85 protein-coding genes and 4 tRNA genes (1 of these 89 only partly in view) are annotated in these 105533 nt (G+C 61.6%); 64 read left to right on the top strand and 25 right to left on the bottom strand.

Annotation, left to right across the window (positions count from 1 at the left end; all coding sequences use genetic code 11):
• Positions 1-466: 466 nt before the first annotated feature.
• From HMPREF1155_RS06965 to HMPREF1155_RS06895, 15 genes are all read left to right on the top strand, one after another.
• Positions 467-997, top strand: a complete 531-nt coding sequence (locus HMPREF1155_RS06965) for a peptidylprolyl isomerase (protein ID WP_009078645.1) — start codon at positions 467-469, stop codon at positions 995-997.
• 51 nt (positions 998-1048) lie between these two features.
• Positions 1049-2653, top strand: a complete 1605-nt coding sequence (locus HMPREF1155_RS06960; protein WP_039993521.1) for a tetratricopeptide repeat protein — start codon at positions 1049-1051, stop codon at positions 2651-2653.
• 65 nt (positions 2654-2718) lie between these two features.
• Complete coding sequence (gene ndk, locus HMPREF1155_RS06955) at positions 2719-3126, top strand: nucleoside-diphosphate kinase (RefSeq protein ID WP_009078361.1); 408 nt, start codon at positions 2719-2721, stop codon at positions 3124-3126.
• A 206-nt stretch (positions 3127-3332) separates the two neighbouring features.
• Complete coding sequence (rimP, locus tag HMPREF1155_RS06950; protein WP_009078469.1) at positions 3333-3806, top strand: ribosome maturation factor RimP; 474 nt, start codon at positions 3333-3335, stop codon at positions 3804-3806.
• Between the two features lie 40 nt (positions 3807-3846).
• Entirely contained in the window at positions 3847-5049 is a 1203-nt protein-coding gene (nusA, locus tag HMPREF1155_RS06945; protein WP_039993467.1) for a transcription termination factor NusA, read from the top strand.
• A 19-nt stretch (positions 5050-5068) separates the two neighbouring features.
• Positions 5069-7870, top strand: coding sequence for a translation initiation factor IF-2 (gene infB, locus HMPREF1155_RS06940; RefSeq protein ID WP_039993465.1), 2802 nt, complete (start codon positions 5069-5071; stop codon positions 7868-7870).
• A gap of 87 nt (positions 7871-7957) precedes the next feature.
• Positions 7958-8434: a 30S ribosome-binding factor RbfA gene (gene rbfA, locus HMPREF1155_RS06935; protein WP_009078579.1), complete on the top strand. Its 477-nt coding sequence runs from the start codon at positions 7958-7960 to the stop codon at positions 8432-8434.
• Complete coding sequence (locus HMPREF1155_RS06930) at positions 8431-9435, top strand: bifunctional oligoribonuclease/PAP phosphatase NrnA (protein WP_009078436.1); 1005 nt, start codon at positions 8431-8433, stop codon at positions 9433-9435. The genes rbfA and HMPREF1155_RS06930 overlap by 4 nt, the downstream gene beginning before the upstream one ends.
• A 3-nt stretch (positions 9436-9438) precedes the next feature.
• Complete coding sequence (truB, locus tag HMPREF1155_RS06925) at positions 9439-10386, top strand: tRNA pseudouridine(55) synthase TruB (protein ID WP_009078262.1); 948 nt, start codon at positions 9439-9441, stop codon at positions 10384-10386.
• Positions 10370-11329, top strand: coding sequence for a riboflavin biosynthesis protein RibF (ribF, locus tag HMPREF1155_RS06920; RefSeq protein ID WP_009078412.1), 960 nt, complete (start codon positions 10370-10372; stop codon positions 11327-11329). Before truB ends, ribF begins: the two co-directional genes overlap by 17 nt.
• Positions 11330-11448: 119 nt before the next feature.
• Positions 11449-13545 (top strand): sodium-translocating pyrophosphatase, encoded by a 2097-nt coding sequence (locus HMPREF1155_RS06915; protein WP_202898218.1) that lies wholly within the window; start codon positions 11449-11451, stop codon positions 13543-13545.
• Between the two features lie 147 nt (positions 13546-13692).
• Positions 13693-13875, top strand: a complete 183-nt coding sequence (locus HMPREF1155_RS06910) for a hypothetical protein (RefSeq protein ID WP_006361264.1) — start codon at positions 13693-13695, stop codon at positions 13873-13875.
• Positions 13875-15755, top strand: coding sequence for a DNA primase (dnaG, locus tag HMPREF1155_RS06905; protein ID WP_009078639.1), 1881 nt, complete (start codon positions 13875-13877; stop codon positions 15753-15755). The genes HMPREF1155_RS06910 and dnaG overlap by 1 nt, the downstream gene beginning before the upstream one ends.
• 121 nt (positions 15756-15876) lie before the next feature.
• Positions 15877-17028 carry an RNA polymerase sigma factor RpoD gene (gene rpoD / locus HMPREF1155_RS06900; protein WP_155999220.1) on the top strand — a complete coding sequence of 384 codons (1152 nt, stop codon included), beginning with the start codon at positions 15877-15879 and terminating at the stop codon, positions 17026-17028.
• Between the two features lie 58 nt (positions 17029-17086).
• Positions 17087-17161 (top strand) — tRNA-Ile (locus HMPREF1155_RS06895).
• Positions 17162-18136: 975 nt separating this feature from the next.
• Here the strand turns inward: HMPREF1155_RS06895 and HMPREF1155_RS06890 are convergent.
• A tRNA-Asn gene (locus HMPREF1155_RS06890) sits at positions 18137-18211 on the bottom strand.
• A 3-nt stretch (positions 18212-18214) separates the two neighbouring features.
• Positions 18215-18289, bottom strand: a tRNA-Val gene (locus HMPREF1155_RS06885).
• 460 nt (positions 18290-18749) lie between these two features.
• Here HMPREF1155_RS06885 and HMPREF1155_RS06880 point away from each other — a divergent pair.
• From HMPREF1155_RS06880 to ispH, 10 genes are all read left to right on the top strand, one after another.
• On the top strand, positions 18750-20336 hold the full coding sequence (locus tag HMPREF1155_RS06880; RefSeq protein WP_009078613.1) for a L,D-transpeptidase family protein: 1587 nt from the start codon (positions 18750-18752) through the stop codon (positions 20334-20336).
• Positions 20337-22433, top strand: coding sequence for an ABC-F family ATP-binding cassette domain-containing protein (locus HMPREF1155_RS06875; RefSeq protein WP_009078171.1), 2097 nt, complete (start codon positions 20337-20339; stop codon positions 22431-22433).
• A gap of 122 nt (positions 22434-22555) precedes the next feature.
• Positions 22556-23233, top strand: coding sequence for a site-2 protease family protein (locus HMPREF1155_RS06870; RefSeq protein WP_009078308.1), 678 nt, complete (start codon positions 22556-22558; stop codon positions 23231-23233).
• Positions 23234-23243: 10 nt separating this feature from the next.
• Positions 23244-24038, top strand: coding sequence for a ScpA family protein (locus HMPREF1155_RS06865; protein WP_006361276.1), 795 nt, complete (start codon positions 23244-23246; stop codon positions 24036-24038).
• A complete protein-coding gene (scpB, locus tag HMPREF1155_RS06860; protein WP_009078328.1) occupies positions 24035-24730 on the top strand; it encodes an SMC-Scp complex subunit ScpB in 696 nt (231 codons plus the stop codon). The genes HMPREF1155_RS06865 and scpB overlap by 4 nt, the downstream gene beginning before the upstream one ends.
• The gene (locus HMPREF1155_RS06855; RefSeq protein ID WP_009078527.1) at positions 24720-25490 is read left to right on the top strand and encodes a pseudouridine synthase; all 771 of its coding nucleotides are present in this window, start codon (positions 24720-24722) and stop codon (positions 25488-25490) included. Before scpB ends, HMPREF1155_RS06855 begins: the two co-directional genes overlap by 11 nt.
• Positions 25491-25578: 88 nt before the next feature.
• Positions 25579-26898 carry a 3-phosphoshikimate 1-carboxyvinyltransferase gene (gene aroA, locus HMPREF1155_RS06850; protein ID WP_039993517.1) on the top strand — a complete coding sequence of 440 codons (1320 nt, stop codon included), beginning with the start codon at positions 25579-25581 and terminating at the stop codon, positions 26896-26898.
• A gap of 41 nt (positions 26899-26939) precedes the next feature.
• On the top strand, positions 26940-27620 hold the full coding sequence (cmk, locus tag HMPREF1155_RS06845) for a (d)CMP kinase (RefSeq protein WP_009078453.1): 681 nt from the start codon (positions 26940-26942) through the stop codon (positions 27618-27620).
• A gap of 9 nt (positions 27621-27629) precedes the next feature.
• Positions 27630-28466, top strand: a complete 837-nt coding sequence (locus HMPREF1155_RS06840; protein WP_006361281.1) for a lysophospholipid acyltransferase family protein — start codon at positions 27630-27632, stop codon at positions 28464-28466.
• A 99-nt stretch (positions 28467-28565) separates the two neighbouring features.
• Positions 28566-29393, top strand: a complete 828-nt coding sequence (ispH, locus tag HMPREF1155_RS06835) for a 4-hydroxy-3-methylbut-2-enyl diphosphate reductase (protein ID WP_009078455.1) — start codon at positions 28566-28568, stop codon at positions 29391-29393.
• A 74-nt stretch (positions 29394-29467) separates the two neighbouring features.
• Here ispH and HMPREF1155_RS06830 read toward each other — a convergent pair whose 3' ends face one another.
• Positions 29468-30331 carry a response regulator transcription factor gene (locus HMPREF1155_RS06830; RefSeq protein WP_238319135.1) on the bottom strand — a complete coding sequence of 288 codons (864 nt, stop codon included), beginning with the start codon at positions 30329-30331 and terminating at the stop codon, positions 29468-29470.
• A gap of 445 nt (positions 30332-30776) precedes the next feature.
• Between HMPREF1155_RS06830 and HMPREF1155_RS06825 the strand changes: the two genes are divergently transcribed.
• The 15 genes from HMPREF1155_RS06825 (at position 30777) to HMPREF1155_RS06755 (ending at position 52862) form a co-directional block, all read left to right on the top strand.
• Entirely contained in the window at positions 30777-32030 is a 1254-nt protein-coding gene (locus HMPREF1155_RS06825) for an agmatine/peptidylarginine deiminase (RefSeq protein ID WP_202898215.1), read from the top strand.
• 49 nt (positions 32031-32079) lie between these two features.
• Positions 32080-33132, top strand: a complete 1053-nt coding sequence (locus tag HMPREF1155_RS06820) for an ornithine carbamoyltransferase (RefSeq protein ID WP_039993462.1) — start codon at positions 32080-32082, stop codon at positions 33130-33132.
• 69 nt (positions 33133-33201) lie between these two features.
• Positions 33202-34452, top strand: coding sequence for an MFS transporter (locus HMPREF1155_RS06815; protein WP_009078139.1), 1251 nt, complete (start codon positions 33202-33204; stop codon positions 34450-34452).
• A 342-nt stretch (positions 34453-34794) separates the two neighbouring features.
• Complete coding sequence (locus HMPREF1155_RS06810) at positions 34795-36021, top strand: murein hydrolase activator EnvC (RefSeq protein ID WP_009078457.1); 1227 nt, start codon at positions 34795-34797, stop codon at positions 36019-36021.
• 77 nt (positions 36022-36098) lie between these two features.
• Positions 36099-37472, top strand: a complete 1374-nt coding sequence (locus HMPREF1155_RS06805; RefSeq protein WP_009078653.1) for a DUF512 domain-containing protein — start codon at positions 36099-36101, stop codon at positions 37470-37472.
• A gap of 2 nt (positions 37473-37474) precedes the next feature.
• Positions 37475-38791 (top strand): ribosome biogenesis GTPase Der, encoded by a 1317-nt coding sequence (gene der / locus HMPREF1155_RS06800; protein WP_009078190.1) that lies wholly within the window; start codon positions 37475-37477, stop codon positions 38789-38791.
• Between the two features lie 90 nt (positions 38792-38881).
• Positions 38882-39529, top strand: a complete 648-nt coding sequence (gene plsY / locus HMPREF1155_RS06795) for a glycerol-3-phosphate 1-O-acyltransferase PlsY (protein WP_009078210.1) — start codon at positions 38882-38884, stop codon at positions 39527-39529.
• Positions 39526-40527, top strand: coding sequence for an NAD(P)H-dependent glycerol-3-phosphate dehydrogenase (locus tag HMPREF1155_RS06790; RefSeq protein ID WP_009078444.1), 1002 nt, complete (start codon positions 39526-39528; stop codon positions 40525-40527). Before plsY ends, HMPREF1155_RS06790 begins: the two co-directional genes overlap by 4 nt.
• 275 nt (positions 40528-40802) lie before the next feature.
• Positions 40803-44771 (top strand): hypothetical protein, encoded by a 3969-nt coding sequence (locus tag HMPREF1155_RS06785; RefSeq protein ID WP_009078240.1) that lies wholly within the window; start codon positions 40803-40805, stop codon positions 44769-44771.
• A 3-nt stretch (positions 44772-44774) separates the two neighbouring features.
• Positions 44775-45872 carry a hypothetical protein gene (locus HMPREF1155_RS06780; RefSeq protein WP_006361295.1) on the top strand — a complete coding sequence of 366 codons (1098 nt, stop codon included), beginning with the start codon at positions 44775-44777 and terminating at the stop codon, positions 45870-45872.
• An 8-nt stretch (positions 45873-45880) separates the two neighbouring features.
• Positions 45881-47041, top strand: coding sequence for an ABC transporter permease (locus HMPREF1155_RS08795; RefSeq protein WP_009078567.1), 1161 nt, complete (start codon positions 45881-45883; stop codon positions 47039-47041).
• Positions 47038-47679, top strand: a complete 642-nt coding sequence (locus tag HMPREF1155_RS06770) for an ATP-binding cassette domain-containing protein (RefSeq protein ID WP_006361297.1) — start codon at positions 47038-47040, stop codon at positions 47677-47679. The genes HMPREF1155_RS08795 and HMPREF1155_RS06770 overlap by 4 nt, the downstream gene beginning before the upstream one ends.
• Positions 47670-48326, top strand: a complete 657-nt coding sequence (locus tag HMPREF1155_RS06765; RefSeq protein WP_006361298.1) for a Crp/Fnr family transcriptional regulator — start codon at positions 47670-47672, stop codon at positions 48324-48326. The genes HMPREF1155_RS06770 and HMPREF1155_RS06765 overlap by 10 nt, the downstream gene beginning before the upstream one ends.
• 96 nt (positions 48327-48422) lie before the next feature.
• Positions 48423-48629, top strand: coding sequence for a hypothetical protein (locus tag HMPREF1155_RS06760; protein ID WP_006361299.1), 207 nt, complete (start codon positions 48423-48425; stop codon positions 48627-48629).
• 36 nt (positions 48630-48665) lie between these two features.
• Positions 48666-52862 (top strand): acyl-CoA dehydratase activase, encoded by a 4197-nt coding sequence (locus HMPREF1155_RS06755; RefSeq protein WP_009078605.1) that lies wholly within the window; start codon positions 48666-48668, stop codon positions 52860-52862.
• Between the two features lie 119 nt (positions 52863-52981).
• On the opposite strand, the gene HMPREF1155_RS06750 is transcribed toward HMPREF1155_RS06755, so the two are convergent.
• Both HMPREF1155_RS06750 and pyrE read right to left on the bottom strand, forming a co-directional pair.
• Entirely contained in the window at positions 52982-53335 is a 354-nt protein-coding gene (locus HMPREF1155_RS06750; RefSeq protein ID WP_009078276.1) for an arsenate reductase family protein, read from the bottom strand.
• Between the two features lie 5 nt (positions 53336-53340).
• Positions 53341-54027: an orotate phosphoribosyltransferase gene (gene pyrE, locus HMPREF1155_RS06745; protein WP_009078459.1), complete on the bottom strand. Its 687-nt coding sequence runs from the start codon at positions 54025-54027 to the stop codon at positions 53341-53343.
• Between the two features lie 236 nt (positions 54028-54263).
• Between pyrE and HMPREF1155_RS06740 the strand changes: the two genes are divergently transcribed.
• On the top strand, positions 54264-55241 hold the full coding sequence (locus tag HMPREF1155_RS06740; RefSeq protein WP_009078561.1) for a cation diffusion facilitator family transporter: 978 nt from the start codon (positions 54264-54266) through the stop codon (positions 55239-55241).
• 175 nt (positions 55242-55416) lie between these two features.
• The gene (locus HMPREF1155_RS06735; RefSeq protein ID WP_009078586.1) at positions 55417-56040 is read left to right on the top strand and encodes a hypothetical protein; all 624 of its coding nucleotides are present in this window, start codon (positions 55417-55419) and stop codon (positions 56038-56040) included.
• A gap of 144 nt (positions 56041-56184) precedes the next feature.
• Here HMPREF1155_RS06735 and HMPREF1155_RS06730 read toward each other — a convergent pair whose 3' ends face one another.
• The 3 genes from HMPREF1155_RS06730 to queF all read right to left on the bottom strand — a co-directional run bounded on the left by HMPREF1155_RS06730 (position 56185) and on the right by queF (position 58335).
• Positions 56185-56907, bottom strand: a complete 723-nt coding sequence (locus HMPREF1155_RS06730; RefSeq protein WP_009078242.1) for a queuosine precursor transporter — start codon at positions 56905-56907, stop codon at positions 56185-56187.
• A gap of 103 nt (positions 56908-57010) precedes the next feature.
• The gene (gene queC, locus HMPREF1155_RS06725) at positions 57011-57817 is read right to left on the bottom strand and encodes a 7-cyano-7-deazaguanine synthase QueC (RefSeq protein ID WP_009078374.1); all 807 of its coding nucleotides are present in this window, start codon (positions 57815-57817) and stop codon (positions 57011-57013) included.
• Complete coding sequence (gene queF, locus HMPREF1155_RS06720) at positions 57814-58335, bottom strand: preQ(1) synthase (RefSeq protein ID WP_009078501.1); 522 nt, start codon at positions 58333-58335, stop codon at positions 57814-57816. The genes queC and queF overlap by 4 nt, the downstream gene beginning before the upstream one ends.
• 214 nt (positions 58336-58549) lie before the next feature.
• Between queF and HMPREF1155_RS06715 the strand changes: the two genes are divergently transcribed.
• Positions 58550-59878, top strand: a complete 1329-nt coding sequence (locus HMPREF1155_RS06715) for a putative ABC transporter permease (protein WP_009078144.1) — start codon at positions 58550-58552, stop codon at positions 59876-59878.
• 146 nt (positions 59879-60024) lie between these two features.
• Here the strand turns inward: HMPREF1155_RS06715 and HMPREF1155_RS06710 are convergent.
• The 6 genes from HMPREF1155_RS06710 to HMPREF1155_RS06685 form a co-directional block, all read right to left on the bottom strand.
• Positions 60025-60101, bottom strand: a tRNA-Pro gene (locus tag HMPREF1155_RS06710).
• Positions 60102-60326: 225 nt separating this feature from the next.
• Entirely contained in the window at positions 60327-62048 is a 1722-nt protein-coding gene (locus tag HMPREF1155_RS06705) for a [FeFe] hydrogenase, group A (RefSeq protein ID WP_009078316.1), read from the bottom strand.
• Positions 62042-63868 carry an NAD(P)-binding protein gene (locus tag HMPREF1155_RS06700; RefSeq protein ID WP_009078489.1) on the bottom strand — a complete coding sequence of 609 codons (1827 nt, stop codon included), beginning with the start codon at positions 63866-63868 and terminating at the stop codon, positions 62042-62044. The genes HMPREF1155_RS06705 and HMPREF1155_RS06700 overlap by 7 nt, the downstream gene beginning before the upstream one ends.
• Before the next feature lie 235 nt (positions 63869-64103).
• A complete protein-coding gene (locus tag HMPREF1155_RS06695; protein WP_009078438.1) occupies positions 64104-65150 on the bottom strand; it encodes a DUF5692 family protein in 1047 nt (348 codons plus the stop codon).
• A 133-nt stretch (positions 65151-65283) separates the two neighbouring features.
• Positions 65284-65931, bottom strand: a complete 648-nt coding sequence (locus tag HMPREF1155_RS06690) for a TetR/AcrR family transcriptional regulator (RefSeq protein WP_006361313.1) — start codon at positions 65929-65931, stop codon at positions 65284-65286.
• Between the two features lie 217 nt (positions 65932-66148).
• Entirely contained in the window at positions 66149-67867 is a 1719-nt protein-coding gene (locus tag HMPREF1155_RS06685) for an FAD-binding protein (protein WP_009078677.1), read from the bottom strand.
• A gap of 154 nt (positions 67868-68021) precedes the next feature.
• Here HMPREF1155_RS06685 and HMPREF1155_RS06680 point away from each other — a divergent pair, with 154 nt between their 5' ends.
• Positions 68022-68936, top strand: coding sequence for a LysR family transcriptional regulator (locus HMPREF1155_RS06680; protein WP_009078503.1), 915 nt, complete (start codon positions 68022-68024; stop codon positions 68934-68936).
• A 28-nt stretch (positions 68937-68964) separates the two neighbouring features.
• Here the strand turns inward: HMPREF1155_RS06680 and mutT are convergent, their stop codons facing one another.
• A complete protein-coding gene (gene mutT, locus HMPREF1155_RS06675) occupies positions 68965-69360 on the bottom strand; it encodes an 8-oxo-dGTP diphosphatase MutT (protein ID WP_009078536.1) in 396 nt (131 codons plus the stop codon).
• A 250-nt stretch (positions 69361-69610) separates the two neighbouring features.
• Here mutT and HMPREF1155_RS06670 point away from each other — a divergent pair, with 250 nt between their 5' ends.
• The 8 genes from HMPREF1155_RS06670 (at position 69611) to HMPREF1155_RS06635 (ending at position 79050) form a co-directional block, all read left to right on the top strand.
• Positions 69611-70276 carry a 4Fe-4S dicluster domain-containing protein gene (locus tag HMPREF1155_RS06670; protein ID WP_009078730.1) on the top strand — a complete coding sequence of 222 codons (666 nt, stop codon included), beginning with the start codon at positions 69611-69613 and terminating at the stop codon, positions 70274-70276.
• A gap of 143 nt (positions 70277-70419) precedes the next feature.
• On the top strand, positions 70420-71532 hold the full coding sequence (gene nrfD, locus HMPREF1155_RS06665) for an NrfD/PsrC family molybdoenzyme membrane anchor subunit (protein WP_009078547.1): 1113 nt from the start codon (positions 70420-70422) through the stop codon (positions 71530-71532).
• Positions 71529-74765 carry a molybdopterin-dependent oxidoreductase gene (locus HMPREF1155_RS06660; protein ID WP_039993457.1) on the top strand — a complete coding sequence of 1079 codons (3237 nt, stop codon included), beginning with the start codon at positions 71529-71531 and terminating at the stop codon, positions 74763-74765. The genes nrfD and HMPREF1155_RS06660 overlap by 4 nt, the downstream gene beginning before the upstream one ends.
• Positions 74766-74925: 160 nt before the next feature.
• Complete coding sequence (locus HMPREF1155_RS06655) at positions 74926-76650, top strand: ATP-binding protein (RefSeq protein ID WP_039993456.1); 1725 nt, start codon at positions 74926-74928, stop codon at positions 76648-76650.
• Entirely contained in the window at positions 76625-77329 is a 705-nt protein-coding gene (locus tag HMPREF1155_RS06650; protein WP_039993455.1) for a response regulator transcription factor, read from the top strand. Before HMPREF1155_RS06655 ends, HMPREF1155_RS06650 begins: the two co-directional genes overlap by 26 nt.
• A 236-nt stretch (positions 77330-77565) precedes the next feature.
• Entirely contained in the window at positions 77566-77823 is a 258-nt protein-coding gene (locus tag HMPREF1155_RS06645) for a SemiSWEET family transporter (RefSeq protein WP_009078354.1), read from the top strand.
• 116 nt (positions 77824-77939) lie between these two features.
• Positions 77940-78389, top strand: a complete 450-nt coding sequence (locus HMPREF1155_RS06640; protein WP_009078137.1) for a DUF3290 domain-containing protein — start codon at positions 77940-77942, stop codon at positions 78387-78389.
• 1 nt (position 78390) lies between these two features.
• Complete coding sequence (locus tag HMPREF1155_RS06635; protein WP_009078414.1) at positions 78391-79050, top strand: DUF421 domain-containing protein; 660 nt, start codon at positions 78391-78393, stop codon at positions 79048-79050.
• Between the two features lie 203 nt (positions 79051-79253).
• Here the strand turns inward: HMPREF1155_RS06635 and HMPREF1155_RS06630 are convergent, their stop codons facing one another.
• From HMPREF1155_RS06630 to hcp, 3 genes are all read right to left on the bottom strand, one after another.
• Entirely contained in the window at positions 79254-80144 is an 891-nt protein-coding gene (locus tag HMPREF1155_RS06630; RefSeq protein WP_009078626.1) for a putative ABC transporter permease, read from the bottom strand.
• Positions 80134-80625, bottom strand: a complete 492-nt coding sequence (locus HMPREF1155_RS06625; protein WP_009078511.1) for an HD domain-containing protein — start codon at positions 80623-80625, stop codon at positions 80134-80136. Before HMPREF1155_RS06625 ends, HMPREF1155_RS06630 begins: the two co-directional genes overlap by 11 nt.
• Before the next feature lie 272 nt (positions 80626-80897).
• Positions 80898-82484 (bottom strand): hydroxylamine reductase, encoded by a 1587-nt coding sequence (hcp, locus tag HMPREF1155_RS06620; protein ID WP_009078427.1) that lies wholly within the window; start codon positions 82482-82484, stop codon positions 80898-80900.
• 320 nt (positions 82485-82804) lie between these two features.
• Between hcp and HMPREF1155_RS06615 the strand changes: the two genes are divergently transcribed.
• The 5 genes from HMPREF1155_RS06615 (at position 82805) to HMPREF1155_RS06595 (ending at position 88490) form a co-directional block, all read left to right on the top strand.
• On the top strand, positions 82805-83854 hold the full coding sequence (locus HMPREF1155_RS06615) for an inorganic phosphate transporter (protein ID WP_006361335.1): 1050 nt from the start codon (positions 82805-82807) through the stop codon (positions 83852-83854).
• Between the two features lie 215 nt (positions 83855-84069).
• Complete coding sequence (locus HMPREF1155_RS06610) at positions 84070-85005, top strand: SPFH domain-containing protein (RefSeq protein ID WP_009078167.1); 936 nt, start codon at positions 84070-84072, stop codon at positions 85003-85005.
• A 310-nt stretch (positions 85006-85315) separates the two neighbouring features.
• Entirely contained in the window at positions 85316-86824 is a 1509-nt protein-coding gene (locus HMPREF1155_RS06605; RefSeq protein WP_039993454.1) for an NAD(P)/FAD-dependent oxidoreductase, read from the top strand.
• Entirely contained in the window at positions 86821-88125 is a 1305-nt protein-coding gene (locus HMPREF1155_RS06600; protein ID WP_009078531.1) for an NAD(P)/FAD-dependent oxidoreductase, read from the top strand. Before HMPREF1155_RS06605 ends, HMPREF1155_RS06600 begins: the two co-directional genes overlap by 4 nt.
• A gap of 2 nt (positions 88126-88127) precedes the next feature.
• The gene (locus HMPREF1155_RS06595) at positions 88128-88490 is read left to right on the top strand and encodes a DUF1667 domain-containing protein (RefSeq protein ID WP_006361341.1); all 363 of its coding nucleotides are present in this window, start codon (positions 88128-88130) and stop codon (positions 88488-88490) included.
• A 169-nt stretch (positions 88491-88659) separates the two neighbouring features.
• Here the strand turns inward: HMPREF1155_RS06595 and HMPREF1155_RS06590 are convergent, their stop codons facing one another.
• Positions 88660-89310: a TetR/AcrR family transcriptional regulator gene (locus HMPREF1155_RS06590; protein WP_009078305.1), complete on the bottom strand. Its 651-nt coding sequence runs from the start codon at positions 89308-89310 to the stop codon at positions 88660-88662.
• A gap of 657 nt (positions 89311-89967) precedes the next feature.
• Between HMPREF1155_RS06590 and HMPREF1155_RS06585 the strand changes: the two genes are divergently transcribed.
• A complete protein-coding gene (locus HMPREF1155_RS06585) occupies positions 89968-91356 on the top strand; it encodes an APC family permease (RefSeq protein WP_006361344.1) in 1389 nt (462 codons plus the stop codon).
• Between the two features lie 66 nt (positions 91357-91422).
• Here the strand turns inward: HMPREF1155_RS06585 and HMPREF1155_RS06580 are convergent, their stop codons facing one another.
• The gene (locus HMPREF1155_RS06580; protein WP_009078529.1) at positions 91423-92124 is read right to left on the bottom strand and encodes a Crp/Fnr family transcriptional regulator; all 702 of its coding nucleotides are present in this window, start codon (positions 92122-92124) and stop codon (positions 91423-91425) included.
• 251 nt (positions 92125-92375) lie between these two features.
• Between HMPREF1155_RS06580 and HMPREF1155_RS06575 the strand changes: the two genes are divergently transcribed.
• Positions 92376-93179: a 4Fe-4S dicluster domain-containing protein gene (locus tag HMPREF1155_RS06575; protein ID WP_009078675.1), complete on the top strand. Its 804-nt coding sequence runs from the start codon at positions 92376-92378 to the stop codon at positions 93177-93179.
• The gene (locus HMPREF1155_RS06570) at positions 93176-95449 is read left to right on the top strand and encodes a molybdopterin-dependent oxidoreductase (protein WP_009078752.1); all 2274 of its coding nucleotides are present in this window, start codon (positions 93176-93178) and stop codon (positions 95447-95449) included. Before HMPREF1155_RS06575 ends, HMPREF1155_RS06570 begins: the two co-directional genes overlap by 4 nt.
• Positions 95450-95589: 140 nt before the next feature.
• Here HMPREF1155_RS06570 and mscL read toward each other — a convergent pair whose 3' ends face one another.
• The 5 genes from mscL to HMPREF1155_RS06545 all read right to left on the bottom strand — a co-directional run bounded on the left by mscL (position 95590) and on the right by HMPREF1155_RS06545 (position 100879).
• Positions 95590-96018 carry a large conductance mechanosensitive channel protein MscL gene (gene mscL, locus HMPREF1155_RS06565; RefSeq protein ID WP_006361349.1) on the bottom strand — a complete coding sequence of 143 codons (429 nt, stop codon included), beginning with the start codon at positions 96016-96018 and terminating at the stop codon, positions 95590-95592.
• A 96-nt stretch (positions 96019-96114) separates the two neighbouring features.
• Positions 96115-97164, bottom strand: coding sequence for a 4Fe-4S dicluster domain-containing protein (locus HMPREF1155_RS06560; RefSeq protein ID WP_009078522.1), 1050 nt, complete (start codon positions 97162-97164; stop codon positions 96115-96117).
• On the bottom strand, positions 97161-98648 hold the full coding sequence (gene gltX / locus HMPREF1155_RS06555) for a glutamate--tRNA ligase (protein ID WP_009078647.1): 1488 nt from the start codon (positions 98646-98648) through the stop codon (positions 97161-97163). The genes HMPREF1155_RS06560 and gltX overlap by 4 nt, the downstream gene beginning before the upstream one ends.
• Before the next feature lie 18 nt (positions 98649-98666).
• Positions 98667-99500, bottom strand: a complete 834-nt coding sequence (locus tag HMPREF1155_RS06550; RefSeq protein ID WP_009078398.1) for a DUF1461 domain-containing protein — start codon at positions 99498-99500, stop codon at positions 98667-98669.
• A gap of 20 nt (positions 99501-99520) precedes the next feature.
• Positions 99521-100879: a hypothetical protein gene (locus HMPREF1155_RS06545; RefSeq protein ID WP_006361353.1), complete on the bottom strand. Its 1359-nt coding sequence runs from the start codon at positions 100877-100879 to the stop codon at positions 99521-99523.
• A gap of 316 nt (positions 100880-101195) precedes the next feature.
• Between HMPREF1155_RS06545 and metK the strand changes: the two genes are divergently transcribed.
• From metK to fmt, 4 genes are all read left to right on the top strand, one after another.
• Positions 101196-102458, top strand: coding sequence for a methionine adenosyltransferase (metK, locus tag HMPREF1155_RS06540; RefSeq protein WP_009078181.1), 1263 nt, complete (start codon positions 101196-101198; stop codon positions 102456-102458).
• A 107-nt stretch (positions 102459-102565) separates the two neighbouring features.
• A complete protein-coding gene (priA, locus tag HMPREF1155_RS06535) occupies positions 102566-104644 on the top strand; it encodes a primosomal protein N' (protein ID WP_006361356.1) in 2079 nt (692 codons plus the stop codon).
• 217 nt (positions 104645-104861) lie between these two features.
• Positions 104862-105410 (top strand): peptide deformylase, encoded by a 549-nt coding sequence (gene def / locus HMPREF1155_RS06530; protein ID WP_009078683.1) that lies wholly within the window; start codon positions 104862-104864, stop codon positions 105408-105410.
• 79 nt (positions 105411-105489) lie between these two features.
• A protein-coding gene (gene fmt, locus HMPREF1155_RS06525; protein WP_009078581.1) for a methionyl-tRNA formyltransferase crosses the window boundary here: on the top strand, positions 105490-105533 show its beginning. It continues 892 nt past the right edge of the window; the window shows 44 of its 936 coding nt (coding positions 1-44); the start codon lies at positions 105490-105492; the stop codon falls past the right edge of the window.

Below are 105533 nucleotides of genomic sequence, written 5' to 3'. Positions count from 1 at the left end.
TTTTCCCGGCCGGCGCGTTCCGGCATATCGAAGGCCCCGCCCCGTGCGGGGCCTTTTGCATTCCCTCTCCGGATCGGCGCTCCTCTCTTCCTTATCGTTGCCGATTTCCCCGGCCCGCGCGTTCCGGCCCTCTTTCCCGGCCCGCGTTTCCGGAATGCGGATACGCTCCATGCCGCTTCGCGTCATTGCCGACGTGACCGTGCAGAGGGCGGGATCGCGTCGCCGCGCCATTCCTTCGGGCGTCTTTTGACGCATCTTCCGATCCGATGTCTCGCCGAAGCGGGCGAGCCCGAATCCTTCATCCTTCGTTTTCGGCGCATGGACGTGCGCATCTTCTCCAGACATACGGCTGTATTCCTTGTAGTTTTCCGTACGCTTCCTTCAAGAGCTGGTAAACTGTCACACTGCATGTAAACGCGTGCACGCGGCCATGCTGCGCGAACGTACTACCGACAGGAGATCCGCTTTGGCTTTGCATACTCCTTCATATGAATCCAATGGCAAGGAAGTCGCCGTCATCACCACCTCCAAGGGTGTCATCCGTGTCCAGCTGGCCGGTAACGATGCTCCTATTCATGTGGGTAATTTCGTCGAGCTTGCTCGGAAGGGCTTCTACGACGGCTTGAAGTTCCATCGCTATGTGGCGAATTTCGTGATCCAAGGCGGCGACCCCAATACGCGCGGGCTCTCCTCGGAAGAGGTCGTCCGCAAGGCGTCCAGCCCCTTCGGCGGACTGGGCACGGGCGGTCCGGGATATTCCATCAAAGAGGAATACACCACCAATCCGAACAATTCCCACGAGGACGGCGCGCTCGCGATGGCGCGTTCGGCCCAGCCTGATTCCGCCGGTTCGCAGTTCTATCTCTGCCTCGGCGCCCAGCATTTCCTCGACCCCAACTACACCGTGTTCGGCCAGACGATCGAAGGCAAAGACGTCATCGGCCAACTGCGCGTGGGCGACGTCATCGAATCCGTCGTCATCGAGAATGCCGATTGATCCTCGGTTCGGGTTTCGAGGATTCCTATCCGAGTGAAGAAAGACGAGCACATGGAAAACCGTTACATCGACAACGCCAAGGCCGCCTATGCGGCCCGCGACTATCAGGCGGCGATCGACTCGTATGTCGAGTGCCTCAATGACGACGCGGTCGAAAAGGCTCCGGGAGACCTCGGTTTCCTCTATCACCAGATCGGCAATGCATTTCTGAGCTTGCATGACTTCAATTCGGCTGTCGATGCGTATCAGCAGTCGGTGGCCGACGGCGCGTACGATGCATGCGGTGCCGTCAACTGCAACCTCGGCAAGGCCTATGCCGCCCTGCGCAAGTACGACGACGCCGTCGCCGCATTCGAGATCGCGACGTCCGACGCCAAGTACTCCTCTCGCTACAAGGCGCATCTCGGCATGGGCAACGCCCTGCTCAAGATGGGCAAGAACGCAGAGGCGGGCGCTTCGTTCCGCGAAGCGGCCCTGGACCCGTCCAATCCCGATCCCACCAAGGCGCTTCTGAACCTCGGCGTCTGCTTCATGGCTCTCGATCGTCCTGCCGATGCGGTGCAGTCATATGAAAGCGCCCTGCAGTTCGATATGGATCCCGACACGCGCAACAAGATGTATGCGAATCTCGGCCAGGCCTATGTCGCATGCAATCAGATGCAGAAGGCCATGAACGCCTTCGAGGCCGCGCTTGCCGACCATACATACTTCCTGAGCGATTCGGCCAGCGTCGATTACAGCCGCGCCGCCACTGCGGTCGCTACGGGCACGGCCGCCATGGCTCCCATCGTCGCCAACGACGATGAAGCCTTCGAACCTGACATGTCGGGCCTCGATGTCACCGCTGCGTCGGTGCCGCAGGCTCCCGCGCATGATGCGTACGAGCCCGATCCGGTGCATTATCCCGCCGATGCCTATGGCTACGACGTCAACGACGACTATGCTTCCGGCGACGACCGCTTCTTCAATGCGAGCGACGAGGAGTTGGAGAAATACTCCAAGAGCATCGCTCGCCAGGATCGCAAGCGCCGCAACGTCGGCCTGAAGATAGCGGTCTTCCTGTTCGCGCTTCTCGTCGTCGTCGCGGGCCTGGGGGTCTTCGCCTACGCCAAGGGCTATGGTTTCCCGACCGCGGAATCCGTCGTGTCCGGCCTGTTCGCCGATACGTCCAACCCCGATAAGTATTTCGCGAAGGGCGTGAGCTCCGATTCCGTCGAAAAGGATATGGCGAGCGTCGTGCAGGATGACTCCATTACCGTCAACGGCGTCGAACGCTCCATGTCTTCGTCCACGGTCTACGTGACCGCATCCGCCGAAGGCGGAGAAGACGTGCAGTACAAGGTCACCCTCGTACGCGACTTCGTGAGCTGGAAGATTTCCGACGTGGAGCTCTATTTCCCGTCCATGGCCGATTCGTCGTCCACGACGGCCGACTCCGCCACGGCATCGTCGAATTCCGCTCCGACCGGCACGGGCGCTGTGGAGCAGGGTGCCAACGGCGCCGGCGCGGCGCAGCCTGCCGGCACTGACGGCGCGCAGGCGGGCGGCGTGTCCGTCGCGGGTGCCGATGCGACCCAGGAGCAGGGTGCTCCCGCGGGCGGCAATGCGGACGCTGCCGAACAGCAGCCGACGAACAACGCCGCAACTGCCAATTAACCGTCGACCTTCATGAACTTCAGGCATAACGTCTGACGAACGGAATCAAGAAAGGGAACAGAAGAATGGCAATCGAAAAGACCTACTCCATGCTCAAGCCCGATGCCGTGCGCAATCGCCACGTGGGCGATATCATCGCCCGCATCGAGCGTGCCGGCCTCGCCATCGAGCGCATGGAGCTTGCGAACGTCACGCCCGCGCAGGCTGCGGCCAATTACGCCGAGCACGAGGGCAAGCCGTTCTACGACGGTCTCATCAGCTATATCACGAGCGGTCCGGTCGTGAAGATGATCATTTCCGGCGAAGGCGCCGTGAAGAAGATGCGCACCCTCATGGGCGCGACCAATCCCGCCGATGCCGCTCCCGGCACCATTCGTGGCGATTTCGGTCTGATCATGGACGAAAACGTCATCCATGGCTCCGACTCCGTCGAGTCCGCCGAACGCGAGATGAAGATCTTCTTCTCCGAATAGCGCCTCGCGTGTCGTTCGAGTCGTTTGGGTCGTTTATGAATCGCAGACGCATCCTTGCGACCTCGCGCTTCGGTGTGGTATAAACGAATCCGCTGAAACGCGAATACAACTTTTTCGATGAGAGAAAGTGGGCTTTGTCCCGCTTTCTTTTTGTATGAGGGCCTGATCGCCCATTTGTACGAACGAGACCGGATAGGAGGAACCGAATGCTGACGACCAAGGAAGCGAGCCTTCTTGCAGCGCTCGAGCCGCGCGCGATCGAAGAGGGCATCGAAATCGTCACCATCGAAGTGGTGGGTTCGCGCAAGGCGCCGACCATCCGCGTCTATATCGATACCGAACAGGGCATCGTGTTCGACGACATCGCGGCGGCGCAGGCTTGGATCAATGAAATCCTCGACGAGATCGATCCGTTCCCCGGCGCCTACACGCTCGAGGTCAGTTCGCCCGGCATCGACAGGCCCCTGCGCACGCGCGGGCATTTCGAAGCCGCGGTCGGCGAGCAGGTGTACGCGACCTGTTCCGAACCCGTCGATGGACGCAGCCGCTTCACCGGCACGCTGCTCGGAGTTGCCGAAGACGGCGGGGCTATCAGGTTGTCCGTCGATGGCGATGAAGTCGTGCTTCCGTTCTCGATCATCAAGCGCGCCCACATCAAGGGCGTCGTCGAATTCAAATAGCGCCCGCAGGGCACGCTTTACGAAAAGGGAGGAATCATCCATGGCATCAGAACTTATGGACGCGCTCCAGGCGCTTGCCCATGAACGTAAGATCGACGAGTTCTATCTCATCGAGCGTCTTGAGGCATCGTTGGCTAAGAGCTATCAGAACATCCTCGACCTCGAATGGGAGGCGCGCGTCACGATCGATCGATCCACGGGTCGGATCTACGTCTACGAGCTCGTTCCCGTCGGCGAGCCCGATCCGGAAACCGGCGAATACGCCGATTTCGAGGAAAAGGACGTGACTCCCGCCAACGTGAGCCGCACTGCCGCCCAGAATGCGAAGAGCGTTATCGCCGCCATCGTTCGCGAGGCCGGCCGCCAGAGCATCTACGAAGAGTTCCGCGATCGCGTCGACGACATCGTCGGCGGCACCGTTCTGCAGACCACGCCTGATTTCACCATCATCAAGATCCGCGAGGGCGTCGAGGCCGAGTTGCCGCATTACGATCTCAAGCGGTTCCCTGACGAGCAGAATGAAGTTCCTGCAGGCGAGCGCTATCGTCATAACCAGCGCATCAAGACCGTCATCATCGAGGTGCGCGATCCTCGCTCCATGGAGCCCCGTGCGCGCGGCGAGCAGACGCGTCCTTCCATCGTCGTGTCCCGCACCCATCCGAGCCTGATCCGCCGCCTTTTCGAAATCGAGGTGCCTGAAATCTACGACGGCGTCGTGGAGATCAAATCCATCGCCCGCGAGGCCGGCGCCCGTTCCAAAGTCGCCGTGGCTTCCCGCGAATCCAATCTCGATCCGGTCGGCGCTTGCGTCGGCCCCAAGGGCAGCCGCGTGCGCATGGTCGTCGAAGAGCTTCGCAACGAACGCGTCGACGTCATCCAGTGGAGCGACGATCCGGCCAAGTACGTCGCCAATGCGCTCAGCCCCGCCCGCGTGACCCGCGTCACGATCGACGAGGACAAGCAGTATGCGACCGTCGTCGTCCCCGACGACCAGCTTTCCCTCGCCATCGGCAAGGAAGGCCAGAACGCCCGTCTCGCCGCCCGCTTGACCGGTTGGCATATCGACATCAAATCCTCGAGCTATGCCGGGCAGATGGTTCCCGAGACCAATATCCTCATCGACGAGGAGCCTGAGGACGAGGAGACCGAGTTCTGCTCCTACGTCTCCGAGGCCGGCGTTCCGTGCAGGAACCACGCCCGTCCGGGCAGCAGGTATTGCGGCATTCACGCCGAGTTCGAATAGCGCAGGAGAGGGGTACTGAATGCCAAATAAGAGAGTCCATGAGCTGGCCAAGGAATTCGGAATGGACAGCAAAGAGCTCCTTGCGCGCATCCAAGAGATGAAGATTCCCGCAAAGAGCCATGCAAGCATGCTTGCGGAGCCGTACGTCGACAAGATCCGCAAGGCCCTGGCGCCTGAAATCGGCGCGAAGGCCGCCGGTCTCGACAAGGAGGCCGCCGAAGCGATCGAGGCCGAGCAGGAGGCCGAGAATCGTCGCAAGGAAGCCGAAGAGGCCGAGCGCCGCAAGGCGGTCGAGCACGAGCGCGCCCTGCGCGATGCCGAACGTGCCCGTCGCGGCTCGAACGCGTCCGCGCCTTCGACGGTGACGTCGCATGCCGCCCAGGCCAAGAAGGTCGTCGCCTCCGAGACGTCGGGCCTTTCGAGCCTTGCGCGCCAGATCGAGGAGAACCGCGCCGCCAAGGAGCGCGAGCGGGAAGAGACCGAGAAGCGCCGCGCCCAGCGCGCCGCCGACGCCCGTGCGGCCAAAATCGCCGCCGAGGTCGCCAAGAAACGCGCCGTCGAAGAGCGCCTGCGCAGCGGTTCTCGCAAATCGGTCGCATCCTCCGCGCCGGCCGCCAAGGCCGCGGCGCCCGCAAAGAAGGCGCCGGTCATGCGCAAGGGTTCGTCGTTCGATTCCCTGCTTTCCCAGATCGAATCCGAGAAGGCGCGCATCGACGCCGAGGCTCAGACCAAGAAGGCATCCCCTGCGCGCGAACGCGGACAGGCTGCTGCCGATGCGTCCCGCGGACGTCGCGGCAAACAGGGCGGACGTCGCTCAGAACATCATTTCGAGCCGGAGGTTCCCGAGCTTGTGTCCGGGGCGTCCAAGGACGACCGCTACGCGCAGATGGCCGTGCAGGTCGAGCAGCTCCAACGTGACAAGGTGCTTGCCGAAGCCCGCGCCGCCGTCGCCGCCGCGACGAGCAACGAAGGAGAGGGCCGCCGCCGTCGCCGCAAGGAGAAGCGCGAGGCCGAGCAGCGCGAACGTATCGCCCAGGAAGCCATCGAGAAGGGCATCGATCCCGATCTCATGCTCGACGACAGCGTCGTCGAGATCGCCCAGGGCGCCACGGTCGGCGACTTCTCCGATGCTCTCGGCGTTCCCTCGAGCGACGTCATCAAACGCCTGTTCCTGCTCGGCCAGGTGCTGACGGTCACCCAGAGCATGTCCGACGAGCTTATCGAGCTCATCGCCGACGACATGGGCCGCAAGGTTCGCGTCGTCTCCCCTGAAGAGGAATACTCGGTGGCCTTCAACGACAAGGAAGAAGACCTCAAGCCCCGTCCGCCTGTGGTCACGGTCATGGGCCATGTCGACCACGGCAAGACATCGCTGCTCGACGCCATCCGTTCTTCGGGCGTCGCGCTTTCCGAGGCCGGCGGCATCACCCAGCATATCGGCGCATCCGTCGTCGAGGTCAACGGCCGTCAGGTCACTTTCATCGACACCCCGGGCCACGAGGCGTTCACCGCCATGCGTGCGCGCGGCGCTCAGGTCACCGACGTCGTCGTTCTGGTCGTTGCGGCCGACGACGGCGTGATGCCGCAAACCATCGAGGCGATCCATCATGCCGAGGCGGCGGGCGTGCCTATCGTCGTCGCCGTGAACAAGATCGACAAGCCCGGCGCGAATCCCGACCGCGTTCGCCAGGAACTGGTCGAATACAACGTCATTCCTGAAGAATGGGGCGGCAAGAACATGTTCGTGAACGTGTCCGCCAAGAAGAAGGAGGGCATCGACGATCTGCTCGAGACCATCCTGCTTCAGTCCGACGTGCTCGAGCTCAAAGCCAATCCCGATGCGACCGCGTCCGGCTTCGTCATCGAATCCAAGCTCGACAAGGGCCGCGGTCCCGTGGCGACCGTGCTCGTGCAGCGCGGCACGCTCAACCCGGGCGATGTCGTCGTGGCCGGCCAGAGCTACGGCCGCGTCCGCGCCCTCGTCGATCCTCGCGGCAATCGCGCCAAGAAGGCCCTGCCGGCCGATCCGGTCGAGGTCCTCGGCCTGTCGAGCGTCCCTGCCGCAGGCGATGAGTTCCGCGTGTTCGAGGACGAGCGCGATGCCCGCAAGCTCGCCGAGGAACGCGCCCTGCGTGCGCGGCTCAAGGAGCAGGAGGCGCGCAGCCACGTCAGCCTCGACGATCTCTTCAATCGTATCGAAGAAGGCCAAAGCGAGCTCAACCTCGTCGTCAAGGCCGACGTTCAGGGTTCAATCGAAGCCCTGCGCGATGCGTTCGCCAAGATGGATCAGTCCGAGGTCAAGATCAGCATCATCCATTCCGCCGTGGGCGGCGTGACCGAGACCGATGTGACGCTCGCCGCCGCATCCGACGCGATCATCATCGGCTTCAACGTGCGCCCGACCGCGGGTGCGCGCGCAGCAGCCGAGCGCGAGAAGGTCGACGTTCGTCTGTATCGCGTCATCTATCAGGCTATCGAGGACATCAACGCCGCGCGCGTCGGCATGCTGTCGCCCGACATCGTCGAGAAAGACACCGGCTCGGCCGAGGTGCGCGACGTGTTCCGCGTCCCGAAGGTCGGCAACATCGCCGGCTGCTACATCACCGAAGGCGAGCTCTCCCGTGACGACCGCGTCCGCATCGTGCGCGACTCCACGGTCATCTTCGAAGGCAACATCTCGTCGCTTCGTCGTTTCAAAGACGATGTCAAGACCGTCAAGCAGGGCTACGAATGCGGCATCGGCGTCGATGGCTACCAGGACATCAAAGTCGGAGACGTCATCGAGGGCTATCGCGTCGAAGAGGTCGAGCGCACCGCGTAAGGTCGCCTGAAGCCATGCGCGTCGATATCTCGTCCGCCGTTCCTTGCGTCTGCAGGGGACGGCGGGCCCGTTGATAAGGATGCATGAATGAAGCAGTCGAACGCCAACAGGAAAACGAACGAGCAGGCGCGCGAGATTCTTGCGAATATCCTGCTCTTCGAAGTATCCGACCCACGCCTTCGCCTCGTGACGATCACGGGGTGCGAAGTCAGCTACGATCGCAGCTACTGCAATGTCTTCTACACGTCGGATCCCGGCACCTACGAAGAGGCGGCCGCGGGGTTCTCCGCCGCCCGTGGACGCATCCGTTCGCTTATGGGGGCGCGTCTTACCTGGCGCGTGACTCCGGAGCTGCGCTTCCTGCTCGACCCAAGCGTTGACGAGGCCGAGCGCATCGCCCGAGCGCTCGCGCACGAAGCAAGCCGCATACCCGTCTCTTCCGAAGCCGAATGCGAAACCGCCGACGCGGACGATGCCGCGCATGCGGATCGGGCCGCCTGCGCGGATGCAGCCGGGAAGCCCTCCGGCTCGAAGGGCGTTTCCTGCAAGGAGGGGTCTCGATGAGCGTCACACCCCAGACGAACACCACGATCGAGGAAATCGCCGAGCGTCTCCGTACGCTCGATTCCTTTGCCCTCTGCGGCCATGTAAGCCCGGATGGCGATTGCATCGGCAGCGCCTTAGGGCTTTCCCATGCGTTGCGCATGTTGGGCAAAAAGACGACCTGCCTGCTCGCGGCCGATGCTCCCATCGAGCCCGGCCTGCGGTTCCTTCCGGGCGCCGACGAGCTTATCTATGCGGGCGATTACGACGAGACACCGGATGCCTTCATCGCGCTTGACGTTCCGACGATCGAGCGCATCAAAGATGCGGCTGTCGTGCACGATCGTGCAGGAGTGCGCGTCACGATCGACCATCATGCGGTCGACACGACGATGGCCGAGCTTTCGTACACCGATCCCGACGCGCCGGCCTGCGGCATGCTCGTATGGGATCTCATACGGGCGTTCGGCATCGAGCCGCCTCGGGAATCCGCGATCTGCTGCTATACGGCCCTCATGACGGACACGGGCCGTTTCCAATACCAGAACACGTCGGCCGAGGCGTTTCGCTACGCCATGGAGATGGTTCGGTGCGGCGCGAACCCGGCCGATGCCTCCCAGAACGTCTATCAGTCGCGCAGCGAGGCCTCGTTCGCGCTCGAGGCCGTCATGCTGTCGCGCCTTTTCAAGGATCCCTCGGGCCGTTGGGCGATATCCTTCGTCACGCGTGACGACATGGAACGCACGGGCGCCGTCAAGTCGGATACCGAAACCCTTATCGACACGGTTCGTTCGATGGCGGGCATCCAGGTCGCCTGCATTCTGCGGGAGCAGGATGGTGAGGTGCGCGGAAGCCTGCGCGCCAAGGGCGACGACGTGGACGTGTCCGTCCTCGCGCGCCGCATCGGCGGCGGCGGTCACAAGGCCGCGGCAGGCTTCACCTACAAGGGGACGCTCGACGAAGCCCTGAAGGATGTGCCGCGCCTGATCGATCGTCTGTTCGATAAAGGCGGGCTGGACTGACGCATGAAAAGGGGGCAAAGCGGGCTTTCGCTCGTCATCGGCATCGATAAGCCGCAGGGCATGTCGTCGCACGATGCGGTCAATCGTATCCGTCGCATGTTCGGCGAGCGCCGCGTAGGCCATATGGGCACGCTCGACCCCCTTGCGACAGGCGTGCTCGCCGTGTGCGTCGGCCCTGCGTCGCGCCTTGACGCGTACCTCACGAATCACGACAAAACGTACGAGGCGCGCATCGCGTTCGGCGCTCAGACCGATACGGACGATGCGGCGGGCGAGGTCATCCGCCAGGCCGCCGTCGCGCTCGAGCTCTCGGATGCGACGTTCGCGCAGGAATACCTCGCGTCCATCGTCGGTCCGCGCATGCAGATGCCGCCTGCCTATTCCGCCATCAAGAAAGACGGGGTGAAGGCATACGAGGCCGCGCGCCGAGGAAAAGCCGTCGAGCTCGAGGCTCGTCCTGTCGAGGTGCGTGCAGCCGAACTGCTGGCCATCGATACGGACGATGCGGGACGCGTCTTCTGGGATGTGCGCCTCGAAGTGTCGAAGGGCACGTATATCCGTTCGATCGCGCGGGATGCCGGACTCGAGCTCGGCAGCGCCGCCCACCTGTCCGCCTTGCGCCGTGTACGTGCGGGACGCCTGGGCATCGAAGCCTGCGTATCGCTCGAAGAAGCCGGGCGTTCAGGGATCGCGGCGGCATGCGATCCGGTCGATCTTCTGGGCTTTCCTGCGCTGGAGGTGGACGTGCGGATGGCCGAATCCATCAGATGCGGGCGTCCTCTTCCGCTCTCCGCGCTCGATCCCGATGCCGTGCATGCGCATGAGCTCGGCATGCGCTGCATCGTCTTTCGCGACGAGCTCGTCGCGCTCTATGAAACCGATCCGTTTCGTGGCCAGGCCCATCCTCGCTGCGTCTTTTCGCAAGGAGTATTTCGTGGCACCCATCGTTAATGCATCCGAAGCAGTCGAGCGCGGCCTGCTCTCCGGCGCATCCTGCGCCTTCGGCGTCTTCGACGGCGTGCATCTGGGACATAGGTTCCTTATCGACCAGGCTATCGAGACGGCGAGAAAATCGGGCGGCGCGGCCGTCGCGCTTACGTTCGACGTCGATCCCGACGAGCTCTTTCATGCCGATCGCTTGAAGAAGCTCATGGGAAACGAACGCCGTCTGCGCGCGCTTGCCGAAACGGGCGCCGACTACGTGGTCGTGCTCACGTTCACCGAGGACTTCGCCGCGCAGGCTCCCGCCGAATTCCTGGAAGCGACGTTCGGCGGCTGCGTGCCGTATGCGCTGCATATCGGCGCCGACTTCCGCTTCGGGGCGCGCGCGGCAGGCACGGTGGCCGATCTCGAGGCATGGGCTTCGGCCGGAGGCACGCGAATATGCGCGCATGAGCTCAAGGGGGCTGACGGCCGTCCGATCAGGGCGACGCGCATCCGCCTTCTGCTCGCCGATGGCCGCTGCGAAGATGCGGTCGCGCTCCTGGGCCATCCCTACGTTTTCGACGGCGAAGTGCGCAAGGGGCGCGGAGAAGGGGCCGACATGGGGTTCCGCACGGCGAACCTCGAGCTTCCCGCCATGCTTCAGACGCTCGGCGAAGGCGTGTACGCCGCCTGGGCCATGGTCGACGGCGCACGCTATCGCGCCGCGATGAGCGTCGGCGCTGCGCCGACCTTCGAGGCGGCAACGGCGACCTGCGAGGTCAACATCCTCGATTTCTCAGGCGATATCTACGGCGATTCGATCGAGGTCGAACCGGTTCGCTTCCTGCGTCCGATGATCAGGTTCTCGTCGGTCGACGAGCTTATCGCCACGGTCAAGGGGAACATCGCATGGGTGCGCGAGAATCTCGTGCGCGATTCGTTCGATGACGCAGATGAGCGCAAATCCTGAATATCGCAGGTAACGGTTAATCCACGCCTTCAGATGGTATACTCACAACTTGTGCATACAAGCTATGCAGGTACATCCGTCTGACAAGGAGGAATCCCGTGACTACAGCAGTCGCATGGATGGCCCCGATCTGCGCGCTCATCGGCATGGGCGTAGCGGGCTATCTGGCTCGTTGGGTCCTGAGCCAAGACCCGGGCCCTGATTCGATGAACAGCATCTCTCTGAAGATCCAGCAAGGGGCGAAGGCGTTTCTTCTGAGCGAGTACAAGCTGCTCATCATCTTCATGGCCGTCGTGGCCGTCGTCATGTGCCTTGCTCTGTCTCCGTGGACGGCTGCGGCATTCGTGACCGGCGGCGCGCTTTCCGCTGCGGCCGGCTATGTCGGCATGCATGTCGCTACGCGCGCCAACACGCGCACCGCGCATGCTGCCGAGGAATCCGTTGCCAAGGCCCTCAACATCAGCTTCAAGTCCGGCCTGACGATGGGCCTGTGCGTCGCGTCCTTCGCGCTGTTCGGCCTGTCCCTCTGGCTCATCCTTCTCGTCTTCGGCAACATCGACATGATCGATGTCATGCATGAGCATGTGGGCATGGTCGAAGGCTTCGCCACCGGCGCTTCCGCCGTGGCTCTCTTCGCCCGTGTCGGCGGCGGCATCTACACCAAGGCCGCCGATGTAGGCGCCGACCTGGTCGGCAAGGTCGAAGCAGGCATCCCCGAGGACGATCCCCGCAATCCCGCCACCATCGCCGACAACGTGGGCGACAACGTGGGCGACGTCGCCGGCATGGGCGCCGACCTGTTCGAGTCCTACACGGGCTCGATCATCGCGCCGACGATCCTCGCGGTCACCTTCGCATCGCTCGGATATTTCTCCGGCATCGACATGATCTGGGCCGTCGTGGTACCCGTCATGATCGCGTCCTGCGGTATCCTGACATCTGTCCTGGGCCTGTTCGCGGTGCGCACCAAGGAAGGCTCCGCTCTCGGCGCCGCCCTGAACCGCGGCACCTATCTCGCAGCCGTGCTCGAGGTCATCGCCATCCTCGCGATCTTCGTGCTGTGGAACGGCCAGTCCGTCGAAGGTCGGCCCATCTGGCTTTTCGGCTCCGTGATCTGCGGTCTGGTCGCCGGCCTTGCCATCGGCAAGACCACCGAGTACTTCACGTCCGACGAATACGCCCCGGTCAAGAAGATCGCCGAATCCTGCGAGACGGGCGCGGCCACCAATATCATCCAGGGCATCTCCACGGGCATGCTTTCCACGATCATCCCGATCGCCCTTGTCGCCTTCGCCATCATCGGCGCGTATATCTGCGGCAATATGGCCTTCCCGGGCGTTGACGTCTCGACGGGCGGCATCGCGGTCGGCCTGTTCGGCGTCGCCCTCGCGGCCACCGGCATGCTTTCCAACACCGCTATCACCATCGGCGTCGACGCGTACGGCCCCGTCGCCGACAACGCGGGCGGCATCGCCGAGATGGCCGGCCTGCCCGAGGAAGTGCGCGACCGCACCGACTCCCTCGATGCCGTCGGCAACACCACCGCCGCCATCGCCAAGGGCTTCGCCATCGCGTCCGCGGGCCTGTCTGCCATCTCGCTGTTCGTTTCCTACCAGGCGACCATGCATCATGCCTTCGTGGACTTCAGCCTGACGCTCACAGATCCGATGATCATTGCCGGCATCTTCGTCGGCGCCATGGTCCCGTTCATGTTCGCGGCTCTCACGATGGGCGCCGTGTCCGACGCGGCCCATGCCATGGTCGAAGAGGTTCGCCGCCAGTTCCGCGAGATCAAGGGCATCATGGAATACGAGGCCGAGCCCGAGTACGACAAGTGCGTGGCCATTTCCACCCAGTCCGCCCTGCATAAGATGATGCTTCCGGGCGTCCTTGCGGTCATCATCCCGATCGTCATCGGATGCATCGACCCGGCCATGCTCGGCGGTTTCCTCGCCGGCGCGGTTTCCACCGGCATGCTGCTCGCCATCTTCATGAGCAATGCCGGCGGCGCATGGGACAATGCGAAGAAGTACATCGAGAAGGGCGCCCATGGCGGCAAGGGTTCCGCTGCTCACAAGGCGGCCGTCGTCGGCGACACCGTCGGCGATCCTTTCAAGGACACGTCCGGCCCGTCGATGAACATCCTCATCAACCTGATGACCATCATCTCGCTGACGTTCTCGCCTCTGTTCATCGCCATCCAGACCATCATCTAGCCCGCCATCTTTCGGGGCGCCCATCCGCGCATCGTGGGGAGGCGCCCCGAGGATACGCGGCGCGTTTTCGCCGTATGGTAAAGTAGGCCTCGAATTTCGAGGTCTGCTTTTGTTTTTCGCATATCCGGCGCATCACGAGGAGGGTTCATGCGCTTCAACTATCTCAACTGGGTCATCGCCACCGCATTGATCCTAACGGTCTTTTCCGTCGCGATCATCGCGATCGGCTATCAGCCGCTTTCCCCGTTGCGGGCGCTTACGGTCGTGGCGCTTCTGGCGGTTGCCGGCGCCGCCTGGGTCGTAAAGCGCAGGAAGTCGGGCGAGCGCTAGTGCCGAGCATTCCCGAGGGAGACATCCGTCGCGTGCGCGAAGCGAGCGATCTGGTCGCCATCGTGGGCGATCGGGTCCAGCTGCGCCAGCGCGGACGTGATTTCTGGGGTTGCTGTCCGTTCCATAACGAGAAAACGCCCTCGTTCAAGGTCGACCCCACGACGCAGCTCTGGCATTGTTTCGGCTGCGGCGAGGGCGGCGACGTCATCTCGTTCGTCATGAAGATCGATGATCTGGGGTTCGCCGATGCGGTGCGCTTTCTGGCGCAGCGTGCGGGCATCCAGATCGCGGAAGATCCCAAGGCTGCGGCGTTTCGCGGAAAGAAAGCGCGCCTCAAGGAAGCGTGCGAGGCTGCGGCTGAGTTCTATCATCTTCAGCTCATGCGTTCGCGCGAGGACGGCGCCGCATCCGCGCGCGCCTATCTTGCATCGCGCGACATGGGGGGTTCCGTGCCGAATCGTTGGAACCTCGGATACGCTCCGGGATGCCAGTCTCTCGTGCGGCACCTGTCCGCCAAGGGCTTCGCATCCAAAGAGCTTATCGACGCTAACCTCGCGCTTGTGTCCAAGAAGGACGGACGTCTGCGCGACCGCTTCTACGAGCGCGTGATGTTTCCTATCCGCGATGCCGACGGAGACACCATCGCCTTCGGGGGGCGTGTCATAGGCAAGGGCGAGCCCAAGTATCTCAACACGCAGGAAACCCCGCTGTTCCATAAGTCCCGGGTGCTCTTCGGCCTGGACGTCGCCAAGGCGGCCATGGCATCGACCGGCATCGCCGTGATCGTCGAAGGCTACACCGATGTCATCATGCTGCATGAGTCCGGTGTGAAAAACGCGGTCGCCACGCTCGGCACGGCGCTCACGGTTCAGCACGTGCGGCAGCTTTCCCGCCATGCCAAGCAGCGCATCGTCTATCTTTTCGACGGCGACGAGGCGGGTCAGCGCGCCGCCGACCGCGCCGCACGGTTCATCGACGAGAGCATGCTTCCCGAAGCCGGGCGCAAGCAGGTCGGACTGTTCGCCTGCACTCTTCCCGACAACCTCGATCCGGCCGATTTCGTCTCGCAGCGCGGTGCAGACGAACTGCGGTCGCTCATAGATCGCGCGACGCCTCTGCTGCGCTATGCGATCGACCGCAAGCTCGCGCGCCGCGATCTGTCCGACTTCACGGAGAAAAGCAGTGCGCTGCCCGAGGTCATCGAATTGCTGGCTCCCATCAAGCATTCGCTGCTCGCACAGGAATACGCTACCTATCTGGCAGATCGTCTACAGGTCGATCCATCGGTCGTGACGGCGAAGCTCGCGGCGGCGAAGGTTTCCGCACCGGCAGGGGAGGAACCGGCGCCAATGCCCGTTCCTTCGGGAACAGGGGAGGGGGATGCGGCTGTTCCCGTCGCCGATCGAACGCTCGCCCCCCGCGATCGCGAGCGGTTGCGCATCGAGCGAGAATTCCTGTCGCTGTGCGCACGGCGTCCTCAGATCGGCATCGCCTATGCGGCATCGCTCGCATCGACGTCCTGGGCGAGTCGGCGGCATGCGGCCGTATCGGAAGCGCTCTTGAGCGTCCTTGCCGAGCATCCAGGCGCCCTGCCTGCTGAAATCATCGATGCGGTCGATGCGGCCTGCCCAGGTTCGCGATCGCTTCTGACGGCGGCGTCGCTCTACGATGACATGGAGCCCGCCGACCTGGCATGCTTTCTCACCGAGGAGCTTTCCCTGCGCGACCTCGAACGCACCATTCTGACGCTCACGAGCCAGCTTAAAAACGATGCGGATTTGTCCGAGGATGACTACGGGCTGCTCTATGCGAGCGTTGCGTCCATGCAGAAGGAGCTTGCCGAGCTGAGACGCCGGCACGTTCCCTTGAGAGGTGAATAGGCTTTTTCGCCGCGCGATTCTATGCTATATTAGCAAGCTGTATCTTTAGGTTCAAAGAACCTGTCTATGCGGCGAAAGGATTGCGTCTGTGGCTGCAGCAAAAGCTAAGAAAACCGAAGAGATGGATATCGAAGAAGGGGCTCTGAACGAAGAATCCCTCGGAGACGACCTTGCTGCGGAAGACGGCAAGGATGTCGACGCCAACCTCTCCGACGAGGAGCTTCTCGAGGGTATTCCCGAAAACGAGCTGAAAGCCGCATCCACGTCCGAAATCAACCTTCCCAAGCTTTCCTCTTCCCGTGCGTCCAAAGTGCGCCGCCGTTCGTCCGACAGCAGTTCCGCCGTCATGCTCACGGGCGATCCCGTCCGCATGTATCTGAAGGAAATCGGCAAGGTTCCGCTGCTGACGGCGGCCGAGGAAATCGACCTTGCCATGAAGATCGAAGCGGGCGTGGCCGCCACGGCCGAGCTTGAGCGTGCCGAAGACGAAGGTATCGAGCTCAACCGCCGCGACAAGCGTCGCCTGACGCGCGTCGAGGCCGTCGGCCTTGATGCCAAGCAGCAGCTCATCGAGGCCAACCTGCGTCTCGTCGTATCCATCGCCAAGCGCTATGTCGGCCGTGGCATGCTGTTCCTGGACCTTATCCAGGAGGGCAACCTCGGTTTGATCCGCGCGGTCGAGAAGTTCGATTACACGAAGGGCTTCAAGTTCTCCACGTACGCCACCTGGTGGATTCGCCAGGCCATCACGCGTGCCATCGCCGACCAGGCCCGCACGATCCGCATTCCGGTGCATATGGTCGAGACCATCAACAAGCTCGTGCGCATTCAGCGCCAGCTCCTGCAGGATCTCAACCGCGATCCTACTCCCGAGGAAATCGGCGAGAAGATGGGGCTTTCGGCCGAGCGCGTGCGCGAGATTCAGAAGATCAGCCAGGAGCCGGTGTCTCTGGAAACGCCTATCGGCGAAGAAGAGGACAGCCAACTGGGCGATTTCATAGAAGACGATTCCGCGGTCGTGCCTCCCGATGCAGCCAGCTTCTCCATGCTTCAGGAGCAGCTCTCCAAGGTGCTCGACGGCCTTGCTGAACGCGAGCGCAAGGTCATCAGCCTGCGTTTCGGGCTTGAGGACGGCCATCCGCACACGCTTGAAGAGGTCGGACGTGAATTCGGCGTCACACGCGAGCGCATCCGTCAGATCGAGAGCAAAACGCTTGCGAAGCTGCGGCATCCGAGCCGTTCCTCCAAGCTGAAGGATTATCTGGAGGACTGAGCATCGAAGTCCGTGCCTTGCGGTACAATGCTGAATCGCCGCAAAGGCGGCTGCATTCGGGCCTATAGCTCAATGGTGGAGCAGAGGACTCATAATCCTTTGGTTGCAGGTTCGAGCCCTGCTGGGCCCACCACGAATCGAACAGGGGAGATGTCATGTTGCAGGCATCTTCCCTTTGTCGTTCCGACGCTTGTTCGGATGCGCTTCGGGGTGCGCGTCCGCCTTGGAGTTCACGTTCGCCTTGGAGCGGGTGTCCGCTTCGGGGCTCGCATTCGCTTTCAGTCACTCTGGAGTTAGCATCCGCTTCTAAGTTCACGGCTACCTGCAGTCACTCTGGAGTTCATATCCGTTTCGGAGTTCACGGCCACCTCAGGGCGCACATTCGCCTCGGTGCTCGCGTTCATCCCGGAATGCACGTTCGTTTGGGTTTTATACGGGATCCGGGTTCGGTCGAGCGGTTGGACATGCGATAGTCCCCGGATGCTAGGTCTAGTTGAGCTGTCGAACATGCGCTAGTCCGGATACAGTTCGGGTTCTAGATTCGCCGGACGATCGGGTGCCCGCATCGAGTATCTGTATCGGGCGCCCGTATCGAGTGCCTGTCAAAAATTCGACGCTTAGGGGGATTTTGCAAGTCGAAACCTCCCGCACTGCCAGAATTTCTGAGGTTAGGGGGTATCGCTCCGAGACGCATGAAATACGGCATTCCATGAAACACGCTCGACCTGGGGAAACGCAACGATCAGAAAAGCAACCGGCGTCGATCGAGCTGAAATCCGCACAAACGTGCTTGCAAAATCCCCCTAAGCGTCGATATTTTGTCAATGACGCGGCATTTACGATAGAGGCATCAGCACCATCAAAGCGATGACCCGCATTTCTGCGATACCCATAACGTTTCCTTCGAGCTCTTCGCTTTGCGCATATGCGTCTGTCAGGTTGTCAGGGGAGGTTTTGCGGCGCGCACGAATCGATCGCGATCGAAGGGCGGATGATATCCAGGAGGTGCAGCTCGATCGTGACCATATGCACGATGGCCGCCCTTCGGCGAAGACCAGGGAAAGGGCGGAGATAAAGAAAAACCCGCCGAAGCGGGTTTGGATTCGAATGGCTCCTCGGGTAGGATTCGAACCTACAACCTATCGGTTAACAGCCGAGTGCTCTGCCGTTGAGCTACCGAGGAATATGGTGGGCGTTACAAGATTTGAACTTGTGACCTCTTCCGTGTGAAGGAAGCGCTCTCCCCCTGAGCCAAACGCCCACGTTCACGCCCAATGGGGTTTCGCAAGGCGCGATAAGAGATTGTAGCAATCCGGCCTATGCGGTACAAGTACTTTTTTCGTTCGGCATCATTCTCTCCAATCCAGCGAATGCGCCGTCGTGCGAGCGCTTGCAAGCTATTGCGCATGCCGCTACGAATGGCCCGATCTACGTCCTATGACGGGCACCGGGTCTCTTGCCTGCACGACGGCACATTCATTTCCGCGGGCGGAAAGCAGATGGCGATCGGATGTCGAAGGGGATGCGTTCGAGCGGTAGATCCCGCTCGATGCAGGGCTTCGCAGCCTTCGAGCAGCGAAGCGCATGCGTCGTGTCCGCAACAATCGTCTGCGAATTCCTTGACCTTGCCGATGCGCTGTTGAAAGCGTATGCGGATGTGGCATTATGGCAGGCACGAATAAAACGTCGAACGCATTTCAAACGCATAAGGACGCTCGATCATGCCGCATCATCATCGCGGGGCGCACGCGGCCCCTTCATACGACGGTCCTGCCGCCGCCATGGAATCCGTCGCCCCGCGTCCTTCGCGCGGCGCCCATGCCGCGCCCGATGCCGACTTCTTAACCGATCGGGCATCGAGCTTCGTTCCTCAGTCCACGGCGCAGGAGCGCCGCGGACCGAAGCCTGCGGTCGTCGCGGCCATCGTCGCCATCGCGATCATCCTGATCGCCTATGTCATAGGCGCCTTCTATTTCTCGACGCATTTCTTCCCGCGCACCACCATGGGCTCGCTCGACGTGTCCGGCATGTCGCAAGTCGAAGCGCAACAGGTCGTCGAAGATGCCGAGAAGACCTATACGCTCTCCGTGAGCGGCATGGGGCTTTCCTTCAGCATGACGCCGTCCGACGGCGGCATGGGGGTCGATCCCGCCGATGTCGTGTCCAATGCGCTCGCGCAGGAACGCGCCCTTCTGTGGCCGATCGCGATTCTCCGCAGCCATGATGTGACCGATGCGCTCGTGGCTACCGTCGACGGCGGCAAACTGGGCGATTTCATCGAATCCAAGGTGGATGCCTACAACGCCTCGCAGACGCCTTCCGCCGACGCGTATGTGGCCTACGATTCCAGCAAGAAGTCATTTGCCGTCATGCCTGAAACCTACGGCACGCAGATGTCATCCGACGCCGTCATCGCCAAGGCGGCCTCTGCCATCGGGTCGTTCGAAGGCGAGGTCAAGCTGGACGACGACGACCTGATCAAGCCCGAGGTACGTTCCGACGACAAAGGCTTGGCCGCGTCCGCCAAGAGCGCGAACGATCTTCTAGGTGCCGAGGGAGACATCGTGTTCGGCACCACCGGCGTGAAGGTCGCCACCATCGATGCCGACATCGTGTCCCAGTTCGTGGTCTTCGGAAGCGACGGCACCGCGTCCATCGACAACGATGCGGTCTCCGCATGGGTCTCCGATTTCGCGAGCTCGCTTTCCACCGTGGGCACGACGCGCACGTTCACGCGCGGCGACGGCGAGAGCGTCACGGCGTCGGGAGGCGATTACGGATGGGCGGTCAGCTCCGATGCCGCGGCCGAAGCCATCGAGGAATTCATCCTGGATAAGTCGCGCGGGCAGCTTACGCTTGACGCGACGCAGTCGGGGAACGGCTATGTCTCGGCGAATCAGGATTGGGGCGCCTATGTGGACGTCGACCTGACCGAGCAGCATGCGCGCTACTACGACGCGAAGGGCGATCTGCAGTGGGAATCCGACTTCATATCGGGAAGCCCTAAGCATTCCACGCCGACCGGCATCTACTATCTCAAGGCGCTGCAGCGCCACCAGACGCTCATCGGCAAGCCCGATCCCGAGACGAAGAAGCCCGAATACGAGACCCCGGTCGACTACTGGATGCCGTTCATCGGCAACGCCGTCGGCTTCCACGACGCCCCCTGGCAGTCCTCCGCGGCCTTCGCCGATCCGGCGGGGTACACCTACACCGGAAGCCACGGCTGCATCAATCTACCGCCTGACAAGGCGAAAGACCTTTTCGGTATCCTCAAGGTGGGCGATGCCGTGGTGGTGCACTCCTAAATGATCCTGCAGATCGAACGCATCACCAAGAGCTTCGGGGGACGCACGCTGTTTTCCGATGCGTCGTTCGGCGTGGAGGCGCATGATCGCCTTGCCCTGGTCGGGCCCAACGGCGCAGGCAAGACCACGATGCTCAACATCGTCATCGGCACCGAAGAGCCGGATGAAGGCCAGGTCGTGCTTGCGCACGGTGCACGCATCGGCTATCTGCGTCAGGAAGCCATCGAGATGGGGGAGGCGCCTATCTTCGATGAGGTCGTATCCAGCCAGAAAGAGCTTCTGGATGCCGAGCGCCGCGTGCATGAGCTGGAGTCGGCGCTCGGAGACGCGCCTACGCAGGCGCAGCTGGATGCCGCCGGCCGCGCGCGGGAACGCTACGAGGCGCTCGGCGGCTATTCGTTCCGCTCCACCGTGCGCAGCGTCATGTTCGGCCTGGGTTTCAAAGAAGACGACCTGCAGCGCCTCACGACGGAGTTCTCCGGCGGCTGGCAGATGCGCGTCGCGCTGGCGAAGCTGCTCGTGCGTAAGCCTGAAGTGCTGCTGTTGGACGAGCCGACCAATCACCTCGACCTCGAGAGCGTCAAATGGCTCGAGAAATTCCTGCGCGCCTACGACGGCGCCGTCATCGTGGTGTCGCACGACCGGGCCTTCATGGACAACATGGTCGACCGCGTGGCGGAAATCGATGCGGGCCAGCTGCGCCTGTATCGCGGCAATTACAGTTCCTATCTGCGTCAGCGTGAAGAATGGCTCGTGCGGCTCGAGCAGGAGGCCGCCGCCCAGGCCGAAGAACGCGCCAAGATGGAGGCCTTCATCGAACGCTTCCGCTACAAGCCCACCAAGGCGCGCCAGGTGCAAGAGCGCATACGCAAGCTCGAGAAGATGCCGCGGATCGCAGTGCCGCAGAAGAAGAAAGCGGTGCATTTCAACTTCGTCCAGCCGCCTCGCACGGGTGACATGGTCGTACGCCTTGAAGATGTGACCAAGCATTTCGGCGAGAAACGTGTTTACGACGGACTCGATCTGACGTTCTATCGCGGCGAAAAGGTCGCATTCGTCGGTCCGAACGGCGCCGGCAAGTCCACGTTGCTCAAGATGATCGCCGGCGTGCTGTCGCCCGATGCGGGCCGCGTGTCGTACGGCACGAACGTCTCCATGACCTATTACGCGCAGCATCAGCTCGAAGAGCTGCATCCGGGCAACACCGTGTTCCAGGAACTCGACAAGGTCGCGCCCGGTTGGACGATGAGCCAGGTCCGCACGTTGCTCGGCTCGTTCCTCTTCATCGGCGACGACGTGGACAAGCGCGTGAGCGTGCTGTCGGGCGGCGAGAAAAGCCGTCTTGCCCTGGCGAAGATGCTCGTGGCGCCGCGCCCTCTGCTGTGCTTGGACGAACCCACCAATCACCTGGATATCGCGAGCACCGACATTCTCGAGCAGGCGCTCACGTCGTTCGAGGGCACGATCGCGCTTATCACGCACGACCGTCATCTCATCCGAAGCGTCGCGAACCGTATCGTCGAAGTCACGCCGGGCAAGGTCACCGTGTTCGACGGCGACTACGACTACTATCTCTATAAAACCGGCCAGACCGAAGACGACGTGGATGCGAAGGCGCCCGCAGCGTCGGGCGTCGGCGGGAAGATGCCGGCCTCGGGGGCGTTTCCCCCGTCGTCGGGCGCGGACGCTTCCAGGAAGGCATCGGCCGAGAAAGAAGCTTCGTCGAAGGGGCCGGCCGCCGCAGGTTCCAAGGCGCAGGGGAATTCCGTGCAGCTCACGGCTCCGCGCGCGAGCGCTCCCAAGACCAAGGAGCAGAAGCGTCGCGAAGCCGAGGCCCGCAATCGCGCCTATGCCGCGCTCAAGCATCATCGGCGCCGCATCGCCGAGCTCGATGAGCAAATGGCCGCCGACGATGCGCGCCTGAGCCAGCTGCTCGCGCTCATGGCCGATCCCGATTTCTACATCAACGAGGACGAGTCGAGCGACGCTATCGCCGAGCATGCAACCATCAAGAAACGCATGGCCGCCAACGAGGAGGAATGGCTGACGCTCACGGCGGAGCTTGAGGAGGAGATGGCCCGTCAGGCCGGCGCATGATGCGCCGAGCGCGGATAGGAGGGGCGCCGTCCCTTGTCCATCCCGCGTCTTTTCCGCCCATCCGTACGAACTCATGAGAGAATAGCGGCGTTGCGACCTTCGCCGCCGATAGGAGCAAGAGCTTGAACCAGATCGCCTATATCGTCATCAGCATACTCTGCTTCGTGCCGGCCATCATCCTGCACGAATGCGCCCATGGCTTCGTGGCCTCGCTTCTCGGCGACCCGACCGCGAAGAATTCGGGTCGCCTGACCCTCAATCCCATCAAGCATATCGATCCGTTCGGCACCGTCGTGCTGCCGCTTATCCTGGCGCTCTCGGGGATGCCGGTTTTCGGCTATGCGAAGCCCGTTCCGTACAATCCGCGCCACTTCAAGAATATCCGCGCCGGCGAGGCCTTGGTCGGATTGGCAGGTCCGACGGCCAACCTCCTGCTCGCGCTCGCTGCCGCCCTCATCGCATGGGTCCTTTGGCCTTTCGCGAACGGCCTCGTGATGTCGAACGTCGTCTTCGCGTATTTCTACCTGAGCTTCCTGCCGCTGTTCGCGCTTGTGAATCTCTACCTGATGTTCTTCAACCTCATCCCCGTGCCGCCTCTCGACGGCGCGAGCGTGATCGCGCTTTTCCTCCCCGCCAAAGCGCTGCCGGCCTATTATCGCGTGCAGCAGTATGCGCTGCCGGGGCTCATGATCCTGCTCATCGGCCTTCCGTATTTCCTGCACGTCAACCCGATCGGCATCTACCTGAATTTCACGGCCGTGGGCCTTGCCAACCTGCTGTTTCCGTTCGCGGTCGCATAAGGGGCCTTCCATGTCGTACCGCGTTCGCCTGGATAGCTTCGAAGGTCCTTTCGACCTGCTGCTGTATCTCGTATCGTCGCAACGCGTCGACATCGCATCCATCTCGGTGTCGGAGATCGTCGACCAGTACCTCGCCTACGTCGAGCGCCTCGAGGAGCTCGACCTCGAGGTCGCAAGCGATTTTCTGCTGGTCGCATCCACGCTTCTGAACATCAAGGCGGCTTCCTTGCTGCCCTCGGACGAAGGCCGCGACGGCATGGACGACGATTTGGAGGATCTGTCCCCGAGCGAGGCGCGCGATCTTCTGATCGAACGTCTCATTTCGTACAAGACGTACAAGAACGCATCCGTCGCGCTGTCCCGCCGGTTCGAGGCGCAGGGACGCATCCATCCGCGCACGGCGGGTCCCGATCCCGAATTCCTCGGGCTCATGCCCGACTTCCTGCGCGATGTGGGGCTCGACGAGCTCGCGGTGCTCTGCGCGACGAGCATGGCGCGTCGGGAGATCGTGCTGCTCGAAAGCGAGCACATCGCCGCCCGCCCGGTGCCTCTGGAGCCGCGCATCCGCGCCTTCCATCGCCGCATGAGCCTTGAGAAGCACCTCCGATTCTCGGATCTCATCGCCGATGCGCCGTCGCTGCCGGTGCGCGTGGTAAGCTTCCTGGCCATCCTCGAGCTCTATAAGCAGAACATGGTCAGGCTGATGCAGGACGAGCCGCTCGGCGACATCGCTGTCGACTTCGTCGAGGATTCCGGCGCGCTCGTGCTGGACGGCCTGGATGAAGAAGAAGGGGAGAGGGCATGACGGAATACGAGATGAGCGCGGAAGACGTGATCGGCGCCTGCGAGGCCATGCTCTTCGTGACCGACGAGGCGCTAAGCGCGCTGTCCATTTCGGAGATGCTCGGCATCGCGCCTGCGCGCGTCCAGGCCGCGCTCGACGAGCTGCGCCGACGCCTGGAGGCGCGCGACGCCGGCATCCAGCTTCGCGAGGCCGCGGGAGGTTGGCGCCTGTTCACGCATCCCCGCTATCACGATCTGATCGAACGCTACGTCATCTCCTGGGATACGCGTCGCCTGTCACAGGCCGCCTTGGAGACGCTTTCGGTCGTCGCCTACAATCAGCCCGTCACGCGCGCGGCGGTCGCCGGCGTTCGCGGCGTGAACTCGGACAGCGCTATCAGCTCCCTTCTCGAAAAGGGGCTTGTGCGCGAGGCGGGGCGTGAAGACAGCCCCGGCCAGCCTATCCTCTACGCCACCACGAAACGATTCCTCGAGCATTTCGGCCTGCGCACCTTGGCCGATCTTCCCGATCTTGAATCGTTCGCCCCCGACGAGGAAAGCCGCGCGCTCATCCGCGAGCGCCTGGGCCTCACGCGCTCCGAGGCCGTCGTTGCCGTCGAAGCCTTCGACGACGGCGATCTCGAGCTCGATCTTGCCGACGACATCCTCGATCTGCGCCGCGGCATCGAAGGAGACGAACGCGATGGGCGATGATCAGCGCGACGATGCGTCGAACGCGCCGCGCATCGTTCCCATGCGCGTGCAGAAGTTCCTGGCGCGCGCCGGCGTTGCGAGCCGACGCGGCAGCGAGAACCTGATGACGACCGGACGCGTGAGCGTCAACGGGCGCGTCGTGACGGAGCTTGGCAGCAAGGTCGATCCGAGATGCGATGTCGTGCGCGTGGACGGGCATGTCGTGCATCTGTCCGACGGTTCGACGACGCTCATGCTCAATAAGCCCGCCGGTTATATCACGACGATGTCCGATCCCTTCGGGCGGGCCTGCGTCGCCGGACTTGTGCCCATCGACGCGTATCCCGGGCTCTTCCCGATCGGCCGCCTCGACGCCGACACCACGGGTATCCTGCTTTTTTCGACCGACGGCGAGCTGGGAAACGGGCTTTTGCATCCGCGTAAGCATGTGGATAAGACCTATCAGGCTCTCGTGGAGGGCAGCGTCTCCGAAGAAGAGCTTGAGCGTTTGCGTTCGGGCGTGGAACTCGAAGACGGCATGACCGCGCCGGCCGAAGCGCGCCTGATCTGCGTATCCGAGGACGAAAGCCGCTTGGACATCACGATCCATGAAGGCAGGAAGCGTCAGGTCAGGCGCATGTGCGCTACGGTCGGACATCCGGTCGTGACGCTGCATAGGTCGCGGTTCGGCCCGTTGGTCCTAGGCGATCTTCCCGAAGGCTCCTGGCGCATGCTCAGCGGTTCCGAAGTCGCGGCTCTGCACGCCGCCGCGAGGACGTGACGGCGGGCGTGCCTGAGTCCGGCTCGGCCGGCCGTATGGGGTAGAATCGTTGACGATGCACGGCGCGTCCGAAGGAGATGCATGCGATATGAGCGAATCCGTTGTCATACGACCTCTTGAAAAGCCTCTCAGGGGAAGCATCCGCGTGCCGGGCGACAAGAGCATCTCGCATCGGGCCGTGCTCCTTTCGGCCATGGCCGAAGGAACCTCCCAGATTCGCGGCGTGCTCGATTCCGACGACGTGCGATCGTCCATCCGCGTGGTCCAACAGCTCGGAGCGCAGGTGAATCTGCAGATTATGCCCGACGGAAGCCTGGAGGGCGCCATCACCGGATGGGGGTCGAAGGGGCCGAGTCAGCCCGACGCTCCGCTTGACTGCGGGAATTCCGGCACGACGGCGCGTCTTCTCATGGGCATCCTGGCCCCATGGGGCATCGAGGCCGAACTGACCGGCGACGAATCGCTCGCGCGACGTCCTATGCAGCGCGTCATGACGCCGCTTTCACGCATGGGCGCGCGCTTTTCCCCTCAGGATGCGCAGACGCTGCCCATCACCGAGCGGGGAACCGGGCGCCTCGATCCCATCACGTACGAAACGCCGGTTGCTTCCGCCCAGCTGAAGACCGCCGTTCTTCTTGCGGGGCTTTCCGCCGACGGTGAGACGCGCGTCATCGAGCCCGCGCCTTCGCGCAACCATACCGAGCTCATGCTCCCTGCATTCGGCACCGAAACCACGGCCGCCACGCGCGTGGCGAGCGTCAAGGGCCCGGTCACGCTGCGTGCGACCGACGTTGTCGTTCCGGGAGATCCGTCCTCCGCGGCCTTCCTCCTCTGCGCGGCCGCTCTTTGCCCAGGCAGCGCCATTCAGGTCGAGGGCGTTTCGCTCAATCCCGCGCGCATCGGATTCCTGCGCACGCTCGAGCATATGGGCGTCAACGCGTCGCGTCGGTCCGACGGCGCAAAAGGCAAGGAGCTTTCCGGCATCCTGTCGGTCGAATACTGCGATCGCCTCCACGGATGCGAGGTTCCGGCCGAGAAGATCGCGACGGTCATCGACGAGGTCCCGATCCTCGCTCTGGTCGCGGCGCATGCGAAGGGCGTCACGGTCTTTCGGGGAGCCGATGAGCTGCGTGTGAAGGAGACCGATCGCGCTGCTGCCGTCATCGAGGGCCTTGCGCTCATGGGCATCGATGCATGGATGGACGGAAGCGATCTGTTCATCGAAGGAGATCCGATGCTCTCGACCCCCGCCGGCCTGCGCTTCGACGCGAAGGGCGATCATCGTCTTGCCATGACGTGGGCGGTCGCCGGTCTTTGCGGAGCGGACCCTATCGAGATCCAGGGATTCGACGCGGTTTCCGTCAGTTATCCGGGATTCCTCGACGATATTCGAATGCTTGCGCGCTAGACGCGCACGGATGCGGCCTGCGCCGCCAAGGAAGGATAGGCATGATCATCGCCATCGACGGCCCGTCAGGGGCGGGGAAGTCCACGGTCGCGAAGGCCGTGGCCAAGCGCCTTGGCTTCAACTGCCTGGATACGGGTGCAATGTTTCGCGCGGTCGCGTGGCAGGCGCTCGAGGACGGCGCTTCGCTCGACGACGCTGAAGCGCTCGGGGCCATCGCCCGGACGCATCCCGTATCGTTCACGCACGAGCCGGGCGATCCGTCTCCGGCTCAGGTCCTGATGGATGGCATGGACGTTACGAGCGCCATTCGCACGGCGCGTATCGATCGGTCCGTTTCGGCTGTATCAGCGCATCCGAGCGTGCGCGCGGCGCTTCTCGATCAGCAGCGTCGCATCGCTTCCGAAGGGGACTACGTCATCGAGGGTCGCGACATCGGCACCGTCGTTTTTCCGAATGCCGAGGTCAAGGTTTTCCTTACCGCGAGCGATGAAGCGCGCGCCCGGCGCCGTGCAGCCCAAAACGAAGCCCGCGGCATCGGTTCGACCGACCTTGCCGAGGTGCTCGTCGATATCCGCATGCGCGACGAGGCCGACGAGAGCCGCGCTGCGGCGCCTCTCGTCCAAGCCGACGACGCCGTTGCCGTCGATTCGAGCGATATCTCCGTCGACGAGGTCATCGATCGCATCTGCGCGCTTGCCGCCGAACGCGGCTCCAAGGCGTAAGGCGGGGCCATGCTGTCAAGCCAGGACATGTGGGATATGCCCTTCTCCCTTCCGTTGGCCGATGTCGCTGCGAGAGAGGGCGATGCATCCGAAGGCCGGCCGCGCACGGTCACGCATTGGGCGGCCCATATCTGCTATGCGATCATCGCGTTCGTCTTCAAGATCGCGTTTCGCTATTCGACGGTCGGCCTTGGGAATCTGCGCCGTCTGCACGGTGTGAGCGGGGCCGTCGTCGCGTGCGCGCATTTCTCGTACCTGGATCCGGCGTTCCTCTGGATCACGGCGCGGCCGAAGCAATGGATTCGATTCATGGCGCGCGACACGATATTCGGCAATGCCCATGGCTTGGCCGGCCAGGTCGTCTCGCGTGCAGCAGGCTTTCCCGTCAAACGCGACGCGGCCGATCGCGTGGCCATCAAGCGTGCGGCCGCCATGCTCAAACGCGGCGAGATCGTCGGCATCTTTCCCGAGGGGACGCGGCGCGGCGGCAAGGGGTCGGCTCGGATCTCCCTGCACAACGGAGCCGCGTTCATCGCACGCATGGGCAAGGCGCCCCTCGTGCCGGCTGCCGTTCGCAATGTCGATCTCATCTCGCCCAAGGGCTCGAAGCTCCCGCATTTTCCCAAGGTGACGGTCGTGTATGGCGCACCTGTCCATCTTGAGGACTTCGACTTCATTCCCAAAGACGAGCGTCTCGATGCCGTATCGTGGTACGTGATGCGGGAATGCCATGCGCTCAAAGCCGACGTCGATCGTGAATCGGTGGATATGCATGCGCTGTTCCCGGCATCCAAGGATTATTCCGCAGAGTTCGCCGGTCGCGACATGGCCCGCCGCGTCGCATAGGTCGTGAAGGACGAGATTTCACGGATGCGGGGCATCTCAGCCGCGCATCGCGCGCCTCGATATGGTTGCAGGCGCCCACGAATCGAAAGGGAATCGGGTATGAAGGTGGTCAGAGCCGAACATGCCGGCGTCTGCTATGGCGTCGAACGCGCGCTTGATATGGTGCGTGATGCCATGGACGGCGACGAGGACGTCTTCACGATCGGTCCGCTCATCCATAATCCCCGTGTCGTGGCGCAGCTGAAGGATCACGGCGTGGAATCCATCGAAGGTCCCGCCGACGTGGATCACGGCATCGTGGTCTTGCGTACGCACGGCGTCGAGCCGAGCGTCGTGGAGGAGCTGGACGAGCGCGGCCTGTCGAGCATCGATGCCACCTGCCCTCATGTGTCGCGCGCCCAGAAGGCCGCCGCCGATTTCGCCGCGCAGGGAATGACCGTGCTCGTCATCGGGCGTGCGTCGCATCCCGAGGTCAGGGGCATATGCGCGCATGCCGCGGGTTCGGCCGTCGTCGTGGCCGACGCCTCCGAGATTCCTGCGGACATCGCGGGTCCGGTCGGCATCGTCGTGCAGACGACCGAGAACAAGTCGAAGCTCGACGAGGTGGTCGCCGACCTGCGCGGGCGGGGTATCGAACCTGTGGTGAAGAACACGATCTGCTCCGCTACGCGCAAGCGCCAGGATGCCGCCGCCGATTTGGCGGACAAGGTCGATGCGCTCGTGGTCATCGGAGGAAAGAACTCGTCGAATACGACGCATCTCTTCGAGATCTGCCGCGCGCACTGTTCGCGTTCCTACCACATCGAAACGGAGGACGAGATCGATCCGGCCTGGTTCGACGGTGTGGAGGCCGTCGGTGTGACGGCGGGGGCCTCCACTCCCGACGAGCAGATCGAGGCCGTGGTCGCTCGCATCGAATCCCTGTAAGGTTTCAGACGAAGGCTTGAGCGATCATGTCCTTTTGGAATGTCCGAAGATGCGTCGCCTTTCCTTATCGTGTTTCATGAGTTCATCCAGAACTTATTGATGAGTTCTCCTCTGCTCGTGCAGTCGGTCTTCTTGAATATGTTATGGATATGCGTCTTGACCGTTCCCAATGCGAGCTGGAGTTCATTTGCGATGTTCTGGTTATCGCGACTTTCCACCACCAGCCGCATGATCTCCTCTTCTCTCTGCGTAAGGCCGTATTTTTCAGAAAAGAAACTGAGCGTCTCGTCTTCGTCGATAGCTTCGGTATTTTTCTGGGATCGACCCATTGAAAACGCTCTTAAGGTCTTGATCGAGGCGTACATGAGGAAGCCGGCTCCTGTCGTGGCAAGCAAGGATTCGGAGATGTTTCGACGATAAAGGACCTCGGCGAAAGGAAGATTCGTCGCATCGACGCTCAACGTCAGCATGACAAGAGTATCTTCAACCAACGTGAGCAGGATGAAGAGCGTGACTATGGTGAATTGCAGGCGTCTTCTCTCGTATCGTTTCTTCGTAGGGCCGTCCGGGGCTTTCATGTAGTTTGCGAGGCAGAATAAGACAATTGCCATGAGAAAGATCTGACGCATCGAATAGATGAACCATTTTTTAAGTCGATCGTCTATGTCGGGAACGAGGCATACGGTGACGCAGGCGACAAGGAATATGGCGATGGGAATCCATCTGAGAACCCTGTTTTCAGAATCGTAGTATTCGATGACGGCGATCATAAGGGATTCGCACATAACCGCACCAATTGCTATTCGCAGAAGCGGATCTTCCATGCTCGAGAACATTTCAGCTCGAAAAGGTATGTTTTGATTCAAGAATTCCCGGTACAGAATCACGATTTGCTCTATGGCATACCCGAATGTCAGGATAGAGAGGAACGCCGCCATCCTCTTTCCCGAGACGATATACGAGGAAATGCTGAAAGCGCTTGCTATGCTCGCTACGACGATAAGGGATGCGGTGATCGAGAATTCAAGCGTCGCCATGGAATCCTCCTGTCCGTGCATCGACGGTGCAGTGCATGAAAACAGTGCGCTTGCAGAAAATCGGGGGATTCATCATTCAAGGACAGAAGAACCCTTCGCTCATGCAGAACGCGAACCTATATAGACACTTGGATCGTAAGCCAAGCGCAGCGATTCGCTATTAACGGATTCGGTCGAGCGGTGCCTCTAATCAGGTTTATCCGAGTTTATCTGCCGCGTCGCCGCATTATTAGGCAAGTTTACCTGGGAAATCAACCACATTCCATCTTTGTGCGCCTACAAGCTGCGCCTATCTTCCGAGGCGTTGAGCCACGCTTGCTGTAGAAGCTGGCATTTTCGAAAGGAGATGGACATGTCAAGCGCGTTCAGGTATCCAGGAGAATTCGAACCGCAGACCGATGTTTTCGTCGAGTGGCTTCCGTACGCCGAGCCGATCAAAGGCTACGATGCGCTCGAGCCTGCCGTCGAAGTCGTGCGTAACCTGCTCGACGAGGTGAAAATCCACATTAATTGCTGTCCATATGTGGAAGGTCTCAAGGAATCGTGCGTCAAGGCGCTTGAAACCGCCGGGATCGACGTGGATCGAATCGATTTCACGGCATTCAACGAGGATCCGAACTCGTTCTACTTCCGAGACAACGGCCCCAATGTCATGGTCAACGACGAAGGCGAGACGTTGGCGGTGAATCCGAGCTGGAGCTTCTACGGACGCTACGAGAAGAACGAGGGCTTGCGCGATTGCTCTCGTAAAATTGGCGTGCAAGCCGCTATTGAGCTGGGTTGCTACGATATCGTGAGCTCTGACCTGGTTTCTGAAGGAGGCGATCGCGAATTCAACGGCGCCGGTGTTTTGATCGCCATTGAAGACACTGAAGTTCGCAAGCGCAATCCTGAATACAGCAAAGAGCAAATCGAAGAAGCATATAAGAAGCTCTGGAACGTCGGGAAGATCATCTGGTTGCCTCAACCTATGGTTGATGACGATGATTTCCGCATTGCCCCACTTGACTACAAGGCGGACGGAACTCCCGTCGTTGGATCGAGCTTCGCCGCCCATAGCGACGAAATGTGTCGCTTTATCGGCAGAAATAAAATCTTGCTCGCCGAAGTCACCGAGGAAGAGGCTGCGTCCAGCCCGGTTTCGAAGGAGAACAAGCGTCGTCTTGATGCATGCTATGAGATTCTGCGCAATGAAACCGATCTCGAGGGAAACCCGTTCGAAATCATCCGCATTCCAACCTCGGCTCATATTGAGTATATCCAGAGTCCCGGAGATGATCTGTACGACTACTATCACGAGCTTGTCGGCGACGCCTTCATGGATGGCACTCCCTGGCCGGAAGGACGCGACCTGCATCTGTTCGCCGCAACGAGTTACTGCAATTTCCTAGTCTGCAACGGTGTGGTTTTGGGCCAGCGCTATTGGCGCGAAGGGATGGACCGGGCTGTCAAGGAAAAAGACGAGCAAGCCGAAGCGGTGCTCAACCGATGCTTCCCCGATCGCAAGGTCGTCATGATCAACAGCCTTGCCTTGAACATGGCAGGTGGCGGCGTGCATTGCTGGACCAAGAACGTCTTCGTTCCCGCGAATGCGCAGTAGCGAACCTCCCAACGTATCGAGCCGTCACATTTCTATGAAAGGAACGATCATGCGCAATACTCTTCGTGGCCAGGATTTCATCAACTTGCGTGACCTTACGCCCGACCAGTTCCGCTATCTGCTTGATCTGGCGCATACCCTGAAGGCCGAGAAGCGCGCCGGCGTCGATCAGCGTCGTTTCGTGGGGAAGAACGTCATGGCTCAGTTCGAATGGAGCTCAACGCGTACCCGCTGCGCGTTCGAGACCTCGTGCAACGATCTGGGAATCGGTTTTACGTACTTGTCTAACTCCCATGTTGGAGTGCAAGAGACGGTAAAGGATACCATCCGTGTGTTTTCCGAGATGTATGACGCTATCGTTTGGCGTTCGCAGGGTCCCGAGAGGTTCATGTACGAAATCGCCGAATATGCCGACATCCCCGTTATCAATGCCTTGACTACCGAGGACCATCCCACGCAGATGCTTGCCGACGCCATGACGCTCGAGGAGTTGTGGGGCGGTGCCGGTTCCTGCAAGGGTAAGAAGATGGCCTATCTCGGAGCTGCGGCTATCGAGCCTCTATGGTATGGCCGCATGTGCGCATATATGGGTATGGACCTGTATGTCATCGGTCCTGATCTGTACGATCACAAGATGCTTCCCGAATATGTTCAGGAGCTTGAGGAGACCTTCGCCAAGCACGCTCCCCATAACAAGTTGATCATCTCCGATGACCTCAGCCTGTTGAAGGGCATGGATGTTCTTACTACCGAAGAATGGGAGTATACCAATTCCTCAACCGGCGACGACCACGGTTACGACTCCTGGATGCACTATGCCAAAGAATTGATTCCTTATCGCTTGACCAGCGAACTCATGGAAATTGTAGACAACCCTGATTGCATCGTTCTTCATATGCTGCCTTCCCTGCATAACGCTGACCACTCCTTGGGCCGGCAGCTCGTCGAGCAAGCTCCAACTCAGGAGGCCAGGAATCTTATAGTTTCCGGTCTTGAAATTTCCGATGAGCTGTTCGAGAAGCACGCTCATGAGATTTTTCGCGAAGCAGGCAATCGTCAGCACACCATCAAGGCCGTGCTCACGGCATGCATCGGTTGCTAGCTGACTAATCGAATCTGACGCAGGTCGCGTGAGTCTAGGTTCAGGCGACCTGCATGCGAGGTGATTTCCATGGAAAAGACCAAGGGGCTTCATCGTGCCTGGCTCGTCATGCTGGGATGCGGCATGCTCATCGCTGGGTCCGTGACGTTCTATACCGTTGTCATAGGTAACTTTTTCGTTCCTGCGGCGGCCGATCTCGAGGTCGACTATTCAAGCATCTCTCTGTACACGACCGTCGTGTATCTGGGAATCGCATGTGGGTTACCTTTCGTAGGCAATCTGCTTCATAAGATACCTCCGGCAGGTATCGCAGGTTTTGCGGCTCTGCAATCTGCCATCGTTGCACTTCTTGCTTTCAGCGACAGCATAGTCTTCTGGTGGATAGGCGGCTTCTTCATCGGTGTCGGCATGTCTTTCACGAGCATTGTGTTCATTTCCACCGTCTTGACGAATTGGTTCACCAAGAAAACCGGTTTTGCCATCGGTGCAGCGTGGGGTCTTGCAAGCATCGTTTCGGCCATTATGAGTCCGCTTTCCGTCACGCTTATGGACGCCATTGGCTGGCGGTCGGCCATGATCGTTTTCGCTGCCATTGGGGCCGCATTGGCTATTCCCGCCGCCTTGTTCATGGTTTCGTACAGTCCTGATCGTAAAGGCATGAAATCTTACGGTTACGAGCAGGTCGCGGGTGCTGAGGGTGAAACCGAGCCGCTCGTCGGCGTGCCAGCGAAGCATGCGTTGAAGTCCATGTCTTTCGTCCTGGTTGCATTGGCGCTTGCTCTTACTCAAATCGTTTCAGTCATCAACGCATATTTTCCGGTGTATGCCGAAAGCGTTGGCTTCGCTCCGACGGTAGGTGCGCTGATGATTTCGGTGGCCCTCATCTTCGACATCGTGCTCAACGCTACTGTAGGAGCCACTATCGACAAGGTAGGAGCGATACGCGGTTTCGTTTCATGGATGGCGGTTTCGGTCGTTGCCATGGTCATTCTGATGTTCAGCGCCGGTCAACCGCTTCTTGCGTATCTTGGCGCTGGCTTGGGCGATGCGCTCTACGTCCTTTTGGGCGTCGGTATTGCATCGGTCGTTTCCCATGTGTTCGGGACGAAGGATTACGGCAAGATTTTTGCATACATATCGATGATAGGTTTCGCTGCCGGGTCGGTCGGAGGATTCGTGATCACTAGGCTATACGAGGTCACTGGTTCGTTTCAGATGGTGTTCGTGTTCTGCATCGTTGTGTGTGTCGCTATCTGCGGTTGCGTCCTTCTTGCCAACGCATTGGGCAAGAAGCTTCCGCGCGTGTCTGACGATGAATAGCTGTTTTGCATTCTGACGAGAGAACGCCGCTTTGCGTGGATGCAAGGCGGCGTTCTTGATGACGTAGCAATTCCGTCGACCGTAGCGTATGTATCGTCGTCTACCGAGAACAACGCTTAATTCAACTCCCGACGAGCAGATCGAGACCGTGGTCGCCCGCATCGAATCACTGTAAGGTTTCAGGAAGAGCATCCTCCGTTCATGTCGAAATTGCGCATTGCGCGACATTGCTGCTATCATAGGTTGGTCTTTTAGGGGACGGAGGAGTTCGTGCATGCGTGTCGCCGATGCCTCCCGAGTCGAATAACTGACGTGACGAAACGATACAGGAGCATTACCACCATGACCGAACCAAGCTCTGTACGCTCGATCCGGGATTTCTCCCGCCGAAATTTCGTCAAGCTCGCCGGCCTCGCCGCGCTGGGCATGACGTTCCCGCGCCTCGCGTACGGCGCGGAGTCCGACGATCTCGATGCCAAGGCGAAGGCTCTCGAAGGCAATCTTGCCGATCAGCAGGCTCAGTACGACGAGCTTTCCGCCAAGCTCGATGTTCTGAAGCAGCAAGTCAACGATGCGCTCGTCGCCTACGACAAGGCCGCTGCCGCCCATGAGGCCGCCGTTCAGGCGGTCGAAGACGCCCAAGTGCGCGTCGATAACGCGGAAGCCGCCCTGGCCGACATCCAGACTCAGCTGTCCGACCGCGTGACCAACATCTATCGCCAAGGCGAGCCGGGCATCTTCGACGTGCTCTTCGACTCTTCGTCGTTCGAGGAGTTCGTGACCAGCTGGGATGCCATGTCCCGCATCAGCGCGCAGGACGCCGATCTCGTCCAGCAGTCCAAGGATGCCAAGGCCGAGGCCGAAGCCGCCCATAAGGAATACACCGAGCAGGAAGCCAAGGCCGCCGAAGAGCTTCAGAAGGCGACCAAGGCCAAGGACGATCTCGAAGCCGCCCAGGAAACCCTGCAGAAGCAGGTCGACAAGATGGATCAGGACATCATCGACCTTCAGCAGGAGATCGAAGCCACGCGCATGGACGCCGACGCCGCGCGCGAGAAGGAAGAAGCCGCCGCGAAGGCCGCTGCCGAGGCTCTTGCCAAACAGAAGTCCACGGCCCGCTCGTCCGCCAGCTATTCGTCCGCATCCAGGTCCACGTCTCCGTCCATCTCCGTCGACGGCTGGGTGAACCCGGCTCCGGGCAAGCACGTCACGAGTCCCTTCGGCTGGCGTGCCTCCACGGGCACCTTCCACCAGGGCGTCGATCTGAGCTGCTCGTACGAACCTTGCTACGCCATCGGCGACGGCACGGTGTCGTTCACGGGCTGGCTCGCGTCGACGAGCGGCCTGTCGGTCGCCATCAATCACGGCGGCGGCACCGTTTCCTGGTATCTGCACGGTTCCGAGGCGCTTGTGAGCTCCGGATCGTCGGTTTCCGCCGGCCAGCAGGTGATGATCACCGGCAACACCGGCCATTCCACCGGCCCGCACCTGCATTTCCAGATCAACGTCAACTCGCCTGACGGCATCTACGGAACCGCCGTCGACCCCCAGCAATACTTCAGCTGGTAAGCCCATCCGTCATCATGCTCTGACGAAGCGGTCCGCGCAATCGGGCCGCTTCTTCTTCTCTCGGAGAGGTGCCGCCCGTGCCCGACTTCTCGCTCCATCACGACTATCCCGGCGATCCCAAGCGTCCTGAAGCCCGCATCCTCGCCGTCGAGGAGCTTTCTCCCGCCGACGACGCCGGCTTCACGCCGGGGTGCGTCATCACGGCCGTCAACGGGCATCCTCTGCGCGACATGATCGATTGGCAATGGTATTCCGACGGCTTCGAGGTCACGCTGTCCTACGTGGATACCGAGGGCGATTCGGGCGAGGTCACGCTCGAACGCGAAGACGGCGAAAGCTGGGGCATCACCTTCGACGGTGCCATCTTCGACGATATCAAGACCTGCCGCAACGCCTGCGTGTTCTGCTTCATGCGCCAGCTTCCCGCAGACGCGCGCGATTCGCTCATGCTGCGCGACGACGACTGGCGCCTGAGCTTTCTCCAAGGCAACTTCACCTCGCTCACAGCGCTGACCGACGAAGAGGCCGACGAGATCATCGAACGGCACGTATCGCCTCTGCGCGTGTCGCTGCATTGCATCACGCCCGAAGTGAGGCGCACGATGATCGGCCGCCATGCGCCGCACGGCGTCGAGATGATGGAGAAGCTGCTCGCCGGCGGCATCGAGATGTACATGCAGATCGTGCTCGTGCCCGGCATCAACGACGGGCGCGAGCTCATGAAGACGCTCACGTGGGCCTATGCGCACGAAGGCGTCGCGAACGTCGGCATCGTTCCGATCGGCTTCACCAAGCACCAGACGCGTTTCGAGCGCAGCTTCACGGAACCCGATCAAGCGCGCGAAGTCATCGATATCGTCTCGCGCTTCCAAGCCCATGCCCAGGCGGAGCGCGGCTGCGCGTTCGCGTATCTCGCCGATGAATTCTATTGCAACGCCTATCCTGACGATCTGCTGGATCATCTTCCTCCGAGCAGCCATTACGGCGACTTCGACATGTTCGAGGATGGAATCGGCATCATCCGCGCCACGGTGAACGAATGGGAAGAGGCGGGGGAGGGCATCGATGCGCTTGCACGGGCCCTCGAAGAGGAGGACGCCCATGTATATTACGTGCTCGGCTGCGCTCAGAAACCCGCGTTCACGCCGATCGTTGAGTCGAGCCCGCTTGCCGGGCGCCTCATGCCGCTCTATGTGGAAAACGAGTATTTCGGCGGCAACGTCAACGTTACCGGGCTTCTGACCGGGACAGACGTCGCCCGTGCCTTGCGCGGCGTATCGGCGCGCGATTACGTGGTGCTGCCGCGCGTGATGTTCAACGCCGACATGATGACGCTCGACGACATGACCGTCGACGATATCCGGGATGCGGCGGGCATGCCGGTCACCGTGGTATCCTGTGACCCCAAAGAATACGTGCATCAGATCGAAGAGCTAGTAAGAGGATTGTGATCATGGCATTGCCAATCGTCGCCGTCGTAGGGCGCCCCAATGTCGGCAAATCGACGTTCGTGAACCGCATCACGCACGGCAACGACGCCATCGTGCATGAGATGCGCGGCGTCACGCGCGACCGCTCGTATCACGAGGCCGAATGGAGCGGCGTTCATTTCACCCTCATCGATACCGGCGGTATCGAGATGGGCGACGACGACGTCTTCCAGGGCTCCATTCGCGAACAGGCGTTCATGGGCGCCGAAGAGGCCGATGCGATCGTTTTCATCGTCGACGGCAAGACGGGCATCGCGGCCGATGACGACGCGGTCGCCCGTATCCTGCGCAAGACGTCCAAACCGGTGTTCTTGACCGTCAACAAGATGGACAATCCTGCCGACGAATCGGCGATGTGGGAATTCTACCAGCTCGGCCTAGGCGATCCGTGGCCCATCTCATCCGAGCACGGGCACGGTACGGGCGATCTGCTGGATGCCGTGATCGACGTCATCCGCGACATTCCCGAGCGCGAGCCCGAGGAGCGCGAGAACATCGTCAACGTGGCCATCATCGGGCGTCCTAATGCGGGGAAGAGCTCGCTTACGAATCGTCTGATCGGCAAAGAACGCTCCATCGTGAGCGACGTCGCCGGCACGACGCGCGACGCGATCGATACGACGATCGAGCATGAAGGCACCTTCTACACGATCGTCGACACGGCCGGCCTGCGCCGCAAGGCCCAGATCGACCAAGATGTCGAGTATTACGGGTTCGTGCGCGCCATGCGTGCGATCGATCGCGCCGACGTGGCGCTGCTCGTCGTGGATGCGACCCTCGGCCTGACCGATCAGGACCAGCGCGTCGCCGGCTATGCGCATGAGCGCGGCTGCGCGCTTGCGATCCTCTTGAACAAGCGCGACGCGGTCGAATCGGGCGATACCTTGAACGCGTTGCGCGAAGATATCGAGGAGCGCATGAACTTCGTGAAGTACGCGCCGGTCTTGAGCATCTCGGCGCTGACGGGCAAGAGCGTCGATCGCATCTGGAACATGATCGACGACGTCTTCGCCAGCTATTCGGCGCATATCACCACCGGCAAGCTCAATGCGTGGCTCCAGACCATCCGCGAATTCGGCTTCACGGTCAGCAAGGGGAAGCGGCGGCTCAAGCTCAAGTACGTCACCCAGACGCGCACGTGCCCGCCGCAGTTCACGGTCTTCTGCAACATGCCCGATCTGGTCAACGACAATTTCGAGCGCTATCTGGAGAACCGCTTCCGTCAGACGTTCGAGCTTCCGGGCACGCCGATCGTGTTCAAGTTCAAGAAGCGTGATTGACCGAGGTATCGCCGGCGCCGGAGGATGTCCGGCGCCTGTTCGTTTCATCAGGGACTTGCAGGTACGTTACGGAATCGAGGTCGGCATTCCATGTCGTTGGGCATCGCGTTCGGAATCTTCGCGGTCACATTCCTTCTCGGGTCCATCCCGTGGGGCGTCATCGTGTCTAAGACGATCTACCATACCGATATCCGCGAACATGGCTCGGGCAATATCGGGACGACGAACGCGATGCGCACGATGGGCAAGGCCGGAGGAGCGGCGGTGTTTCTGCTCGATTTCTCCAAGGGGCTCGCTTCGGGCGCCATCGCCTGGGGCTGCGCGCACATGGCGCCGCCCGATGCCGCGATCCTGACGCCTGCGCTCATGGGCGCGGTCGCCGCCTGGGGTTGCGTATACGGCCATATCTTCAGTCCTTGGCTCTCTTTCAAGGGCGGCAAGGGTATCGCCGTCGCGATCGGGGCTCTCTTCGTCACGTTCGGCTGGATCGGCGCCTGCATCGAGCTTTTCGCCGTTTTCGCGCTGCTCGTCATTCTCACGCGCTACGTTTCGGTTGGATCGATCGCCGCCGCCGTCGCGTGCCCGTTTGTCGCGGCGGTGCTGTTCTGGGGCGACTGGCCTGCCATTGCCGTCTATGCGCTCGTGGGCGCGACGGTCGTGTGGGCGCACCGCTCGAATATCGCGCGGCTTGCATCCGGAACCGAATCGAAAATCGGATCGAAGAAGGGGACTGCATGATGGACGCGCAGGTCGCGATCGTAGGCGCGGGGTCGTGGGGAACGGCTTTGGCGCAGCTTGCCGCCACGGCGGGAAACGATGTGCGCCTATGGGCGCGTAAGGAAGAAGTCGCACGCGGTATCAACGCCGATCACGTCAACCCTCGCTATCTGGCCGATGCGCGCCTGAGCGAGCGCATCGAGGCCTCGACCGATATCGTGCGCGTGGTCGGCGGCGCCGATGCCGTCGTCATCGTGACGCCTTCGTCGGTCATGCGCGAGACGGCCCGCGCGATCGCTGTGCACGTCGGCGCGAAAACGCCTGTCGCCCTTGCGGCCAAGGGCGTCGAGGCCGAGACGGGCATGCTGCCGGTCGAGGTATTCGACGAGGTGCTGGGCGGCCTCGGACGGCTTGCGGCGCTGACCGGACCCAACCATGCCGAAGAGGTCGTGCGGGGCGTGCCGTCGGGCACGGTCGTCTCGTCGTACGTGCCGCGTACGGCGCGATTCTTCCAGAGCCTGCTGTCCACGGAATCCTTCCGCATCTATGTGGGCAACGATGTCGTGGGCGCCGAGGTGTGCGCCGCGTACAAGAACGTCATCGCCATCGCCGTGGGTGCGTCCTACGGTCTCGGCATGGGCGATAACACGGCGGCGCTTCTGATGACGCGCGGCCTGGCCGAAATGAGCCGTCTGGTCGCGGCTTGCGGGGGCAATGCGATGACCTGCATGGGCCTTGCCGGCATGGGCGACCTCGAGGTCACGTGCATGAGCCCGCACTCGCGCAACCGCACGTTCGGATACGAGCTTGCCCAGGGCGTCACGCTCGATGCGTACCGCGCGCGGACGCACATGGTGGTCGAAGGAGCGCTTGCGTGCCGCACATTGCACGATCTGGCGCTCGCGCACGACGTGGACCTTCCTCTGGCGCGTACCGTCCGTGCGATCGTCTGGGAAGGCTACGATGCGGTCGCGGCCGCCCAGGATCTTCTGGATCGTCCGCAGAAGCCGGAGTTCTGATACCGATCTATCCAAAACGTCTCGTCGCCTTACTGAGCAACTCGAATTTTCTGTAAAAAGTTACCTAAAGGTTACTATGGCAACCTCGCGCGGGTCGCGCACCGCTCATAATCGAGCGTGGACACAGTGTGCGCTGCAGGGAATCGCGCGATTGAAGGCCGAAAGGCCGCGATTCGGTCGTGCATCCGCGCTTCGGCACGGATGCACTATGGGCCGAACGGCGATTTCGAACGATGCATCAGGAGCCGCAGCGCCCGACGATGGGAGTTCGAGAAATGGTGAAAGCGTATCGCATTCATGCAAGGCGGGCGAAGAGCTCGAAACGCGGGGTAACGGCCGTTCTCCTTGCGTTCGTGCTTGCGTTCTCGATGGTGCCGACCGCTGCGGCGGCCGGACCCGAAGAGCCTGCCGAATCGCAGGAAGGCCAGACCGTTTCGGCGCCGGAGAATGCCGATTCCGCAGCCGAAGCACCTGACGTCCAGGTCGCTTTTGCGCCACCCGTTTCGCCGGAGGATGACGAGGAGAGCGCGACGCACGAAGCAGCATCCGAAAATGCTGTTCCGACCGAAGCGGACGATGCAGGCGAGCCCTCCGCGCCTGCGTCCTTCGACAAGGATTTCAAAGACGGAAAGACCGGCATCCGGGCGCACGTCTCCATCAAGAACCCTTCTGAAAACGACGATCCCGAAGGATACGCCTTCTCTGTCAAAGAGCTTTCCGGGTCGCAACGCGTCGATGCCCTGTCGCGTGCCGGCATCGACGATGCCTCGGGCGTCGCCGCCTTCGCGCTGAGCTTCGCCAAGGATGGGAAGGAATACTCCTTTGCCGATGCCGATGCGGTCGATGCATGGCTTCCCGGCACGGAGGGATCGTCGGTCGTTCGCCTCAGCGACGGCAAGGCGAAGAGGCTTTCAGCATCTCGCGACGCCGATGCGCTCAAGGTGAGGACGAACGGCATGGGTTGCTTCGTCGTGGCGCCTCCTGCCGCCGAAGAAGATCACGGGGCGGCCGATGCAGATGCGGCCTCCGACGATGCGGTCGTCGAGGAAGCCTCCGACGACGGACATGCCTTCCAGCAGACGCCGCCTGCATCCGACGGCCCGGATGCAGGCGAAGGCTCCGATGCGGGTGCGTCCGTCGCGAACGGGAGCGCCATCCTGCACAGCGCATTTGCATTCGAGGGCGGCGGACTGCCATACAGCAGCGCCGAGCTCGCACCCGGAACCTATACCGTTTCAGCCAATATATCCATGATGACGCCGCTCGGAATCCCCGGGTATACGACCAATCCCATCAACCCTGAGGGCATCGGCGGCAAAGCGGGCATTCCCGATATGCCCGTGAGCCAGAACGCCACGCTCGTCGTCGGCGCCGACGGCTCGCGCACCCTGACCGTCGACCTGGTGAATCCGGTCTTCACGGTCCAGAGGGCGCAGAACGGCGCGAACCTGTCCGTCCTCGATGCCGCCTACGTTCCTATCGAGCAGAAGGCCGACGACGAGGACTACAACCAGCAGGTCGCGCAGGCCGGCGTCACCCAGCGCATCTCGCGTCTCACGCTCGGCCTGAACGATTGGAGCGGGCTGTACCGTTTCGGCGGCTGGTCGGTGTATGCGACGACGCTTAACACCTTCTTCCCGAACGCCGCGTATCCCGCCATCTCGTCTCTTGATGTGAGCGTCGATCTGAAGACGGCCGTCAAGAAGGTCGAAGGCGACCGCACGTGGTCGTTCGAAGACGACGCAACGGGCGTGAGCCTCGATGTGCGTGCGGATGCGGGATCGTCTTCGATCGGATCCCTTGACAAGGCGTCCTTGCGCGTGCGGAAGATCGACGACGTTTCGACGCGCGCCGCCGTGTCCGCCCTTCTTTCCCAACGCTACGTGAGCGTTCCCGATTTCGCCCTTTACGATGTGCAGCTCATCGCCGATGGCGATCCTGTCGCCCTCGACGGGAAGACGACAACGCATCTGAGCATGCCGGCATCCTCCGGATCGAGCCTGGACTCGTATGCGAACGGCATGCTGACAGATCTTGCCGGCACGATCGAAAACGGCCGCATCTCGGCCGCGCCGGGCGCGCTCGGCACCTTCGTGCTCGCATCCTCCGGGGATTGCGAGAAAAGGAAGTGGTCCCGGACCCTGAAAGATCCGGCCACCGGCGTCTCCATGTCCTATGCGACCGACGGCACGCCCGAGACGCCCCTTATCGCCAGCACTCCTGAAGAGTCGTGCCAGATGCTCGAGTGGTATTCCGAGTATCTTTCCCTTCCTGCCGTCAACAAGGCCGACGAGGCGACCAGGAAATCCGCGCTCGCCCTCATCACGCAAGAAGGGTCGCTTGCGAACCCCGAGCTTTCCGGAATCTACGCGGCCGGAATGTCCATGGAAGCCCTCATGGGGGTTCCCGCCAATCTGCTTGGCGGAGGAATCGCTCTGTCGGATGCGTGCAATCCGACGAGCATGGCCATTCCCATGGCCTCGCCCGATTCCTCGGTCTACCTTGTCACGGGCACGGTCGGATCAGGCCTGACGAAGGTCAAGAAGCTTTCGGCGACCGTCGACGGCGGCTACGGCATCGTCTCGCTCACGAAGGAATCGACGGGCATGAGCGCGGCTGCCGTACCGCTCTTCAATGCGGCGGCGAACTTCGACGGGACCGCGCAAGGCCCGCTTTCCTCCTCTTCCGAGATAGGGTATCTCGTCGTGGCGTCTGCAGGGTCCGTCTCTCCTGAAGAGCCGCCGAGCGATACGCTTTCCCCCGGCACCTACGAAGTGACGGCCAATCTCGCCATGCCCGGACAGTACAACCCGGCCATCAAGGGACTCACGGTGTATGCGAACAGCCCCGACAACCCGTTCGGTCCGACGATCGACGAGAACTCGGACGTTGCGGTCAGGGGTACCGTGCCGAGCGTGCCCATGAAGGCGAACGCGCGCATCGTCGTGTCGAAAGACGGAAAGAAGACCCTGGTCCTGCCTGTGCGTAATCCCATCTTCACCACGCAGTCCCTCGGCACCTGCGCGACGCTTGGCGACGTTCGCACCGAACGCGTGAAGCCGACTGCGGGCGGAGGGAGCTTCAGCGGCACCTACGGGCGCATGAAGGACCGCATCCATATGATGTCGGCCACGCTTCCTGCAGATGCGTCTTCAGGCATCGGCACCTACGATTTCAAGGGCAGCGTCCTGTACGCCGTCCCGCTCGATCTGACGCTTGCGCCTTCGGGGGATGTATCGCTGCAGCTGACGGTCGATTACGGCAGCATGAAGAAGGTTTCGGACAGCACGGATGTTCCCGCCTTCGCGCGGCCGGGAGAGAGTCCTTCCGATCCCGGCATAGATCCAGGGCCAACCCCCGATACGCCGAATCCCGAATTCGATCCCTCGAATCCGGGCGGCGGCTCGAATCCGGGCGACGACCCGTCTTCGAAGGATCCCGCGACGTCGGACAAGCCTTCCGGCGAGTCCGGCACGCTTGCCGCCGGCACGTACACGGTGTCCGCGAACATCTGGGTCGATAAGTCGACCGCGGGCCTTCCGCTTCAGCCCCACTTCACGAATCCGTCGTTCCCGCCGAAGGATCCGGTTTCCGACAACGCGACTTTGAAGGTCGAATCCGACGGCCATGCCTACGTGACGGTCCCCATCGTCATCCAGGACCGCATCATGCATGTGAAGAGCATCGGAGGCTTGAACATCGTCGATTCGTCGAGCTCGGGCGGCGGGCTTACGAGCATCACGGTCGATCTGGGCGTCCTTGATGCGAGCGACAAGGTGATCAGGAAGAACTGTTCGGCATCCATCGAGCTCGGCTCGCTTGCGCGCACCATCATCGGCGGAGAGGTGAACCGCAACTGGTCATGCTTCTTCCAGGTGAATTTCAGCGGCGTGCCTAATTCCGGCGGCGGCACCATTCCCGCCGCCGCGCTCGCCGCGATGAACGGCGAGACGTCGGCCCAGTCGAGCGGGGCGGTCAAGGCCGCGAAGGACGATGTGTCCGATGCAGCCGCGAAGGCTGCCGAAGAGGCGCGCGCCGCACGCGATGCCGCAGGGACGTCTGCTGCATCGGCATCCGGCGGCGCCGTCGCCTCCGCCGTGTCCGACATCGCCGACGCCGCCGCGCGCAATCCCGTGGCCGCCGCCGTCGCAGGCCTGTGCGCGCTTGCCGCGATCGGCGGAGCCTCATACGTTTTGATCAGGCGCCGCATGCAGGGCATGCGCGCAGTGGAAGGAGGGGAGTAGACGATGCTCTCCCGCAGAAGGTTCATTCTCGGCTCGAGTTTGGCGGTCGCGTCGTTAGCCGTCACAGGTCTTGCCGGCTGCGCATCTTCGGATAAGACGGTCGCTTCCGATGCCGGCGCCGCCCCCTCATCCATGGCGCAGCCCGAGAGCCGCGCGCTCATGGGAAGCCCCGATCCCTGCACGGCGCGCATCGGGCTCATCATGGGGCCTCCTTCCATGGGGCTCTCCCAGCTCATCACTGCGGCGAACGAGGGCGTGACGGAGAACTCCTTCGAGTTCACCGTGAACGGCGTCGACTATATCGGCCTTTCGGCCGCATTCAACGAAGGCGACTACGATATCTGCACGCTTCCTTCCAACATAGGCCCCATCCTCTACAACAACCACGATCTCCAGAACGAATACGAGATCATAAGCATCAACAACCTGGGCGTCCTCTACGTCATGACGACCGATCCGAGCATTTCGGGCATGTCCGACCTCGTCGGGCGCACGGTCTACAGCTACGGCGAGGGCGGCACGCCCGAATACACCATCGAGGCGCTGCTGAAGAAGATGGGCATGGCCGATTCGTTCAACCTCGAATTCAAGAGCACGCCTTTCGAGATCCTGAATCTGCTGCAGCAGGAGGAGAACTGCGTGGCCATCCTGCCGCAGCCCTTCGTATCGCTTTCGAAGATCATGGTGGATCCCCTCTACGTGCCGGTGGACATCACCGACGAATGGGATAAGGCGTTCGCCGACACGGGAAGCCAGGCGGTCACCACCACGACGATCGTCAACCGTCGCTTTCTCGAGGAGCACGAGCAGGCGGTCATCGAATACCTTCAGCTCATGAAGTCATCGGTCGCCTGGACGCTCGAGAATCCCGCCAGCGCCGCAGCGCTGCAGGAAAGCCTCGGCACCTTCCTCAACAACGACGTCGCGCTCGATGCCATGACCCAGATCTCGCTCGTCGCCCTGACCGGCACCGAGATGCGCACGGCCATGTCGGGCTACGTCAAGGAGCTCTACGATGCCAACCCCGACTCCGTCGGCGGGGCCATTCCCGGCGACGATTTCTATTACCTGCCGCCCCGCGGCTATCTGGGCGAGGAGTGATCGCGCGGATGGGTCGTATCGGGGATGCGCTTTCTCGGATGCGCGTGCACGACGCGTCCGACGGGAGCGCGGGCACGCTTCCGCGCCTCGACGTCGTGGCCGAGGCGCTCGGCCTGCCTGAAGAGCGCGTCGCGATGATGGTCGCCCAGGTGCGCAAGAACGGGCTTGACGAAGCGCAGATCGCCCCTATGATGCAGATGGCATCGTCCAAGGGCTTGGACCCTGAGCTCATCATGCAGATGCTGACAGGCATGGGCGCATCCAGGGCCCGCGTGGCCGAGCTCATGCGTGCCCAAGGCATCTTGTCCGACGAAGAGGCGAGCCGCTATATCGACGAGGACGAGCGCTTGCAGACCGAGCGCCTCGCCGAAGAACGACGGCGGAAGCGGCGCGAGCGTCTGCGCAAGGCTCTTGTGATCGCGTTCTGGATTCTTGTGTGGCAGGGGCTTGACCTCGCGATGAACAACAGGCTCGTGCTCGCCGGCCCCATCCGCGTCATGCAGGCGCTTGCCGAAGGCGTCGTCGAGCCGGGGTTCTGGCTGAGCTGCTCGGCATCGTTCGCGCGCATCGCGGCGGGATTCCTGCTTTCGTTCTTCGTGGGCATATCCCTTGCGCTCCTTTCGCATCATGCGCGCATCGTGCGCGACTTCGTGGAGCCCGTCATCTCCCTTCTGCGCACCATTCCCGTCGTGAGCATCATCATCATGCTGCTCATCTGGGTCGGCAACCAGATGCTCACCGTGTATCTGTCGTTTCTCATCGTGCTTCCCATCATCTACACCAACATGCTCGCAGGGCTCGAAAACGTCGATCCGCGCATGCTGGAGATGGCGCGATGCTATCGCTTGGGATGGTGGCGCACGTTCATGTACGTGTACCGTCCGGCGTTCATGCCCTTCCTCAAGAGCAGCTGCAGGCTTTCGCTCGGCATGAGCTGGAAGGCCGGTATCATGGCCGAAGTCCTGGCCACGCCCAAGCCGTCGATCGGCAAGGAGATGGCCCAGGCGCGCACATTCCTCGCCACGCCCGACCTCTTCGCATGGACGGTCGTGGTCATGATATTGAGCTGGGGTTTCGAAAAGGCGTTCATGGCTCTGCTCGACGCATTGGGGCGTCCGCTCGGTTCGCTGCTCGGGGTTCGCGATGAGAAGGAGGCGAAGGTGCGATGAGCATAGAGGTCTCAGGCGCCTGCAAGTCCTTCGGCGCGACGCGCGTGCTGTCGGATCTGAACCTGACCATGCAGGACGGCGGCATCTATTGCCTGATGGGTCCATCAGGCGCAGGGAAGACCACGTTTTTGCGCATCCTTCTTGGGCTCGAAACGCTTGACTCGGGAACCGTGACGGGCCTTGCCCGCGGCGAGGCGTCGGCCATGTTCCAGGAAGACCGGCTGTGCGAATCGCTGACCTCGATCGACAACGTGGCGCTCGTGCTCGGCCGTCGGACGAGCCGTCGAAGCGTCAAAGAGCTTCTTGAAGAGCTCCTTCCGCCTGAATGCCTCGACCGTCCCGTGACGAGCCTTTCGGGCGGCCAGCGCCGCCGTGTGTCGCTCGTGCGGGCGGTTGCGTATCCGGGCGCCGCCATCATCATGGACGAGCCGTTCACGGGACTCGATGCGAAGACCCGTCGCCAGACGATCGAGTTCGTGCTCGCGCATAGAGGACGGCGCACGCTGCTCGTCTCCACGCATGGAGAAGAGGACGCCGCCCTGCTCGGTGCGCAGAAGCTCATGCTTTCCGATCTGCAGGGGCGCGATCGGCGGCCATCCGATCGCGTAAACGTCGAGAGGAGCCTGCGATGTCGATAGACGATAAGACCATGGCGCGCATCAAGGCCTCAAGCCCCTTCGCCGGCGTTGCGGAGGAGGACATGGAAGCCTTGGTCGATCAGCTGCATGCGTATACGCGTGCTTACGCGAAGGATACGGTGATCAGGCACGCCGGCGATGAGCTCGATTTCTATCCGGTCATCCTCGAAGGAGAGGTTCAATCGGCCATGCCGCGCGGCGAAAGCGAGCAGATCATCGCCCGGTTCCTTCCCGGGGAATCCTTCGCCGAAGCGGTGCCGGGCGGCCCGGGCGTCTGTCCGGTCAATATACGCGCCCTGTGCGACACCGTGCTCCTGCAGATTCCGGCCCAGGGCTTGAAGCACTGCGCCCATCCGTCCGCCTCGATCGTGCAGGCGAACCTCATGCAGATGATGGCGCGGCGCATCACCTGGCTTTCCAAGAAGATAGCCCTGCTCAACGAGCCGCGCTTGCGTAAACGCATCCTGCTGTTCCTGGAAGACCAGGACAAGGAGGAGGACGGGAGCATACGGGTCTATTTCTCGCGCAAGGACATGGCCGAATACCTGGGCGTCAACGACAAGGCGCTGCTGCGCGAGATCAAGCGAATGCAGGAGGAGGGCGTCCTCTGGGTCGAAGACCGACGGTTCCGCATCCTTCGCCGCTGAGGGTTTCATATCGAGCATCCGGAAACCAGACCGCCTTGCGGCCCGGGCGCGTCCTGCGTTTTTCGGGACGGCCTGTATAGAGAGAAAGGCACCGACATGATCGGAGACACCGCGAAAACCATGCGTGAGATCTGCGAGGACGAGCCTCTGTTCGAGGGCTTCCTGCAGTCCAAAGGATTTCCCTTCTCGATCGACAATCCCATAACCGAGATCGTGAGCTTCGACGACGTCGCGCAGATGAGGGAGCTCGACAAAGACGGGTTCCTCGCGGAATTCGAAGCGTACAAAGCCCAGCGCGCCTAGGACCGCTGCGGGATCGGGAAGAACCAAGGGGGAACCATGCTCTTTCTGGGCATAGACATCGGCGCTTCGACGATCCGGCTCGCTGTCGTGGACGGCTCGGGCGCGATCGTCCGCATGCTGCGCGAAAGCCATAAGGGCGCAGCCGTCGCGTGCCTGAAACGCATGCTCGCGCATCTTTCGGACGAGATCGAAGGCGAGGTCTGCACCGCGTATGCGGCAAGCGGCTCAGGCTGTTCGCTGCTGCGCGATTTCGATCGCTCCGTCCGTGCGCTCGAGGATGTTCCGGCCATAACCCGAGGCCTTTCCGCCATTGCCCCCCATGCGCGCAGCGTTGTCCAGATCGGCGGGCAGAGCGCATGCTTCATAGCCCTGTCTGAAGACGGGTCCGCGCCTCGGTTCGCCATGAACGAAGGCTGCGCCGCAGGCACCGGTTCGTTCTTCGAGGATCAGATGGAGCGTCTCGGCCTGCGCATCGAAGACTATTCGCGCCTGGTGGCGAATGCGCGAAGCGTTCCACGCCTCTCGGGGCGATGCTCGGTTTTCGCGAAAACCGACATAATCCATCGTCAGCAGGAAGGCGTTCCCGTCGAAGACATCCTGCTCGGTTTATGCTTCGCGACGGTCAAAAGCTACAAGGCGACGATCGTTCGGCGCATGCCCGTCAAGGCTCCCGTCGCGCTGACGGGCGGCACTTGGCGAAACGCTGGAGTCGTGCGCGCCGTGCGCGAATCGTTCGAGCTTGGGGACGACGAGCTGCTGGTAGGAGAAGAGCTTGAGTTTGCCCAGGCCGTGGGGGCGGCGTTGCATGCCCGGGATGGATTCGCCGGGCGTGATGATGCGGATGGGACGCGCGATGGAACACGAGACGGAACGTCGCGTTCCGCCCTTTCCGCAACGAACGGCATCGACGAGGATGCGCTCGAACGGCTCGCAGGGCTGCTCGAGGCGAAGTCCCTCGACGACGCGCTTCCGCGCTGCGCGCCTCTCGTGGACCATGGATACGAGCCGGGGGAAGGGTACGTCTGCCGTCCTCGGCCTTGGCGCGCAGGGCCTGATGGGCGCGTCTCCTGCGTCATAGGAGTCGATGCCGGATCCACAAGCACGAACATCGCGGTCGCGGATCTTGAAGGGCGCCTTCTCGATGCCCAGTACCTGCGCACGCGCGGGGATGCGTTCTGCGCTGCGCGCGACGGGCTTGCCGCCCTCGGCAAGCGCCTCGGCGACGAGCTGGACGTCAGGGCTGTCGTCACGACGGGATCGGGGCGTTCTCGTCTGGCCGAGCTCATCGGTGCCGATCTGGTGCGCGACGAGATCACGGCGCAGGCGCGCGCGGCAGCCGAGGTCGATGCGCGCACGGATACGGTGTTCGAGATAGGCGGCCAGGATTCGAAGTACGTTTCGATGGCGTCCGGGCAGGTCGTCGAATTCCAGATGAACAAGATTTGCGCTGCCGGCACCGGTTCGTTCGTGGAGGAGCAGGCCGCCCGCCTGGGAATCCCGCTGGATGAATTCGGTGCCCTCGCGCTTTCGAGCACGGCGCCCGTCGATCTGGGGGAACGCTGCACCGTATTCGTGGAGACCGCCATACACGCCGCGCTCGCCAAGGGAGCGCGCCTGGAGGACGTCGCCGCCGGGCTGTGCCAGTCCGTCGTGCGCAACTTCCTGCATCGCGTCGTCGGTTCGCGTCCCGTAGGGCGGCATGTGGTCCTGCAAGGCGGCGTCGCCTACAATCCCGGCATCGTCGAGGCTTTCCGACAGCATCTCGGCGACGCATTGCGCGTCTCTTCGCACTTCGCCATCTCGGGAGCTTTCGGCGCAGCCTTGCTTGCGCTCGATGAGCTTCGCTGCTCCGATTCGCTTCTTCGCAAGGAGGGAAGCGTCTTTCGCGGCTTCGACCTTTCGAGGGCGGTCGGGACGCGTGATGAGGCCGATGCGCAGGAGCGAGAGACCAACCGTATCCTGTTCAAGGAGACGCAGAGTCTCATGCTCGATGGATACGTCCCGTCGCGCGACGCGTCGAAGAAGACCGTCGGCATACCGCGCAGCCTGCTCATGTACAAATTCTTCCCTTTGGCGAATGCGTTTTTCACCCAGCTCGGCTTCAACGTGCTCCTCTCCGACGCCACCGATGAGGAGACGGTGCGTGCAGCTCAGGAGCATGCCGCAGGGGAGACCTGCTATCCGATCAAGCTCATGTACGGGCATATGGCCCAGCTCGCCGATGCCGGCGTCGATTACGTGTTCATGCCGACGGTGCATACCATTCGGCATGTGACGAGCCGCGTGAGGCATAACTACGGGTGCGCCTATATGCAATCGGCCCCGAAGCTGGTCGCGGAATCCCTAGGATTCGAGGAGCGCGGCATCGAGCTGCTCTCTCCCATGCTCGACATGGATTTCGGCCAAGAATCGCTGGCATCCGCGATGCTCGGCGTCGGAGAGCGGCTCGGGTTCGATGCGCGGAGCACGGCGAAGGCGATGATGGCAGGCGGATTCGCGGTGCAGAAGCTTGATGCGAGGACCGAAGCGATCGGCCAAGAGCTTCTGGCAGGGCTCGGACCCGACGATCGCGCCCTCGTGATCGTGACGCGCCAGTACGGCATCAACGACCCCGTGCTCAATATGGATATCCCGAACCTGCTCATCGACCGAGGCCAGAAGGTCATCGCCCTTTCGAATCTCAGGGCGCACGACATCGACGTCAGCATCGACTATCCGGGCGTCGTCTGGCCGTTCGGCCAGCATATTCTTGCGGGCATGAAGCTTATCCGACGCGATCCGCGCCTGTTCGCGGTGTACCTCACCAATCACGGCTGCGGGCCCGACGCCATGCTGTCGCATCTCGTTGCAGAGGAGATGGGCGATAAACCCTATCTGCAGATAGAGGTGGACGAACACTTTTCCAAAGTGGGCGTCATCACGCGCATCGAAGCCTTCCTGAACGCGATCGCGCATTGGAAGGAGGAAGGGGCGCCGACGCGGGCCTTGGCGCACGTGGTCGATGACGAGGGGTATGCATCGCTTGACGACGGCGTGCGGACGTTCATTCCGTCCGTCGGCCCGTATGGCGACATCATTGCGAGCGTGATGCGGCGGCGCGGCGCCGATATCCGGTTGATGGGTTTCTCCGAGCATTCGCGCGAACGTGCCGCCCGCGAGCTGTCGAGCAAGGAGTACTTCAGTTTCTCGTGGCTTTTAGGCATGGGTATCGAACAGGCTGAGCGTGCGCATGATTCGGCATCCGACGTGCGGCTGGTCATGCCGGTGTCCGCTTCTGCCGAAGCAGACGGCCTGTACGGACGGGTTCTTCGCGCCGTCCTCGACCGCCGCGGGCTCACGCATGCGCGCGTCGCGTCGGTGATGTTCGAACGGCTGCCCTGGCGTGTGGGGTCAGACGTGGCGCAGGATGTCTTCCGCGCAGTCCTTGCAGGCGATATTCTGCTTGCGGCGCCTCCTGCGCTGCGGGGGAGGCTTCTTGAGCGCTTCATGGCCGGCGCGATCGATGAGGACGTCCTTCTCGAAGCGGCCGCGGAAGCACGGCGGCATGCGCATGCATCTTCGAAGGTGCTCTTCGCGTGCGGGGAATGGCCGTTCGTCTACGACGATGCGCTCGTCGATGGGACGTGGTCGAGGCTCGAAGACGACGGCTTCGTCGTCAGGCGCATGCCGTTGTCCGAATACCTGCTCTTCGCCTGGATCGACATGGCGCACGAAGATGAACGGGTGCGACCGCGCACCCCGTTTTTCATGGATCACGTTCTCGATAGGACGTCGGAAGCCGGCACCCGCGTTTCGCCCGTGGCTCCCGAGCTCGAGAACCGGCTTCGTGCGCATAGGCGCGACGACGACCTCGCGCTCGAGGAGCCTTCGACAGAGGAGAAGCGTGCGATCATGCGCGGCTTCGGGGGGCTTATGGCACGCGTATCCGAAGCGCTCGGGCCGTCGAGCCCCTTCGCGAAGGATTTCCCGGCGCTCTTCGATCATGCGGATGAGATCGTCGGCCCCCTGATGGCCGGCAACGGCAGATATCGGGCCGCCAAGGCGCGCGATGCGTCGAGGGATGCCGATGCCGTCATCCTCGTCGCGTCCATGTACGAGAACGTCGATCTCGTGCTGAAGCTCGCAGAACGCAGGATCGCGTGCGAGGCGCCCATGCTCAGCCTCGCCTTCGACGGCACTCTCGACCAAGGAAACGAGGAACGCCTCCGCTCCTTCCTGTATTACTTGAGATAGCCGTCGCGCGCGCAGTGCGATGGACGTCGCGGATCGTGCGCCGCGCGATTGACGAGGGGGGTCGCATGCGGAGTGCTGTCGAAAGAGGGCGCGCGGGCTTTTTCGCGCGCCCTTGGATCCTATGCCTTCAGGGCCTCCGCCCACACCTGTTCCTTGAAACCGGTCAAGACGATGTCGCCATTGATGAGGATAGGGCGTTTGACCAGCATGCCGTTTGTTGCCAGCACCTCGATGATCTCGGCATCGTCGGCGTGCGCGAAACGGTCCTTGAGCTTCATTTCACGATAGAGCATGCCGCTCGTGTTCACGAACCGCTTGATGGGAAGCCCGCTCATCCGTTGCCATGCGGAAAGCTCGGCGGCTGTCGGGTTGTCCTCCACGATGTGGCGGTCGGTATAGCCGAAGCCCGCATCGTCGAGCCACTTCTTCGCCTTCTTGCAGGTGGAACACTTAGGGTATTCGATGAACAGCATGATGCCTATGCCTCCTTCACGGCGCCGTAGCGTTCGTAGTAGGCATCGAGCGCGGCCTTGATGCCGTCGTCGATGACGACGCGCCCGCAGACCTTACGGCCGTGCAGATGCGCGGTGACTTCTTCCATGTCGACGATGGCGGCGGTGGGAAAACCGTAGCGCTCGCGCACCTCGTCGAGCGCGGCCATCGTGCCGCCACGTCCGACTTCCATGCGGTTGAGCGACACCATAAGCCCTCTGACCTCGATGTCCGCCTGGGATGTGATGATCGGATAGGTTTCTTCGATAGACTTGCCCGAGGTGGTCACGTCTTCGACCATGACGACGCGATCGCCGTTCTTCAAAGGCGATCCGAGCAGGATGCCGGCATCCCCGTGGTCCTTGGCCTCTTTTCGGTTGGAGCAGTAGCGCGCTTCCTTGCCGTAGAGCTCATGCAGGGCCATTGTGGTCACGACGCTCAGGGGAATGCCTTTGTAGGCCGGTCCGAAGACGACGTCGAAGTCCAGCCCGAAGGCGTCGTGAATGGCGCGCGCATAGTAGATTCCCAGGCGGTGCAGCTGATCTCCCGTGACGTAGGCGCCCGCGTTCATGAAGAACGGGGAGGTGCGCCCGCTCTTGAGCGTGAATTCGCCGAACTTAAGGACGTCGCTTTCGACCATGAACTCGATGAATTCCTGCTTGTACTGCTCCATCGTGCGTCCTTTCGGGTCGGGTGCGCCGCACGCGCGGCGCGACGGCATGCGAACCGCCGTGCGCGTTTCGGCGTATACACGCTCATGTATCGTGCATCAGGTCCTTTTTCAGGTGATTTCAATGCCATGCGCGTCTTCTTGCGCTTGAAGCGCGCTGCCATCTTACTATAGTAGGCGCAGGAGCGGTTCGCGTTCTGTCGAGACGATGCAGAGGCATGGCGAAGGGGGAGCGGCGCATGAAGGCGATCGAAGGGGGCCGACGTGCGAAGGCAGGAGAAGGGGAGGTCCGTATGGAGACGGCCGAGAGAGGCGCGCGCATCCGTCACGTGCTGCTCGTGATCCTGCTTCTGAACCTGGGCGTCGCCTTGGCGAAGATCATCTGCGGCAGCGCGTTTTCGTCCGAATCCGTGCGCGCCGACGGCATCCATTCTCTCTTCGATTCGGCGGGAAACGTCGTAGGTCTGGCGGGCATCGTCATCGCCGCCCGTCCGGCCGATCGCGACCATCCGTACGGCCATGCCAAGTACGAGACGTTCGCGAGCTTGTTCATCGGGATGCTGCTCGTGTTCGCGGCCTACGAGGTAGGATGGAACGCCGTGCAGTCGCTCATGAGCGGCGAGTCCCATGTCGTGGCATCTCCTGTCGCATTCGCCGTGATGGTGGTCACGCTCGTCATCAATCTGGGTGTCACGACATATGAACGAAGGCAGGGCAGGGCGCTCGGCAGCGCCGTGCTCGATGCCGACGCGAAGCACACGCTGTCGGATGCGCTCGTCTCCATAGGCGTCATTGCGGGACTCGTGCTTGTGAAGCTCGGATTTCCCGAGGCAGATGCCGTAGCGGCGCTCGTCGTGACCATCGCCATCTTCTCGACGGCGTTGTCGGTGCTGAAAGACGTGACCGAGACGCTTTCGGACGAGGCTCGTGTGAATCCGGAGCGCATCAGGTCGTATGTGCTCTCTATCGAAGGCGTTGCGGCGTGCCATAACATCCGTACGCGCGGCCCCGAAGGCGAGGTGTTCGCGGATCTGCATATCCTGGTCGATCCGGATATGAGCATCAGCCGCGCGCATGCGATCGGAAATGCCGCCGAAGCGCTCATCAAAGAGAGAATTCCCCAGATCCGCGAAGTGCTCGTGCATCTTGAGCCCGCTACCGCCCAAGAGCTTCACGAAGACGATGTGCCGCTCGAGACCGAAAAGACGTCTTCCTAACAAGGCGAAAGACGGGTTCTGTCGGGATCCGATACGGTTTACGGGATGTCGATCGGGCCGTCGGCCGACGTGTCTTCCAGGGTTGCGCGGGATCGGTCGAAGTGCGTTCGTTCCTCTCCTATAATTGCGGCTCCACGAGAGACAGACGCTCGCACGCTCCGTCACGGAGGTGCCGATGGGAGATTGCATCATGACCGATGAAAGGAATGCGGAAGCCGTCTCGGCGCGCATCCGCGCGCTTGCGCTGGCTCAGGAACGCGCGGCCGACCTGCTCGATGCCGCACCGGCCGCCGATGCGCTGAAGGGTTTTCGAACGGCCTTCGAAGCGGCGGGCCTGGACGCATCGGCCTTTCCAATCCTTTCGCTCGATGCGCTGGCCGCACAGTTTGACGTCGTCTATGCGCTTGAGGACGAAGGAACGTATCTGCTTCAGGAATCCCGATACGTCGGCGACCCTCTTTCGGTGGAAAGCGCGATCAAGCGCACGTTCGACAGCATGGGATTCACGGGTTCGAACGCGAGCTTCCCGTTCTGCCATATAGCGAACGAACTGCGATTCCTCGCGTTCGTGCTGAACGCGTGCGAAGACGCGCGCGCAACCGGCGATGCGCGAGGAGCGATGCGCTTCGCGGGGGTCGCCATGAATTTCCTGGTCGACCACCTAGGCTACCTGCATCAGATGGCACTTGAATGCGACCTGTTCGAGGCACCCGCATATGCGGAGATCGCACGTGCGATCGAGATGCTGGCCAAGGTCGATCGCGAAGCGTTCATCGGCTTCATGCGGCCGCTTCGATAAGAAGATCGGTCGGCTGGATGAAGGCCCGGCCGACCGATGGAATCTCGTGCGCGCGCACTGTCGGCATGCGCATAGCAGGCGGACGGATCGCAGAATCGAACCGGTCTTTCGGTCCGCACCTATACGATGCGGAGGAAACGAAGGCTACGCTTCTGCCGCCGCGGCGCGCGTCTTCGCCTCGATTCGGAGCGAACCTTCGGCGGCTGCATGCGTGCGACGTGTGAGCAGATAGAAGAACGGCGTGTCGAGTGCGGCGAGGATGAACTTGATCAGGTACTGGCCGACCATCATCGCGCCGAGCTGCGGAAGCATGGCCGAGTCGAAGAGCCAGCCGAACCCGATGCCGAACGCGATGCCGACGAACACGACGGTATCGATGATCTGCGACGTCATCGTGGATGCGTTGTTCCATATCCAGCGCCAGCGCGGGTTAGCGGTAGCGCCGAGCACGCGGTTGCGAATCTTATGGAAGATCCAGACGTCCCACGACTGCGACATGAGATAGGCGGCCATGCTGCCGATGACGAACACGACGTTCTGCCCGAGCAGCGAATCGTAGGCCGTCTGCATGGCGGGGTCGGCCGCGGGAAGCTGCTGCGTGAACACGATGAGCAGCGTTGCCAGAAGCTGACCGGCGAATCCCCAGTATACGATCGTCTGGGCTTCTTTGCGCCCCCAGACCTCGCCGATGACGTCGGTCATAAGGAAGGTGATCGCGTAGCAGAGCGCGGCGCCGGGAAGCACGATGGTGCTTCCGAACAGGGGAATGCCCGTCTGGATGGTCTTGCCCGTCACGACGTTTGAGATGACGAGGGCGACGACGAAGACCATCGCGCAGAGTAGCAGGTTCTCATTGGTTCTCTTCATGAAGGGTTCCTTAGTTTTTTTAGGTTGGATGGTTTCGAACAACCTCCCGGTGCCGCCGGGATCGGGCTTTTCCATTGCGCCCGCGAAGGGGCGCGATGCCGGATTATAGCGCAGATGCGCCGTTCGGTGCGGAGGAATAGCGAATCGGGTCTTCCGCGCCGTTCGCATGAAACGCCGCGATGCGGTCGAGGCATGTTCCGCACGTGCCGCAGGCGACATCGCCGCCCTCATAGCATGACCATGTGAGCTCGTAGGGAACTCTCCGCTCAAGACCGCAGGCAACGACGCCCGCTTTGGTGTCGTTCACGAAGGGCGCCTCAAGCATCACGTTGCCGTAGGTGCCGATGCGCATCGCGTCGGCCATGGCGTCCGTGAAGGCGGGCGAGCAGTCGGGGTAGGCGTCGCCTGCCGCATCGTCGGCATGCGCGCCCAGATAGACGGCGCAGACCTCGTCGGGATAGAGCGATGCGGCCAGAGCGGCTGCGGCGGAAAGCATGAGCCCGTTGCGGAAGGGCACGTAGGTGTTCGGACGTCCGGCCGCATCCTTCTGGTCGGCGTAGGTGCCGCGTGCGACATCCTGCGCGCTGCCCGCCATGAGCGCGTTGTCGGAATAACGAAGCACGCTCGCGATGTCGAGCACGTAATGCGCGACGCCGTAGCGTTCGGCGACGGCCTGTGCGGCGTCGAGTTCCTTACGGTGGCGCTGCCCGTAGAAGAAGGAAACGGTGGATACGTTCGCCGTGCCGAAGCGTTCGACGGCAAGCGCCAGGCAGGTGGTGGAATCGATGCCTCCGCTCGACAGCACGAGCGCGCGGGTCGGGCACGTGGGCGACGAGGCATGCATCCCGCCGGAGACGGGCAGCGAAGCTGCGGCCGGGGCGTTTTCCGTCATCTTGGATTGCCCGCTCATGCGCGGGCACCGTCGCCGCGGTCGAGGTCGGACAGCTGCGCGAACATGCGCGATACCGCGACGTCCTGGTAGCCGAACTTCGGATTCGCCCAGTTCGCAAACGGATAGATGGAGATCCCTCCGCGCGGATAGAACATGCCGCGGACCTCGATGTACTTCGGATCCATGAGCTTTGCCAGATCGTTCATGATGATGTTGGTGACATCCTCGTGGAAGTCGCCATGGTTGCGGAAGCTGAACAGATAGAGCTTGAGCGACTTGCTCTCGACCATGCGCACGCTGGGGATGTAGTTGATGTAGAGCGTGGCGAAGTCAGGCTGGCCGGTGATGGGGCAGAGCGTCGTGAACTCGGGGCAGCGGAAGGTGACCATATAGTCGCGGTCCTGATGCGCGTTCTCGAACGTCTCCAGCACCGAAGGGTCGTAATCGTTCGGGTACGATGCGTGCTGGTTGCCGAGCAGGGTGATGCCTTCGGCTTCGTGCTCGCGCGTTTTGGCGGCGGCTTCGGTAGGCGTCATGGAGCTCCTTTCATGTCCGTGTCGCCATCCATTCTAGCGTCGGGCCGTGCAGGACGCGTGGACGGACGGTGTGTGCATTGCATGCCCTATGCCGGAATGCGCGTGCGACAGGCGATAGAATAAGGGGAACGCAGATGCCGAGCACGATGAAGCCCGGCGTGCCCATAGGGATCGGGAATGTGCGCGCCGTCGCGCGGGAACGAAGGGAAGATGCATGGCAGGGGAAGCACGGACGAGGTCGACCGAGGCTGGACGTCCGCATGGATCCTCCGAGCATGCCGATGACGCGCGGTCCGGTCGCAGAGGCTTTCGCAGCGTGCGGGAACGCATGCGCCTGGGAGAAGCGCCCGACTTCATCCTGTCCGAGATCGCGGGCGCGCGCGATGTGCCTTCCTCGCAGGCAGGGCGGACGCCGCTTGCCCTGCGCGTTTTCGGCATACTCAGCATCGTTGTGGGAACCGCGGTCGTCGTTCCCCTCGTCTTCTTCATCCTGCGCGCCTTCGTGAGGTTCGCCCTGGGCCGTTTCGAGACCTGGTCGACGGTCACCTTGGTCGTGGTCATCGTGAACCTGGTGTCGGCGGCGGTGCTTATCGGGATGTTCGTGCTGCTGGGAGTGAGGCTTCTGCGCAGCAAGCGGCGTCTGGCGGCGGAGCTTGCCTATGCGATGACCGGCGTCGATTTCGTGGTTGCCGCAAGCTATGTCATGCTTCTCGGCATGGACTGGATCGCGCTTTTCCTGGTCGGCGTCGCGCTCTTCCTCGTCACGCTGTCAAGCTATATGGATCCTTCTTTGGCGCAGGAGCGAGAGCTTCAACGCCGTCTGCGCGACATGGATGCGCGTTCGCAGGCGGAAGAGGGGACGATCGGACGCGATGAAACGGGACGCGGCTACATCGCGCTCAATTTCATCAACCTGTTCTGGATATTCACGATCTGCAGCGTCGTGGGGCTCGGGCTTGAGACGGTCTACCATCTGGCGCTGTATGGAGAATGGCAGGATCGCGCGGCGACGGTGTTCGGGCCGTTTTCCATCATATACGGCGTGGGCGCCGTGCTCATCACGATCGCCCTCAACCGCTTCTATCGGAAAAACCCCTTGATCATCTTCCTGGTCGCAGCCGTGATCGGCGGCGCATTCGAGTTTTCCGTCAGCTGGCTTATGCAGATGGCGTTCGGCATTACGTCTTGGGATTACACGGGCACCTTCCTTTCGATCGGCGGACGTACGAACGGGTTCTACATGACCATGTGGGGGCTGCTCGGCTTGGCGTGGGTGAAGCTCGCCCTGCCGCGAATCCTCAGGCTTATCAACCGCATCCCCTGGAACTGGCGGTACGCGGCAACGTCGCTTTGCGCAGCGGTCATGATCGTCGATTGCGGCCTGACGCTCGTCGCGCTCGACAGCTGGTTCAACCGGCTTGCCGGCATTCAGACGAATACCGAGATCGAGCGGTTCTGCGACGATCGATTTGACGATGCCTTCATGGAGCATCGCTTCCAGACGATGGCCATCGATCCCGAAACCGCCGTGCGCGGCGACTGACGCCGTCCGCTATGCGCCGAGAGGATGCTCCGATTTCGTCGGGTTCTGGTTTTGGAAGCCATGCGCCGAAGCGTTCCGAATAGAATCGCGGAATGGTTCCGTATATCAAAGACGGGAGACGCTTAGGTCTCCCGTCTGCAGTTTCATGGTCGGGTGAACAGGATTCGAACCTGCGACCCCTTGACCCCCAGTCAAGTGCGCTACCAAGCTGCGCCATCACCCGATATGCAATTCATGCGTCTGCTTGACGCAAGGAAGTATTCTACCGTTTCGAATCGTACGGCTCAAGACCGATTTTCAAAACCAGCATAAGTCGAGCTTCGAGTCGGCTTGCAGCCCCGCACGTCGCTGATCGCAGGGGCCTTTGGCGTAAAGCCTCCATTCCCGTGCAGGTGCGAGGCCGGCAGGCATGTCGGCGGCATCGGCCGATTCATCGGCCACGGTGCCCTTATATATCCCATGCGAGCTGGTCGGTGTGCAGCCACGCCTCGGCCGTCGGCGAAAGGGGCTCGCCGATCCAGTCGGCGTAGAGCTTCTGCACATCCGGGTTCTCGTGCGACATGCGCAGCACGTCCGCTCCGTCCAGCGCGTTCAGGACCGCAGCGCGTTCCTTCGCGAGTTCCTGATTGAAGGCGATCGGTTGCCCGCCGCCTCCGACGCAGCCGCCCGGGCAGGCCATGACCTCGACGAAGTCGAACTCGACCTCGTCGGCCGCCAAAGCGTCGAGCAGCTTCGAGGCGTTTTCGAGCCCGCTTGCGATCGCGATGCGCACCTCCATGCCGCCGACATCGAGCGTCTTGGATGTCCAAGGCTCCTCGGGCGTCGCTGCGGTGCAGTCGGTCGCTTCGATCGGCAATGTCGTTCCCGTTATCAGGTAGGCCGCCGTGCGTAACGCCGCCTCCATCACGCCGCCCGTGCGCCCGAAGATCGTGCCCGCGCCCGTCGACGTGCCGAGGGGATGGTCGAACCCCTCTTCGGGCAGCGACGCGCAGTCGATGCTGAACATGCGCAGCATGCGGTCGAATTCGCGCACGGTCAGGACGGCATCCACGTCGGTTCCGCCCTCGGTCGAAAGCTGCGGCACGCCGGCCTCGTACTTCTTGGCGACGCACGGCATGATGGAGATGGTGAACAGCTTCCGCCCTTCGGCTTCCGCCTGCTCGCGAAGCGTGTTCTTGATCGTGGCGCCCAGCATCTGATGAGGCGATTTCGACGTGGACAGCTGCGGGGCGAAGTCGGGATAGTGCTGGAGGGCGAAGCGCACCCAGCCTGGGCAGCACGATGTGAACATCGGGCGCTTCTTGCCCGCCTTCACGTATTCGACGAATTCGCTCGCCTCTTCCATGATGGTGAGGTCGGCGCCGAAGTCGGTGTCGAAGACGCGGTCGAATCCGAGGCGGCGCGCGGCGGCCGCCATGCGGCCCTGCGTCGCGAGCGTGCGATCAAGCCCGACGCCTTCTCCCCAGCTCGTGCGTACGGCAGGCGCGATTTGCACCACCGTTTCGACGGTCGGGTCAATGAGCGCTTCCATGACGCGGTGGATGTCGGTGCGCGCCGTGAGCGCTCCGGTGGGGCAGTGCGTGATGCACTGGCCGCACAGCGAGCAGCCGGCATCTGCGATAGGAAGGCCCTCGCGCACCGTGACCTTCATATGCGGGCCTGTGCCCGTGAAATCCCATACGGCGCAATGCTGGTTCTTTTCGCAGACGGACACGCAACGCATGCATTTGATGCACTTGGACGAATCGCGGCGCAGCGGGAAATCGTGGTCCCAGTCGCCGGCCTTCGTCTGGTTCGAAGGGAAGGGGAGGTTCCACGCTCCCAAATCGCGCGATATCTGCTGCAGCGCGCAGGTGTCGGCGCGCAGGCAGCTCGTGCATTCGCTGCGATGTTCGGACAGGATCATCTTCACATTGCTGCGGCGCGCGGTGACGACTTCGGGCGTGTTCGTGCGTACCTCCATGCCTTCGGCGACCGGGGTGGTGCACGAGGCGGGAAAGCGGTCTTCTCCTTCGACTTTCACGACGCAGACGCGGCAGGCGCCTATTTCGTTCAATCCCTTGAGCTCGCAGAGCGTCGGGATGGTGATGCCGGCTTCTCGCGCGGCGTTCAAGATGGTGGTCCCTTCGGGGACGCTGACGGGCGTGCCGTCGATCGTGAGCCTTACCATTTGACGGGCCTCCCTCCGCGCAGCGTTCCCATGCCGTAGTGATCGCAGCGCAGACAGCGGCTGCATTCCTGCTCGGCTTCCTCATCGCGCAGGGGTATCTCGACGCCGTCGAAATCGTGCGCGCGATCGAAGACCGAACGCTCCCGGATGTTCACGCGCCCGCAGGCGAGCTTGGAATCGAATGATACGGGCGGGATCTCCACCTCGTCGTAGACGTCGTGGTGGAAGCCGAGGAAGGCATCGATATTCGCCGCGACGGCCTTGCCTGCATCGATGGCGCGGATGACCGTCGAAGGACCGGTTTCGCAGTCGCCGCCGACGAATACCTTGTCCATGCCGACGGCGCGTCCGTGTTCGTCGGCCTGAAAGTGGCCGCGTTCCGCAGGCAATCCCTTGGAGGTGAAGTACTCGTATTCGATGACCTGCCCGATCGCCTCGATCAAAAAGTCGCATTCGAATGCGGTCTCCTCGGCGCTCGTCGGCTTGGTACCGGGACGTCCGCCCCGATAGAGGCCGGGCATCTGCGGTTGGACGACGAGGCGGATAGGCTTGTCGGTGCCGGCGTCCACGCGCACGGGCGACATGAGCTCGACGATCTCGCATCCTTCCTCGACGGCGGCGTTCACTTCTTCGGGAAGCGCCGTCATGTCCTTCTTGCGGCGGCGATAGACGCAGCGCACGCTGGCGGCGCCCAGACGCTTGGCCGTGCGCGTCGCATCCATGGCCACGTTGCCGCCGCCCACGATGACGACGTCTTTGCCGGCCATGTCTATGGGGCGGCCGGACGACGAGCGATGCAGGAACTGCACGGCCGAGAAAACCCCTTCGCGCGTGGCGTAGTCGATACCGAGGTCGCGGAAGTGGTGCGCGCCGATGGCGACGAACACGCAGTCGTGCGATCCTTCCACTTCTTCCCATGTGACGGTCACGCCGACCTTGGTGTTGTAACGGACTTCCACGCCGAGCGACAGGATCGCGTCGATATCGTAGTCCAGATTCTCGGCGGGCAGGCGGTAGCGCGGGATGCCGTAGTACATCATGCCGCCCAAGTGGTCGTTCTGCTCGAATACCGTGACGTCATGGCCCATGAGCGCCAGGTAGTATGCTGCCGAAAGGCCGCTCGGGCCGCCGCCGATGATGGCGACGCGCTTGCCGGTGGCAGGCGCCTTCGCCGGAGCGGGCACGAATCCTGCCGTCAACACCGCGTGCTGTTTGATGGCGCGGATGTTGATGGGCGCATCGATCATGCCGCGACGGCAGGTGGCTTCGCACGGATGCTCGCACACGAATGCGCAGGCGCTCGGGAAAGGATTGTCGTTGCGGATGACGCGCACGGCATCCGCATAGCGCCCGGCGCGCACCAGGTCGATGTAGGCCGGGATGTCGATATGCGTGGGGCAGCCCTTGACGCAGGGCACCGATGTGAAACGCTGCTGGCAGATGCCGCGCTCGAGGTGCGATTCGGCATCTTCCTTGATGAGGTCGGCGAAGGCAAGACCGATCCGTCCGGCTTGAAAGCCGATCGCGCAGTCGGATGTCGTGTAGAGGGCCTGGCAGGTGTCCATCAGGCGATCGACGATGCCTTCGCCACCTTTGCCTTCGAGGATGTTTTCCAGATCGTCGGTCAGCCGGCGGAGCCCGATGCGGCAGGGCGTGCACTTGCCGCAGCTCTGCGATGCGCAGAGGCTGAAGAAGCCTGCGGCGGCCTCTATAGGACAGTTGGCGTTGCCTGAGACGTTGAGCCTGCGGATGGCCGAATCGGTGATGACGCGGCTTTCGCGATCGGCGTCCGTAGGCGCGAAGATTGCGAGTCTGCTCATGATCCCCCTTGGTCATGGTGTGGTCGCTATCCGTCGCATGATACGCGAACAGCGTACGTCCGCGTAACGTGATGCGCTTTGATACGTATTTTTAACGGGGGATGGTCGGACGCGATGCGAATGCGCATATTCGCACGGGCGCATGAAAAGAGGCGCCGCTGCGATGCGGCGCCTCTCGGAGCGGTTCTTCGCGCACGACTCCGGATGAAGGTCCGGCGATCGTGCGCGCGAGTCCTTAGGCTGCGGGCAGCTCGCCTTCGGCGATGCGCTCAAGAGCCTGGTTGTGATCGCGGGTGCCGGTGAAGACCTCATGCTTGTAGGGGTTCACGCCGAGCTTCTTGGCGCGGTAGGCGATGTAGGCGATGGCCGCGATGTTGGCGATCAGGGCGATCACGGACACAGTGGTGTTGGTGGACGTGCTGAGCGTCGACTGGACGGCGAAGACGCTGTCGAAGCCGAGCTCGGGGAAGGAATCCTGGAACTGCGGGAACACCTGGGCGAACATGCACCAGATGGCAAGCGTGTTGGCGCGGTTCTGGATCCAGCCGCCCTTGTTCCAGAGCGCATTGGCGACGGTAGGGGCGAGCAGCAGCGCCAAGCCGCAGTACCACGCGTGGTTGGGCAGGCAGTTGTAGGTGTAGCAGAAGTTCCACAAATCGTAGGAGATGATGAAGACCCACGTCATGTCGGCCCAGATCATGTCATCCTTCTTCTTGGACGTGTAGACGGCCCACCAGCCGGTCATGCAGAAGATGTTGATGAGGCCGGCGACGCCGTTGAAGACGTTATGCCAGCCGCAGAGCTGGGTGGCATGCTCGGAGGTCACCCAGGCGGCCGAACCGTTGTCGAGCAGGAAGTAATCGCCGGAGAAGTAATGGGCGGCGCTCTCGAAGTCGGACACGACGGCGATCAGGATGTTGATGGCCACGATGACGAACGGGAAGGCCTTGAACCAGGTCGCTTTGCCCAAGCGCCCCCAATGGTACTTGATGATCATGAAGCCGATGCAGCCGGTCAGCGCCGCATAGACTTTGGCGTAGTGGAACCAGCCGTTCTGGAAGAGCACCGTCGGGTTGTTGACGGCCCATTCGGCTCCGCCCGCTGCTCCCACCGTGACGGCGATGCAGTAAATCGTCATCGCGATCGGCAGCGCCACGAACATGATGATTCCGCCGGTCTTGGAACGACGGGCGAATTCATTCAAGAGGATAAGGCCGATGAACACGATGGCCCATCCGATCCATTGGAATATGGCGTTGTCGCCATACACTTGGAACAGCATAGCTGTCCTCCCTTCTGTTCTCATCCGCCTCCCAAGCGGATGCATCCTCGTCTCCATGCCGCCGAGGCCCTTCGGCTTCGGAGCATCTCCCCTTCGCGCCCGCGCCCCTGCGAGCGGGACGGCGGTTTCAGCTTTAGTTCTTCTGACCGGCTTCGGCCGCGCCTTCAAGCATGTAGCTTCCGTCCAGGTCGAGATGAAGCGTCTGGGCCACCAGGCATTCAAGCACCTCGTCATCGGCATCGGGATGGTGACGGATGTAGCCGATCATCCCGACGATGAGCATGTAGAAGGTGTCGTAGATATGGTCGATGCGGACATGATGGAACCGCCCGTATTCGATCGCGGTGGTCTCGGTGACATAGCGTGCGACGGCTTCGGCCGTGCGCGAGAGGAAGTCAAGATAGAGAGCGGCGTTCTCCTTATTGGTGAGCGCGTGGCGGAACGCGTCTTTGTCGAAGATCGCGCGTCGCATGAGGGTGATGCAATCGTGGAGCGCGCTCTGCACGTCGTAGCGGGTGCGGGATTCGTTCCAATGTTCGACGAGCTCGATGAAGTCGTCCACATACGCGTCAAGGACAGCTTCGATGACGGCGTCCTTGTCGGCGAAGTAGTAATAGAACAGCCCGCGGGCGACGCCGGATTCGCGCGCGATGTCCTTGACCGTGGTATGGGCAAGGCCGCGTTCTTCGAAGAGGCTGCGTGCGACTTCGACGATCTGATGCCGGCGGTCGTAGCCGTTGCTGCGGGATGCGGCTGTCTCCTCGCGTCCGTCGACGGACATGCGGTTCACCTCGCTTCATACGTACGTCCTGATGGCGTTTCCGTTTGATGCGAATATGGTAACTTTCAGGATATTCTATGGTCAATGTACACATACCGAAAAATGACCAATGAGCAACGTTTTCATTTCAAAAATGAAGAAAAGGCCTCCGCAGGGAAGCCTTTTCCGATGAAGCGCCGCAAGGAGGGGTTCGGGCGCGCTTCTGGTGCGAAATGCGTTATTTACCGAGGTATTCCGCAGCGCTCTTCATGGCGAGACGTCCGGAATTCATTGCCCAGGCAGCCTGGGAACCCGGTGCGAACTTCACGTCGTAGGAGTCGCCGTACAGGCCGCCTGCATCGGATCCGCCCGCGTAAAGGCCGGGAATCACGTCGCCGTCGTCGTTGAGCGCCTGGGCGAACTCGTTGACCTTTATGCCGCCGCAGGTGGTGTAGAAGCCATCGGCGACCTCGCAGAGCCAATAGGGGCCCGACTCGACCGCGTGAAGGTACATGGCGCGCTTGCCGAATTCCGCATCGGCGGACGTGTCGTCGCCGTCGAGGCCGGAAGCCGCTTCGCAGTATCCGTTGTATTCGTCGACGGTCGCCTGCACGGCGGCCGCGTCGAGGCCGACCTCCTTGCAAAGCGCGGCGAGGTCGTCGCCGACATGGCATCCCGAAGCCTTCTGCAGGTCTTCGCGGGCATTGGAAAGCGGCGTTCCGGGAATGCCGAAGGAGAAGCACTGCGCGTACGGGCCGTTCTGCTCCCATTCCTGCATATCCGCCTCGGTGAACAGGACGTAGGTCTTCTCCTGATTGCGCATGGCTATGCCAGCACCCGCGAAGTCGTCGCGCCAGAGGTCTTCTTTGCAATAGCGCTTGCCGTTCTGGTTGATCCAGAGGGTGGGCTGCACGCCGGCGGTGTATGCATCGGTTGTCCAGGTCGCCGTGATCGCACCTAGGGTGACCGGTCCACACCACATGACCGTGCCCAGACCTTCCGCCATGGCCGCGCCGGCGTCCTTGGCCATCTTGATGCCGTCGCCGGAGCGGCAGTCCATGCCGAGTGCCTGGATGTTGACGTTCTTCGTCTCCGATACGGCATAGAGGAATTCGGAGTTGTTCGCGTATCCGCCGGATCCGATCATGACAACGGGCGCTTCGATCTTGATGACCTTGCCGTTCTTGTCGACGGCCAGGATGCCTGCCGCCTTGCCGTCTTCGATGATTATCTTGCGGGCATTGGTCTCGAAGTGGACCTCGACTCCCAGGCGATCGGCCTCTTCGCCGAACGTCTTCATGAAATAGCCGCCAGGGCTGGGACTGTCGCCCTTGTCGTAGACATGCCATATTTTAGGACCGGCGCCGATGGCGATGACCTCGGCGAATTTCTGCCCGTGTCCCTCCAGCCATTCGATGGTCTCGGCCGTTTGGCCGAAGAAGTTCTTGTATAGGCTGTGCTGCGGAATCCAGTGATGGAAATTCATGCAGGTGTTCATCGCGTTGTTCACATCATAGACGCGATCGGGGAAGTAGGCGCCGGCGAACATGGGCGGTTCATCGACCAGATAATGCGATTCGAGCGCCGTCATGCCTTCGGTTCCGATGAACGAACCGCCGTAGCCCGCGAGGCGTTCGACGATGATAGGCTTAAGGCCGAGGTCGACAGCTTGGATGGCCGCTGCAAGTCCGGTGCCTCCTCCGCCGATGATTGCGACGTCGGCCGTAAGCGTTTCTTCGGGTTCGCCGACGGCTTCGAGTTCCCAGACCTTGTCCTCGGCGTTTGCGGCAGGTTTCGTCGCGCCGGTCTCTGCAGATGCCGATTCGGTTGCGCCCGTCGAGGCTTTCGGCGCGCAGCCTGCAATCGCTCCGCTCAGACCTGCGGCGACGATGCCGGTTCCGACAAGGAAGCTCCTACGGCTCAGGTTCGTGCGTACGTGCTCGCGCTTCGTCGTCATGACGATCTCCTCTCCATTCCGTTCCCTTCGAACTCCCTATACATACAAAGTACGTGCGGTATAGTTCCTAATCAATGAACTGTAAGTTCTGCATTGAAACGAAAGGTGAGTTCATATCGCATCGCGTGGTCGAGGTCTCGGCGGGGAGGCGCCTATGAATACCGATCAGTTCAAGCACTTCGCCTTGGTTTACAAGCTTCGCAGCTTTACCTTGGCTGCTTCTCAGGTTCCCATGTCGCCTCAGGGTCTTGCGAAATCCATTCGCAAGCTCGAGCAGGAATTCGATGTGGAGTTCTTCGAGGCCGATGCGTCGGGCGCCCGCGTCCCGACTGAATTCGGCGATCGCATGATGGATTTCGTCAACGAGGCAGAGCTTCAGCGTGTCCAGCTCGTTTGGGAATTCGATCGGATTCGCGCCAGAAGGCAGAAGCGCGTGCGTGTTGCGTCCTGCCTAGGAATATCCGGGTTCATCGGCTTGCGGTTGAAAGAGGCTTTCGAAGCACGGAACCCCGATGTGCGCATAGATCTTATCGAGCTCAGCGACGATGCCTGCGACGAGGCCATCTCGCTCGGACGCGTCGATCTCGGCTTCACGCTCGCGCCGTTCGACGGGAGGCTTGCGAACGTTCCTTTGTTCACGGAGCCGTTCTATCTATGGATCAACGTGAAGGATCCACGTTCCAAGAAGGAGTGCGTGACCATGCGCGATCTGGATGGGGCATGCGTTTCGTCGTTCGGGGACGGGATCAAGTGCGACGCGGTTTTGAGGAAGAGACTTGCAGAGGCGGGCTCTGCGCCGACGTTCTTCAATTCGCCCGAGGTGTATTGGCACTACGAGAACGCTTTGCTGAATCGATCGATCGGGCTGACCGTCCAGCATTTCGTGGCGCTGAAGGCGTTTTGCGCCAGCGACGAGGTCTGTGCCGTGCCGCTCGATGAACTGAACTGGTCGATCGGCTTGTCCTACATACCTTCGCACGTATTCGCCGAACATGAGGCCCGGTTCGTGGATTTCGTGACGACGCATGCAGAAGCCATGGCGATCGAAGCGCGCATGCCGGCGTGCTGATGAAGCGGCATGCGTAGAGCCGTCGCGATCAATAGCGGAATAGTTCGGATTTGATTCTCTCGATGATGGAGCCGTCGGCAGGAAGCCATGCCACCTCGTCGATGGTCGAGGCATCCAGCCAACGTGCGGAGGCGTGTTCGAGCAACGTCAGATCTCCTTCGACCACATGGCATAGATAGCATCGCATGCTCAGGTGGAAGGCGGGGTAATCGTATTCCACGGTCATGAAGTGCGAGTCCACGGCGATTCGCGTGGCAAGCTCCTCGCGAATCTCGCGCGTAAGCGCCGCTTCTGGCGTCTCGCCCGCCTCGATTTTGCCTCCGGGGAATTCCCAATCGCCTGCGAAGTCGCCATATCCGCGCTGGGTTGCGAATATCTTGTCATCGTGCCTGATGATGGCCGCAACAACATCAATGGTTTCCACAATTCCCCTTTCCGTCGTCGGATTATTGTAGTCGATCGGATAAAGGAAGCAGCAGACTCGTTCTCCGAGGCTCCGAATCTGGCCGATAGTTCTCGCATCCATCTCGTTATCGGCTGCGACAAAGCATATGAGCTGCGAATTAATCGTTTGCTAATAGTTAGCGAATAAAGAATGAAGATGACCTCTATAGAGGTTATGCACACAGCTTTCTATACTTGCTTTCATAGGGGGACAACTGAAGGGAGAAGACATGGGGGCTTCGAACGAAAGCTCATCCGAGCGCGTTCCGCATTGGGGGATGGTTATCGATCTGTTCAAGTGCATCGGATGCGACGCGTGCACCGTTTCCTGCAAGGCGGAGAATCGGACGCCGCCTGGCATTACGTACAACGTGGTGCTTGAGGAAGAAGTAGGGGTGTATCCCAATATGCGCGTGCATATGACACCTAGGCCATGCATGCAGTGCCAGGATGCGCCGTGTGTAGAAGCATGTCCGGTAAAGGCGTCGTATCTTGGAGAGGACGGCATCGTCGTAATCGATGCCGACCGCTGCATCGGATGCCGATACTGCATTGCGGCCTGTCCCTACGGGGCGCGTTCGGTAGATGAGGGGATGTCGTATATCGCTGAGATGCAAGCTGCCGATCAGGTAGTGGTTCCCGAATACGGTGTCGAGCGTTCGGGATCTGCTGAAAAGCGGAACCTGCAAGGCAGCGTTCGAAAGTGCACGTTCTGCTCGCATCGAATCGCCCATGGAGAGGTTCCGGCTTGTTGCGAAACATGTTTGGGGGATGCTCGCGTGTTCGGCGATCTGAACGATCCCGATTCGGTTGTTTCCAAGCTCGCGTCCTCATCACGTGCATCGCGGCTGAAAGAGGAGCTGGGCACCAATCCATCCGTCTATTACTTGAGGTGATGACCATGGCGTCTAATGAGGTAAATACCGCGACGGGTAGGCATGCCCTTTCTCGAAGGGCGGCGTTGGTATGGGCTTCGGCGACCGTGGTCTTGATAGCTCTGGGGGCTCCGTTTCTGTTCATTCGATTGTCTGAAGGACTTATGGCTGCCGATACCACGAATCGCGTTCCATGGGGTTTGTGGGTGGTCGCGTATACCTGGTTTTCGGGGCTTGCCGGGGGAATGTTCCTCATATCGTCGCTTTGGTATCTGTTCAGAATCAAGGCTTTTGCCGCCATCGCACGGCTTTCTCTGGTAGGAAGCCTGGTCTTTTTAATCGCATCTGCAATTCTCATCGCTCTTGATCTAGGAGTATTGGGCAATGTCGCAGGAGCGCTTTTGTTCTTTCGTTGGTCGTCTGCTCTTTCCTGGGAGGTCAAGCTCTGCACGGTGCTCCTGATTATCATGACGGTCCAATTGGCTCTTGTCGTTACATGCGGATCCGTGCGCGAAGAGCAACGAGGAAATCGTAATTTCGCTATACGCGTCCTTGCGGGGGTGGGCGTGGCGCTTTCGTTCGTCGGCGTGCCAAGCGGCACGGGAATGCTGTTCGCGGCCGTAGGCGCCCGTGACCTTTGGAGCGGCGGCGCGACCGTCGTGTCGTTCTACGCTGCGGCCTTGGTCATGGCAGCAGCGTTCCTTCTCATCGTCTGCATCGTCTTGGCTCGCCTTAGGCATGAGGCTCCTGAACGCGGAGCGACGAAAGGGCTGTCGTACGTGCTTCTTGCTGCGTTGGCCGTATCGATATTCGTAACGTTCTTCCAGCTAATGTCCTCTTTGTTTCCTGTCGAATCGTCCGGCGGCCAGGCCGCGCGGCTAATCTTGATGGGCTCTTTCGCTCCGTTGTTCTGGATAGGAGCGGTAGGGATCGGTTCCGTCCTGCCCATCGCCTTAGCAGTAAAGACCCTGCGCAAAGGCGGTGGAACGTGCGCTGCGATTGCGGGTTTCTCGGCGTTGATCGGTGTTTTCTCATTGCGTTACGCGTTCGTGACCGTCGGCTTCCTCGTTCCGTTGCTGCCCGGCCTTCCGACGGCTTCGTATGTTCCGAGCGTCTTCGAAATAGGCGTGGTGGTTTTCGCTTCGGGTATCGCGCTAGGCTTATTCGGCCTTTTTATCAGGCTCTTCGATCCTGCCTCCATAGGAGTGGGCAGAAACGGGACGACTGTGGCTTGGGGCGATGCGAAGCAGGTTATTGGAGGGGGAGCCGAAAAATGAAACAGGAGCAGTTCGATGTGAGGACCGGCCGGCTAGAAAACGTCGCCGAACCGATAGACGATCGGTTCGGGACGCCTTCCCGACGGGCGATCGTCGGCGCGGGATGCGCCGTGGCTCTCGGTGCGGTTGCTATGGGAGCAGGTCTTGGCCTGCATGTGACCCATGATGACCCTTATACCGACGATGCGCATGGGCGCGGGGATTCTACGGATTCCTACACGGCCGAAGATGTGATCCTGTCGATGTGCAACGGATGCAACACCTCATGTCCTATAAAGGTGCGCATCTGCGATGCGGCGGAAGACGCCGACGGCGCGACACCGTTGCTGCGCAAGATATCGGGCAATCCGTATTCGCCACTGAACACGCAGCCGTATGCTCCGATACCCTATGAGACCTCTCCTCATAGCGCTTTGGTTCCCGACGGCTCGTTCAAGACGAAGGGACGCTCTGCAAGCGGCGGCGTTACCTGCCTCAAAGGACAGGCGGGCATTCAGATCGCCCATAATGCCCTAAGGGTCACCGAACCTTTGAGGCGCGTCGGAAAACGCGGGGAAGACGCATGGGAGAGCGTGTCATGGGATACGGCGCTTGATGAAATCATCGGAGGATCGAGCGCCTTGGGCACGCCGGGCATCTCCTCGTGGTGGGCGTACGCTCCCAAGGAGAAGGTCGAGGCGGATGTCGAGCTGATGAAATCCGGTTCGATGTCCAAGGAGGAATTCGACGACAAATGGCGTGACACGCTGATCGATGTCGATCATCCCGACTTGGGACCCAAATCGAACCTGCTGTGCTCGTTCGGAAGCGACCGAGGATTCATAAACAGCCGGTTTGTTCAAAAGGGTCTCGGAACCATTAACACGTATGGGCATGGCGGCGTGTGCGGGTTCACGGGTGCCGTCAGCAATGCCCGCACCCATCCGACCACCGGCTTCAATCGCATGTATCCCGAGATAGACTATTGCGAATGCCTGATTATCTGGGGCACCGAACCGATGACGGCGAATAAAGGTCCTACCTGGTTCGCCCCGCGTCTTTCGGTCGCCCGTGCGCGCGGCATGAAATTGTTCGTGGTCGATCCGCGGCAGGGACGCAGCGGAACGAAGGCGGATCTATGGCTTCCCGTCATCCCTGGGAAAGACACGGAACTCGCATTCGCCATGGCGTCGTGGATTTTGGCGAATGAGCGTTATGACGAACGTTACCTTTCTGCTCCAGGAAAGAAGGCGGCCGATGCTATCGGTGAACCTACCTGGTCGGATGCAACGCATCTTGTGGCTATAGACCTGCCGAACCGACCTGTGGTTACAGCTAGGCTCCTTGGTCTGGTCGATGACGGCATCGCCGACGATGCACGCTTCGTGTTCGTCGACGGAGAGCTCGTTTTGGCGGACGAGGTCGAAGGCGCTGCAGACCTGCGTGTCGATGCGGAAATAGAGTCCGACGGAACGACTATGCGTGTGAAGAGCGTGTTTTCTCTGCTCGAGGAACGCATAAACGAACGGTCGATCGAATACTACGCCGAGGAGTGCGGCATCGACGTCTCGATCATCGAAGAGGTAGCGCATGAGTTCACGTCGCACGGGAAGCGTTCAGCCATCACATCGTACCGCGGTCCTTGCATGCACACGAACGGATACGATGCAATACGGGCGATAAACTACCTGAACTTCCTCATCGGCAATAACGATTGGAAGGGCGGGAATCTCGCTTCCGGTGCGAAGTTCGAGACCAATAACGGCCGTTACGACCTGGTTTCGGTTCCTGGCGGATATAAGCCGTGGGGCATAGCGGTTTCCCGCCATAACGTTCCCTATGAAAAGACCTCGTATTTCGAGGAGGATGGGTATCCTGCCAAACGGTTGTGGCTATCGTTGTCCACCAATCTCATACAGGAAGTGGTGCCCACGCTGAGGGCGGGTTATATTTACGACCATTTGGGCGCGTTGTTCATGCATCGGTACTCGCTTGTGGACTCGGCGCCGGGCGGCGATCGTATGGCCGATGTGCTGACCGATACCGAGAAAATCAAGCTCATCGTCGCATTCGATGTGGAGATAGGCGACACGGCGCGCTATGCCGACTTCATTCTGCCCGACCGCACATTCCTTGAACGGTTCACGCAGGAAGGCATCTATCCCACGCAGCCGTTCAAGCTGCTTCCGCTCGGGCAGCCGACGACACGGGCGTTCGATGGACCGCGCCCGACCGAGGCGGTGTATATCGAGCTTTTGAAAAGGATGGGAAAGCCAGGGGTGGGAGAGGGAGCCATTCCGAAGGGGAAGAACGCTTCGGACGATGCTCCTTCGGCTCTGGACAACGAATACGATTACTGGATGAAGCTGGTTGCGAACGTCGCTTATTCCGGAGAACCAGTTCCCGATGCCGATCCCGATGAACTCGACCTTTTCGAGAAGGTACGTTCTCGGGCTTTGCGCGGCGGGTTCGATATCGCGCAATGGAAAGCGGCCGTGACGCCGGAGGAATGGCCGAAGGTGGTGTATGTCCTCAATCGAGGAGGACGCTTCGCTCCTGCCGACCGTCTTGCGGGAGACGGCTTCGAAGGAGAATGGCTCCAGTACCGCTATGGCGCGCTTTGCGCGTTCTACGACCCCAAAACGGCGGCGACCAAAGACGCCTTGAGCGGCAAGAACCATGATGGGCTTGCGCATACGACGCCGATCACGTACGCGGATGGGACCGAGGTGGAAAAGCCCCGGGAATTCCCACTGGCCATGATTACCTGGAAGGCGCGAGCCAACGGCACGTATCGTCTGATGCCTTCGTCATGGTTGCGTGAGGTGGAGACCGAGAATTTCGTATGGATGTCACCGTCAGACGCCTTCGATCGCGGTCTTGAGAACGGGGATGCCATAGAAATATCGAGTTCGACGGGCATTGCTCGAGGCCACGTGAAGGTGACCGAGGGCATTCGTCCCGGCGTCGTGGGCAGCTCGTATTCGTTCGGGCATCAAGGGTCGCGCGCCTATCCGATCGTCGTCGATGGCATCACGTATGATGCAGCGCCCGATTACCTTGTCGAATCGCGCGTGAAGGACGGAGAGATTCCTGGACACCAGGAAACAGGATTGGCCGGAGGCCGAAATCGGGGATTCAGGCATAATGCACTTCTGCCAGACGATGTGCTCGAAGGTGGAGGAGGGCTTATGGACCGCATCGGGGGTGGCGCTGCTCAGCTCGACCTATGGGTCGAAATCAAGAAGGCATAGCTCGTGCGAAGGGCAGGCGGATTCCTCGCGTGCCCTTCGCATGTTCGGGTATCCTCGTTCTAAAGATCTTTAGGCCTGATGCGTCTGAATCCTGATGGATGGAAAGGCCGGTCTGCCGAATACGAACCGAGAAATCGCCCAGGAAAGATCGAGGGCTTGCATGGTGCAGCATGACGCGAAGTCGAATATCGGGTTGAAAACCAAGATCATTGGGCTTTTAGGAGCAGTGCTGCTTGCGCTTGTCTTGGTGGATATCGCTTGGACGTACCATACGCAAAAGCAAGCGACCGAGGGCGTCATGCTCCAGGAGTCGCGCATACTCGTCACGGAAATGAATGCGATATGGAAATTCGTTTCCATAAACCAAGATGCCATCAATCATTCTGCGGACGGATCATACGACTACAAGGGTCTGCACTGTGCTCTTGCCGGGGAGGAAGTAGCCACGTTTTTTTCGGACGATTCCGATTACTCGATCCGATTCACCCGTCTTTCTCCCCGCAATTTGAAGAACTCCCCGGACGCTTACGAGAAGGAGGCCTTGGATTATTTTGCGGATAATGCCTCGTCGGATGAATACTATGGTTTCTCCGATCAAGGCGGGCAGTCTGCGTTTCGCTACATTTCGGTCATGAGAGTCTCGGAGAACTGCACGGAATGTCATGGAGGTCCCGTTGGAGAGATCGATCCGACGGGGTTCCCGAAAGAAGGCTGGGAAGTCGGCGATATGGCCGGAGTCGTAAGCGTGACGGTTCCTACCGACTGGTATTTCTCCAACATGTACGATGCCATCATTCGAGGAGTGCTGTTCTTCCTCGCGACGATGGTCTGCATGGCGGGGATCGTTTACTTCGCGCTTACGCGTCTGGTTACGAATCCGCTTTCGAATCTGAGGCGGACGTTCGTCAAGATGTCGTCGAAATCATCGGGATCAGGTCTCGATACCGCCGTCGAACGCGTGCGTTCTGTCTATTCATCGACCGAGATAGACGATTTGCTTGCGCAATTCGAGCTTATGGCCGAAAGCCTATCGTCGATGTATTCTAACCTCGAGTCGCAGGTGGAGGATCGGACGATGCGGCTTTCCATCGCCAATGAAGAGCTCGAGCGCCAGAGGCTGCATGTGGAGCGCATCAACGATCGGCTTAAAAGAGAAAATCGGTTCAAATCGGATTTCCTTGCCATCGTAAGCCATGAGCTGCGGACCCCGCTCACTTCCATTCTCGCCTTTGCCGACTTGATGGAGGAAAGCGTTCCCCCGAGCAACGAGCTTGCGCGCACTCAGCTTGGAGAAATAGGGAAAAACGGACGCATTTTGCTCGAAATGGTCGACAACGTGCTGGAAACCGCGCGAATTCAAGTCGGGTCTGAGAAGCTCAATCTGGAATGGATCGACTTGGGAGACGTGGTGGGCATGGTCGAAGCCTCCAGCCGGCCTCTCGCCGAGAAGAAATCGATTGAATTCACCGTTGCCATAGATGCGGATGTGCCGGTTATCCGAGGCGATTGGGAGAAGATCCGGCGGATTCTTGTGAACCTCGTCAGCAACGCGATCAAATTCACCGAAAGAGGAGGGACGGTCCATGTCGGGGTTTCCTATGATGGACCCTCCGAATCGGTTGCGCTTGAAGTCGTTGACGACGGAATCGGGATACCCGAGGATAAATGGGACTTGGTTTTCGAGCGGTTCTCTCAGGAGAATATGTCGACGGTAAGGCGTTACGGTGGCAGCGGATTAGGATTGTCTCTGGTCAAGGAACTGTCCCGAATGCTGGGCGGATCCGTTTCCTTGATCAGCACGCCTGGTTTGGGCAGTACGTTCACGGTGCGACTGCCGATCAAGCAGGAAGGTGACGTACATGACGAAGATCATGCTTATCGATGATGACGAGAGCCTGCAGATTCTCGTCGGGCAAATCGCGGCAAGGGATGGCTATGAATACTGCTGCGCTTCGAACGGCGTCGATGGGTTGGATATGTTGCGTGCTGAGCGCCCCGACTTCCTCGTTCTCGATGTCATGCTTCCTGACACGAATGGATTTGAAATCTGCGAGCGCATCCGCGCCGAGGGCGAAGAGCTTCCGGTTCTGTTCCTGTCATCGAAGGGGGATATCGTCGACAAAAGCATCGGATTCAAGGCAGGGGCTGATGATTATCTGGTGAAACCGTTTCAACCTATGGAGCTTTCCTTGCGTATCAAAGCGCATCTGAGACGCAGGGTTTCTACGCCTCGAAACAGTTCTCGTGCTGGCGGCGGCCGCGGTGTCTATCATGTGGAGGACCTGGAGATCGTTCCCGGGAAATACGAGGCGCGCCTTCGGGGAGAGCCGGTCTCGCTTTCTGTGCGCGAGTTCGAATTATTGGAGCTGCTTGCGTCCGATCCAGGAAACGTGTTCACCCGCGAGCAGATCATCCGACATCTGTGGGGCGATGCCGCGGCTGCTGATCCAAGCAGCATCACCGTGTTCGTGCGTAAAATCAGAGAGAAAATCGAAGACGATCCGTCGCGGCCGCGCTACCTCACCACCGTATGGCGAGTCGGATACAGGCTTGCCGAAGACTAGGTATTTTGCAAAACAAGGCCAGACCGATACGCGAAGCCCATCGAGCATGCGCATCCGCTTTCGATTGAACGCGAAGATTCGGGCGTATCCGGAGGCATTGCCGAAAAGACAGCACTATAATGCGCGTGCAGCTAAGGATCCGCATCGACGGCTGCGCTCAGGAAGCCGAAGCTCCACCGCAGGCGATGATGCACGATCGGGCAGCATCCCCTGACCGTGGAGGAGGGGATGAAACCATGAATCAGAAGACGCTTGGAATCGTGGGATGGATAGCGACCTGCACGGCCATGCTCATGTACATAGCGTACTTCCCTCAGATCATCCACAACCTGCATGGAGATAAGAGCGGTTTTCTGCAGCCTCTGGTTGCGGCAATCAATTGCACCTTATGGGTCAGCTACGGGTTTTTCCAGGAGAAGAAGGACTGGCCTATTGTCGTAGCCAATGTGCCTGGCGTTATATTCGGTGCGCTCGCTGCGCTTACTGCCCTGTAGCCGGCGCATCGGAGGTTGCGCTCTCGAGAGAGATCGTTTGAACGCACGCGATGCAGACGGATACTAGGATCTTGCCGTTAGATACGGGGCGCATCGGAACCGAGGTTGAGCGACGCATGAACTTCTATACCCTTGACTACATCATCTCGCACCAATCCGTCGATTCGGTCCTGCGCGTGGGCATGATGCTCGCCTTGCTCTTGGCGGGCATCGTCTTCACCGTGCTCTACCTACGCGATAGAATACGGACCCGCTGGCGAGACGCGGGGGTGGGCGCCATCGTTCTCCTGTTGGTGCTGGTGGGTGTGCAAACCGAGCAATATTTCCAGGTAAGCAACCGGATATCCCAGTCCCAGCTGCTTGTGAGATTCGTCGAGGGAGTCGCTGAAGACCAACATGTCTCGGAAAACGAGGTGCTGGTGAATTCCACATCTCTGAAAGACGGCATCATCGTGCGCTTCAATGAAGAGGACTACCTCGTTCATCTCAATGACGACAATAACTCCTACACGCTTGAGCGAACGCACATCATCGACCATAACGTCTACGTGAACGGGGAGCGCTGACATGGACTTCTATACGCTGACGGCCATCAAGTTCTCGCTGGGCATGCTCGTGATGATCCTCCAGATAAACATTCTCGGAAAGCATGACTTCTCCCTCAATACTCCGCTCAATCAAGTTCAGAATTACGTTTTGGGCGGCATCATAGGAGGAGTGATCTACAATCCGTCGGTCACGGTGCTCCGGTTCCTGATAGTTCTTCTCATCTGGTCGCTCGTCGTTGTGGCGGCGAAGCTCCTTTTCGGGAGCAGCAAGACGTTCAGGCGGGTCGTCGCCTGCCGTCCTGAGCTTATCGTCTGCGATGGGGAGGTGGACGTCTCGCGCTGCGCCAAAGTCGGCCTTACGGCCGAGCAGCTTTGCAGAAGCCTGCGCGAGAACAGCATTTCCGCTCTTAAGGATGTGGAAGCGGCCGTCATGGAGACCGACGGCAGGCTTACGATCCGCGCGGGCGGCACGCAAAGCGATGGTTTGCTGTTGCCGTTGGCGAGCGACGGCCATCTGGTGCAGGATGGTCTGAAGCTTGCGGGCAAGGATGAGGCGTGGATGATGGAGCAGATCAAAACGCAGGGATATACCTCGATGAAACAAGTCTTCCTAGGCGAGCTTGTGGATGGAAATCTTGAGGTGGTGCCGTTCTCTCGGTCTGTCAGACGCAAGGGGTGAACCGTCGCGCGCGTTCTCGCGCGGCCTTTTAAGAAGCGGTTCTCCGGTCCTTACGGTTTCAAGCTTCAATCCCATCGGTGTCATATCTCAGGTTCCATCCGCGCGCGATGATTCATGCGAGGGGCCGCGCAGCGCATGTCCAAAGGTTCCATCCGCGCATGCAACGATTCATGCGAAACGGATAGGGTCTGTCGTTCCTGCTGCTATTTCGCACGCGGGTCGATGCGTTCGCGCAGCTTGGCGAATTCTTCCTTGTAATCGATCGCCTGCAGATGGGGGAATGCGGCGAAGATGCGGCGCTCCTGGTCGTTGAGCTTGCTTTGGAACGCATCGATCAGATCGGCAGGCGAAAGATCCACGCCGCGATCCTTCAAGCGCCGGTACATGTCGCCGGCGACGCGGTTGGCGGGTATGCTGCGCAAAAGATCAAGCCCTTTGGACGCCGCTGCAGCCATGCCTTCGGTCGCGGCATTCTGAGGCAGCGCGTTCCTGACCCGTTCGAACGCCCCTTCCTCGGCGGCAAGCGCTTCGTAGAGCGCGCGGGTGCGATCGGATACGCCCGCATAGAAAGCATCGAAGCGCGCCCTCAGGTTCGCAAGCCCGATGCCGGTGACGATGATGTCCGCGACGAACGCGACGAACGCGGCGCTTCCGACGATGACGACGGCTTTGACGGGAACGGCTTCCGCCAAGCTCGCGAGCGCAGGATGGATGATGCGTATCACGACGATGCAGGCGACGCCGAACAGCATGAACCCTGCCAGGCAGACGCGTCCGTTGAGGTTGAGGAAACGTCCGTCGTAATCCCACCAGCGCGCGTGGAAGATGCGCTCCATCGCATACGATGTGGCGTACTCCATGACGGTGCAGGTGCAGGCGCTCGCGAAGAAGAGGGCGATGGGGTTTCGCACATCGCCGAACAGAATCACCGCCGCAATGGCGCCGGCGCCGTAGATGGGGCAGTACGGTCCGTTCAGGAATCCGCGGTTGATCAGCCGACCTTCCTTGAGGGAGCAATAGATGACCTCGAAAAGCCAGCCGCAGAAGCTGTAGAAGAGGAAGGACAGGAACAGAAGGGCGAGATCATAGATCATTTGCAGGGCCCCTGAAGAACGCAAGGGCCGCTTTCGCGAAGCCCGCGACGGTTTCCTGCGTAGCGCAGATCTTGTCGGCGAGGCAGAGGACGGCCGCCTCCTTCGTCGAAGGCGGCCGCAGATTCACGGGAAACATATGCCGTTCGATCACGTTGCGTTCTATGTCGTTGAGAACGAAGTCGCGCTCGGCATTGCGCAAGGCATAGCGCGCGTGCATCGTGGCATGACGGTGGTTCTCGGGGCTGGGAACATGCCAGTCGTAGAGGAAGTAGTCGTGCAGCAGGGCGCCGCGCACGAGCGAGCGCTCGTCGAGCCTGATATTCAACGCGCGCGCGATGCGGATGCTCATGCAGGCTGCGCCGACGCTGTGCGCGTAGACGCTGACGTCGCCATGCTGCATGAAGGTCTTCTCGAGCTGCATGCCTTCCGATGCAAGGATGTCCCGGCCGTGCGTGCGCACGACTTCGATCGGCGTTTCCATGCGTAGATCCTCGATATCGTCTTCGGCGCCTTGCTTGGCGCGCGGTCGTTCATTGCCGAGCTGAAAGTATACCGACTGCGTGCGGATGCCGTGTGATGGAACGGTTTCAGCCGGAAAACCTCACGCATGCGAGACGGGCCTGCATGAGTGATCCATGCAGGCCCGCCCGATGGAGGGGAAGCCGCCCACGGCGCATCGCGCACAGTTATGGGGAAGCGGACGCGCGGCGGCCGAGCTGCCGCAGCCGGCGGGAGATGGATGGCGCACGCCGTCTAGCCGAGGAGCTCGGCGAGGTCGGCCTCGGGGGTGGTGGTCGGAGCGATCCGGTAGTTCTCGACCAGGAAGTTCAAAACGTTGGGGCTTACGAACGCCGGCAGGGTGGGACCGAGCTTGATGCCCTGGATGCCGAGGGACAGAAGCGTCAGCAGGATGCATACGGCTTTCTGCTCGTACCAGGAAAGCACCATGGACAACGGCAGGTCGTTCACGCCGCATTCGAACGCGCCGGCAAGGGCGACGGCGATCTGGATGGCGCCGTAGGCGTCGTTGCACTGGCCCACATCGAGCAGGCGAGGGATGGAAGTGCCGGGAACGCAGCCCAGGTCAAGGTCGTTGAAGCGGTACTTGCCGCAGGCAAGCGTCAGAATGACGGTGTCGGACGGGGTCTGCTTGACGAAATCGGTGTAGTAGTTGCGTCCGTTGCGTGCACCGTCGCAGCCGCCGACCAGGAAGAAATGGCGGATCTTGCCGGCCTTGACGGCCTCGACGACGTCGCCTGCGATGGACAGGACGGTGCCTTGGCCGAAGCCCGTGGTCACCTTGGAGCCGCCGTTGATGCCGGTGAAGCGCTGGGTCTCGGAGTAGCCTCCCAGTTCGAGCGCGCGCTCGATGACAGGCGTGAAGTCCTTGTCCGCGCCGATGTGCGGGGCGCCGGGGAAGGAGACCTCGCCGGTCGTGAAAACGCGGTCGGCATAGGATTTCGCAGGAGGCATGAGGCAGTTGGTGGTGAACAGGATCGGCGCCGGGATGTTCGCGAACTCGGTGCGCTGATTCTGCCAAGCGGTGCCGAAGTTGCCCTTGAGGTGCGGATACTTCTTCAACTCGGGATAGCCGTGGGCGGGCAGCATCTCGCTATGGGTGTAGACGTTGACGCCGCGGCCTTCGGTCTGCTCGAGCAGGGCCTTGATGTCGCCCAAGTCATGGCCGGTGATGACGATGAAGGGGCCGGCTTCGACGTCCAGAGTGACCTCGGTGGGCTCCGGCGTGCCGAACGCGCCGGTGTTGGCGGCGTCGAGCAGGCCCATGACGGCGAGGTTGACTTCGCCGGTCTTGATCACGAGCGGAAGGAGGGAATCCATGGAGCCTTCCTCGCCGAGCGCGGCAAGCGCCTCGAGGAAGAACGCGTCGGCGACGGCGTCGGTTTTGCCGAGAACGCGCGCATGGGATGCGTAGGCGGAAGTGCCGCGCAGGCCGAAGAGGATGAGGGACTTGAGGGAGCGGATGTCCTCGTCGTCGTTCCAGATGTTCGCGACGTCGTAATCGGCGGCGGCGTCGATGCCGGCCGCCGAAGCGAGCGCGGCGGACTCCGCATGTATGCGGTCGATGAGGGCGTTGACGGTCTCATCGTTGAAATTCACGTTGGTGACGGTGGTGAACAGGCCGTCGATGACAAGGCCGTAGGTCTCGTCGGTGGCCTGCGCGCCTTTGGCGCAGGTGCGGGCGAGGCCGATGAGCGCGCCCGTAAGCTTATCCTGGTCGTCGGCGACCTCGGCGGTCTTGCCGCATACGCCGGCATGGCCGGTGCAGGCGGTGCAGCTTGCGGTCTGCTCGCACTGGAAGCAGAACATCTCGTTGATCATGGATTCCTTCTTTCTGTCCGTCCGGGACGCGATGCGCCTCGGAGTCCCCCAAAACGGTGATTCGAACGATAGGGACGATGAAGGCATCCGTATGTTGGTATGACAACATGTGAAGGGTCTCTTCAGGTTCGCCGAGGGTAACTTCGAGGGGAAGGAAACTGGCATGCCGATAAGGCGTCGACGTGCATGCGGATGCGTGTGCTTCGAGGTTTTGCAGAGAACGTATGGGGATGAACGGCACGTGATATACGAAATCGGTTGAGCTACAATGAACCAGCATTTCGCAGGGCAGGAACCATGGTTCGTTCACGAGGAGTCCGATGGACCTTTCTCTTTTCTCCGTGCTTGACCAAGTGTCGGCGTATCCGTCGCTTGCGGTGATCATCTTCCTCGTCATAGGCGTGACCGTGGTATCCGGCGCCACCGACGCCCCCAATGCCATCGCGACCGCCGTCGCCACGCGGTGCCTCAAGCCTTCCACGGCGCTAATCCTCGCCGCCGTCTTCAACTTCGTCGGCCTTATCGGCATGACGTACATCTCCACATCGGTCGCCAGCACGATGTTCAATATGGTCGATTTCTCGGGCAATTCCCATCAAGCGCTCATGGCGCTCATGGCCTCGATGATAGGCTCCATCGTCTGGGGGGCGTTCTGCTGGGTGCTCGGCATTCCCTGTTCGAAGTCCCATGCGCTCATTGCGGGCGTCACGGGCGGCGCAATCGCGCTCAACGGGTTCGAAGGCGTCATCATCGGAGAATGGGCGAAGGTCATCTACGGCATGGTGTTCTCGCTCGTCGCAGGTTTCGTGCTGGGCCTTATCACGGTGAAGGTCGTGACGCTTCTGTTCAACGGCGTGTCGAAGCAGTCCGGCAACAAGGTGTTCGCCGCGATTCAGGATGTGCTTGCCTGCATGCTCGCGTTCCTTCATGGCGCGCAGGACGGCCAGAAGTTCATGTCCATAGGCATCATGGGCATCATGCTCAGCTTCGGCATGGACACGACGGGCGTGCACGGCTTTCCTCTGTGGCTCATGATCCTCTGCTCTCTTGCCATTTCCGCCGGCACGTTCATCGGCGGCAAGCGCATCATCAAGTCGGTCGCCATGGATATGGTCGACCTTGAAATCTACCAGGGGCTTTCCGCGTCGGTCACCACGACGTTCACGCTGTTCTTCTCGTCCATGACCGGTATGCCGGTGTCCACCTCGCATTGCTCGACCTCGGCCATCATGGGCGTCGGAGCAGGCAAGGGCTTCAAGAACGTGAATTGGTCCATCGCGCGCAACATGCTGCTCGCCTGGGTCCTCACGTTTCCCGCGTGCGGCGTCATCGGATTCGTGCTGGCCCGCGTTTTCATCCTGGTGTTCTAAACGGCTTCAGTCGGGCGAAGGCTTGCCTCGCCGGAACGCGTATGGTCGATTCCAGGCTTTCCTCGGCGCGGGACATGCTTCGAGAGCTTCGCGGCCGGTATCGTCCACGAAGCCTTCTCGCGCCCTTTCCGTCCGCTTCGCCTCTTTTTGAACGTACGCATGACAGGGAATGCGTTATGAGAGAATGAACCCTGTCATTTTCGAAAGGAGCATGCATGGGCGCATTCATCGGACTTCTGTCCTTCCTTCTCTTCATCGTCGTGGTCTTGGTCATACTCGGGCTTCCGGGCGGGCTCATCTACGTCGTGCAGCAGCAGACCTTCGTCATCATCGAGCGTCTGGGCAAGTTCAACCGCATCACGGGGCCCGGCCTGCACGTGAAGATCCCGTATTTCGAGCGCGTGGCGAAGCGCGTCGATATGCGCACGAACCAGGTGTCGTTCCGCATCGACGCCAAGACCAAGGACAACGTCACCGTGACGATGGATATCGCCGCGCAGTACCACGTCAACCAGAGCTGGGGCCAGATCCCGCAGGAATCGGGCGTCTATCGCAGCTACTATATGCTGGTCGATCCCGTCGCGCAGATGAGCTCGTATCTGATCGACGCGCTGCGCAGCTCGGTGCCGAGCTACACGCTCGACGAGGTGTTCGAAAAGAAGGATTCCATCGCCTCCGACGTGAACGCCACCGTGTCCGCCCTCATGATTTCGTACGGCTACGACCTGGTCGGCACGCTCATCACGAGCATCGCGCTGCCGAAAGACGTCGAGCAGAGCATGAACCGCATCAATTCCGCCCAACGCGAGCAGATCGCTGCGCAGTCTTTGGCAGAAGCCGAGCGCATCAAGATCGTGACCGAGGCCAAGGCGTCCGCCGAGGCCATGGAGCAGGCCGGGCGCGGCATCGCGGCCCAGCGCAAGGCCATTGCCGACGGCATCGCCGATTCGCTCGAGGTCATCAAACAGTCCGGCGTGTCCGCCAACGAGGCGAACCAGCTCTTCCTGTTCACGCAGTGGACCGACATGATGAATGAGTTCGCGAAGACCGGCAAGGCCTCCACGGTGGTGCTCCCGAGCGACTTCACGCAGACCTCGTCCATGTTCGAGCAGATGCTCGCGGCCGGATCGGCCCTGCCGAAGGAGAAATAGCCGAATCCGATATCGGGAACCTCGAGAACCCGGACGTCGCTTCTCTCGGGAGGCGCGTCCGGGTTCTGTTTTCTTACGGCTCCGTATCGTTTCGGCATCCGAAGCAGGCATCGAACGCGGCGGCATTCCGTCGGCGCAGCGGCGATTTATCTTGATGCTCAAAGTATCATCGCATCGCAAACCTTTGCGAAGTCCGTGCGCTTATATGCATGTCGTTGGAGTACACTTGCGAATGCTGCGCCCAGAATGCGATTCGGCCATTTCATGCGGCTCGGCGACCGAACGATCGAAAGTATGGGGGAAGGCGCCTATGCGTGACGTATGCATCATCGGGGCAGGGATAGCGGGGTGCGCGTGCGCACGGTACCTTGCGTTCTACGATATGGATGTGGTCGTGGTGGACGAGGCGTACGACGTTTCGTGCGGCACGACGCGCGCGAACAGCGGCATCGTCCATGCCGGCTACGATCCTGCGCCCGGTACGGCTAAGGCTCGCTACAACATCGAAGGCTCGCGCATGTATCCGGAGCTTGCTGACGAGCTCGGCTTCGAATTCGAGAGGTGCGGATCGCTCGTCGTCGCCTTTTCCGATGAAGAGATTCCCACGCTCGAAGGCCTTCTTGAGCGCGGCGTGGCGAACGGCGTCGAAGGCCTTGAGATTCTGGATGCCGATGCGCTGCATGTCAAAGAGCCGAATCTCGCGCCCGAAGCCGTCGCGGCGCTTTGGGTTCCGACCGGCGGCATCGCCGACCCGTACGGCGCCTGCCTCGCCTTCGCGGAGAATGCGGCCGACAACGGCGTCGCGTTCTCGTTTCTGACGCACGTTGAGGGCGTCGAGCGTGCAGGGGACGCCTGGCGGGTGCATGCGGTTCGCACGGATGCAGGCGATGCATCGGTCGCCGAGGCGATCGACATCGAAGCGCGTTTCGTGGTCAATGCGGCGGGTCTTCATGCCGCCGAACTCAATAACATGGTGAGTGCGCATGCGTTCGCGATCACGCCGCGCGTCGGCGAATATCTTCTGCTTGATTCCGTCTGGGGCGACGCGTTCCATTCCACGGTGTTCCAGGTTCCTACCGCTGCCGGCAAGGGCGTGCTCGTCTCCCCGACGACCGGCGGGAATATCATCGTCGGTCCGAACGCCGTGCCGCGCGACGACGCCGACGCCACGTACACGACGCCCGAAGGGCTCGACTACGTGGCCGCTCATGCGCGCAAGACTTGGAAAGACCTTCCCGCCCGCGATGCCATCACCAACTTCGCCGGCCTGCGCGCCTCGTGCGTCGAGGATCCTGACTTCCACATCGGGGAACCCGACGACGCGCCGGGATTCTTCAATATCCTCGGATTCGATTCTCCAGGCCTGACCGCGGCGCCTGCCGTCGGCAAGGATATCGCCGACGCCATCGCGACGCGCATGGCCGCTCCTCGCAGGGAAGGGCACGATCCGCGCCGCGCAGCGCCTGTCGATTTCTCTCGCTTGGACGACGAATCCCGCGCACGGCTCGTGGCCGAAGATCCCGCATGGGGGCGCATCGTCTGCCGCTGCGAATGCGTGAGCGAGGCGGAGATCGCCGCCTGCGTGCATTCGCCGGTGCCGGCGCGCACGACCGATGCCGTCAAGTGGCGCACGCGCGCCGGCATGGGCCGCTGCCAAGGGGGTTTCTGCCTGCCGCTCGTCGCCGGCATCATCGCGCGTGAAACGGGATGCGACATCACCGAGATCCGCAAAGGCCGCCCAGGCTCCGAGCATTCGTTCGGGCACCGCGGCTGCTTCGACGACCTGCCGACGGTCGTTCTGGAAGGAGGCCGCGCATGAGGCGTGATGTAGGCATCGCGATCATCGGCGGCGGTGCGGCCGGCCTTGCGGCGGCGGTCGCCGCATACGATGCGGGCGTGGAGGACGTCGTGATCTTCGAACGGGAAGACGCGACGGGCGGCATTCTGAAGCAGTGCATCCATAACGGGTTCGGCCTGCATCGCTTCAAGGAAGAGCTGACCGGCCCCGAATACGCTGCGCGCGAACTTGCGGCTGCGGAGATGCGCGGCATCGAAATCGAATACGAGGCATCGGTCCTGTCGCTTTCGCGCGACCGCGTCTTGAGCGTCGTAAGCCCCACGTTAGGCATGCTCGAGGTCCATGCGAAGGCGGTCATCCTCGCCATGGGCTCGCGCGAACGCACGCGCGGGGCGCTGCGCATCCCGGGCGCTCGGCCGGCAGGCGTCTACACCGCCGGCACCGCGCAGCACATGATCAACCTCGAGGGCATCATGCCCGGCAAGGAGATCGTGATGCTCGGATCGGGAGACATAGGCCTGATCGTCGCGCGCCGTCTCGCGTACGAAGGCGCGCACGTCAAGATGGTGCTCAACCGTTCGCATATCTCGAGCGGCTTGAAGCGCAATATCGTGCAGTGCCTGGACGACTACGGCATTCCGCTGCGCCTGCTGCATACCATCACGTCCATCCACGGTACGAGCCGCATCGAAGCGGTGGGCGTATCGCAGGTCGACAAGGAGACGAAAGCGGCCATTCCCGGCACGGAAGAGATCATCCCGTGCGACACGCTGCTGCTCTCTGTCGGACTCATTCCTGAAAACGAGCTGAGCCGTCAGGCGGGCGTCGCGATCGATCGCGGTTCGTCAGGGGCATCGGTCGATGAGACGTACCAGACCACGATCCCCGGCATCTTCTCTGCGGGCAACGTCTTGCATATCCATGATCTCGTCGACTTCGTATCCGAGGAAGGCGAGGGCGCAGGCAAGGCGGCGGCCGCATTCGTGCTGGCCGGCGGTGGGGCCTGCGGCGTCGGAGCATCGGAACAGGCGCACGACGCAGGCGATATCGTCGCGTCCGCACGCGTAAACGCAGGGTCGGGCGTGAGCTATGTGGTTCCGCAACGCGTGTCCGCCCAGGCGGCATCCAAGGTGCTCATGCGCTTCCGCGTTCGTCGCATCTATAAGAAGGCGTCCATCGTAGTGCTTGCCGACGGCGCCGAAGTCAAACGATTCAAGCGCCCCGTCATGGTTCCCGCCGAGATGTCCGAGATCAGGATCGACCCCGCGCTCATCGCCGGCCGTTCGGCCATCGAGGTGCGCATCGAAGGGGAGGAGGAGTAAGCATGGCTTCCGTTCGACATTTCACATGCGTGAGCTGCCCGATCGGGTGCGAGCTCGACGTCGCTGTCGACGACGAAGGCGCCGTCGCCTCGGTTGCGGGCAATACCTGCAAGCGCGGCATCACGTACGCCATCGATGAAGTGACCGACCCGAAGCGTGTCCTCACCTCGCTCGTCCGCGTGGACGGCCGCACGATGCCCGCAAGCGTCAGATCGGCCTCGGCCGTTCCTAAAGCCCTCATTCCCGATTGCATCGAAGCCCTGCGTTCCGTTGACATCATGCCTCCGGTGCGCATCGGCGATGTGGTCCTGGCAAACGTCTGCGGCACCGGCGTCGACGTCATCGCCACACGGAACATGGACTGATGAGACGCTCGCCCTCGAACGATGATTGCATGAAGAAGCCCGCCGGCGGTCGACGGCGGGCTTCTTCATGTTCGGATGCCGCGGGGCAGAAACGATGGAATCGTCCCGACCGCAGCATGGATCAAGCGCAGCATGGATGAGCTTGATCCATGCTGCATCTCCGATGCGTCTACAGCGTCCAGCTCCAGGTGCTGGCATCGAGCGGCGTGCGCCAGTCGCATGCGCCGCCTGCCTTCTTCTTCGCCAAGTTGATGAGCAGATTGATGCCTTCTTCGAACGTCTCGTCGGTGTAGGCGTGGATCTTCTCGCGATTCCAAGGAGCATCCGCGTCGCCGTCGGTGATGCGGCGGCCGAGCGAAAGGTACATCTCGTTGTCGATGAATCCGGTGAAATAGGAGCTGAAGACCCAGAACAGCCGCGTGAAGATCTCTTCGGGCACGCCTTGGTCCATGTGCAGCTGATACGTATGGCGCGCGAAATGATCGGGCCAGGGGATGGACTCGACAAGCGTCATGCGGCGGATGTTCGGGTGCGTTTTGAAGGTCTGATGCATCGAGCGGAACTCGCGGCGCACGGTGTCTTCCCAGTATTCCTCGGGAATCGGATGGTTGTCGATCTTATTGAGGAGCATGGAGAACACGGTGCAGAGCAGCGTGCGCTTCGAAGGAAAATACGTATAGATGCCCATGGGGCTTATGCCGATTTTCTGGGCAAGCTCGCGCATGGAGAAGTTCTCGATGCCGATCTCGTTGATGAGATCGAAGGCGCAGCGCCCGATCTGCTCTCGGGAAAACGAAGGGGGAGAGCCGGGTTTCTTCATGTAGACACCTGAATCCTGTCATAGCCTTGGTGAATGGATGTACGACGCTATCAACACGCATGAGGCAATCCATGTATACGATAGGTGAATTTCTAAACTACGGCTGGTCCTATGTCCATCGGTTTTGTCTCGAAAATGGGGGATTTACTTCGTATCGTGTACGTCGCGTAATCCGGTATTTCCCTTTCGAGGCCGTTTCGTCCCGGCGCATGCTTCCGCTGCACTCGGCGTGTGGTGCACGCGAGGCACGTTCCGGCGCCGTTGGTCTCGGTTCGCGACGAGGCATGCGGAGGTTCGAGCCAATCGAGCGATTCCGAACAGGAATCGATGCTCCGTCGACGGCATTTCGCTGCAGCTTGCCTCCGTTTGCCGATAGTTTTGTTCTTTCCGCCGTTTTCGAAGGTGGTGTCGCACACCTTAGACACCAAGATGCTCTGCTTAAAGAATCGAAGGGAGCTATATTCACCTTAAACCTAGCGGTATTATAGGTAGGTTCCTTCGATTCAGTCGGAGCCTGAAACGAATGCGGCATGCGATCCGGGCTTCGACGTCGGTTAGGTGAGACAGGTTTTACCGGGATATCTCTGGCAGCACGTTCGTCTCGAATCTGTTCCCAAGGGCATCCCATAAGGCCATCGGCATGGGAGGAGGATTCGCATGGCGGAGAACAGCGAAGCCGTCCGCGCAGGAGCGGGCATCGAGCAGTTCGGCTACAAGCAGGAACTGAAAAGAGGGCTGGGACTGCGCGACGTCGTCTTGTACGGCGTGCTCTTCATGGTCATCATCGCCCCGCATTCCATTTACGGTCTGGTGGACTTCCAGTCCCAAGGCATGCCCACGCTCGTCTACATCATCGGCTTCATCGCCATCAGCTTCACGGCCTTGAGCTATATGCGGATGAGCAATCGCTTTCCCATCGCAGGATCGGTGTATTCCTATGTGCAGCGCGGCATCAATCCCCATGTCGGCTTCATATCCGGCTGGCTCATCCTGCTCGACTACTGCCTCTCTCCCGCGTTGCTGTACGTCATCGTGGCGAACTGGGGGACGTTGCTGATTCCGGGCAGCCCGTGGTATGTGTGGGTCATCGCCTTCGTCGCGTTCAATACGTTCGTGACCATTCGCGGCATATCGATGACCAAAGGCATCGATATCGTCATCTTCATCATCGAGATCCTGGCCGTCATCGCGTTCGTCGCCTTGGGTTGCAAATTCATCTTGGGAGGCGGCGGTGCGGGCGCCTTCACGCTCGATCCCATCTATCAGCCGGGCAAGGTGGACGCGCACTTCATCGCGGCCGGCATCTCCATCGCGGCGCTGAACTTCCTCGGTTTCGACGGCATCTCCACGCTGGCGGAAGAGACCGAGCAGCCCGAGAAGAACATCGGGCGCGGCATCATGATCGCATTGACGCTCATCGTCGTCGTGTTCATCGCCCAGACCTATATCGCCGCCCTCATTCAGCCCGATTGGGCGAATATCGATCAGGACAACGGCTTCTTCGTGGGCGTCGCGCTCATCGGCGGGCCCGTGTTCCAGAAGATCATGCTCGTCATCAATATCGTGGCCATCGGCATCGCGAACATCATGAACGCCCAGACCGCCGCCTCGCGCCTGCTGTACGGCATGGGCCGCGACAAGACGATTCCCGCCATCTTCGGAAAGGTGCATTCGAAGTATCAGACCCCGTACGTGGGTGCCCTGTTCATCGGCGCGATCGCGCTCATCCTATCGCTCTTCCTGGATATGGGCGCGCTTGCCACGCTCGTCAATTTCGGCGCGTTGAGCTCCTTCGCCATGCTGAACTTCGCCGTGTTCTGGTTCTTCTTCATCAAGGAGAAGAGGCGTGCAGGCATCGGCAACATCGTGAAATACATCGTCTGCCCCTGGTTCGGCATCGTGATTCTCGCCTACGTCTTCACCGGTTTCGACATGCTGACCTACACGGTCGGCGTGAGCTGGTTCGTCATCGGTCTGATCGTGGGCGCCGTGAAGTCGCGCGGATACAAAGAGGTGCCCGACGCGTTCAAGAACCTTCAGTTCTGAGCCGCCCGTTCACGCGGCCTTGTGCGGCCCCGACGCGTATCTGCGCTCGTCGGGGCCGCGGCGTCGTCAGCGGACCTCTTCGGCGTATGCCTTGAGCGCAGCAAGGTCGATGCGCAGCTCGGTGCGTGAGCGTTGGACGATTCCTCGGCCCTCGAGCGACAGGATGAGCTTGTTGCAGGTGGTCACATGCACCATGAGCAGCTGCGAGAGCGTCTTGATCGTAAGCGTGCAGGGAACGATGTAGATGCCGTCGTCCGTGGGCGTGCGCGTCGCGCAGAGCTTGTCGGCCCACATGGTGAAACGCGCGATCGCGCTCTGGTTGCCCGTACCGCTTATTCGATGTCCGAACTGGGCGAATGACATGTGGTAGACATAGATGAGCTCGAAGAAGACATCCTTATCCTCGCGTATGAGGTCGTACAGCTGGTTCTGCGTGAAGGCGTAGAGCACGGTGTTCTTCACTGCGGTGAAACGTGCGGCGTAGTCCCCGATGCTTGCAAGGCCGTTGTATTCGCACATGAACGCATTGCCGGCGTTCCGCTGGTACACGAAGACGCCTTCCCCTGATTCTTGCATGAAGGTGATGCGGATCCGGCCTTCGTCGATGTAGTAGTAGTACAGGTCGTCGGGACCGTTCGCCTTCTGGCGCAGCATCTCCCCTTTGAAGAGCTTCTTCTTTTTCGCCCGGTCGATATAGCGTGCGATTTTAAGCTGCCTGAACGGTCGGTCCGGCATGAGAATCGCATCATAGTCCTGCTGCGTGGCCATAGTCCCCCTGTCATGCCTTCGGTCTTTCCCCTCTATGCGATTGTAGGGTCTTGCGGCGTGCGTCGCAATTGCGTGGCCGCCTGTTTCGGAACTCCGCGAAAAGACTGGTCGACGCTATGTTTTCGACCTTGCGCACGCCAGCGTGCGATGTATGCATATGCATATTGAATGATGATTCCATAAAGATATCGTGAAGATCATTAGAGGCCCGGCATGACGATCCGGGCCGCTCCAAGGGGGAAGGAGCGATCATGGCGAGGTATGGCATGGCCATCGACCTACGTCGATGCGCAGGATGCGGAGGGTGCGTCGTCGCGTGCCAGATGCAGCACAATCAAAGCCCGGGCGTTTCATGGAACGTTCTCGATTCGTACGAGTGGGGCGACGAGGTAGGGGAATCCGGTCGAACCTATGTGCCGCATGCCTGCATGCAATGCGACGATCCGCCGTGCGTGCATGCGTGCCCGACGGGCGCGAGCATGCAGCGCGACGACGGAATCGTCGTGGTCGACTACGACGCGTGCATCGCGTGCGGATTCTGCATCTCCGCCTGTCCGTACCAGGCGCGACGCATCAATGAGACCGATGCGCATTTCTTCGGCGCGTATGCGCCCGCGCCCTACGAGGCCTTCGGCGTGCAGAGGAGCATGGTCGTGGAGAAATGCATCTTCTGCGAAGAGCGGCTTGCGGAGGGCTTGAAACCCGCCTGCGTATCCAATTGTCCCGGCAAGGCACGGTATTTCGGCGATCTCGACGACCCGGAAAGCGACGTATCCGCATTTCTCGCCTCGCACGATGCCGTGCGCGTCGATGAGACCGCGTGCTATTACCTGCCGGTCGCAGGCACGCCCGAAGGCGCGCTCCCGTTCGCCATCGGCACGAACTCCGTCGAGGAGGCCGATGCGGCGGTCGGTCCCGCCGTCGTCGGCATAGGGATAGGCGTCGCGGCTGCAGCCGCTGCAGGGGTTGCGTATGCAGCGCGCAAGGCGCGCATGGACGCGGATGATGACGTCGCCGCGCATGCTTCGAGCCATCGGGAGGGGGATCAGCGATGACAGGATCCGAATGCACGGTCACGCGCCGTTCCTTTTTGAAGGGCGCAGCTGCCGCCGCAGGCGTATCGGCCGTCGGATCGACGGGCTTCGACATCATCCATCCCGAAGGCGCCTTCGCCGAAGACGCGCCGGTCGAGATCAAATTCACGTACTGCGACATGTGCAACCATATTCCTAAGTGCGGCATCGCCGCGTCGATCAAGGACGGCAAGGTCGTGCGCGTCGAAGCGCGCGCGACGGAAGGGTACCGGGCCGATCCCATCTGCGCCAAGGGGATCGCCAGCCTGCAGGAGCTCTATGATCCCGAACGTCTGCTCTATCCGATGGCGCGCACCAACCCCAAGGGTACGGGCGCGCCTGAGTGGGAGCCGATATCCTGGGACGACGCCTATGCGCGCATCGCGGCGGAATTCAATCGCGTGAAAGACGATTACGGTGCCGACAAGGTGTTCTTCTATTGCGGAGATCCTAAGGAGCCTCGCGGGGCGATGCAGCGCGTCGCGACTCTCTTCGGATCGCCCTCATGCGGATTCGAGAGTTCGACCTGCGCGGCCGCGACATGGATGTCGACGTTTCTCACGCTCGGGTCGCTCAGCATGGGGGTCGATCCTACGCCCGATTCGAAGTCGTGCCTCATCTGGTCGCTTAATCCCGCCTGGTCACAGCCCTACCGTTTCGGCGCGATGATGGATCGGAAGGAGGACGGCTGCAGATTCGTCGTCGTGGATCCGCGCATCACGCCGACCGTGACGGGCTTGGCCGATATCCATCTCCAGCTTCGTCCCGGCACCGACGGCGCCCTTGCCCTCGGCTTCATCAACATCATGATTCGCGACGGGCTCTACGACAAAGACTTCGTCGAGAACTGGACCGTCGGCTTCGATGAGCTCAAGGAGCTCGCCTCCGGATACACGCCCGAGAAGGTCGAGGAAATCACCTGGGTTCCCAAGGAAAAGCTCGAAGCGGCCGTGAGGCTCGTCTGCGAGAACACGCCCGCTACGTTGGTGAGCAGCTCTGCCGGCGCATGCCACGCGACCAACGTGGGCCATTTCGAACGCGCCGTCTTCTCCATCATCGCATTGACCGGCTGCATAGACGTGCCCGGCGGTCTGACCATGCCGACAGGAGGCCTGCCCTTCGACTACACGGCGAGCACCGCCGATTTCCGTATGGAGAAATCGTATATGGAGCAAGGCCTGCAGGACATCAGGCCCGACAAGGACGATTTTCCCGTCTGGGCCAAGTATTTCAAGATGATCCAGGTGAACAGGCTTCCCGAGATGGTCGCTGACGGGCGTCTGAGAGCAGGCGTTCTTCTGGGCGCCAATGCGATGATGTGGCCTCAGACGCCGGAATACCAGAAAGCCATCGGCGATATGGAATTCACGGTCGCCATCGATTACTACATGCGCCCATGGACGCACGATTATGTCGACATGATTCTGCCGGCGGCGATGTGCTACGAGCGCATGGCTCCGTTCGCCATCTTCGGCCGCAGGATCTTCTTCCGCGAACCCGTGGTCAAGCCCGCAGGCCAGGCGCGAGAAGACTTCCGCATCATCCTCGAAATGGGGTGCGCGCTCGGTTATGAGGAGGAGTGCTTCGGCGGCGATGTCGAAGCGGCGCTCAACGATATGCTTGAGAAGGCCGACCTCGGCTGCACCGTGGACGACCTGCGCGCGCATCCCGAGGGAATCGAGATTCCCGGCGGCAATAAGGACATCAGGAAGTACGAGAGCGGCAAGATCCGCAAGGACGGCGAACCTGGATTCAACACGCCGAGCGGCAAGATCGAATTCGTCTCCAACGTGCTTCAGGATCTAGGCTTCGAAGGACGTCCCGTCTATGAAGAGCCGGTGTACAGCCCGGTCAGCACGCCCGATCTTGCGCAGACGTATCCGCTCGTCCTCAACACGGGCGGCCGCGCGCCGTACTACACCCATTCGAAGCTGCGCAACCTTCCTTGGCTGAACCAATTCATGCCAAGGCCGGTCGTCCGGCTGCATCCGTTCGATGCGAAGGAGCGCGGCATCGGCGACGGGGAGCAGGTGCGCGTATTCAACCAGTTCGGCGAGGTGGTGGTGAACGCCGAGGTCACCAACATGGTTCTTCCGGGCGTCGTAGACGTGCTCCATGGCTGGCACCAGGCCGACATCAACCTGTTGACATCGCGCGACTTCGATCCCATCACGGGATTTCCGCCTTTCCGCTCGGCGCTTTGCCAGGTGGAAAGCACGGGCAAGGGCTACCCGTCCCCGAAGGCCATGTGAGGATCGCCGAGATTTCGGGTTTCCAGCGCGTCGCGACAGGCTCGGTACGCATGGATCGGCCGCCTTTCGCTGCAGGCGACGGCGGCCGATTCGAAGATGCGGGCACGCAGGAATGCGGCGGACGAGAGATGCGGAGCCGTCTATGCGGCATTGGCAGGAGCGGGCAGCTCGCCGGCGCAATGCGGGCAGCGCGTCGCGCCCTCCTTGAGCTCTTCCTTGCAGAAAGGGCAGGTGGGGGTAGGCTTGGCGGCCTCTTCCTTGATCAAGCGGTTCTTGAATTCGTTCACGGCCTTGATGAGGAAGAACACGACGAGCGCGATGATCAGGAAATTGATGACGGCGCTGATGAAGGCGCCGAAATCGATGCCGTTCTCGGTACCCGGCACGGGAATGGTGAGTCCCGCGACCTCGGCGCCGCCGCCCGTCACCAGCTTGATGAACGGGTTGATGATGTCGTTGGTCAGCGATGTGACGATCGCGGTGAATGCGCCGCCGATGATGATGCCGACGGCCATATCCATGACATTGCCTTTGGAGATGAATTCCTTGAACTCGTTCACGATCTTCATGGGGCCTTCTTTCTCGGTTTCGATTCGGCAACGCGGGCTGGCAAAGGAATGCCGGGTTCGTCTCGCCGTTCGCGTCGATTCTCGTGCAAGCGTCCGCTAGGTGAGCTCGGTCTGCGATTCATCGGAAAGCCCGAACGTCCGTGCAGAGACGGTTTCGAGCGAGATGGCTCCCATGGCGCATGCGTTCACGCAGGCGCCGCATCCGATGCAGTACTTCGGGTCGAAGTCGAGATCGCCCGTCTCGGGGGAGATGCTGCGCGCTCCGGTCGCGCAGACCTTGACGCAGTCATGGTTTTCTATGCAGGCATGCGCATCGGTCGCGCTGATGGTGAGGCTGACGGCATCCTCGATGCTGCCTTCGGCGACGATGGATTCGAGAAGCATGCGCCGCCGCGGCATCATAATGCGTTTCGTGCGTCCCGCGTCGGCATGCGGATTGACGATCTCGCCATCGCGAAGCTTAAGCTTCTCCTGCATGCGGCGCCTCTCGCGCGTGCGATACATTTCCTTGAGGGCATCGGAGCTCTTCAGAGATCGACGTCCGCTCACCACATCCAGGGCATCGTTCTTCAGGCTGCCGAAGGCTTCGCGGCGTCCATAGCGTTCAAGCGCCATGTCGGCCTTGCTCTGCCGTTCGGGAATCTCGCGATCGTACCGTATTTCGCGCCCGGTCCATTCCTGGGCCAGGTCCATCGCGTGCGTGTAGAGCATCTGCCCGCGCTCGGGGGCGATATCGCAGTCTTCGCAGTAATGCAGGTCGCAGGCGACGCAGAGCGGGATGTTCTCCGCGAGGAGCAGCGTCCAGAGCTCGGGCGGGATGCAGGCAAGGCAGGGAAGCACCGTGACGTTCTCGGCGGGCTTGAACCCGGGAAAGATATTTTCTTTGCAGGTCAGATAGACGATTTCTCCGCGCATGGCGACGCGGCGCAAATGCTCGTACAGCCTGCGCGTGTTCGTGGTCGACGAGGTGAAGGCATCGCAGACGCCCATGCAGATCCCGCATTTCGTGCAACGTTCCTCGTCGATGACGGGTGCGGACGCGTCATCGGGAAACGAGATGGCGTCCACCGGGCATGCGAGCGCGCAGCGCCTGCATGAGGCGCCGTGAGGCCGGACGCAGAGTTCGGGAAGCGCGATGATCTTCATTGCGAAGCGAAGGCGCGCTCGAGCGTCGAATCGATGCGTGCGAGCACGTCGGCGCGATCCATGAGCTCGATGGATTCGAACAGGGGCGGCGACACCATGTTTCCGCAGACCGCTACACGCAAGGGCTGGAACAGGAGCTTGGCTTTCATATCAAGCGTCTCGACGAGCGCGCGGCAGGCGTTTTGCAGAGGATCGCAGGCCCAGGGAATCGTCTCGTCGGCAAGCATCGCGCGGCAGGCGCGCAGCGCTTCTTCGGCGCGGGCGCCTTCCTTCAGCAGCACCTTCCGAACCGACGTCTCGTCCAGATCGACATGCGGGCCCCAGAACAGGTAGGGAAGCTTCTGGGCGCATTCGGACAGGCGCGTCTCGCGCTCGGCGAGCAGCGGATAGAGCCGTGCATACCATTCGGGGCGTTCGTCGATGTCGGATTCGGTCGCGCCGGCCTCGATGAGCCAGGGGCGCGACAGACGCACCCAGGCATCGGGGTCCATGCGTTGGATGTACTGCCCGTTCATCCAAGAAAGCTTGGTCTCGTCGAAGACGGCGTCCTTTTTCGTGATGCGGTCGAGCGAGAATGCCGAGCACAGCACGTCACGCGGAATGATCGTGGTCTCGCCGTCGAGGCTCCAGCCGAGAAGCGCGAGGAAATTGACCATGGTGTCGGGCAGATATCCCTGGTCGCGGTATTCCTCGACGCTCGTGGCGCCATGGCGCTTTGAAAGCTTCTTGCCGTCGGCGCCGAGGATCATCGAAAGGTGAGCGAAGGTGGGAACCGCGTATCCCAACGCCTCGTAGATGAGTATCTGACGCGGCGTGTTGGACAGATGGTCGTCGCCGCGTATGACATGCGTGATGCCCATGTTCGCATCGTCGCAGACCACAGCGAAATTATACGTAGGGGTGCCGTCCGAGCGCACGAGGATCATGTCGTCCATGACGTCCGCCGGGAAGCTCATGGGGCCGTATACGGCGTCGTCGAATTCGATCGGACCGCGGTCGTCGGGAACTTTCAGGCGCCAGACATGCGGCTCTCCCGCTTCGATGCGTGCCCGGGCCTCGCCCGGATCGATATCGCGGCATGCGCGGTCATAGCCGCCGTATGCGCCGCCGCAGGCCTCCGCGGCCGCGCGCTTCGCGTCGAGCTCCTCCTTCGTGCAGAAGCAGGGATACGCGGCGCCTCTGGCCTTCAGATCCTCGAGCGCATGCGCGTAGGTTTCCATGCGCTCGGTCTGACGGTACGGGCCGTGAGCGCCGCCGACTTCGGGGCCTTCGTCCCAATCCAGCCCGAGCCATCGCATGGCGCGGAGAATGATCTGGGTGTTCTCTTCGGTCGAGCGCTCGGGGTCGGTGTCTTCGATGCGCAGCACGAAGGCGCCTCCCGTCGCGCGGGCGAATGCCCAGTTGTAGATGGCCGTGCGCGCTCCGCCGATGTGGAGCTTGCCGGTGGGCGACGGTGCGAAGCGCACCCGTACGGGTTGTGCCATGGGATGGGACTCCTTCTGTCAGCGCGTGGCGGAGACGTCGCGCGGGCGTATCGAGCGTGCGACGATGCCTATGATAGTACAAAGGATGCAGGCGGAAACGGTGGCGCACAGCCAGACCTCGCCCATGCCGATCCAGAACTTTTCGGGATACATGCAGATGAGAAGCGAATCCCATGAGAATGTCCAGGTGCCTGCCTGGAAGAAGAGCGAATGAAACGCCGTGAAGAACCCGTAGAAGTCGACCGCGATCCAGATCGCGATCACGGCGAAGGCGCCGACGACGATGCCCGCGGCCGACATGAGCGCGCTGCCGAGGCTGCGCGACCCGTGGCGCGCGCCGACGATGACGCATGCGGCGAGCGCCGCGAGAGCGACGATGTCGAGCGTGAATCGGGCGGACGATATCACGTCGTGGCAGTCGTCGAGGTGCGCCAGCGCATCTTCGTTCAGCACGTACTGCTCGCCGGCGTGGTTCAAGGCGAACATGACCTGCTCGGGCGATGCAGAGGCAAGATTGCTCGGAAGGTTCGGAGCGCCGGGGATGCGGTCGCGATTGTCGTTCATGACCGAGACGTTGGCTCTGGTTTCCGCCGCGATGAGTGCGTTGAGGTCGTGGCTGCGCACGGTGTAGTCCTGCGTGGCGACGGCCAGGCTCACGAGCTCCTCGCGGTTGAAGGGCGACGAATCCGCGGTCGAGTACTTCTCGGAAAGCATTTCGGTGATGCCGCGAGGCAGGGCGCAGGCGAGGAATCCCGCGTATACGAGCGTGACGGCGACGAGCACGGCGCAGGCGGCTTCCATCGCGCGCCTCGCAAAGCCTCCGTGTTCGTCCTGCATGGTCTTCTCGGTCATGCGTTTCCCTTGTGCTCGCTTCAGTCCACCCAGATGCTGGCGGCGGTCAGGCCGCGCGTCGCCTTGCTGATGATGGGGTTGGGTCCCAGGCGCGAGAAGATGCCCGCGAAGCGTCCGTTGTAGACGTAGATGCCGGACATGTTCCCGCACGACACGGTCGAGCGCGTCGTGAAGTCCTCCTCGTCGCCGTACAGCCCGATCGCGGGCGTGCGGTAGAGGGTGCAGTAGGTCTGCGCGAGGAAGGGCGATCCTGCGGCGCCGCCTGCGTGCGCGGCGACGATCTCTTTCCATTCCGTCTGGTCGAAATCCTTGCCCGCGAAGACGTCGTGCGAACCGTATTCGTCGGTCGGCTTGATGATCCATTCGTCCTTGTCGGCGATGACGCGCGCGACGTCCACGTGCTCGTCGTCGAGGAACGCGGTGAAGGGGACGAAGCGTTCGATGAAGTCGTTCTCCTCATCGGTGAGCAGGGCGCGCGTCTCGGGCATGCGCAAAACGCCGAAGATCTGCTTGTCGTGGACCAGATGCCCCGCGAAGCTGCCGATGAGCGCGACCTTGCGTGCGCGGACGGCTTCGATGAGCGGTTGGGATTCCTCCCAGCGATCGATGATGTCGTTGGTGACGCAGCGGCGCCAGATGGCGTCGATGCGGTTGCCCTGGCCATCGCGCAGGGTCTCGCCATCGAAGGAGAGGTCGCGCACATCCGCGATGGAGCACGGGTGCCCGGCCTTCTCGAAAAGATCCTTGAATACGCCGAATTCGTCGACGATCGCGTTTTCGAGGAAATCGACGATCGCGAAGCGGGGGTTGTCGACGCGCAGATCGTAGGATTCATAGATGGAGACGAACTCTTCGATCCAGCCGTCGAAGAGGGTTCTGTCGCAGGTGCCGACCGTATGGTGCCGGGCGAATTCCTCGAAGGGGCGCGTATGGACGATCGATGCCGTGATCTCCCGGTTTTCGTTCATGCCGCTCGAGCCGTCGGCGTTGAATTCGCAGAACCGGCCTTCCAGCGTGTCTTCGTCCAAGAAGACGTCGAGGCGACAGAAGGGAAGAAGCGCGTCGTATCCTCGGGGAAGCAGGATCAGGTCGACGAGGCGTTCGTCGAGGTCGTAGACATGGCGGTACGCGGGGTTCTCGAGGTATGCGCGCATGACCTTGACCAGGATGGCGTGCGTCGTCTCGGCGATATGCTCGAACGCCTGTCTGGTCCGGGCGTCGTACAGGCGCGGCACGTAGGACGAATCCACGACGATGCCGTGGCAGATGGCCGTTGAATGCTCCATGTGATCGCGCGCGGCCCGGCGGCCCGGCTCATCGCCGTCGAGCGCATCTATGATGCCGAGGTACTCGGCGGTGAACGCGGCGTTATCGCTCATGCGGCGACCTTTCGGGAAACGCGCACCTGTCAGGGGTGCGAGCCGGGCGTGCAGTCATCCGTCGAAGTGTATCATCGGGTTTTGCGCGGATGCGCTTTTGCGCAATCCTTACATCTCTTCGCAACCGTTTCCTCGAACGGCGGCCCATCCGCGTGCAGACGCTTCCTGCGCTTTCGAACGAAATGATGGGGTCTTGCGCGCGCATTCCGCTCAAGCGGGTCAGGCTGTGGTACAGTCGCATTCCTTCTCATCTATCCACGTTCATCCATGGTTCTCTATGAATGCATGATGCGCGACGCCTGAAGGAGGCGGAACTATGCCCGATACCCATTCTTCCTATCTGTTCACGAGCGAATCGGTGACCGAGGGCCATCCCGACAAGCTGTGCGATCAGATCTCCGACGCCATCCTCGACGCCATCCTCGCGAAGGAGGCCGATCTCGAGGCCAAGGGCTATGTCGATCCGACCGGCCAGCCTGCGGACGTGGCCGCCGTGCGCTGCGCGTGCGAGACCATGGCCGCGACCGGCATGGTCATGGTCAGCGGCGAAATCCGCACGAACGCGTACGTGGACGTGGACGACATCGTGCGCGACGTCGTGCGTAGCGTCGGGTACGACCGTGCGAAATACGGTTTCGACTGCGACACCTGCGGCGTCCTCAATGCGATCCACGGCCAGTCGGCGGATATCGCGATGGGCGTCGATTCCTCATACGAGGCCCAGCATGACCAAGCTTCCGATTCGGCCGACACCGTCGGCGCCGGCGACCAGGGCATGGTCTTCGGATACGCCTGCAACGAAACGCCGACCCTCATGCCGATGCCGATCTACCTCGCCCATCGCCTGGCCGAGCGTCTGGCCGAGGTCCGCAAGGACGGCACGCTGCCGTATCTGCGTCCCGATGGGAAGACGCAGGTCTCCGTTCGCTATATCGACGGCGTTCCGACCCAGGTCGAAAAGGTCCTCATCTCGACGCAGCACGCCGAGGACGTCACGCCGGCCGAGCTTCGCTCGGCGCTGACCGAGCACGTGATAGGCGTGGTGTTCGCACGCGAAGGCGTCAGGCTTTCCGACGACGTCGAGATCCTCGTGAACCCCACCGGCCGCTTCGTCATCGGCGGGCCCCAGGGCGACGTCGGGCTCACCGGCCGCAAGATCATCGTCGACACCTACGGTGGCATGGGCCGCCACGGCGGCGGCGCCTTCTCCGGCAAGGATTGCACCAAGGTCGACCGTTCCGCCGCCTACGCCGCCCGCTGGGTCGCCAAGAACGTCGTCGCCGCACGGCTTGCCGACCGATGCGAGGTTCAAATCGCCTACGCCATCGGCATGGCGCGTCCCGTTTCCGTCATGGTGGAGACCTTCGGCACCGAGCACGTGCCCGTCGAAGACATCGAAGCGGCCGCGCGCTCGGTGTTCGACCTGCGCCCGGCCGCCATCGTCGACGCTCTCGGCCTTCGTCGTCCGATCTATCGCCTTACGTCGAACTACGGTCACTTCGGCCGCGAGCTTCCCGAGTTCACCTGGGAACGCCGCGACAAGGTGGACGATCTGCGCGCCGCCTGCGGCCTCGCATAGGTTTTGCGGGGGTTCGTGCGGGCGCGCCGCGCCTCTGCGATCCAAGGCGCCAGGCGATGGCCTCGGCGCCTTTCCCGTATATCTCGAGCCGGTAGGGAAGGGGTCCTATGCGCGTCGCGTCGGTCATAGTCGATATCGCGACCCGGTCGCTTGACGGGGCCTTCACCTACTCGGTTCCGACGGACTGCGCCTCGGTGCAGGTGGGGTGCGCCGTGCTCGTGGGGTTCGGCAAACGTCGCGCGGTCGGATACGTGACGGCCGTCGAAGACGTCGAGGAAGACGATGTGCCGCATGCGGTCAGGCCGATCCTCTCGGTGCTGTCCGAACCGTATTTCGACGAGGACGGCGCCGCTCTCGTCGATTTCCTTGCGAGCCGCTATGTCGCTCCGCCTGCTTCATGCGCGCGCCTCCTGACGCCGGCGGGACGTCGTCCCACGGTCTCGCATGCAGATGGCGCATGGGTGCTCAAGCGTCCGCCTGCCCGTCGCGCGCAGGCCTCTTCGCCCGCCGCGACCGAGCAGGATCCGCCTTCGGCGCCTCCTGCGCTCACGGAAGGGCAGGAAAAGGCGGTGCGCGCCATAACCCGGGCCCGGAAGCTCGCGCGCGGCGACGTCGTCGTCGTGGACGGCGTGACGGGAAGCGGCAAGACCGAGGTCTATCTGCGCGCCATCGCAGACGTGCTCGCGCAGGGGCGCGGCGCCATCGCGCTTGTGCCCGAGATATCCCTCACGCCCCAGACGGTCGCGCGGTTCGAGGCGCGCTTCGGGTCGACCGTCGCCGTCATGCATTCGAACATGACTCAGGCCGAGCGCTTCGACCAATGGAAGGCCGCGCGCGACGGCACCTGCCGCATCGTCGTCGGGCCTCGCAGCGCGCTGTTCGCCCCGGTGCGCGATCTGGGCATCATCATCATCGATGAGGAGCATGAAAGCACCTACAAGCAGGAAAGCGCGCCGCGCTACCACGCGCGCGACGTGGCCGCGTGGATCGCGCGACGCCGGGGGATCCCCCTGGTCCTCGGATCTGCCACGCCGTCCATCGAAGCGCTCGACGCCTGCGCCCACGACGAGCTTTGGCATCGCGTGTCCATGCCCGACCGGGTGAACGGACGGCCGCTTCCCGATATCCGCATCGTGGATATGGCGCGTGAATTCGGCTCAGGATCGCGCATGATGTTCTCGCGCGAGCTTTCCGACGCCATCGTTGAAGCGGTGGATGCAGGGCGCAAGGTCGTTCTCATGCTCAACAAGCGCGGGTTCGCGAGCTTTCTGCTCTGCCGGGAGTGCGGATTCGTGCCGGAATGCCCGACCTGTTCGGTATCCCTGACGTATCACGAGGTCGATCACGCGCTCGTCTGCCACCATTGCGGCAGGCGCCTGCCTGTGCCGCCTGCCTGCCCACGATGCTCGAGCCCTTATCTCAAGAAGTTCGGCGCCGGCACCCAGCGCGTGGAATCCGAACTCGAGCGCCTGCTCGAAGGGCACGCCGCCGACGTCATCCGCATGGATTCCGACACGACTTCATCGCGCGGCGCGCATGCGCGCCTGCTCAAGCGATTCTCGCGTCCCGGCGCCTCGGTGCTTCTAGGCACGCAGATGATCGCGAAGGGCCTGGATTTCGATGACGTGACCGTGGTCGGCGTCATCAATGCGGACACGCAGCTCGCCTTGCCCGATTTCCGCAGCGGGGAGCGCACCTTCGACCTGATCGAACAGGTGGCCGGACGCGCCGGACGCGGCCGCTTCCCCGGACGCGTCTTCGTGCAGACCTACGCGCCCGAAGATGCGGCCATCTCCTGCGCCGCACGCTACGACCGCAGCGCATTCTTGTCGTGCGAATTGGGGAAACGAAAGGTTCTCGGATATCCGCCGTATGCGCGCGTCGCGGATGTGCGCATCTGGGGCGCTTCGGAGCAGGAGGTCCGTGCCTGCGCGCACGACGTCGCGGGCGCGATCGCCGCCGTTGTCGCCGATGCGCGGAGGGAGCAAGGCGATGCCCGCTGGCAGACGCTCGGCGCCGCCCCCTGCACGCTCGGCAAGCTGCGCGGCATGCATCGCTGGCACGTTCTCGTGAAGGCGCCGCCCGCTTCCGATATCTCTTCGGCGCTTGCCTCCGTGCTGCGACCTTGGCGCACGCCGCGCGGCGTGTCGGTCGCCGTCGACGTCGATCCTCAATCCATTCTCTAGCGCGCATCCCACGGCAAGCCCCTCACAAGGGCTTTCGCTCTGCGCGACGATTCGATGCGCCAAGCGGCCTGCGCTTGGCCGTGCAGGCTTCCTTCTTTCATGGAGCCATGCCCGCTGCCTGCACGGATGTGCGCCGCTCTGGTATACTTGCCTTTCGGAAAAACGATGTCCCGACGGGTGGCGCGGGGCTTGCCTGTCATGATTGGAGCGATACGACGTGGTTGCGGATACTCTCGAGGTCCTTGCATACCCCGACCCGACCCTGCGCCAGGTCTGCGAGGATTGCGATCCTGCCGACAAGAGCCTGCGCAAGCTCGCGCGCAGGATGGCGAAGACCATGTATGCCGACAACGGCTGCGGGCTCGCCGCGCCCCAGGTCGGCGTTCTGAAGCGCTTGATCGTCATCGACTGCGATCAGGATAGCGGCGCCAAGAACCCCATCACGCTCCTCAATCCCACCGTCATCGAGACGCGCGGTCCCGAGGTGGTCGAAGAGGAGGGCTGCCTGTCCGTTCCGGGCATCACGGTTCCCATCCGTCGTCCCGCGTATGCCATCGTGCGCTATACGGATCTCAACGGCGAGGACTGGATCATCGAAGGCGACGGCCTTCTGGCCCGCTGCCTGCAGCATGAGATAGACCATCTCAACGGCATCACGTTGTTCGAAAGCTGCGATCTGAACGAACGCATCAAGGCCATGACGGCCTACGAAGCCGCCTTGGCGGCGGGTGCCAAGGCGGGCGACACGGCCGTCCCGTCCATCTAGGACGGCTTTCGAGCCACGTATCTTCGCGAGGGGGCGCGATGCCCCGCATTCCTTTTGACAGCGACATAAAGGAGCGCCAATGCGCATAGCCTTCATGGGGACGCCTGAATTCGCGGCACGCAT

Source organism: Slackia sp. CM382, assembly GCF_000293015.1.
Taxonomy (GTDB): Bacteria; Actinomycetota; Coriobacteriia; order Coriobacteriales; family Eggerthellaceae; genus Slackia; species Slackia exigua.
Note: the sequence above shows the minus strand (reverse complement) of the source record. Positions and strands in the feature narration are given on the sequence as shown.

Bases quoted from the DNA above. Each gene is read 5' to 3' on its own strand.
- HMPREF1155_RS06960 (WP_039993521.1), top strand. From the start codon at position 1,049: ATGGAAAACCGTTACATCGACAACGCCAAGGCCGCCTATGCGGCCCGC.
- ndk (WP_009078361.1), top strand. From the start codon at position 2,719: ATGGCAATCGAAAAGACCTACTCCATGCTCAAGCCCGATGCCGTGCGC.
- rimP (WP_009078469.1), top strand. From the start codon at position 3,333: ATGCTGACGACCAAGGAAGCGAGCCTTCTTGCAGCGCTCGAGCCGCGC.
- nusA (WP_039993467.1), top strand. From the start codon at position 3,847: ATGGCATCAGAACTTATGGACGCGCTCCAGGCGCTTGCCCATGAACGT.
- infB (WP_039993465.1), top strand. From the start codon at position 5,069: ATGCCAAATAAGAGAGTCCATGAGCTGGCCAAGGAATTCGGAATGGAC.
- rbfA (WP_009078579.1), top strand. From the start codon at position 7,958: ATGAAGCAGTCGAACGCCAACAGGAAAACGAACGAGCAGGCGCGCGAG.
- HMPREF1155_RS06930 (WP_009078436.1), top strand. From the start codon at position 8,431: ATGAGCGTCACACCCCAGACGAACACCACGATCGAGGAAATCGCCGAG.
- truB (WP_009078262.1), top strand. From the start codon at position 9,439: ATGAAAAGGGGGCAAAGCGGGCTTTCGCTCGTCATCGGCATCGATAAG.
- HMPREF1155_RS06915 (WP_202898218.1), top strand. From the start codon at position 11,449: ATGGCCCCGATCTGCGCGCTCATCGGCATGGGCGTAGCGGGCTATCTG.
- HMPREF1155_RS06910 (WP_006361264.1), top strand. From the start codon at position 13,693: ATGCGCTTCAACTATCTCAACTGGGTCATCGCCACCGCATTGATCCTA.
- rpoD (WP_155999220.1), top strand. From the start codon at position 15,877: ATGGATATCGAAGAAGGGGCTCTGAACGAAGAATCCCTCGGAGACGAC.
- HMPREF1155_RS06880 (WP_009078613.1), top strand. From the start codon at position 18,750: ATGCCGCATCATCATCGCGGGGCGCACGCGGCCCCTTCATACGACGGT.
- HMPREF1155_RS06875 (WP_009078171.1), top strand. From the start codon at position 20,337: ATGATCCTGCAGATCGAACGCATCACCAAGAGCTTCGGGGGACGCACG.
- HMPREF1155_RS06865 (WP_006361276.1), top strand. From the start codon at position 23,244: ATGTCGTACCGCGTTCGCCTGGATAGCTTCGAAGGTCCTTTCGACCTG.
- scpB (WP_009078328.1), top strand. From the start codon at position 24,035: ATGACGGAATACGAGATGAGCGCGGAAGACGTGATCGGCGCCTGCGAG.
- HMPREF1155_RS06855 (WP_009078527.1), top strand. From the start codon at position 24,720: ATGGGCGATGATCAGCGCGACGATGCGTCGAACGCGCCGCGCATCGTT.
- aroA (WP_039993517.1), top strand. From the start codon at position 25,579: ATGAGCGAATCCGTTGTCATACGACCTCTTGAAAAGCCTCTCAGGGGA.
- cmk (WP_009078453.1), top strand. From the start codon at position 26,940: ATGATCATCGCCATCGACGGCCCGTCAGGGGCGGGGAAGTCCACGGTC.
- HMPREF1155_RS06840 (WP_006361281.1), top strand. From the start codon at position 27,630: ATGCTGTCAAGCCAGGACATGTGGGATATGCCCTTCTCCCTTCCGTTG.
- ispH (WP_009078455.1), top strand. From the start codon at position 28,566: ATGAAGGTGGTCAGAGCCGAACATGCCGGCGTCTGCTATGGCGTCGAA.
- HMPREF1155_RS06830 (WP_238319135.1), bottom strand. From the start codon at position 30,331: ATGGCGGCGTTCCTCTCTATCCTGACATTCGGGTATGCCATAGAGCAA.
- HMPREF1155_RS06825 (WP_202898215.1), top strand. From the start codon at position 30,777: ATGGACATGTCAAGCGCGTTCAGGTATCCAGGAGAATTCGAACCGCAG.
- HMPREF1155_RS06820 (WP_039993462.1), top strand. From the start codon at position 32,080: ATGCGCAATACTCTTCGTGGCCAGGATTTCATCAACTTGCGTGACCTT.
- HMPREF1155_RS06815 (WP_009078139.1), top strand. From the start codon at position 33,202: ATGGAAAAGACCAAGGGGCTTCATCGTGCCTGGCTCGTCATGCTGGGA.
- HMPREF1155_RS06810 (WP_009078457.1), top strand. From the start codon at position 34,795: ATGACCGAACCAAGCTCTGTACGCTCGATCCGGGATTTCTCCCGCCGA.
- der (WP_009078190.1), top strand. From the start codon at position 37,475: ATGGCATTGCCAATCGTCGCCGTCGTAGGGCGCCCCAATGTCGGCAAA.
- plsY (WP_009078210.1), top strand. From the start codon at position 38,882: ATGTCGTTGGGCATCGCGTTCGGAATCTTCGCGGTCACATTCCTTCTC.
- HMPREF1155_RS06790 (WP_009078444.1), top strand. From the start codon at position 39,526: ATGATGGACGCGCAGGTCGCGATCGTAGGCGCGGGGTCGTGGGGAACG.
- HMPREF1155_RS06785 (WP_009078240.1), top strand. From the start codon at position 40,803: ATGGTGAAAGCGTATCGCATTCATGCAAGGCGGGCGAAGAGCTCGAAA.
- HMPREF1155_RS06780 (WP_006361295.1), top strand. From the start codon at position 44,775: ATGCTCTCCCGCAGAAGGTTCATTCTCGGCTCGAGTTTGGCGGTCGCG.
- HMPREF1155_RS08795 (WP_009078567.1), top strand. From the start codon at position 45,881: ATGGGTCGTATCGGGGATGCGCTTTCTCGGATGCGCGTGCACGACGCG.
- HMPREF1155_RS06770 (WP_006361297.1), top strand. From the start codon at position 47,038: ATGAGCATAGAGGTCTCAGGCGCCTGCAAGTCCTTCGGCGCGACGCGC.
- HMPREF1155_RS06765 (WP_006361298.1), top strand. From the start codon at position 47,670: ATGTCGATAGACGATAAGACCATGGCGCGCATCAAGGCCTCAAGCCCC.
- HMPREF1155_RS06760 (WP_006361299.1), top strand. From the start codon at position 48,423: ATGATCGGAGACACCGCGAAAACCATGCGTGAGATCTGCGAGGACGAG.
- HMPREF1155_RS06755 (WP_009078605.1), top strand. From the start codon at position 48,666: ATGCTCTTTCTGGGCATAGACATCGGCGCTTCGACGATCCGGCTCGCT.
- HMPREF1155_RS06750 (WP_009078276.1), bottom strand. From the start codon at position 53,335: ATGCTGTTCATCGAATACCCTAAGTGTTCCACCTGCAAGAAGGCGAAG.
- pyrE (WP_009078459.1), bottom strand. From the start codon at position 54,027: ATGGAGCAGTACAAGCAGGAATTCATCGAGTTCATGGTCGAAAGCGAC.
- HMPREF1155_RS06740 (WP_009078561.1), top strand. From the start codon at position 54,264: ATGAAGGCGATCGAAGGGGGCCGACGTGCGAAGGCAGGAGAAGGGGAG.
- HMPREF1155_RS06735 (WP_009078586.1), top strand. From the start codon at position 55,417: ATGGGAGATTGCATCATGACCGATGAAAGGAATGCGGAAGCCGTCTCG.
- HMPREF1155_RS06730 (WP_009078242.1), bottom strand. From the start codon at position 56,907: ATGAAGAGAACCAATGAGAACCTGCTACTCTGCGCGATGGTCTTCGTC.
- queC (WP_009078374.1), bottom strand. From the start codon at position 57,817: ATGAGCGGGCAATCCAAGATGACGGAAAACGCCCCGGCCGCAGCTTCG.
- queF (WP_009078501.1), bottom strand. From the start codon at position 58,335: ATGACGCCTACCGAAGCCGCCGCCAAAACGCGCGAGCACGAAGCCGAA.
- HMPREF1155_RS06715 (WP_009078144.1), top strand. From the start codon at position 58,550: ATGGCAGGGGAAGCACGGACGAGGTCGACCGAGGCTGGACGTCCGCAT.
- HMPREF1155_RS06705 (WP_009078316.1), bottom strand. From the start codon at position 62,048: ATGGTAAGGCTCACGATCGACGGCACGCCCGTCAGCGTCCCCGAAGGG.
- HMPREF1155_RS06700 (WP_009078489.1), bottom strand. From the start codon at position 63,868: ATGAGCAGACTCGCAATCTTCGCGCCTACGGACGCCGATCGCGAAAGC.
- HMPREF1155_RS06695 (WP_009078438.1), bottom strand. From the start codon at position 65,150: ATGCTGTTCCAAGTGTATGGCGACAACGCCATATTCCAATGGATCGGA.
- HMPREF1155_RS06690 (WP_006361313.1), bottom strand. From the start codon at position 65,931: ATGTCCGTCGACGGACGCGAGGAGACAGCCGCATCCCGCAGCAACGGC.
- HMPREF1155_RS06685 (WP_009078677.1), bottom strand. From the start codon at position 67,867: ATGACGACGAAGCGCGAGCACGTACGCACGAACCTGAGCCGTAGGAGC.
- HMPREF1155_RS06680 (WP_009078503.1), top strand. From the start codon at position 68,022: ATGAATACCGATCAGTTCAAGCACTTCGCCTTGGTTTACAAGCTTCGC.
- HMPREF1155_RS06670 (WP_009078730.1), top strand. From the start codon at position 69,611: ATGGGGGCTTCGAACGAAAGCTCATCCGAGCGCGTTCCGCATTGGGGG.
- nrfD (WP_009078547.1), top strand. From the start codon at position 70,420: ATGGCTGCCGATACCACGAATCGCGTTCCATGGGGTTTGTGGGTGGTC.
- HMPREF1155_RS06660 (WP_039993457.1), top strand. From the start codon at position 71,529: ATGAAACAGGAGCAGTTCGATGTGAGGACCGGCCGGCTAGAAAACGTC.
- HMPREF1155_RS06655 (WP_039993456.1), top strand. From the start codon at position 74,926: ATGGTGCAGCATGACGCGAAGTCGAATATCGGGTTGAAAACCAAGATC.
- HMPREF1155_RS06650 (WP_039993455.1), top strand. From the start codon at position 76,625: ATGACGAAGATCATGCTTATCGATGATGACGAGAGCCTGCAGATTCTC.
- HMPREF1155_RS06645 (WP_009078354.1), top strand. From the start codon at position 77,566: ATGAATCAGAAGACGCTTGGAATCGTGGGATGGATAGCGACCTGCACG.
- HMPREF1155_RS06640 (WP_009078137.1), top strand. From the start codon at position 77,940: ATGAACTTCTATACCCTTGACTACATCATCTCGCACCAATCCGTCGAT.
- HMPREF1155_RS06635 (WP_009078414.1), top strand. From the start codon at position 78,391: ATGGACTTCTATACGCTGACGGCCATCAAGTTCTCGCTGGGCATGCTC.
- HMPREF1155_RS06630 (WP_009078626.1), bottom strand. From the start codon at position 80,144: ATGATCTATGATCTCGCCCTTCTGTTCCTGTCCTTCCTCTTCTACAGC.
- HMPREF1155_RS06625 (WP_009078511.1), bottom strand. From the start codon at position 80,625: ATGGAAACGCCGATCGAAGTCGTGCGCACGCACGGCCGGGACATCCTT.
- hcp (WP_009078427.1), bottom strand. From the start codon at position 82,484: ATGATCAACGAGATGTTCTGCTTCCAGTGCGAGCAGACCGCAAGCTGC.
- HMPREF1155_RS06615 (WP_006361335.1), top strand. From the start codon at position 82,805: ATGGACCTTTCTCTTTTCTCCGTGCTTGACCAAGTGTCGGCGTATCCG.
- HMPREF1155_RS06610 (WP_009078167.1), top strand. From the start codon at position 84,070: ATGGGCGCATTCATCGGACTTCTGTCCTTCCTTCTCTTCATCGTCGTG.
- HMPREF1155_RS06605 (WP_039993454.1), top strand. From the start codon at position 85,316: ATGCGTGACGTATGCATCATCGGGGCAGGGATAGCGGGGTGCGCGTGC.
- HMPREF1155_RS06600 (WP_009078531.1), top strand. From the start codon at position 86,821: ATGAGGCGTGATGTAGGCATCGCGATCATCGGCGGCGGTGCGGCCGGC.
- HMPREF1155_RS06595 (WP_006361341.1), top strand. From the start codon at position 88,128: ATGGCTTCCGTTCGACATTTCACATGCGTGAGCTGCCCGATCGGGTGC.
- HMPREF1155_RS06590 (WP_009078305.1), bottom strand. From the start codon at position 89,310: ATGAAGAAACCCGGCTCTCCCCCTTCGTTTTCCCGAGAGCAGATCGGG.
- HMPREF1155_RS06585 (WP_006361344.1), top strand. From the start codon at position 89,968: ATGGCGGAGAACAGCGAAGCCGTCCGCGCAGGAGCGGGCATCGAGCAG.
- HMPREF1155_RS06580 (WP_009078529.1), bottom strand. From the start codon at position 92,124: ATGGCCACGCAGCAGGACTATGATGCGATTCTCATGCCGGACCGACCG.
- HMPREF1155_RS06575 (WP_009078675.1), top strand. From the start codon at position 92,376: ATGGCGAGGTATGGCATGGCCATCGACCTACGTCGATGCGCAGGATGC.
- HMPREF1155_RS06570 (WP_009078752.1), top strand. From the start codon at position 93,176: ATGACAGGATCCGAATGCACGGTCACGCGCCGTTCCTTTTTGAAGGGC.
- mscL (WP_006361349.1), bottom strand. From the start codon at position 96,018: ATGAAGATCGTGAACGAGTTCAAGGAATTCATCTCCAAAGGCAATGTC.
- HMPREF1155_RS06560 (WP_009078522.1), bottom strand. From the start codon at position 97,164: ATGAAGATCATCGCGCTTCCCGAACTCTGCGTCCGGCCTCACGGCGCC.
- gltX (WP_009078647.1), bottom strand. From the start codon at position 98,648: ATGGCACAACCCGTACGGGTGCGCTTCGCACCGTCGCCCACCGGCAAG.
- HMPREF1155_RS06550 (WP_009078398.1), bottom strand. From the start codon at position 99,500: ATGACCGAGAAGACCATGCAGGACGAACACGGAGGCTTTGCGAGGCGC.
- HMPREF1155_RS06545 (WP_006361353.1), bottom strand. From the start codon at position 100,879: ATGAGCGATAACGCCGCGTTCACCGCCGAGTACCTCGGCATCATAGAT.
- metK (WP_009078181.1), top strand. From the start codon at position 101,196: ATGCCCGATACCCATTCTTCCTATCTGTTCACGAGCGAATCGGTGACC.
- priA (WP_006361356.1), top strand. From the start codon at position 102,566: ATGCGCGTCGCGTCGGTCATAGTCGATATCGCGACCCGGTCGCTTGAC.